Origin of the sequence: Micromonospora sp. CPM1 (genome assembly GCF_023896895.1) — a bacterium.
Classification (GTDB): domain Bacteria; phylum Actinomycetota; class Actinomycetes; order Mycobacteriales; family Micromonosporaceae; genus Micromonospora; species Micromonospora tulbaghiae.
In genome coordinates, this window is record NZ_JAMHIU010000001.1 from 57549 (window position 1) to 172891 (window position 115343).

Consider the following 115343-nt stretch of genomic DNA (forward strand, 5'->3'; position numbering starts at 1 on the left):
GCGCCGGGCCGAGGCGAACCGGTTCTTCGACAGCGTCATCCCGGCCGCCGCCACGCCGGACGAGGCGCTGGTCGCCCGCCAGGCCATCGCCGGGCTGATGTGGGGCAAGCAGTTCTACCACTTCGACGTCGAACGCTGGCTGGCCGGCGACCCCGGCTCGGCGCCGCCGCCGGCCGGCCGCCGGCACGGGCGCAACAGCGCCTGGTGGCACATGAACAGCTTCGACGTGATCTCCATGCCGGACCCGTGGGAGTACCCCTGGTACGCCGCCTGGGACCTGGCCTTCCACTGCGTCACCATCGCCCGGGTCGACCCGGGCTTCGCCAAGGAGCAGATCCTGCTGCTGCTGCGCGAGTGGTACCTGCACCCCAACGGGCAGATCCCGGCGTACGAGTGGGCGTTCGGGGACGTGAACCCGCCGGTGCACGCCTGGGCGGCGCTGAAGGTCTTCGAGATCGACGGCGCCCGCGACCACGAGTTCCTCGCCCGGGTCATGCACAAGCTGCTGCTCAACTTCACCTGGTGGGTCAACCGCAAGGACACCGGCGGCAACAACGTCTTCGAGGGCGGCTTCCTCGGGCTGGACAACGTCGGCCCGTTCGACCGCTCGGCCGCGCTGCCGGTCGCCGGGACGCTGGAGCAGTCCGACGGCACCGGCTGGATGGCCATGTACGCGCTCAACCTGCTCGACATGGCGATCGTGCTGGCCGAGCACGACCGCGCGTACGTGGACACCGCCACCAAGTTCTTCGAGCACTTCGCCTACATCGCCGCGGCGGCGTACCACCAGGGGCTCTGGGACGCCGAGGACGCGTTCTTCTACGACGTGCTGCGTCTGGCCGACGGCACGAAGGTGCCGCTGAAGGTCCGCTCGGTGGTCGGGCTGCTGCCGCTGGCAGCGGTCACCCGGCTGACCGCCCGGACCATGCGCCGCCTGCCCGAGCTGGGCGCGCGGCTGCGCTGGTTCCTCACCAACCGCCCCGAGTACGCCGAGGTGATCGGCGCCCGCCGGCTCGGGCCGGACGGCCGCCAGCAGCGCCTGCTGTCGATGGTCGCGCCGGACCAGGTGGTGCGGCTGCTGGCCCGGATGCTCGACACCGACGAGTTCCTCTCCGAGTACGGGCTGCGCACGCTGTCCCGGGCCCACCTGGACAAGCCGTTCACGGTCACGCTCGGCGGGCAGGAGTTCAGCGTCGGCTACGAACCGGCCGAGTCGACCAGCGGCCTGTTCGGCGGCAACTCCAACTGGCGCGGCCCGATCTGGATGCCGACGAACTTCCTGCTGATCAGCGCGCTGCGCGACTACGCCGCGTTCTTCGGCGACGACCTCCAGGTCGAGTACCCGACCCGGTCCGGGGTGAAGCGCACGCTCGACGAGATCGCCGACGACCTGTCCGCGCGGCTGATCTCCCTGTTCACCCGCGACGACTGGGGGCGGCGGCCGATCTACGGGGCCGCGCAGCTGTTCCAGACCCACCCGGACTGGCGCGACCTGATCTGTTTCCCGGAGTACTTCCACGGCGACAACGGCGCCGGTCTGGGCGCCTGGCACCAGACCGGCTGGACCGCGCTGGTCGCCGACCTGATCCTCACCTTGCGCCGCTGACGCGCCGGATCCTCACGCTGCGCCGCTGACGCGTGGGGCGCGACGGGGAAGCCCCGCCGCGCCCCACGCGCTCACGGCAGCGGCAGGAACGCCAGCCGGGCGTGGTACTCGCCGGCCACCGTCACGGTGTCGCTGCCGACCCACAGGCCCCGGTCGGTGGCGTACAGCTCCTGGGTGCCGACGCCCCGGTCCTTGGTCGGGTTCCAGGGCAGCGCCTTGCCCGTGGTCGGGTGGATCGCCCCGATGCCCGGCCGGGACACCGCGCCCGGACCGGCCGAGTTGCGGCCCTGCGGGTTGTCCAGCCAGCGCTGGTGACCTCCGACGTAGACCGCCGCGCCGGTCACCGCCACCGACAGCAGCGTGTCGCCGCCGGTGTAGTTGGCCCAGGTCGGCTGCTTGCCGCCGGTGGCCGTACCGAACTCGAACCGCGCCGCGGTGTCGCAGAGCGTGCCCGGGAAGGCCGCGCCGGTGGTGACCACCGCGAACCAGGTGCCGTCCGGGGAGATGTCCACCCCGCGCAGGTACGACGGCATCGACCGCGCGCACTGCGGCTGGTAGCGGTCGGTGGCCCAGCCGGAGAGCGTGGCGCCCGCGCCGGACAGGTTCGCCACCGCGAGCTGGTGCCGGGCCACGCCCGCCACCGTGCTGAAGTTGCCCGCGAACACCAGCCGGGTGCCGTCGGCGGAGACGTCCAGCGCCTCGACCTTCACCGGCGCGGTGGCACCGGACGTGGTCTTGCGCGGGCCGGCCAGGTTCAGGTTGACCGACACGTCGGCCGCACCGGTGGTGGCGTTCACCGCCGCCAGGGCACGCCGGGTCACCCCGCCGACGGTCTGGAACGCGCCGCCGACGATCAGCCGGTTGCCGACCAGGCGCATGTCGTTCACCTGGTTGTTCAGCGCCGGCGTGGTGAAACCGGCGACCCGGGCGCCGGTGGCCGCGTCGATCCGGGCCAGCCGGGACGCCGCCGTGCCGTTGACGGTGGTGAACGCGCCGCCGATGTAGAGCGAACGGCCGTCCGGCGCGGCGGCGAGCGCCTTGACCGCGCCGTTGACCTGCGGCCGGAACGTGGTGTCGATCCGGCCGGTGGTCGCGTCCAGCGCCACCAGGCGGGGCATCGCCAGCTGGGCCGACTGGCCGGCGTTGCGCACCTTGGTGAACGTGCCTGCGACGTACACGCGGTTGCCGATCTGGAGGATGCGGTGGACGGTGCCGTCCAGCGCGTGCGGCGTCCAGTCGACCGGGTTGGTGCCGACCACTGTGGTGTGTGAGGCGTTGACGGCCAGTGCCGGGGATCCCGGCAGCGCCGCGCCCGCGACGGCGAGCGTCGCGGCCACCGCGACGGCGGCGCGCCGCCGTCGCCGTCGTCCAGGTGGATGATCGGGTGAGATCGTCATGGCCGAAGCATGCCGTCGGACCAGGGATTCCGCAGTCGGGTAGCCGCCGGTAACGGGCCGCCGACCGGATAATCCGCGTGGCCCGTCCGGCGACCGGGCAGTACGGTGTGCGAGGTCCGCGAGGGGGAGGGGGACGCGATGCCGTCGCGCCGGGACGCCGCCGTGCTGGTCTTCGACGCCGACGACACGCTCTGGGAGAACAACGTCCTGTTCGAGCGCGTCATCGACGACTTCCTCACCTGGCTCGACCACCCCACGCTGGACCGGTCCCGGATCCGCGCGGTGCTCGACGACATCGAGCGCGCGAACGCCGTCGCGCACGGCTACGGCAGCAAGGTCTTCCTGCGCAGCCTCGGCGAGTGCCTGGAGAAGCTGCGCGAGCGTCCGGCCACCGCGCGGGAGCGCGCCGAGATCGAGCAGCTCGCCGCCGCGCTGGTCGGCCACCAGGTCGAGCTGATGCCGGGCGTGGCCGAGACGCTCGACGACCTGGCCGGGCGGCACGAACTGCTGCTGCTGACCAAGGGCGAGCGCGAGGAGCAGCAGCGCAAGCTGGACGCCTGCGGGCTGCTGCACCACTTCCGCGCCGCGCACATCGTGCCGGAGAAGGACGCGGACACGTACCGCTGGCTGGCCCGCGAGCACGCCTTCGACCCGGCCGCCGCCTGGATGATCGGCAACTCGCCGCGCTCGGACATCCTGCCCGCGCGGGCCGCCGGGATGAACGCGGTCTTCATCCCGAACGAGAACACCTGGGTCCTGGAGCACGACGAGCTGGACCCGTCCGACCAGCGGGTGATCCGGCTGGCCGCGTTCCCCGACCTGGTCCAGCACTTCTGAGCGGGCCGGTAACGTCCGGGACGTGCCGCTGACCTTCCCGTCGCACCTGGCGCCGGTGCTGCCGCTGAAACGGTGGCGCCCGGGCTGGTTCGACGGGGTGGCGCTGTGCACCGGCGCGGTGGCGCCGGACGTCGCGTACCTGTTCACCGGCACGTCGCTGGCCCGGGACCTGCGGACGCACACGCTCGGCGGCCTGCTCTGGTGGTGCCTGCCGGTCGCCCTCGTGTACGCCTGGGTGGTGCGCAGGGTGGTCGCCGGCATCGCGGTGCACCTGCCCGGGCAGCGGTTGTGCGGCTGGCCCTGGTACGTGACGCTGGCCCGGGTCCGCCACCCCTGGCAGGTGACCGTCTGCTCGGCGCTCATCGGCGCGTTCAGCCACGTGGGGTGGGACCGGGTCAGCGACAGCGACCGGCTGCCCCGGCTGCTGGGGATCGCCGACTTCCACGCCGTGACCGGCGTGTACTGGTACCGCTTCGTGGACGTGGTGGCCGGTCTCGCCGGCGGGCTGCTGGTGGTCGTCCTGGCCGTGCACGAGGCCCGCCGCGGGTTGCGGGCGGGCGGCGTACGCGGACCGGCGCCGGAGGCGAACCCGAACGTGTTCTGGCGCGTGGCGCTGGCGGTCACCGGGCTCGGTGCGCTGCTGATGCCCGCGCTGCCGGCGGCGGGTGTGCCCGCGCCTGCGGGCGTACGGGCGCTGCACGTGGCCGCGCTGGCGCTCGTCGCCGGGGCCGTCGCGGCCCGGACCGTCCCGCCGCGGCCGGCCGGGCGCAGTCCGCGTCTCGAAGTCGAACAGCGCGAAACCGGCTGACCCCGTTACGCCGACATGCCGCAATTCCGCATAGACATCAATCACAAGCGCAGCCGCCGGTCATCGCTTGTCCGGCCTGCGCGGACGCGCCTAACCTGAGCCGGCGCCCACGCCTCGTCGGGGTGAGACGGGGGCGCACCGGAGTCCGGTGGTAAGAGCACCGTGGAGCTGAGTGCGGGCAGACCGGCTCGCCGTGCGGAGCCCGGCGGAAGGCGTCGTGCCACGCCTGCCGCGCTCCCGCGGCGCAGACCGCTACCCAACCGGACGGCCGGGGTCAGGACCGGGGAGTTGCGGACCCGGTCCTGACCCGTCCGGCCCTGCCGTCGCGGGCCGCGCCTCCCGTCACGCCACCCTTCGCGATCGATGCGCCCGCCCGCCGCCGGCGGGCCGGTTCTGCCTGCTCCCGGGCCGGCCGTCCGCACTCCCGACGCAGGCTGGGAAGTAGCTGACAAATAGTTCGGCGTGTATGTGGTGTTCCTAGCCTTCACCCGTCCTGTCACCGGAGTTGACCGGAGGGTAACGGGTGAGGAGACCATCACGAGGCGCCCTGATCGGGGGCCTGGCGCTGGCCATGGTGGCCACGCTGGGCGGGGCGGCGGTCCTGCCGGACCGCGACCCCGCCACGACAGAGCAGGCCGCGCCGAGCGGGAAGAACGACGACAGCGGACTGCTGGACCGCCTCGGCAACGCCGCCCGTGGCCTGGTCGCCGGTGGTGGCGACCGGGCGAAGCCCGAGGTGGTCAGCGCCGGGCTGTACCGCAACGAGAAGCCCGCCGCCGGCCGGAAGTGGCCGGCGCAGAAGCGGGTCCGGGAGGTGGCCGGCAAGCGGACCGAGAACGCCCGGGTCTACCAGCTCTCCGACGGACGGTTGCAGGCGGAGATCTCCGCCGTGCCGTTGCACTACAAGGACGGCAGGGGCACCTGGCGGCCGATCGACACCAGGGTCCGGCCGGTGGACGAGCCCGGATACGTCCAGGGCAACCGGACCAACGCGTTCACCAGCCTCTTCGGTGACAGCTCGGACGACCTGGTGCGCTTCGAGCGCGACGGCCGCACCATCGAGCTGGGCCTGCCGGGCGCCGCCCGGAGCGTCAGCCCGAAGGTGTCCGGCTCCACCGTGACGTACCCGGGGCTGGCCGGCGGCGCGGACGTGGTCTACGACGTGACCAGCACCGCGCTGAAGGAGAAGATCGTCCTGCGGCAGGCGCCGACCGGGCCGGTCTCCTACACCTTCACGCTGGAGACGGCGGGCCTGACCGCGCAGCAGCGCGAGGACGGGTCGATCGCGTTCGTCGGCCGCGACGGCGGCGCCCCGGTGTTCGTCATGCCGGCGCCCTTCATGTACGACAGCAAGGACGACAAGTCCTCCCCGCACGGCAAGGTGTGGTCGGACAAGGTCACCCAGAAGGTGACCCGGTCGGGTGACACGTCGGCCGTCACCATCACCGCCGACGCGGGCTGGCTGGCCGACCGGGCCCGGGTCTACCCGGTGGTGATCGACCCGACGATCAAGCTGCAGCCGGTGCCCACCGACGCGCAGGACGTGCAGATCTACTCCGGCGCCACGACCACCAACTACAACGACACCTACCAGCTGAAGGTCGGCACGGACGCGTCGAACGCGTACCGCACGCTCGTCAAGTTCGACGTCGGCTCGATCGCGCGGAACACGCCCATCGACGACGCGCAGCTGCAGATGTACTACTCGCAGACCCACCACGCGTGGGGCTTCGACGTGGCGATGGAGGCCCGCCGGGTCACCCAGCCGTGGAGCGAGAGCACCGCGACCTGGGCGAACATGAACGCCAACATGGCCGCCCAGCCGGCCGGCAACATGGTCACGCAGGACGACGGCGACGTCGGCACCTCGGTGTCCGGCACCTGGTCGTACTCGGGCAACACGGCGCTGACCGGGCTCGCAGTCAACGGCGACTACCGCTACAACAACGACGCCACCACCGGGCACACCCACACCTGGGTGCCGACCATCACCGAGGCCGGCAACTACCAGGTCGAGGTCCACTACGTGTCGGAGGCGGACCGGCCGACGAACGCGCCGTACACCGTGCACTACAACGGCGGGTCGAAGACGTACACGGTCGACCAGACCGGCAGCGCCCGCGGCGAGTGGAAGACGCTCGGTGTGCACCCGTTCGCGGCCGGCACCACCGGCAAGGTCGTCCTCGGGGACGTGTCCGGCAAGTCGGTGATCGCCGACGCGGTGCGGTTCACCAAGTGGGGGGCGGCCACCAAGAAGGCGTCGGTCTCCAACGTGTGGAGCACGTTCCCGGTGCGCAATGTGGTGCAGGACTGGGTGAACGGCACCTACGCCAACAACGGCTTCATGGTCAAGGCGGTCGACGAGGCGGACAAGGGCCGCGGCGGCCCGGTCTTCGAGGCCTCCGAGTACGCGTACAACAACGCCCGCCGGGACTACAACCTGCCGAAGCTGGTCATCACGTACGGCCGGCCGGGCGTGGCGGTCAGCCCGCCGACGACGCTCACCTCCACCGGCGCGGTGCTGGACTGGCCGGCGTACGTCGACCCGTCGTCGTCGACGGCTGACGACGCGGTGGAGTACCAGGTGCACCGCAGCATCTACCAGAACTTCACCCCGTCGGCGGCGACCCTGATCGCCCCGGTGTCCACCAGCACCCGTACGTATCAGGACACCACGGCGATCCCGACGGCGGCGGACAACACCGACCCGCTGGCGCGGAAGTTCTACTACTACATGGTCGCGGTGAAGACCCGCGACGGGCAGGTCGTGGCCGGACCCACCCAGTCGGCGATCCTGCCGAAGGCGGGCCAGATCACCCGGATCTACCGCACCGGCACCACCGACACCACGCTCTCCCAGGCCCGCCCGACGGAGAACGTGGACGTCTACGACGGTGACCCGTACGTCAGCCCGGGCAACAACTCGTCCTACTACGGGGACACCCGCGGTCTGGTGAAGTTCCCGGCGCTGACCGGCATCCCGGCCAACGCCAAGGTCGTCGACGCCGACCTGCGGCTGTACAACAGTGGGCTCTACCCGGGCACCGACACCGACGAGTACGTCGACGTCCACAAGCTGACCAGGAACTTCACCGAGACCGGCGCGACGTGGAACACCTACGACGGCACCAACGCGTGGACCACCGCCGGCGGTGACTACGACACCACCTGGAAGGCGAGCTACAACCAGTTCACGAACGACCCCAAGTGGGCCTCCTGGGACGTGACCCCCGCGGCCGACGGCTGGGTCAAGGACCCGACGAAGAACTTCGGCCTGCTGCTGCGGCAGCGCGACGAGGCGAACCAGACCGCGCGGGCGGTGCTGCTGTCGTCCGAGGCGCAGGAGCCGCTGCTGCGGCCCACGCTGGAGGTCACCTACCTGGAACAGACCGCGGAGTCGACGTACTACGCGGCCTCGACCCCGGCGCTGGCGACCGCCGACTCGACGTACACGGTGCCGGTGACGCTGTCGAACCCGACGCTCACGGCGTGGAACCCGACCGACTGGGAACTCGCCTACGACTGGAAGCGGGCCGACGGGGTCACCGACGGCGCGGACGCCGCCTACGAGCTGCGGACAGCGCTGCCGAAGAGCGTTCCGGCCGGCGGCACAGTCGACGTGTCCGCGCAGGTGAAGACCCCACCGTCGTCCACCGAGGGCAACGAGCGCACGGACTACGTGTTGCAGTGGGACCTGCGCAACAAGCTCACCGGCAAGAAGCTGTCGGAGACCGCGTCGATCCCGGCGCTGCCGCAGAACATCTCGGTGGAGGAGCCGACCTCCGACCAGCTCGGCCTGGAGAAGTTCTACTCGTACGCGGGGAAGAACACCGGCGCCGGCGGCACCCTGATGAACAACCTGTACTCCGGCAACACGGTCTGGTCGTACAACGCGTTCAACAACCCGTCCCGGGGCCTGTCGACGTTCGTCCGGATGTCCTACAACTCGCTGGACACCACCGACACGGTGGCCGGGTACGGCTGGTCGTTGCAGGCGTCGTCGATGATGCGCCTCGGCGCCCCGCTGGACTTCCACCCCAACCCGAACCCCACCAAGGTCACCCTGACCGACGGTGACGGCACCAGCCACCGGTTCACCTGGGACGCGACCGCCAACGAGTGGAAGAGCCCGAAGGGTGTGCACCTCTACCTGCAGAAGTACGGCAGCGTGGACTGCAAGCCCAACACCGACGAGCCGAAGGCGTGGGTGCTCACCCGGCCGGACCGGACGCAGTTCTTCTACGACTGCGAGGGCTTCCTGTCGAGCGTCGTCGACAACAACGGCAACGAGATGCTCTTCACCTACGAGGAGCGCAAGTCCAACAACAAGCCGACGAAGTTCCTGCGGTACATCACCGACCCGACCGGCCGGATCACCCTCACCATCGACTACTACGCCAAGGGCCAGACGTACGACTACATCAACGACACCACCTGGACGCGGGTCTCCGGCGCGACGAACCTGACCAACCCGAAGATCATCGACCACATCTCGCAGATCACCGACGTCTCGGGGCGCAAGCTCACCTTCACCTACACCGACAAGGGCCTGCTCGGTGAGCTGATCGACGGCGCCGGGTCGACGAACGGCACGCCGAAGACGTTCAAGTTCGCCTACGACATGACCCAGGGCAACAAGAACGTCAAGCTGGTCAAGGTCACCGACCCGCGGGGCAACCCGACCAGCCTGGTCTACAACTACCCGCAGACCGGGGACGACCCGAAGTTCCACTGGACCACCAAGTCCTACACCGACCGGCTCACCCATCTCACCCAGTTCGCCTACGTCGACCCGGACGGCCCGCAGGGCAGCAACATCGACACCACGGTCACCGACGCGGAGAACCACGCCACCCAGTACCTGCTGGACGGCTACGGCCGGGCGTACCAGACCACGAACGCCAAGAACGAGGTCACAAAGACCGGCTGGGACGACGACCACAACGTCGTCCGGCTGGAGGAGGCCAACACCGCGGTCTCCACCTGGGCGTTCGACCCCAAGACCGGCTACCCGACCCAGATCCGGGACGCGGAGGCGGTCAAGAACGGCTGGCCGGGCACCGTGCTGACCTACCAGCGTCAGCTCAACGGTCACGTGGCCGAAGTGGTCAGCAAGACCAGCTCCGAGGGCCGCAAGTGGACCTTCACGTACACCGGTGAGGGCGACGTCGCGACGGTCACCGACCCGGTCGGCAACACCACGCCGGCCGACGGCGACTACACGAGCGTCAACACCTACGACGAGTGGGGTCAGCTGCTCAGCGCCCGGGACGCCAACGGCAACACCACCGGGTACGGCCCGTTCCACCCGAGCGGCTACCCGACGACCGTCACCGACGCCGGTACCGGCAAGTCGTACTTCACGTACGACGACCGGGGCAACGTCACCGAGGTCAAGAACGGCAAGAACGCCAAGGTGACCCAGGCGTACGACACGTTCGGCCGGCCCACCACCAAGGTGGAACCGATGGACGCGGCGGCCAACCGCTTCATCACCACCAAGGCCCCGGTGTACGACCTGAACGACAACATCACCACGGCGTACGCGGCCAACGGTGCGGTGTCGACCTCCGTCTACGACAAGGCGGACCAGGTCGTCGAGTCGCTCGCCCCGAAGGACGAGCCGGCCAACACGGCGGAGCCGGAGCGCAGGACGACCACGACGTACGACAAGGTCGGCAACGTCCTGACCGTCACCGAGCCGCAGGGCAACCTGACCTCGACGGCCGGCGACTACACGACGACCACGAAGTACGACGCGATCTACCAGCCGACCGAGGTCACCAACGGCCTCGGCCAGAAGGTGAAGTCGGAGTACGACAACGTCGGCAACGTCACGGTGCTGTACGACGCGAAGAAGACCGCCAGCGAGGCGGACGACTTCACCACGAAGTACGAGTACGACCTGAACCACCGGGTCGTGAAGACCACAGACGCGGCAGGCAAGTTCACCACCGCCCGCTACGACAAGGACGGCCTGACGCTCGGCACCACCGACGCCGACGGCAACGAGTCGCTGGCGACTTACGACGCCCGCGGCGCGTTGGTGGAGTCGAAGGTGCCGCACAGCAAGGACGGCTCCGGCACCGTCACGTACCGCACCACCAAGTACGAGTACGACCAGGTCGGCAACCAGACGAAGCTGATCACCCCGCGCGGGGTGGACACCACCGACGACGCCGACGACTTCTCCGTGGTGACCGTCTACGACGCGCTCAACCGCAAGAAGGAGGAGTGGTCGTCCTACGACAAGGACGACAGCCGCTACGACAAGCCCGACAAGACCTTCTACAGCTACGACGAGATCGGCAATCTGACGAAGGTCAGCGCGCCGCCGTCGGACGGGCAGACGGTCCGCAACGACACCGAGTACAGCTACTACGACAACGGGTGGACCAGGACGTCCAAGGACCCGTGGGACATCGTCAACTCCTACGACTACAACGACCTGGGCCAGCAGACCAAGAACACGCTGAGCTCGGCCGGCGGGTCGACCACGCGGACGATGACCTGGCAGTACTACCAGTCCGGCAACGAGAAGGGACGGTCGGAGGACGGCCTGCCGGTCGGCAGGGACGTGGTCCTGGTCGACAACACCGACTCCAACAACACCGCCTCGCAGGGCACCTGGACCAACGGGGCCGCCACCGGGCAGTGGGGCTACGACGTCTCCAGCGCCCCGGCCGGCAGCGGGTCGGCGCAGTTCAACTGGCAGCTGACCATCCCGCGTGACGGCACGTACGAGGTGTTCGTCCGGCACCCGCAGGTCACCGGCGCCGCGACGGACGCGAAGTTCACCGTCACACACGACGGCGGCAGCGTCACCAAGACGGTGAACCAGACGCAGAACACCGGCGCCTGGATCAGCCTGGGCAGCTACTCCTTCAAGGAGGAGGGCGTCCAGAAGATCACCGTCACCGACCAGGCGACCGGCAAGGTGCTGGCCGACGCGGTAAAGCTGGTGCGGGACAACTCCGCCGACGTCGACAACGAGCGCAAGGAGTTCACCTACCGGTACAACCCGAACGGGATGATGGTCGAGGTCAAGGACCTCAGCCCGGGCGCGAAGATCGGCCGGTACGACATCGCGTACGACCAGCTCAACCAGATCTCCACGGTGAAGGAGTTCGCCGGGCTCGACGACACGAGCGCGAAGAACACCACGGCGCTGACCTACGACGACAACGGCAACCCGCTCACCTCGACCCACGACCTCACCTGGTCGAAGATCGAGTACGACCCGCGGGACATGGTCGCCAAGGTCACCAACGCCGACTCGCCGACGGCCGGCAACCAGCAGGTCTCGTCGTTCACCTACACCAACCGCGGGCAGGTGCTCAAGCAGACCAAGCCCAACGGCAACACGGTGGACTTCGAGTACTACCTCGACGGCGCCACCAAGCGTCAGCTGGAGAAGACGTCCGGCGGCGCCACTGTCGCCGAGCACAACCTCCAGTACCAGGCGAACGGGCACCCGTCGCGGGACGTGCTGAAGCTGATGAACGCCGACAACTCGTCGGACTACATCGACAACACGTACGTCTTCAGCTACGACCCGCAGGACCGGATCGCCAAGCTGGACAAGACCGGTGACAGCACCTCCACGGAGACCTACACCTACGACGCCAACGGCAACACGGTGTCGCAGACCGTCGGGGGGACGACCAGCACCAGCAAGTACGACCGGAACCGGCTGCACTCGACCACCACGGCGGGTGTGACCTCGACGTACAACTACGACCCGCTCGGGCGCCTCGACACGGTGTCGGTCGGTGGCCAGCGGGCGCAGAAGTACTACTACGACGGCTTCGACCGGACCGCGAAGACCACAGCGGGCGTCGGCGCCAACGCCAAGTCGACCACCTACGTGTACGACCCGTTCGACCGGACGGTGTCGCAGACGACGGCCGGCAAGACCACCCTGTTCACGTACCTGGGGATGGACAACCAGGTGCTGCGCGAGGAGGTCGCGGGCAAGGCGACGAAGTCGTACCAGTACGCGCCGTGGGGTCAGCAGCTGACCCAGATCAAGCACAAGGACGACGGGGCGCGGGAGTACTCGCAGTTCATCTACCGGCCGCGCGGCGACGTCATCGGCATCACGAAGGAGGACGGCAAGACCCGGGCGACGTACGGGTACACCGCCTACGGCAAGGACGACTCGTCGCAGTTCACCGGTGTGGACAAGCCGGGCGCGCAGCCGGAGGGCGAGGAGCCGTACAACGCGTTCCGGTTCAACGCCTCCCGGTGGGACGCCGGTTCGGGCACGTACGACATGGGTTTCCGCAACTACGACCCGGGTCTGAACCGGTTCCTGACGCGGGACACCTACGGCGGCGCGATGGCGGACATGGGTCTGGCCATGGATCCGTTCACCGGCAACCGGTACGCGTTCGCCGGCGGGAACCCGATCAGCTTCATCGAGCTGGACGGGCACCTGTTCGGGATGTCGTGGTCGGACATCGGCCACGCCACCCTGGACGTGGTCGGCATGGTGCCGGTGGTCGGTGAGGTAGCCGACGTCGCCAACGGCATCTGGTACGCGGCCGAGGGCAACTACGTCGACGCGGCGTTGTCGATGGCCTCGGCGATCCCGCTGGCGGGCAACGCGGTGACGGCGGCGAAGCTCGCCAAGACCGGCAAGAAGATCGCCGACGGCATCGACACCGCCAACGACGTCAAGAAGGGCGTCGAGGCGACCACCGACGCCTCGAAGGCGTTGCCGACCAACACGCCGAAGCCGAAGACCGAGACCCCGGCCAAACCGACGAAGTGCAACAGCTTCGTGCCGGGCACCAGGGTGCTGCTGGCCGACGGCTCGACCAAGGCGATCGAGGACGTGAAGGTCGGGGACCGGGTCCTCGCCCCCGACGTCGAGTCGGGCGACCGGCAGGTCCGTCCGGTCACCCATTTGATCCCGGGTGGCGGGGTCAAGAAGCTCGTGACCATCGTCGTGGACACCGACGGCAAGTCCGGCGACAAGACCGGCACCATCGTGGCCACTGATGGTCACCGGTTCTACCTGCCGGATTCCGGGGTCTGGGTCACCGCCGGCCAGCTCAAGGCCGGCGCCTGGCTCCAGACGTCGTCGGGCACCTGGGTCCAGATCTCTGCCATCCGGCACAAGACCCAGATCCAGCGAGTACACAACTTCACCGTCGATGGACAGCACACCTACTACGTCCTGGTCGGCGAAACCCCCGTACTCGCCCACAACGATGCCTGTCCGACCAAGACGGATGCACAGCTCCAGGATGACGCCGACGCGATTGCTGAGACCTGGCGTACCAGGTACGGGGACCGTGCGTACAACGGGACGACGGTGAGTACGGGCCACCTGAATGGAGAACTTGTCTACACTGTTAATCGAAACAACACCAATCCGGATGCTCGGGCTCTTGCAGAGCAGCTCGGATACCGGCGAGTGGCCGGATCGGATCTGCGGGGCCCTAACCAGACGGATGCCGAGCAGATTCTGCTGAATGCCGTCGACAGGGGCAGGGTTGGGTCCAACGGACGTATCGCTACCTCAAGAATTCCCTGTGGCACGGTGCGGCCAACCGGCAAGCCGGGCCAGGATTGTGGCGGCAGAATCGGGAGTGGTAAGTACCCGAATATCCGGGTCGTTGGTAGATGGGGGGCCGGCGTAGGTTAGCTCCACATCACTGGTTGACAACTCTGGCTGGATCCGTGCCGGCCGTCGCCGCCCACATTCAGGGAGGCGACGGCCGGCACGCGGGTCTCACGTTTTTTCGCTGCCGGGTGCCGACGACCAGTCGTGTGCTGCGCAAGGAAGGTTCGCGGGTGCCGGTGTGCAGGTGAGCAGGTCGTTGTCGGGTTAGGTATGATCGGTGCCATGCCCGCAGTGGCCGTGCAGCCTGGTAAATGGAGCGGTCATGTCATCAGCCGCTGCCGCCTCCAGTCGGGTCGAAATTGCCCGCCGTGTTGGTTCGGATTTGCGTAACGTGGCTATAGAAACTGGAGGACCAGGTGCTACTCTGGGATCGGGAGATGCAGCCGCTGCGGGGTGAATTGCAGAATATTCAGCCTCCACAAAGGCTCGCTCTTGCAATGGCGGCTATGGAGTGGACCCGCAATGCAATGGGTCGGATCGAGGTGGAGGAAGTTCGCGACTACCTGGATCGAGGTATGGTGGCCGGGCGCGAAGCGGTGGCTGCCGGCCTGGACAGGATCGAGCTCTCCGACGATGTGCTCGACGAGTACGAGGATGTGCTGGATCTGGCGGAGGAGCCCGGTACCTCGCACCTGATGTCGGCTCTGCTGGCCTGTGCCGATGCACCCGACGGCCTCACCGGCGAAGTCCTGTACGGTGTTCTTTCCTTTTGTTACGAAGGTCTTCTCGATCGAGAAGAAGTGCCGGAGTGGACTGAGGAGGCTGAGCGGGCTAATGCCAGGTGCGTGGAGACGATCGCTTTTCAGAAGAGGCTCGTTCGTGAGGCGATGCCGCGCTGAGAGCATCACGGCGCCCGAATCGCGGGCTCTGCGGTCGCTTCGCTTCTCAGGTGTCCCGGGGTGCCGGGTCCGCAACGGACGCTGGGGTGGGGTCGAGGCCGGCGATGGCTTCTCGGCTGCCGAGCGTGCGCTCGGATTCTCGATCCCGCCCCGCTTCCGGGATTTCCACGATTTGTCGGGGAAGAGACAGGACGCGTTGCGGCTGCAGGACCCCAGTGCATGCACGTGGCAAGGAGGATATTCGGGTTGCGCTGGGCCGTGCAACCGGTTGTGCAGCTTGTAGGACCTCGTTGAGCAGATGACAATCAGGAAGTCTGCGCCGGTACCGCTGGCGCGGACTTCCTGCTGCAGGGGCGGGCGAGTTCGTGCCGGGCCGACAACTTTTCGTTCTATCGATTGTCTGTCCTACCGCAGAGCGTGAGATCTGTCCCGGGCGCGGCTACTGCATTATGCTCAGCCCATGGAGCCCTCCCAGTTCGACCTCGGCGCATGACGGACCTGAAGGATCTCAGGAGAGGGCGCGTCGACTATTACGCCGCCACGCTCTCAGCTCTGTCGAAAAGGGCGACCTATGTCCGAACGGGGCCGCTCACGGTTGGGGAGTCCGGGATTCACCGGCCTGACCTACCCCTTTCGGCGGGGTGTTGCGCCGATGTGGACTGGCCGAAGCAAGCGCCCGGAACCGTGCGACTACTTGCGGAAACCGCAGGCTTCGCTGATTGCCTGAACAAGGATGGCGACACTTCCGTGACTGCCTCCGAGCTGTACCTGTACCCTTTTTCGAGCCGGGGCGGGCAGAAAAGGGCCGTCCGCATCGAGGCTGAGGATCGCACCGCTTTCACCCTCGACGAACTGCTGTGGCGGGCGGCTGACGCGCAGGCGCCGTTCGTGGGAGACAAGCTGCCTGTGCGCGGTATCGGGCTCTACCGTTCAGGTCTGCAGCGAGGGATTCCTGCGTATTATCTGTGGGGGTCCGCGAGTAGGCTGCATTCAAGGCCGTAAGAACGGACTCAGGTGCAGTGGCGTCCGTACGGGGTACGGGCCCTGCACGACGATGACTTCGCCGACCTGTGGGACCAGGACGTTTGGCCCGGTCACATGAGCCTGGCGGAATTCGACGCCGCCGGGCGACCCAACCCGGTGCTCATGGCGGGTCGGTTCACCGCCAATAACGGCAAGATCACGTCCTATGACAACTGGTCCGGCCATTACCAGCCCCAGCAGTACGGCGGCCGGATGCTGCAAGACATCGCCGACCTGCTCGCGGGAGAGGGCGCAGACGCCATTCGGGACAGGGCTCGACGTGAGGGCCGCGAGCGCATGGAACTGCTGTACGCACACTCGTACCGGTGACCCGAGGCGCACCAGGCGGGCGGTATGTACGCTGCGGATGCCGGGTACCGCGACGGCGCCGGGACCTCCGTGGACCGGAAGGGCCGGCCTCTGCCTCCCGTCACCCGGTATGAGCAACCCGAAGCGTCCCCAGCGGTATTTCTGTTACCTCGACACACCGCCAACCACATTGACATTCATCACGCTTAATTGTCCGGTTCGCCCCTTGTTGGCCGCGAAGTGGGCGCTTAGCGTGGGCGGCGCGTCTAGGGTCTACGGGGAGCGGCGCGATGGAACTTCAGATTCGGCTTCTGGGCACGGTGGAGCTGTGCGTCGACGGCGAGACCGTCACGCCCGGCGCGGCGAAACGACGGGCCGTCCTGGCCGGGCTGGCGATCGAGGCGAACCACTCCGTCTCCCTGCCCCGGCTGGCCCGGATGGTCTGGTCCGACCACCCGCCGACGTCCGCCACCGCCAACCTCCGTACCCATGCCGCCGGCCTGCGGCGCACGGTCGGCGACCGGCTGCTCGCCCGTCCGCAGGCGTACGAGCTGCGGCTGGCGCCGCACGAGCTGGACGTGACCGAGTTCCAGCGGCTGGCGGGGGAGGGGCGGTCACTGCTCGCGTCGGCCGATCCGGCCGGCGCGATCGACACGCTCACGTCCGCCCTGGCCTGGTGGCGGGGCCCGGCCGGTGACGGCCTGCCCCGGAGCACCGCGCTGGACAACCGGTGGGCCGCCCTCGACGAGCAGCGGCTACAGGTCTTCGAGGAACTGACCGAGGCACGGCTGGCCGCCGGTGAGCACGCCCACCTCCTGTCCGACCTGCGCGCGCACCTGGCCGCGCACCCGCTGCGGGAACGGGCCTGGGGGCACCTGATGCTCGCCCTCTACCGGTGCGGGGACGTGCCGGCCGCGCTCACCGTCTACCGGGACGCCCGGGCCGTCCTCGACGAGCAGCTCGGCCTCGAACCCGGCGCGGAACTTGCCCGGCTGCACCGGGCGATGCTGGACCGCGCACCGGAGCTGTCGTACGCCGAGCCGGGAGGCGCCGTCGTGACCGCCTCGGCACCGGTCGCGGACCTTCGCCCCGCCGTCGGCTGGACCGTACCGCGGGAGCTGCCGGCGGACCCGCTCACCTACGTCGCGCGTACCGGGGAGACCGCCGACGTAGTGGCTGCGGTGACCGCGGCGACCCCGGCCGCGGTGGTCGTCACCGGCGCCCCGGGCAGCGGCAAGACCGCCCTCGCGGTACGCGCCGGGCACGCCGTCTCCGCCCTGTTCCCCGACGGGCAGGTCTTCGTGGACCTCGGTTACCGGACCTCGGTGACGGCGGGGGAGGTGCTGGCCCGGGTGCTGCGCGCGTTCGGCGTGCCGGCCGCCGACGTCCCCGAGAAGACCGACGAGCGCGCCGGCTGGTTCCGCTCCCTGGCGGCCGGCCGCCGGCTGCTGCTCGTCGTGGACGGGGTCACCCGGGCATCGCAGGTGCGTCCGCTGCTGCCCGCCGGCCCCGGCCCGGCGCTGATCACCGTCGCTCAGCGGCACCTCGGCAGCCTGGACGGCGTACGCCGGGTGGCGCTGCGCCCGGTCGGGGTCGCGCAGGCCCGCGACCTGCTGGCCACGTTCGCCGGGCCGGACCGGCTGGCCGCCGAGCCGGCGGCCACCGCCGATCTGGTGCGGATCTGCGGCGGTTCGGTGCTCGCCCTGCGCATCGCCGGCGCCCGGCTGGGCCGGCGGTCCGGGGCGCCGGTGTCCACTCTCGTCGCGGAGCTGGGTGACGGGCGGGGCCGGCTGGACCTGCTGGCCTACGAGGACCTGTCGGTGCGGGCGAGCCTGGCCGCCGGCGTGGCGGTGGTCCGCTCCGACGACGAACTGGCCGGCCGGATGCTCGAACTGCTCGCCGCGCGGCCGGGCACACCGGTGCACACGGCCGCGGACCAGCTCGGCGTCTCCCCGCAGCGGGTGCACCGCGCCCTGGACGACCTGGTCGACGCGCACCTGGCGCAGCGGGACGGGCACGGCGACTACCGGCTGCCGACGCTGGTGAGCGACTACGCGGCCGAACTGGCCGCGGTGGGCCAGGTGTCCGTCCGCGAGACGACCGAGCAGCGGTTCGACCCGCGCGCCGCCTGACGGCCGAGGCGGGGCCGGAATCGGGGACGGGACGCCTCTGGTGCGCGGGCCGGTCACGGAGCGACACTGAGTCATGACTCCTCAGCGCGTACCGCTGCTCGCCGGCCTGGTCGTGCTGCTCGCGGCGGCCTGCACGGCGACCGGCCACGACGGCGCGTCCACGGCGCCCACCCCGACGGCCGCGCCGCCGTCCGCGCCGGCCGCGACCGAGGCGCCGGAGGCCACGCCCACCCCGCCCGTGCCGACCGAGGCCGCGTCGACCGCCGGATCCTGGCGCGTCACCTGGGGCTGGGCGGTGCCCGGCGGGCCGGTCCGGGTGGCCCACCGGGTACGGGTGCCGGTCACCCCGCCGCCCGGGGAACCGCTGCCCGTCCTGGTGGCGGTCGACGTCGGCGACCACCCGGCGGAGGGGTTCAGCCGGATCACGTTCGCCTTCCGTGGACCCACCCCGTCCTACGAGGTCGCCTACGTGCCGCAGGTCGTGACCGAGGGGCGGGGCGCGCCGGTCACGCTGCCCGGCACGGCGTACCTGTCGGTGCGGTTCGATCCGGCCCAGGCGCACGACGCCCGCGGCGGCCCGACGGCCGACCTGCCGCCGGCGGCGATCCGCTTCCCGACGCTGCGTGGATGGGCCGTGGCCGGCGACTTCGAGGGACACCTCAGCTTCGGGCTCGGCCTGCGACCGCCCGAGGGCGGCCGGCTGCCGGTGCGGCTGGGGGAGGGCGACCGCCCCGACGGCACCCACATCGTCTCGGTCGACGTGCGGCGGAGCTGACGCGGCCCCGCCTCAGCGGTCGATGATGGTGTTGTTCTCGTCGATGCCGTGGGTACGCCAGTAGACGTCCCACTCGTCGTCGACGTGCTTCGGCTCCTTGCCCTCCGGGTAGCGCACGTACGGCGGCGTCGGTTCCTCCCCGTCCGGCACGCAGGAGCTGCCGCCCTGCGGGCCGACCGCGATCACCGGGTACTCGTCGCCGCCGCAGATGCTCTGCCGCAGGGAACAACCGCTGGTCGCCATCAGCCCGGCCAGCCCGAGCACGGCAAGAACGATCATGATTCGAGTTCGCACGGGAGAATTCTCGTCGCCGCGGGCGGACCCGCCATCGGTACGCGTACTCAGATCCTGTGCCGTCGCCGGCTCAGGTCAGCTCGCCCCGCACGATCGCCACCGCCACCCGGCAGAACTCGTCCATGTCCGGCTGGAAGCCGGCCGCGATGTCCGGGTGCAGGCCGGAACGGGTCTCGTCGAGCAACCGACGGCAGACGTCCTCCACCGGCTCGCCCGCGTAGCCGGCGCGGATCCGGTCGGCGGCCGCCTGCAGGGCCGAGGTCAGCTGATCCTCCAGCGGGCCGCGCAGCTTCTGCTGCACAGGGTCGAGCCCGCTCGGATCGAGCGTGACATGTGGCTCCGACATCGGCACTCCCTTCCTCGGCGTCCGCGGTACCCCACCGCGGACGTCGGTCAAACCATCGTCGGTACGGCCGACACCCGGACCAGATACGAGAACTCCTCCGCCGGCTCCTCGGCGTACGACAGCCGGCGGATCTGCCGGTCGTCGGCCCAGAGCGCGACGTCGACCAGCACCCCGAGGTGGGCGAGACCGATGGTGGAGACCCGCTTCTTGTCCTGGAGCACCGCGCACACGCCGCCCAGCAGCGTGCTGGCGTCGGAGGTGCGGTGCCCGGGCGGACAGCGCAGGGTCAGGTCCACCTCGACCGGCCCGGTCAGCGGGGTCCACCCGGTGCGCTGGGCCGCCGTGCAGGCGGCCTGGAGCAGGGTGCGGACCCTCGTCGCCTGCCGGTGCCCGGCGGCGAAGATGGACAGGGCCTCGGTCTTGACCGGGGGCAGGCCGCTCACCTCGAACGTCAGGGCGAGAGCGCGGGTGTCCTGCACGACGGCACCTCCTCGGGGGAATCCTGCCCAACCGGGGAACGGGCGCACGGCACTTCCCGTCAGAACCAACCGATCGGGCGGGCGATGGGGGACGGCCGGAGGCGCATCGGCGTCGACGGCGACGCGCCGGCTACGGAGCCAGCCCCACGCTAGTGCAGACCGCTGACGCTGGGTAGCCTCGCCGTTTCACTACGTGGGACGACATGCGATCGCCCGGCCGGTTCGTGCCGTCACCGTCACATGTCCGTGATGTTTCGCTCCGTCGCAGGTCGGGCACGTTCAGCCGCACGACACGCCCGGGGCGTCGGGCGATCGGGCCGATGCCCCGGTCGTCTCGCCGTGCACCGGGGCGCGGCTCACTCCCCGGTTCTTCGCCGAAGAGAGGGGGAGGGTGATGACGAGAGTCCCCGACACGGCCGCACGGCGGCCGGCCGGACGCGCGGCGGCGGCGGCCGCCGCGCTCGCGCTGGTGGCCCCGCTGGCCGCCTGCGGATCCGGCGGCGACGGCGGCGTCCCCACGATCAACCTGTACTACCCGCCCGAGCAGAACCTGCAGAAGGTGGTCGACACCTGCAACACGCAGGCGCAGGGACGGTACCGGATCGACTACCGGGTGCTGCCGCGCGAGGCCGACGAGCAGCGGGTGCAGATGGTGCGCCGCCTCGCCGCGCAGGACAGCGGGATGGACGTGCTCGGCCTGGACGTCACGTGGACGCAGGAGTTCGCCAGCGCGAAGTGGATCCGGGAGTGGACCGGCCAGGACAAGGCCGAGGTCGAGCAGGGCACGCTGGCCGGCCCGCTGGACACCGCCCGGTACGAGGACAAGCTCTACGCCGCGCCCAAGAACACCAATGTGCAGCTGCTGTGGTACCGGTCCGACCTGGTGTCGCAGGCGCCGAAGACCTGGGACGAGATGATCTCCGCAGCCCAGCAGCTCAAGGAGCAGGGCAAGCCGTACCAGGTGCTCACCATGGGCGCCCAGTACGAGGGCCTCGTGGTCCTCTACAACACGCTCGCGGAGAGCGCCGGCGGCAAGATCCTCAGTGACGACGGCAAGAAGGCGGAGATGGACGCCGGCGCGGTGCGCGCGCTCGACCAGCTCAAGAAGTTCGCCACGTCGGGCGTGACCTCGCCGTCGTTCAGCAACGCGCTGGAGGACCCGGTGCGGCTGGAGTTCCAGTCCGGCAAGGGCGCGTTCCAGGTGAACTGGCCGTTCGTGTATCCGGCGCTCCAGGAGGCCAACCCCGAACTGGCGAAGAACGTGAAGTGGGCCCGGGTGCCGGGCATCGACCCCGGCACCCCCAGCAAGGTCACCATCGGCGGGGTCAACCTGGCGGTCAGCACCTACTCGAAGCACCCGGAAGAGTCGTTCGAGGCGGCCCGCTGCCTGCGCAACGCCGAGAACCAGAAGTTCTCCGCCGTCAACGACGGCGTGCCGCCCACCATCGAAGCCGTCTACGACGACCCGGAGATGACCGAGGCGTACCCGATGAAGGAGACCATCCTGGAGGAGCTGAAGGAGCCGGCGGTCCGCCCGCTGACCCCGGCGTACCAGAGCATCTCCACGGTGATGTCGGCGATCCTGTCGCCGCCGTCGGCGATCCGGCCCGAGCAGACCGCTGACGAACTGCGCAAGGCGATCTCCGACGCGCTGGAGTCCAAGGGAGTTCTGCCATGAGCGTGAACGCCACGCCGGCCGGCGCGCAGGCCGCCGCCGAGGCCGAGGCCGAGCAGCCCGGCGGCCGGCACGCCGCCGTACCGGAACAGCGGTCCCGGCGCGGCTCCCGTGCCCCGCTGAGCGAGAACAAGCGCGCCGAGCGGCGCCTCGGCTGGCTGCTGTGCGCGCCGGCCGCGCTGGTCATGGTGCTGGTCACCGCGTACCCGATCCTGTACTCGGTCTGGCTGTCGCTGCAACGCTTCGACCTGCGCTTCCCCGACGAGCGGCAGTTCGTCGGCCTGGAGAACTACGTCACCGTGCTGACGAACGACTTCTGGTGGACCGCGTTCGGGGTCACCGCGCTGATCACCGTGGTCACGGTCGCGATCGAGCTGGTGCTCGGCATGGGCCTGGCGATGATCATGCACCGGACGCTCGTCGGCCGGGGCATCGTGCGCACCGCGGCGCTGATCCCGTACGGCATCGTCACAGTGGTCGCGGCGTTCTCCTGGCGGTACGCCTGGACGCCGGGCACCGGCTACCTGGCGAACCTGTTCGACGGCAGCGCCCCGCTGACCGAGCGGGCCAGCTCGCTGGCGATCATCATGCTGGCGGAGATCTGGAAGACCACCCCGTTCATGGCGCTGCTGCTGATGGCCGGGCTGGCGCTGGTGCCGGAGGACCTGCTCAAGGCGGCCTCCACCGACGGCGCGACGGCGTGGCAGCGGTTCACCAAGGTGATGCTGCCGGTGATGAAGCCGGCCATCCTGGTCGCGCTGCTGTTCCGCACGCTCGACGCGTTCCGGGTCTTCGACAACATCTTCGTGCTCACCAACGGCGGCAACGAGACGTCGTCGGTGTCGATGCTCGCCTACAACAACCTGATCCGGGGCCTGAACCTCGGCATCGGCTCCACGATGTCGGTGCTGATCTTCATCACCGTGGCGATCATCGCCTTCGTGTTCGTGAAGCTGTTCGGCACCGCTGCCCCGGGCAGCGACGATGGGGAGAGGCGCTGACATGGCAGTGGAAACCACCACGCGGGCGAAGGTGCGCTGGGGCCTGCTGGACGTCGTGGTCGTCGTCTTCGCGCTGGTCCCCGTCCTCTGGATCGCCTCGCTGTCGTTCAAGACCCCGGCCACGCTCACCGACGGCAAGTTCTGGCCGCGGGAGTGGACGCTGGACAACTACCGGACGATCTTCGACACCGACCAGTTCGTCCGGGCCCTGGTCAACTCGATCGGCATCGCGCTGATCGCCACCACCATCGCTGTGGTGCTCGGGGCGATGGCCGCGTACGCGATCTCCCGGCTCGACTTCCCGGGCAAGAAGCTGCTGGTCGGCGTCTCGCTGCTGATCGCGATGTTCCCGCAGGTGTCGCTGGTGTCGCCGCTGTTCGAGATCGAGCGGCAGCTCGGCCTGTTCGACACCTGGCCCGGACTGATCCTGCCGTACATCACGTTCGCGCTGCCGCTGGCGATCTACACGCTGTCGGCGTTCTTCAAGCAGATCCCGTGGGACCTGGAGAAGGCGGCCAAGATGGACGGCGCCACCCAGGCACAGGCGTTCCGGCGGGTGATCGCGCCGCTGGCCGCGCCCGGCGTGTTCACCACGGCCATCCTGGTCTTCATCTTCTGCTGGAACGACTTCCTGTTCGCGATCACGCTCACCTCGACCGAGCGGTCCCGCACGGTCCCGGTGGCGCTGCAGTTCTTCACCGGCGAGTCGCAGTTCGAGGACCCGACCGGGGCGATCTGCGCCGCCGCCGTGGTGATCACCGTGCCGATCATCCTGTTCGTGCTCTTCTTCCAGCGCCGCATCGTCTCCGGTCTGACCTCCGGCGCAGTCAAGGGATAGGTGGTAGCAATGGCCGACATCGTGCTGGACAAGGTGAGCAAGCGGTTCCCGGACGGGACCACCGCGGTGCAGGACGTCGACCTGGAGATCGCCGACGGCGAGTTCGTGATCCTGGTCGGCCCGTCCGGCTGCGGGAAGTCCACCACGCTCAACATGATCGCCGGGCTGGAGGACATCAGCTCCGGTGAGCTGCGTATCGGCGGCGAGCGGGTCAACGACAAGGCACCCCGGGACCGCGACATCGCGATGGTCTTCCAGTCGTACGCGCTCTACCCGAACATGACCGTGCGGGAGAACATGGCGTTCCCGCTGCGGCTGGCGAAGATGGACAAGGAGACCATCGACCAGAAGGTCGACGAGGCGGCGAAGGTGCTGGAGCTGACCGCGCTGCTGGACCGCAAGCCGGCCAACCTGTCCGGCGGCCAGCGGCAGCGGGTGGCGATGGGCCGGGCGATCGTCCGCCAGCCCAAGGCGTTCCTGATGGACGAGCCCCTGTCGAACCTGGACGCCAAGCTGCGCGTGCAGATGCGCACCGTGGTGTCCCGCCTCCAGAAGCAGCTCGGCACCACCACCGTCTACGTCACCCACGACCAGACCGAGGCGATGACGCTCGGCGACCGGGTGGTCATCATGCGCGGCGGCGCGGTGCAGCAGGTCGGGCCGCCGCAGGAGCTGTACGACCACCCGCGCAACCTCTTCGTCGCCGGGTTCATCGGCTCGCCCTCGATGAACTTCGTGCACGCCGTCGTGGAGGACGGCCGGCTGCGGACCGCGCTCGGCGACGTGCCGATCGGCGACCGGATCCGCCGCGAGCTGGAGGGCGGCGACGCGCCCCGGGAGCTGATCCTCGGCATCCGCCCGGAGCACTTCGAGGACGCGGCGCTGATCGACGACGAGACCCGCCGACGGGGCGTCGAGTTCGAGGCGCCTGTCGACATCGTCGAGTCGATGGGCTCGGACAAGTACGTCTACTTCACCGTCGAGGGGGAGCGGGCCACCGCCGCCGAACTGGAGGAGCTGGCCGCCGACGCGGGCGCCGCGGACTTCGCCGGCGCCGGGTCGAACCTGGTCACCCGGCTGTCGGCGGAGTCGCCGGTACGCGAGGGCGAGTCGCGCCGGGTGTGGTTCAACCTGGAGAAGATCCACCTGTTCGACCCGGGCAGCGGCCGCAACCTGACGCTGCACGAGGGCCGCTCGGCCGGCGCGCTCGCCGACTGACCCCTGGATGCGGGCGAAGGGCCGGTGGCAGTGCGCGCCGCCGGCCCTTCGGTCTGCTCGCGTCCCGGGTGCCCACGCTGTCACCAGGAGTGGCGCAACTCCAGCCCGAGGAAGCGGGCGTAACCCGTCAGCGCGGAGTCCACCCGCTCACGCAACGCGGCGTCGAACGGCACGAGCTGCTGCAGCTTCACCGTCACCGCCTTCGCGCCCAGCGTCCGCGTCCAGGTGCCGACCACGCGCCCGCCGCGCACCACGGTCGACCGGAACACGCCGTTGTTGCCGGGGACCACCGCCGCGGCGTGCGCCGGGTCGAGCATCAGCGACCGGTCCTTGAAGCCGAGCAGGTATTCGTCGAAGCCGGGCAGCGTGTGCAGGTCGTCGACCGGCGCGCGGGGCGCGTCGAGCAGCGCGGCGTCGACCACCGCGGGCTCGCCGTCGACCTCGACCGGGGCGAGCAGGTCACCGGCCAGGGTGATCGCCCGGGTCGCGTCGGTGACCGTCAGGCCGGTCCACCGGGCCAGCTCGTGCCGGGTCACCGGGCCGTGGCCGCGCACGTAGCGGTGCGCCAGCATCGCCAGTGCCTCGTCGCGCTCCGGGCGGTGCGGGTCGGGCGCCCACTCGTCGAGCAGCGCGAACGTCTGCTCGGTGCCCACGTGCGGCGCGATGCAGGTGACGCCGCGCTGGCTGGCGTACCAGAGCAGGTGGTAGCCGCGCTGACCGTCGGTGGCCAGCCCGGCCGCGCGCAGCGCCGCCACGCACTCGGCGCGCGTCAACCGGCCGCCGCCGGTCAGCGCCGCGCGCAGCACGTCACCGGCCCGTTCGCCGTCGGCGACGGTCAGCCCGAGTTGCCGCCACCGCCCGGCGATGCCGGCCAGCGTCCGCACCCCGGTCAGCTCCAGCATCCACCGCGCGTCACGCGCCGGGACCAGATGCACGGTGCCGCGCATGGGCCACGTGCGCAGCGCCTCGCGCCGCTCCAGCGCCGCGCGGACGTCGTCCTGGGTGGCTCCGGGCAGGCGTAGGCCCAGCGACCACAGCCCGCTCGCCGCGTCCTGCGCCTGCATGGCGCCGAACCACTCGACCACGTCGGCGACGCGCTCGGGGCGGGCGGTGGGGTGCGGGCGCAGCAACAGGCCGGTCATTCGCAGCGCGAGCGCCTCGGCGCGGTTGAGGCGTACGGTCACGGGCGTCAGCGTAGGCCCGGGGTACGACAACCCGGCCCCTGATCGCGCTGCGCCGGCGGCGCTGCCGACACCAGCGCGATCCCCCGTTCAGGATCCCGGCGCGGGGGCGGCCGCTGCGGCCGGCGCCGGTTCGACCAGCATCCCGTGTGAGCTGGGTGAGCAGAGCGGTTGCGGACGGAACTTGCGCAAATCTTGAGCCACGCTCAGTCCAGGCGCCGGTGCATGACCAGCAGGTCGACGTACCCCCGGGTGGGGTGCCGGAAGCCCTCCGGCACCCGGCCGATCACCTCGAAGCCCAGCGACCGCCACAGCTCGACGGCCCGGGTGTTGGTGGCCACCACGGCGTTGAACTGCATGGCCCGGTAGCCGTCGGCCCGGGCCGCGTCGAGCACGTGCGCGGCGAGCGCCCGGCCGACGCCGCGCCCGGCGGCGGCCGGGGCGACCATGAACGACGCGTTCGCCACGTGGTCGCCGGGGCCGCCCTGGTTGGGCGCCAGCTTCGCCGAGCCGAGCACCGCGCCGTCCGGCGCCACCGCGACCACCGTCCGCGCCGGCGCCGGCGGCATCCAGAGCTTGCGGGCCTGCTCCTCCGTGACGTCGCGGGGCCAGGTGTACGTCTCGCCGGCCGCCACGATGTCGCGCAGGAACGGCCAGATCAGCGGCCAGTCGGCCGGCGTGGCGGTGCGGATCTCCACCCGGAGAGCATGCCACGCCCTGAGTTTGACGGAACAAGTAACGGGTAGTCGCCGGAGCTGACCCGAGACGAGGAGGGAACGTCTGATGGATGGCCAGGTCAAGGTCGCGGTGATCTATTACAGCGCGACCGGCATCACCTACCAGATGGCGCAGGCGGCGGTCGAGGCGGCGGGGGAGGCCGGCGCCGAGGTGCGTCTGCGCAAGGTACGTGAGCTGGCGCCCGACGAGGCGATCCGCTCCAACTCCGGCTGGCAGGCGCACCGGCTGGAGACCCAGGACGTGATGGAGGCGCAGCCGGACGACCTGTCCTGGGCCGACGTGATCATCATGGGGTCGCCGACCCGGTACGGCATGATCGCCGCCCAGCTCAAGCAGTTCATCGACACCACCGGCCCGCTCTGGGCCGCCGGCGCGCTCGCCGACAAGGTCTACAGCGGGTTCACCTCGACCGCCACGTCGCACGGCGGCCAGGAGGCCACACTGCTGTCGCTGTACACGGTCTTCTACCACTGGGGCGGCATCGTGGTGACCCCCGGTTACACCGACCCGAGCCAGTTCGTCGCCGGCAACCCGTACGGCGCCTCGCACACCAGCAACAACGGCGAGGTCGCCCCGGACCACGTGGCACTGGCCGCCACCGCGCTCACCGCCAAGCGCGCCGTGCTGATGGGCGCCGCGCTGAAGCGGGGCATGGCCGGCTGACCCGACTGGCGACCGGTGGCCGGACGGGGGCTCTCGAACCCGTCCGGACCACCGGTCGCCAGTGCCCTACCCGCGATCGGCCGCTCCATGCGCGCTCAGCGCCGGCCGGTCGAGCAGATGCCCGAGCAGGTCCGCCAGGACCCTCGTGCCGTCCTGGCTCAGCACCGACTCCGGGTGGAACTGCACCCCGGCGAAGCCCGCGCCGCGCAGCGCGTGCACCGCGCCGTCGGCCGGGTCGCGGGACACCTCGACCGGGCCGTACGGGCCGGCCACCCGGTCCGCGTCGGCGAGCGCGGTGAAGCTGGCGTAGAACCCGACCCGCCGGGTCGTCCCGAACACCGGCACGTCCCGCGGCAGCCCCTGGTACGGCGCGTCGCGGCGGTGCAGCGGCAGGCCCAGCAACCCGGCGAGCAACTGGTGGCCCAGGCACACGGCGAGCGTCGGCCGGCCGGACGCGAGCAACTCGGTCAGCAGCGCCCGCAGCGCCACCATCTTCGGTGCGGTCGCGTCCCGCGGGTCACCCGGGCCGGGGCCGACCACCACCAGGTCGTAGCCGTCCAGCGGGCCCGGGTCCGGCCAGTCCCGCCGGGTCACCGCCAGGCCCAGCGCGCCGAGCTGGTGGGCGAGCATGCCGGTGAACGTGTCCTCGCCGTCGACGATCAGCGCCCGCCGCCCGGCCAGCCCGCGCAGCGCGATCGCGCCCGGCTCCCGCTGCTCCAGCCAGAACCGGGCCAGCGGAGCGTTGCGGGCGGCCAGCGCGGCGCGTACCTCGGGGTCGTCGGCGTACCGGACGGCCGGCTCGGTCGCGGAGCGCGGCGCGTCCGGGCCGAGACCCAGCGCGGCCAGCACACCGGCGGCCTTCGCGTGCGTCTCGGCCACCTCCCCGGCGGTGGTCGAGTGACGGACCAGCGTCGCGCCGACCGGCACCCGCAGCGCGCCCTCGGGCGAGATCTCGGCGGTACGGATCAGGATCGGCGCGTCCAGCGTCTGCCGGCCCTGCTCGTCGCGGCCCAGCAGGGCGAGCACCCCGGCGTAGTAGCGCCGGCCGGTGCGCTCGTGCCGGGCGATCACCCGGCAGGCGTTCTCCATCGGGCTGCCCGTGACGGTGGGCGCGAACATGGTCTCCCGCAGCACGTCGCGTACGTCCCGGGAACAGCGCCCGGCCAGCAGGTACTCGGTGTGCGCCAGGTGCGCCATCTCCTTCAGGTACGGCCCGACCACCTGGCCGCCGTGCTCGGCGACCACGGCCATCATCTTCAGCTCCTCGTCCAGCACCATGTACAGCTCCTCCACCTCCTTCGGGTCGTGCAGGAAGCGCAGCAGCGCGGAGCGGTCGACGGTCTCGCCCCGGTGCCGGAACGTGCCGCTGATCGGGTTCATCTCGACCAGCCCGTCGGCGACGCTGACGTGCCGCTCCGGGCTGGCGCCGACCAGGATCCGGGTGCCGGTGTGCACCAGGAACGTCCAGTACGCGCCCCGCTCGCGCAGCAGCAGCCGGCGCAGCGCGGCCAGGGCCGCGGCCAGCGGGTCGCCCTGCACCGTGGCGCGCATGGTGCGGTGGATGACGAAGTTGGCCCCCTCGCCCCGGCCGATCTCGTCGGCCAGCACCCGTTCCACGATCGCCGCGTACTCGTCGTCGGCGATGTCGAAGCCGGCGTCGCGGGTGCGCACCTCGGCGTCGGGCAGGTCGTCGAGCAGCTCGGCCAGGGGTATCCGCCGGTGCGCCTCGACCGCCAGGAACTCCAGCGGCAGCCCGTCGTCGACGCACTCGAAACCGCGTTCGGTGACCTGCCGGAACGGCACCAGGGCCAGCGTGTGCGGGCCGGCACCGTCCTCGGGCAGCGGCAGGTCGGCGAGCGCGCCGGCGGTGCGTACCGGGCCGGTGAACAGGTCGACGTGGTCGGCGCCCTCGCGGCGGACGAGCGCGAACGGGCCTGGGTCGCGGCCGGCCGCGACGGCGGCGAGCGGGTCGGACAGGCGGGTCATCGGGTCTCCTCGGTGGGCCGGTGGCCGCCGGTGAAGGCGACCCGGGATGCCGGGGGAGACCGGCGGCCGCCTCGTCGGGCGGCCGCGTGGGGAAGCTACGCGCGGGGGTGGGCCGCCGGGTCGGCGGGCCACCAGCAGGACAGGTGCGCGGGCATGACGGTCACTGTACGCGATCGACAGGCGCCGTGGAACCCGATCGCGCGTCAGCGGGTACGGATCTTGGAGTGGCCGCCGGTCCCGCCGGGTAGGTTGACCGGCGATGGACATTCTCGCTCTGGATCTGGGCACCTCCTCGGTGCGCGGCCTCGTGCTCGACGCGGACGCCGTGCCGCGCCCGGGCGCGCTGGCCCGCCGCCGGGTGCACCTGGTCACCGGGGACGACGGCACCGGGACGCTCGACGGCCCGGCCTACCTGGCGTGCCTGGTGGAGTGCCTGGACGAGCTGGCCGCCGGTGGGCACCTGCGGGACGTGGACCTCGTGGCCACCTCCGCGCAGTGGCACTCGGTGCTGCCGCTGACGCCCGACGGCACACCGTCGGGGCCGGTGCTGACCTGGCTGGACACCCGGCCGGAGCCGCCGGCCGGCGCGACCGGCCCGGCCGACCCGGCGGACTTCCACCGGCGGACCGGCACCTGGTGGCACCGCTGCTACTGGTCGGTGCGGCTGCCCTGGCTGCGCGAGCGCGTCGACCGGTGCGCACGCTTCACCGGGCTCGCCGAGTACGCGCTCGGCACGCTGCTCGACGACGCCCCGATGTCGATCTCGCTGGCGTCCGGCACCGGGCTGCTCGACCTGCGCCGCATGGACTGGGATCCGGAGGCGTGCGAGCTGGCCGGCGTACGCCCGGATCGGTTGCCGCCACTGGCCCCCCGGGGCTGGCACGGCCGGCTGAACGCGGCGTACGCGCGGCGCTGGCCGCAGCTGGCCGGCGCGCGGTGGGCGCCGCCGGTGGGCGACGGCGCGGCCGCCAACGTCGGCTCGGGATGCGTCGACCCGGCCCGCGCGGCGGTGACTGTCGGCACCTCCGCCGCGGTCCGCATGATCCAGGCCGTGCCGGCCGGCGCGGAGCCGCCGCCGCTGCCCGGGCAGCTGTGGCGGTACCGGGTCGACCACGACCACGTGGTGACCGGCGCGGCGTACTCCAGCGGCGGCAACCTGTTCGCCTGGGCGGCGCGTGAGCTGCGGCTGCCGGAGGGCTCGGAGCTGGAGGCGGCGCTCGACCGCGCCGCCGGCTCGGTGCGTGCGAATCCCCGCTTCGGCGGCGACCGGCCGCCGGGTGTCGCCCCGGCGGGCTCGGGGGAGCTGCGCGGGCTCAGCTTCGGCACCACCGCCGTGGACATCCTGGCCGGGCTGATGAGCGGACTGTGCCGGCTCGTCGCCGACGACCTGACGCTGCTGGAGGCCGGTATCGGCGAGCCGATGGAGGTGGTCCTCGGCGGTGGGGCGCTGACCGCCTCGCCGTGGTGGCGCGGGGCGTTCCTCGACGTGCTCGCGCCCCGCCAGGTGTGCTGGCAACGCAACCCGGAGATCGGTGCGACCGGTGCCGCGCTCGTCGCGCTCGGCCGGATCGCGGAGGCCGACGAGATCGCCGGGATCGGCCGGACGGGCGAGGCCGCCTCGCACGCGTGACCGTCCACCCGCGGCGCTGACCGTCCTGGTCATGCCGTCCGGGCGGCCGTTGACACCGACCGACGGCCTGATTGGATGGACTCCGCTCCCCGACGTGGTGGGGCGGGAGGAGGAGGCAACCGTGGGCGCAGGTCCCGACCCGGTGCGCGGCGCGGCCCCTCAGCCGCACCGGCGGCGCTCCGGGTTCCGGCTGCGGGACTGGCGGATGGGCACCAAGCTCGCCACGGTGCTGGTGATCCCCTCACTGGCGTTCCTCGTCCTGGCCGGCATCCAGACCCGCGGGCTGGTCGGGCAGACCACCACGCTGAGCGCCTTCGCCGAGCAGGTCGGCATCGGGCGGCAGATCTCCACCGCCGTCGACCGGCTCCAGCACGAGCGGGACCGCACCGCGGGCGAGCTGGCCGCGCTGCGCCGCGCCGGCACCGACCGGGACGCCGCGGTGGCCGCGCTGAAACCGCTCCAGGAGGCCACCGACCGGGCGATGACCGACCTGCGCGCCGCCGCCGCTCCGCTGGCCGACGCCGACGCGGCCTGGCGGGTCTCCTACTCCGAGGCGATCGAGGCGTACGACCAGGTGGTGAACATCCGGGCGGCGGTGGCGCCCGCGGTGCTCTCCAGCGACACCGTGCTGAGCAACTACCACCGGTCGATCGCGGCGCTGCTGAACCTGCTGGCCGAGCCGTCGCCCGGCGGCGGCCGGCAGGAGTTGACCGAGGCGGTGCTGCGGTACGCGCAGCTGTCCCGGGTCAAGGAGCTGTCCTCGCGCATCCGGGCGGAGCTCTACGCCGCCGCCCGGGCCGGCCGGTACGAGCCCGACGACCAGGTGACGCTCAGCGACCTGCGAGCCCAGCAGCTCACCGCCCTCGGCGCGTTCCGGGTCGCGGCGACCGCCGACCAGATCCGTCGCTACGACCGCACCTCGGTCGATCCGGCCTTCGTCGCCGCCACCCGGATGGAGGAACGGACGCTGCCCGGCGGCGGCGAGACGAAGCCGGCCCTGCTCGACGCGACCCAGTGGTGGGCGGCCAGCGAGCAGCGGCAGGAGCTGTTCCGCCAGCTGGAGAGCGAGATCGTCGCCGACGCGGTACGTCAGGCCGACGACGCCAGCGCCCGCCAGCTGCGCGACACGCTGCTGGTGGGCGGCGCGATCGCCACCGTGCTCCTGGCCGCGGTGCTGATCTCGCTGCTGGTCGGCCGGTCGGTGGCCCGCTCCATGCGGCAGCTGCGCGGCCAGGCGCTGCGGATCGCCCAGGTGGATCTGCCGCTGACGCTGCAACGGCTGCGCACAGTGGACCGCCCGGTCGGCGCGATCGACGTGCCGCCCTCGGTGATCGACTCGCAGGACGAGATCGGCGAGCTGGCGGAGGCGTTCGTGGCGGTGCACCGCAGCGCCGTCGACGTGGCGGTCGAGCAGGCGATGATGCGACGCAACGTCAACGCCATGTTCGTCAACCTGGCCCGGCGCAGCCAGGTGCTCGTCGAGCGGCAGCTGGAGCTGCTCGACGAGCTCGAACGCGAGGAGAGCGACCCGGACCAGCTGGAGAACCTGTTCAAGCTCGACCACCTCGCCGCCCGCATGCGCCGCAACGACGAGAGCCTGCTGGTGCTGGCCGGCAGCGAGTCGACCCGGCGGTGGAACCGCCCGGTGGGCCTGGGCGCGGTGCTGCTGGCCGCGAGCGCGGAGATCGAGCAGTACCAGCGGGTGCGCCACGAGAACCGGACCGACCTGCACGTCGTCGGGCACGCGGTGGGCGACCTGGTGCACCTGTTCGCGGAGCTGTTGGAGAACGCCACCGCCTTCTCCCGCCCGGACACCGCGGTGCGGGTGGTCGTCGAGCCGGACGGCCGGGGCGCGCTCGTGCAGATCGTCGACGAGGGGCTGGGCATGAGCCCGCCGGCGCTGGCCGAGGCGAACGCGGTGCTCGCCGAGCCGCCGGCCGCCGACGTGTCGGCCTCGGAACGGATGGGCCTGTTCGTGGTGAGCCACCTCAGCGCCCGGCACGGCGTACGGGTGCGGCTGAGCTCGGGCCGGGAGGGACTGGTGGCCCGGGTGCGGATCCCGGTCGCGCTGCTGGCCGAGGCGCCCGCGCCGGAGGCGGGCCGGCCGGAGCCGAATCGGCTCGTGCGCGGGACTGCGCAGGCGATGCTCACCGGCCCGGTCACCGCGTCCGCTGCGCTCGCCGCGGCGACCGCCGAACTGCCGGTGGCCGGATGGCGTCCGGCGCCGGGCCAGCCCGCGGCGCTGCCGGTGTCCCCGCTGACCGGGCGGCCGCTGGGCGACGGGACGGACGCCGGGGCGGCTGCGCCGGCGCCGCCCGCCGCGCCGGTGACCGCGCCGCGTCCCCGCCCGGGACGGGCCGAGGACGTGCTCACGCCGGGCGCCGGCGCGGCGGGCGGCGGGTGGTTCAGCCGGCAGGGTCCGGCCACGTCGGCGCTGGGTGTGACGCCCGCGCCGGCGGCGACGCCGGTGACCGGAGGGACGAACGAGCGGGGCCTGCCGGTACGCGTGCCGATGGCCCAGCTCGCCTCGGCCGCCCCGGCCGACCGCCCGGTGGTGCGGCACGAGCCGGACCCGGAGGCGGTCGGCGGCATGCTGTCGCGCCTCTACAGCGGGGTACGGCGGGCCGAGGCCGAGGAGACCACCGAGATGTACCTGCCGCGCGATGAAGGAGGACGACGACAGTGACGACGTTGAGCCAGGAGGCACGCGACCTGAGCTGGCTGGTGAACGCGTTCGCGGAGCGCGTTCCCGGGGTGGCGCACGCGGTGGTGGTGTCCTCCGACGGGCTCCTGGTGGCGATCTCGGCGCACCTGCCGCGTGACAACGCGGACAAGCTCGCCGCGGTGACCTCCGGCCTGATGAGCATCACCGCCGGTGCGGCCCAGATGTTCGACGGTGACGTCGTCAAGCAGACGGTGGTCGAGATGGGGCGCGGCTACTTCCTGGTGATGCAGATCCGGGACGGCTCGATCCTGGCCACGCTGGCCGGGGCGGACGCCGACATCGGCGTGGTCGGCTACGAGATGGCGCGGCTGGCCAAGCAGGCGGGCGAGATGCTCACCCCGGCGTTGCGCGCCGAACTCCAGCAGGCGCTGCCGCGCTGAGGCGGCCCGGTGCCCGGCCGGCATCGCGCCGGCCGGGCACCGTCGCCTACAGGCCGTTGCGGCGGATCACGTCGCGGTACCAGTGGGCGCTGCGCTTGAGCACCCGCCGCTGGCTGGTGTAGTCGACGTACACCAGGCCCCAGCGCTGCTCGTACCCCTCGGCCCACTCGAAGTTGTCCAGCAGCGACCAGACGTGGTAGCTCTCCAGCGGCACCCCGTCGCCGATGGCCCGGTGGGCGGCGGCGAAGTGGTCGCGCAGGAAGGTGACCCGCCCGGCGTCGTCGACGTTGCCGTCCGCGCCGGGCACGTCCGGGCAGGGCAGGCCGTTCTCGGTGATGGTGATCGGCACCCGGCCGTAGTCGCGGGTGACCCGGGTCAGGATGTCGTACATGCCCTCCGGGTAGATCTGCTGCCACTCCGCCTCGGAGGTGGGCCACTTGCGGACGGTGCCGCCGTCGGCGGTGACGTAGATCGGCGTGTAGTACTGGACGGCGAGCAGGTCGACCGGGCTGGAGATGATCTTCAGGTCGCCGTCGCGGACGCCGCGGGCCATCCGGCTGGCCGGGCCGAGGTCGTCCAGCACGTCCTGCGGGTACGCGCCCTTGAAGATCGAGTCGAGGTAGAGGCGGTTCTCGTAGCCGTCGTAGAGGCGGGTCGCGGCGGCCGACTCGGCGGAGTCGTCGGCGGGGTAGCAGGGGTGCAGGTTGAGCGCCGGGCCGATCCGGCCGGTGCCACCGGAGGCGCGCAGCGCCTGCACGGCGAGGCCGTGGCCGAGCTGGAGGTGGTGGGCGACCAGGTACGCCGCGTCCTCGTCGCGGATGCCCGGCGCGTGGTGGCCCCAGATGTAGCCGTTCTGCACCACGGTCTTCGGCTCGTTGATGGTCAGCCAGACCGGCACCTGGTCGCCGAGGGCGCGGAACACCATGTCGGCGTACTCGGCGAAGCGCTCCGCGGTGTCCCGGTTCTCCCAGCCGCCGGCGTCCTGGAGGGCCTGCGGGAGATCCCAGTGGAACAGCGTGGCCATCGGCGCGATGCCGCGCTCGTGCAGCCCGTCCACCAGGCGGCGGTAGAAGTCGAGGCCGCGCTGGTTGGGGCGGCCGGAGCCGTCGGCCTGGATGCGCGGCCAGGAGATGGAGAACCGGTAGCTGCGCAGCCCCAGGTCGCGCATCAGGTCCAGATCCTGCGCGTACCGGTGGTAGTGGTCGGCCGCGACGTCGCCGGTGTCGCCGTTGCGGGTCCGGCCCGGCGTGTGGCTGAAGGTGTCCCAGACGGACTCACCCCGCCCGTCCTCCTTCGCGGCCCCCTCGATCTGGTACGCCGAGGTCGCCGCCCCCCAGGCGAAGCCGTCCGGGAAGCGCAGCCCGCGGTCCGGCTCCGGGTCGGTGGTGCGCTCGGGCGGGCTGTCGCAGCCGCCGAGCGCGACGGTCGACGCGGCGATCCCGGCCGCGGTGGCGCCGGCGAGCCCGGTCCGGGCCGCGCCGGCCGCGGTCGCGGACAGGGCGGCGCGGCGGAGCAGGCGCCGTCGGGTGAGTAACGACATGAGGCTTCTCCTCGGAGTGACGGGCCGCCCTGGGCCGGGAGCGCTCCCATCATAGCCAGGGAGCGGCCGGCCCGATCCGGCGGTCGCGGCGACGTGCGGCGCGGCCGGCGGGCGGCCGGAAAGTGGGTGGGCGGGGGCGTCGCTCGGGAACGTCGCTCGCGGCGGCGTGAGCGGCGAGGGGTGGGGCGGATAGCGAGAAAGGCCGTCCGGGTGGCGTGTCACGCCTGTCCCGTCGGCCTCTTTTGCCGTCGACAACGGGGGTTTAGTGTGGGGACGGGGGAGGGCAACCCCCGTCCCCACCGATGGTGCACACACGCACGAAGTGGAATTGGCGTCCGTCGTGCGCGTCGCGCGGGAGCCGGGCCACGCGAGTGGCTCTGGTTCCACCTCCCTCCGTCTGGCGGGTGACGGCCGGCGGCGGCGTCCGGGCTGGTCCGCCGTCGGCCTCTGGCCGACGCGCCGGGCACGGGTGTACCCGGCGATCCAGTACTTGTATCTCCGTCGATGGAAGCGCTCCCATCGGCGATGCTGCGACTGTAACGCCCGTCACGGGTTTGGAAAAGCCCCTAAACGAGATCGAAACATGGAAGCGCGTATCTACGCTGGCCGTTGTGGTGGGAGCGCTTCCATGTCACACTCTCGTCACGCCACGCGGAGCCAGTGAACGCGAGCGCGGGCCGCCGAGGGCACCCGGTGACGAACCGGTGCGGCGCCCCGATCCCCGGCACGGCCGGGACGACCACCTTTCCGGACGCCTCCGTCCCCCCGCGTACGCCCCGTCGGCGCGTGGAGGCGCCCCGCCGGGGCCCACGGTCCCGGCCCGGTCCGAGGAGACACCGCCCACATGAGACTTCTGGCCAGACGTCGCCGCACGGCGATGGTCGCCGCCACCGCCCTCGTCATAGGCGGGGTGGCCCTGCCCGCGGGCGCCGCACAGGCCGCGCCCGCCTGCGACGTGACCTATGCGACGACCGACTGGAACAACGGGTTCACCGCCAACGTCACCATCAAGAACCTGGGCGACGCGCTGAACAACTGGTCGCTGAAGTTCGCCTTTCCGAACAGCAGCCAGCGCGTGGTTCAGGGCTGGTCGGCCCGGTGGAGCCAGTCCGGCAGCGAGGTGACCGCCACGAACGAGTCGTGGAACGGCAGCCTGCCCACCGGCGCGTCCACCAGCATCGGCTTCAACGGCAGCTTCAGCGGCAGCAACCCGAAGCCCACCGCGTTCACCCTCAACGGGGTCGCCTGCAACGGCGCGCAGACCAACCAGCCGCCGACGGTCTCCCTGAGCGTGCCGTCCGGCCCGTTCGAGGCGCCGGCGGACGTGCCGCTGACCGCGACCGCGAGCGACACCGACGGCACCATCAGCAAGGTCGAGTTCTACCGCAACGGCCTGCTGGTCAACACCGACACCACCGCGCCGTACGGCTACGACCTGCTCGACCTGCCGGCCGGCAGCTACACCGTGCAGGCCAAGGCGTACGACAACGCGGGCGGCACGGCCGTCTCGGAGAAGTCGTTCACCGTGACGGCGGCGAGCGGGCCGAGGCTGGTCGCCAGCCCGTCCGCGGTCACCGTCGCCGAGGGCGGCAGCGCCACCGTCCGGTACACGCTCAGCGCGGCGCCGACGGCCAATGTGCCGGTGACCCTCGCCGCCACCGGTGACAGCGACATCACCGTCTCGCCGTCCACGCTGACGCTCACCTCGAGCAACTGGAGCACCGGCGTCACCGCCACGGTGTCGGCCGCGGAGGACTCCGACACGGTCGGCGGCACCGCCACGATCACCGCGTCGGCCACCGGCTACGCCCCGATCTCCGTCGTCGCCACCGAGGCGGACAACGACACCCCCGGCGGCGACAACGCCTACATCAAGAAGTTCCTCGACCAGTACGGCAAGATCAAGAACTCGGGCTACTTCAGCCCCGAGGGCGTGCCGTACCACTCGATCGAGACGCTGATCGTCGAGGCACCCGACCACGGCCACGAGACCACCTCGGAGGCGTTCAGCTTCTGGCTCTGGCTGGAGGCGCAGTACGGCCGGGTCACCCAGAACTGGGCCCCGTTCAACAACGCCTGGACCGTGATGGAGAAGTACATCATCCCGTCGCACGCCGACCAGGCCACCGCCGGCTCGCCCGGCACCCCGCAGTACGCCGCCGAGCACAACCTGCCCAGCCAGTACCCGTCGGCGCTGGAGGCCAGCGTCCCGGTCGGCCAGGACCCGCTGCGCTCGGAGCTGCAGTCCACCTACGGCACCGGTGACATCTACGGCATGCACTGGCTGCTCGACGTGGACAACACCTACGGCTACGGCCGCTGCGGCGACGGCACCACCCGGCCCGCGTACATCAACACCTTCCAGCGGGGCACCCAGGAGTCGGTGTGGGAGACCGTGCCGCAGCCGTCCTGCGACACGTTCAAGCACGGCGGCCCGAACGGCTACCTGGACCTGTTCGTCAAGGAGTCCAGCGCCCCGGCCAAGCAGTGGAAGTACACCAACGCCCCGGACGCCGACGCGCGTGCCGTCCAGGCCGCCTACTGGGCGCTGACCTGGGCCAAGGCGCAGGGCAAGCAGGCCGACGTGGCGGCCACCGTGGCCAAGGCCGCCAAGATGGGCGACTACCTGCGCTACGCGCTGTTCGACAAGTACTTCAAGAAGATCGGCAACTGCGTCGGGGCGTCCACCTGCCCGGCCGCCAGCGGCCGTGACTCGGCGCACTACCTGCTCTCCTGGTACTACGCCTGGGGTGGCGCGTACGACACCTCGCAGAACTGGTCGTGGCGGATCGGCTCCAGCCACAGCCACTTCGGCTACCAGAACCCGTTCGCGGCCTGGGCCATGACCAACGTCGCGGAGCTGAAGCCGAAGTCGCCGACCGCGGTCTCCGACTGGCAGAAGAGCCTCGACCGGCAGCTGGAGTTCTACACCTGGCTCCAGTCCGCCGAGGGCGGCATCGCCGGTGGCGCCACCAACAGCTGGGACGGCAGCTACGCCCAGCCGCCGGCCGGCACCGCCACCTTCTACGGCATGTTCTACGACGTCGACCCGGTCTACAACGACCCGCCGTCGAACCAGTGGTTCGGCATGCAGGCCTGGTCGATGCAGCGCATCGCCGAGCTGTACCTGGAGACCGGCAACGCGAAGGCCAAGGCGCTGCTGGACAAGTGGGTGCCGTGGGCGATCGCCAACACCACTGTCGGCACCAACTGGTCGATCCCGTCGGACATGAAGTGGACGGGCCAGCCGGCCAACTGGAACCCGAGCAGCCCGCAGCCGAACACCAACCTGCACGTCGAGGTGACGGTCAAGGGCCAGGACGTCGGCGTCGCCGGCGCCTACGCCCGCACGCTCATCGCGTACGCGGCCAAGTCCGGCAACACCGCGGCGAAGGACACCGCCAAGGGTCTGCTGGACGCGCTCTCGGCGTCCGCCGACAGCAAGGGCGTCTCGACGCCGGAGAAGCGCGGCGACTACAAGCGCTTCGACGACGTCTACAACGCCGCCGACGGCCAGGGTCTCTACGTCCCCAACGGCTGGACCGGGAAGATGCCCAACGGCGACGCGATCGCCCCGGGCAAGAGCTTCCTGGACATCCGCTCGTTCTACAAGAACGACCCGGACTGGCCGAAGGTGCAGGCGTACCTGGACGGCGGTCCCGAGCCGGTCTTCAACTACCACCGGTTCTGGGCGCAGGCGGACATCGCCATGGCGTACGCCGACTACGGCACCTACTTCCCGCAAGGGTGAGGTGACCCCTCCTTCGTGGGCGGGTGAGAGCCCGCCCACGGAGGAGGCCGACCCGGCCGATGGGGGAACGGAGCGGCCGGGTCGGCGAACGGCCTGACGCCCACGGTCAGGCCGGGTGGGCCGGCCGTCCGGCCGACGCAGCGGACCGGCCGGCCCACCACTCCGCCCGGCGACGACCCATGGCGCGAAAAGGCACGGAAAATTCAGCGGTCCACGGGATCACATCCGGGCCCTGGACGGAGTAACGTATTTGACGGAGAGGCCGCTCCCCCCGTGGCGGCCTCTCCATTATTCTGTGCGCGCCGCCACACCGTCCGCGTCCGCCGGGTCCACCGGGTGCCGCAGCCCCGGATGTCCGGCCGGCAGCGAGCGCCGGATCACCATCCAGCTCCCCGTCAACGCCGCCGCGATCAGCGGCCAGGTCAGCGCCGCCCGCGCCACTGTGAGCGCGACCACCTGCCCGTACAACCACAGTGGGACGAACACCGCGACCCGCAGCACGTAGGTGGCCGCCCACACCCAGCTGGCCCGGCCGTACGCCCGCAGCAGCGCCGGATCGCGCCGCCACCGGGTGCGCTGGCCCAGCGCCGTGCCGACCACCACACCCAGCAGCGGCCACCGCACCACGATGCTCACCGCCCAGGCCAGCGCGCTCGCCGTGTTGGCGGCGATCTGGAGCAGGAAGAAGTCGACGGCCCGGCCGGTACGCAACGCGACGAGCGCGGCCACGCAGACCGCGAGCAGCCCGACCAGCACCGAGCGGGGACGGTCGCCGCGCCGCCACCGCCAGCCGGCCACGGCCGTGCCGGTCAGCACCGCCGCGAGCACGCCGCCGCCCAGGCCGCCGAGCACCCAGCCGAGCCCGAACGCCAGCGGGGGAAGCGTCGCGTCCACCGCCCCGCGCCGGCCGCCGAGCAGATCGGCCAGCGACTCCGGCCGCGGCCCGTCCGCCGGTTGCCGCTGCGGCGTGCCGGTCACGCGCCACCTCCTCGAAATCGCCCGCCTCACCGTACGCCGCCGCCGATGGCGCTCCGCCGCGCGCCGGAGCGGACCTACCGTTAAGTTGTCCGGGTGCGGGAGACGGCGAGGGGTTGGACGGCGGTCTGGTTGGTCGTACTGGCCCTGATCCAGACAGCCGCGTTCGGGCTGGTGTGGCGCTTCGCCGTACACACCGAACTGGGCCAGTGGCTGGACACTGTGGCGCTCACCGGCAACCGGATCGGCCAGGACCGCATCGACGATCCGGTGGACACACTCCTCAACGCCATGTCGGTGGTGTCGCTGCTGGCCGCGACCGCCGTGATCGGCTTCATCGCGCTGATCCGGGGACGCAAGGCGCTCGCCGTCACCGCGACGCTGCTGATCGCCGGCGCCAACGTGACCACGCAGCTGCTCAAGCACTACCTGGCCCGGCCCGACTTCGGCATCGACCCGGAACGGGCCGCCGCCGGCAACAGCCTGCCCAGCGGGCACACCACGGTGGCCGCCTCGGTCGCGGTCGCGCTGATCCTGGTGCTGCCGCGCAAGCTGCGGGTCGCCGGGGCGTTCCTCGGCGCCGGGTACGCCGCCGCCGCGGGCGTCGCCACGCTCTCCGCCGGCTGGCACCGGCCCAGCGACGCGGTCGCCGCGTACCTGGTGGTCGGCGCGTGGGCCGCGGTCGCCGGGCTGGTGCTGCTGTTCTTCCAGCGCGAGCAGGCGGTGGTGGAGCCGGGCGACGCGCACCGGGTGGCCGGCGCCGTGCTCGGCGGCGCCGGCGTGGTGGCCCTGCTGGCCTCCGCGGTGGCGCTGTCCTGGCTCGTCGACCGTTCCACAGTCCCCGTCGAGGCGCTCGGCCGCCGTCCGCTGTTCATCGGGTACGCGGGCAGCGCGGCCGGCATCGCCGGCACGATCGCCGTGGTGGCCGCGCTGGTGCTGGTCGTGGTGCACCGGCTGGTGCCCCGCTGGAAGGGCTGACCGCCGGTGCAGACCGTACGGGCGGCGTTCCGGGCCGAGTGCGAACGCCTGGAACGGGTGCTGCGCGACCTGGACGACGCGGCGCTGGACCGGCCCACCCCGTGCCCGCCCTGGCGGGTACGCGACCTGATCGCGCACGTGAGCACCGGAGCCGGGCGCCTGGCCCTGATGCTCGCCGAACCCGCGCCGCCCCGGGCCGAGGTCGACGCCGCCGCCTACTTCGGCGCGGCCAAGTTCAGCCCGCCGGTCGACCGGGACCGCGTCGACTCGGCACGCCGGGCCGCCCGGGAGCACCCGGGCGCGGCCGAGGTGGCGGGGGAGTTCGGCCGGGCCTGGCGCGCCACCGACGAGGCGGTCGCCGCCGCGCCGCCCGGCCGGGTGGTGCGCACCCGGCACGGTGACGCGATGGCGCTGCCGGAGTTCCTGCGTACCCGCGTGGTGGAGGTCGCGGTGCACGGCCTGGACCTGGCCGACGCGCTGGACCGGCCGCCGTGGCTGACCCCGCCCGCGGCGGCCGTGGTGGCCGGCGTGCTCACCGGCGGCGTGCCGGTGCCGCCGGGCCTGCGCTGGGACGCGCTCACCGTGCTGCGCAAGGCCACCGGGCGGCTGCCGCTGACCGGCGACGAGCAGGACGAGCTGGCCAGCGCCGGCATCGGCCGGCTCGCGTTCGGCGGCTGACCTCCGCTCAGCGCCCGGCACACCGCCGCAGGTGATCCAGCACGATCGGGTCGATCCGGCCGGGCACGAAGCGTTCCTCCAAGTTCTCCAGGCCGGTCCAGGCCGCCAGCGCGTCGTCCAGGCCGGCCGGGCCGACCGGGTGACCGGTGGCGGCGAGCAGCTCCGCCACCTCGGCCGCGAGCGGACCGGTGAGATCCCGCAGCGTGGCCGGATCGGGGCGGCCGAACAGCATGTGGTGGATGCCGAGCAGGCGGCGCAGCTCGGCGACCGGGTCGTCGTGGTCGTCCACGCGCAGGTCCACCAGCTCGTCGCCGGTGCCGGCGTAGCCGCCGTGGCGCTGCACCACGAGTATCGCGGCGCTCTGCCGGCCGCGCCGGTCACCGCCGGCCGCGTCACCGGCGGTGAGCGCCGCCAGCATGCGCTGCGGGAACGGCAGGTCGTCGCGGGCCAGCCAGGCGTCGCGCAGCGCGTCGATCACCTGCGGGCCGGTCAGGATGTTGCCCTGCGCGGCCCAGCCGTCGCCGGCCTGCCCGCCCGCCCAGGGGTGGCAGCGCGGTCCGGTCCAGGTGGCCCCGTCGCCGGTCGCCCCCACCACGGCGAGCTGCCGGTCGTCGCGGCCGGGGTCGGCGGCGACCAGCCCGGCCACCGCGTCGGTGGCGCTGACGCCGGTACGCAGCAACGCGAGCGCCTGCGCCCGGTAGGCGAGGTTGGCGTGCGCCTGGGTGGCGACCGCGCCCACCAGTGCCTCGGCGGCCGGCACGAGGGCCCCGGCGGCGAGGAAGCGGCTGGCCACCGCCACGCCGTACAGGTGCCCGTCGGCGGAGCGGGCGACGAGCGAGAAGGTCACGCGCGGATCGTAGCCCGGTAGCGGTGTGCCGCACCGGCGTCGCCGCTCAGAACGGTGTCGCCGCCTCCTCCGGCGGGCGGCCCCAGGCGCGGCGCGCGTCGGCCACCGCCACCGCCGTGAGGACCACCGCGGCGAGGATCGCCGCGACGAGCGGCGCGAGGCGCACCAGCAGCGGTACGGGCAGCAGCAGCGCGGCGATCCCCACCAGCCGGGACGGGGAGACGCGGCCGAACACCTCGTACTCGAAGCGGGCCCGGCCGGCCAGGAACACGGCCGGCCCGCCGAGGATCACGGCCAGCCAGGGCAGTTCGTTGTGCCCGGCCGGGTGCTCGATGACCAGCTCGTAGCCGATCGCGGTGGCGACCACCCCGATCACCATGACCAGGTGGGTGTCGGCGGCGGACCGGCCGACGGTGGCCGGATGGGCGGCCCGGGTCACCGCCTCGCCCAGGATCTGCCCGGCCCGCTGCACGTAGATCCGCCACAGCAGCACCGAGGTCGCGAGCGCGACGGCGAACGCGGCGACCATGCCCGGGCTGGTGGGGGAGCGGGTGAAGGCCAGGCCGGCGAGCAGGATCGTCTCACCGAGCGCGACCAGGAAGATCTGCTGGTAGCGCTCGGCCAGGTGCTCGCCGTGGACGTCCCACCGGGAGACGGTCGAGCGGCCCAGACCGGGCATCGGCCAGCCGAACCGGGCGGCGAGGTACTCCAGCAGCAGTGCCGTGGTCCAGAGCACCACCCGGGCGCTGCCCGGCAGCAGCGCGCCGGCCAGCCAGAGCACACCCGTGGCGCAGAACGTGATCAGCATGCGCAGCTTGAGCCGGCGGTACTGCTGCCTGTGCAGCACCAGCACGAGGATCGCCGGCCGGCTCACCTGGGCCACCACGTACGCGGCGGCGAACATCAGGCCGCTGTGGCTGAACGCGCGCGGGATCGCCACCCCCATCACCATCGCCGAGATCAACGCGGTGATCACGATGACCTGCAACCACAGGTGGTGCGGGTCGTAGCGGCTGGTGGTCCACGCCGTGCCCTGCCACACGGCCCAGAGCGCGAGCAGCAACAGCAGCGTCTTGCCGCCGCCGGTCACCGCCGTCCAGCCGGTCTGCCCGCCCTCCAGCACCAGGTCCTCGAAGGCGCGCGCCGAGATCCGGGTCAGCGCGAACACGTACACGAGGTCGAAGAAGAGTTCCAGGAACGTGGCCCGGTCGGGTCCGCCGCCGGAGCTGCGCAGTGCGGCCGGCTCGGCGGTCCTCACCGCCGGGCCCCGTCCCCGGTCCGACTCATGCGGCAGTCGTAACACTCTTTCCCGGCAACTCGGAGCGGATCACCCATATCTGCCTGGATCTTGCTCCGGGCGCTGCCGGACGGGCACCATCGACGGGTGACGAACCGATGGGGAATGACCGTGCCGTTGGGCGGAATTCCGCTCGCCGACCACGCCGCTGTCTACGCGGCCCTGGACGACGCCGGGTTCACCGACGTCTGGTCGTCGGAGGTGGCCGGCGCCGACGCGTTCACCCCGCTGGCCCTGGCCGCCGCGTGGTCGCCACGGCTGCGCCTCGGCACCGCGATCACGCCGGTGTTCACCAGAGGGCCCGGACTGCTCGCGATGAGCGCCGCCGCGCTGGCCGAGGCCGCGCCGGGCCGCTTCGCGCTCGGCGTCGGCTCCTCCTCGCCTGTGCTGGTACGCGACTGGAACGCGATCGCGTTCGACGAGCCGTTCAAGCGCACCCGGGACGTGCTGCGGTTCCTGCGGGCCGCGTTGCGCGGCGAGACCGTCGACGGTGCGTTCGACACGTTCGCCGTCCGGCGGTTCACGCTGGAGCGCCCGCCCAGCGTGCCGCCGCCGGTCGTGCTGGCCGCGCTGCGCCCCGGCATGCTGCGCCTGGCCGCCGCCGAGGCCGACGGGGTGATCCTCAACTGGCTGGCCGCCGACGACGTGCCGACCGCGCTCGCCGAGGTGGGGGAGCGCCGGCCCGGCTTCGACGTCGCCGCCCGCATCTTCGTCTGCCCCACCGAGGACGCCGCCTACGCCCGCGCACTGGGCCGCCGCATGATCACCGGCTACCTGACCGTGCCCGCGTACGCCGCCTTCCACAGGTGGTTGGGCCGCGAGGACTCGCTCGGCCCGATGTGGGAGGCGTGGGCCGCCGGGGACCGGCGGGGCGCCTCCGCCGCCGTACCGGACGAGGTGGTCGACGCGCTGGTGCTGCACGGCTCGCCCGAGCAGTGCGTGGCATCCGTCCGCCGGTACGCCGACAACGGCGTCGACGTGCCGGTCATCGCGGTGCTGCCCACCCCCGAGATCACCGAGGGCGGCGCGGCGGCCTGGATGGACCTGCTGCCCCGGCTCGGCCCCGGAAAGGTGGCCTGAGATGAACCTGACCGACCGGGTGGTGGTGATCACCGGCGGGGCCGGTGGGATCGGCGCGGCGCTGGGCCGCCGGTTCGCTGCCGAGGGCGCCGCCGCCGTCGTCCTGGCCGACCTGGCCGCCGACGCGGCCCGCGCGGCGGCCGACGCGATCGGCCCGGTCGCGAGCGGCGTCGGGCTGGACGTCACCGACGAGGCGGCGGTGCACGCGCTGGTCGACGAGACCGGGCGCCGCCACGGCCGGATCGACCTGTTCTGCGCCAACGCCGGCGTGGCCACCGGCGGTGGCATCGACGCGCCCGACGCCGACTGGGACCGGGCCTGGAAGGTGAACGTGCTCGGGCACCTGCACAGCGCCCGCGCCGTGCTGCCCGGGATGCTCAGCCGGGGCCAGGGACACCTGCTGCTCACCTGCTCGGCGGCCGGACTGCTGACCGCCGTCGGCGACGCCCCGTACACCGCCACCAAGCACGCCGCCGTGGGTCTCGCCGAGTGGCTGGCGATCACCTACCGGGACGCCGGCATCCGGGTCAGCGCGCTGTGCCCGCAGGGCGTGGACACCCCGATGCTCGCCGACGGCCTCGCCGAGGGACACCTGGGCGCCCGGGTGATCGCCGCGTCCGGGACGATCCTCACCCCGGAACAGGTCGCCGACGCGGTCGTCGCCGGGCTGGCCGAGGAGCGGTTCCTGATCCTGCCGCACCCCGAGGTCGCCGACTACGCCCGCCGCCGCGCCGAGGACCCGGACGGCTGGCAGGCCGGGCTGCGCAAGCTCCTCCGGAAGCTGCGCGCCGCCGATCGCTGAGCCCGGCCGTCGCGGCGGTTGCCTCGGGCGTGGCCGGCAGCACCGCGGCAGAGGGCCGCGCCTCGCCGTCGCCCGGCCGGTCCGGTCAGCGGCGCCACCGCAGCGGCCCCGGGTGGACCGTCCACAACAACCGGCTCCACCGGGGGCGGGCCGAGCGCAGCGCGTCGCCGAAGCTCTGGCTCAGCCGTGCGGCCTGCTCCGCCTGTTCCGGCGTGACACTGCCCGGCGCGAAGCCCGCCTGGTTGAGCAGGGCGGCCAGCTCGTCGACCGCCGCCTCGTCGGGGCCGCCGGCCGCCGCGCCGTCCCCGGTCCGGTCCGTGGGTCCGGCCGCGCCCTCTCCGGGCCGGGCCGCGCGCGCCTCGGCGAGCGTCCGGCGGGCCCGCTCGGCGACCTCGGCCGCCGCCAGGTCCGGCCCGACCGGGTGCCCGGCCAGCCGCAGCGCGTCGGTCAGCTCCCGCCACGCACCGGCGACCCGCTCGCCGGGGTCACCGGCGTCCAACCGGGAGCGGGTCAGCCGACGGCGCATCGCCACGAGCACCGCCAGCACCGCCCCGACCACCAGCAGCAGGCCACCGGCACCGCCGCCGACCAGCACCGGCGTGCCGAGCCCACCCTCGTTCCGGCCGGGCGCGGGTGCGGCGGCCGGGGGAGTGGCGCTCGGCTCCTCGGTGGGCGCCGGCACCTCCGACGGCGGCGGATCCTCCGGCTGCGGCCGGAAGTCCTCCTCCACCGGGCGGGGCTCGGAGTCCGGACGCGGCATCGGGTCGAACGGCACCCAGCCGACGCCGTCGAACAGCACCTCCGGCCAGGCGTACGCGTCGGCGGCCCGCACCGGACCGTCGCCCTTGGGCTCGAACCCGACCACCACCCGGGTCGGCAGGCCGGCGAGGCGGCCGAGCACCGCGAACGCGGCGGCGAACTGCTCCGACGTGCCCCGCTGCCCGCCGCCGTTACGCGGTCCGAACAGGAAGAACGCCAGGTTCGGGTACGCGTGCCCGCTGGGCGCGTCGGCTGTCACCCGGTAGTGCTCGGCCAGGAACGTGGCGATCGCGTCGGCACGCGCGTACGGGGCGCCGTTCGACTCGGCGAGCTGGGTGGCGAGCCGTCGCACCGGCTCCGGCGCGCCGTCGGCCACCCGCAGCACCCGGGCCACCTCGTCACCGGCGGGCACGTTCGCCGTGGGCAGCAGGTTCGCGTCCGGGCGCTCCCGCACCGACGACACCTCGTACCGCAGGCCCGGCGCGAGCCCTTCCGGCCGGATCAGCGTCCCGGTCGCCGGGTCGTACGCCACCCGCGCGCCGGTCACCTCGCGCGGCGTGGGCACCGCCGGCAGCAGCCGCCCGGTCAGGTCGCCGACCGTGATCTCCTGGCGCACCTCGTCGGTGGCCGCGTTCGGGGCCGGCTCGGCGGCGGGCAGGATCCGCCCCGCGTTGCGGTACGTGGCGCCGACCCGCCAGGTCACCCCGTCGTAGTCGCTGAGCACCGCCAGCCGGATCCGCGGCGACCCGTCCCCGGCCGCGCCCCCGCTCGTACGCACGTCGAGCAGCCGCTGGTCCGGGTTGAGCGCCCACCCGGAGATCCGGATCAGCGGGTTCTCGTCCAGCGACTCCACCCGGGGCGGCTCCACGTAGCGGCGCGGGTCGACCGGCCGCTCGTCGACCTGGGCGGCCACCACCGGGGCGAGCAGCGCCGCCAGCGCCACCACCACCGCCAGCCCGGCCGCGCTCGCCGCCACCAGACGCAGCCGTACCGCCGCGCGTACCGCAGGACTGAGACCGGCGACCGGATCGGGCGCCGGGCCGTCGCGGCGCCCGGGCGTCGCCAGGCCGGCCGCCGCGACGGCCGCGAACAGCACCGTCGGGCCGATCGCCGGATTCGCGTTCGGCCCGACCACGTAGAGCGCGCCCGCGTAGAGCAGCGCCGGCGGCAGGTAGCCCAGCAGCACCCGCCCGGCCCGCAGCGCCACCTCGGCGGCGGTCAGCCCGGCCAGCCACGCCGCGACCACCGGGACCAGCACCGTGTCCGGCGCCGGCTCGACCGGGATCATCGCGGTGAGCAGCCGGGGGATCGCGTTGCGGGCGGCGTCGGCGGTCACCTCGCCGAGCCCGCCGGGCAGCGCGGCGTGCGCGGTGGCCAGCCGCAGCGACAACAGCGTCCACCCGGCCAGCGCGGCCACCGACAGCGGCGCGACCAGCCAGGACGGCAGCCGCCGGGCGGCCACGCTGACCAGCACCGAGCCGACCGCCGCGCCGGCCATGAGCCGGGTCAGCAGCGGGTCCGCGTACACCCGGCCCAGCACCACGCCGGAGAGCGCGACCAGCACGATCAGCGCGGCCGGGACCGGCACGGCCCGCAGCGCCCGGGCCACGCGCCCGTCCGCCGACGGTTCGACCCGCGGCGGCGTCACCACCGGCGGACCCCGTCCCACTCGGCGGCGAACGCCGCGCCGTCGGCCGCGTCCAGCACCGTGAGGCCCGCCGCGCCCGCCGGCGTCGGCCCGTCCGCGCCGAACATCCCGACCACCACCGACGGGTACGCGCCGCGCAGCGCGCCCACGTGCCCCAGGTCGTCGCGGCCACCCGGCCCGGTCAGGAAGACGAGCGTGTCGCCGAGCCGGTCCCGGCGCAGCCTGCCCGTCGCGGCGGGCAGCACATCCGGCCCGGCATCCGCCAGCTCCACCGCTGCGAGCCGGTCCAGCGGCCCGGCCGCGCCCGCGGGCTCCACCTCGGCCGGTACGACGAGCAGCAGGTGCACCGGCAGGTCCTCCCGCACCGCGGCGGCCACCACCGACGCCGCCGCCTCGCACGCCGACTCGAACGACTCCGCGACACCACCGACCCGGTCCGGGTGCGCCGAGGCGCGGTTGTCCAGCACCACCACCAGTCGCGGCAGGCTGGTGTCCACGTTCTCCCGCACCATCAGCTCACCCACCCGGGCGCTGGTGCGCCAGTGCACGCGGCGCAACTCGTCACCCACCACGTACTCCCGCAGCGAGTCGAACGTGATCGACCCGTGCGGCACGCTGTCGGTACGCCCGTCCAGGCTGCGCCCGGCGCCGGTGGGCACCGCGGAGAGCGGGTGGATGCGCGGGTGCACCCACACCGGCACCGTGCCGCCGTAGCCGCGCGCCAGCGCCACCAGCCCCAGCGGATCCCGGCGCACCACCCGCAGCGGCCCCACCGGCACCACCCCACGCCGATGTGTCGGCACCTCGTACCGCGCCACCGTGTCCCGGCCCGGGCGCAACCGCAGCAGCGGCACCGGCACGAGCGCGCCGGCGCAGCGGTCCTCGGCCACCAGGTTCGCCGCCCGCAACCGGCCGGTGTTGCGCACCGTCAGCTCCATCGCCGCCGGCTCACCCCGGGCCACCCGGTCCGGGTCGGCCCGCCGCTCGACGCTCAGCCGGGGCCGCCAGGCCGCGTTCACCACGGCGTAGCCGACCGCCACGCCGGCCGCCGCGCCGAGCACCGTCAGCTCCGGGTACGCGTACCGGAACCCCACGCCGAGCAGCACCAGGGCGGCGACGAGCAGCCCGATGCCACGGGCGGTGATCCCCACGCTCAGCCGTGCACCGCTGTGGCCTGGCCCGACGGCAGCGGCACCGGCACCGACGCGACCGCCTGGCGCAGCACCTCGGCGGGCGTCACACCACGCACCTGCGCATCGGGGGTGAGCAGCAGCCGGTGCGCGAACACCGGCTCGACGAGCGCCTTCAGGTCCTCCGGCATGATCCAGCCCCGGCCGTCGATCAGCGCGTACGCGCACGCCGCCCGGGTCAGCGCGATCACCCCGCGCGGGCTCACCCCGACCCGCACCTGCGGATGGGTACGCGTCGCCGCGGCCAGCCGCACCGCGTACGCGTAGAGCGGCTCGGCGATGTGCACCCGCCGGGCCATCTTCACCATCTCGCCCACAGTCGCGGTGTCGGTGACGGCGGTCAGCGAGTCGGGGGAGCGGACCGTGGCGCCGCGCAGCACCTCCACCTCGACCGCCTCGTCCGGATAGCCGACCGACAGCTTCACCAGGAACCGGTCGAGCTGGGCCTCGGGCAGCCGGTAGGTGCCGTCCATCTCCACCGGGTTCTGCGTGGCCACCACCAGGAACGGCTGCGGCACCGGGTGCCGTACGCCGTCCACGGTGACGGTCCGCTCCTCCATCACCTCCAGCAGCGCCGACTGCGTCTTCGGGGACGCCCGGTTGATCTCGTCGGCGATGACGATGTTGGCGAACACCGGCCCCGGGTGGAACTCGAAGCCCCGGCTGGCCTGGTTGAAGATGGTCACCCCCGACACGTCGGAGGGGAGCAGGTCCGGCGTGAACTGGATCCGCCGCCACTGCCCCTTCACCGTGGCCGCGACGGCCCGCGCCAACGTGGTCTTGCCGACGCCCGGTACGTCCTCCAGCAGCACGTGCCCCTGCGCGAACAGCGCGGTCAGCGCCAGCCGCACCACCTGCGGCTTACCGAGCACGACCGCGTTGACGTTGTCGGCCAGCCGGGCGGCCAGGGCGGCGAAGCCCTGCACCTCCGGCTGGCTCAGCGGTTCGTGCGTGTTCACGGGTGTGCCTCTCGGACGGTGCGGTCAGCAGGCCGGCAGGACGCCGAGGTCGTCGTCGCCCTCCAGGTTGAGCCAGGCCCACGGGATGTACGTCTTGCCCTTGTACTCCACCTGGACCCACCAGGTGCTCTGCTTGTTGTTGTTGTAGATCCAGGCGTCCACGTCCTCGCCCTTCACCTTGCAGTACGTGCGCAGCCGGTGGCCGTCCGGCACCCAGCCGGCCTGCCGGTCGTTGTCCTGCCTCGGCACCTCGAAGATTTCGTTGCCGTTGCGGCCCGGCACGTCCTTGTCGCAGTACGTCCGCTGGTCGCCGTCCGGACCGTTCTTGCAGGTGGCGACGCCGTACACCGGGTCGGTGGTCTGCGCGCGCGAAGCGGTGCCCTTACCGGCGGCGTTGCTCGCGGTCAGCGTCACCGTGTACGCGGTGCCCGGCGTCAGCCCGGTCACCCGCAGGCTGGAACAACTGCCGCTCGCCGTCTTCCCGCCGGTCGCCGCCGTGCAGGTGGCGCGCCCGCCGCCCGCGTCCACAGTGAACGTCACGGTCACCGACGTGGCGTCCGCCGACGAGCCGGTCACCGTGATCCGGGGCTCGGCCACCGTCCGCGCGGTGGTGCTCGCCTCCGGTCCCGCCCCGGCCTCGTTCACCGCCTTGACCTTCACCGTCACGTTCTGGCCGTTGCCCAGCCCGCCGACAGTGGCCTGCACGTCGGTCACCTCGACCGACTTCCCGGCGGCCTCCACGACGTACTTCGTGACCGGGCGGCCGTTGTCCACCGCCGGGGACCACTGCACCGTGATCGTGCCCGGCTGGTCGGCGACGGTGGACGCCCGCAGCTCCGTCGGCGCCTTCGGCGTGGTGAACGGCACCACCGTGTTGCTCACCGGCGACGCCTTCGACCCCGCGCCCTTCTCGCTCACCGCGGTCACGGTGAACGCGTACTGGGTGCCGTACTCCAGTTGCCCGGCCGGCACCACCAGCTCCGTCTTCGCCGACTCGCCGGCCGGGGCGCTCGCGCCGGCCGAGGTCGCCGTCACCGCGTACTTCGCGATCTTGTTGCCCTGGCCGTCGGCCTCGGGCCAGCTCACCCGCACCGTGCCGTCCGGCCGTGCCTCGGCGGTCACCGACGCCGGCGGGTCCGGTACCTCGGCCGTCGGCACCACCGGGTTGCTGCGCCGCGCCGGACCCTCACCCTTGGCGTTCACCGCGTGCACCGAGAACGTGTACGTCTCACCGTTGGTCAGACCGGTGATCTCCAGCGCGCGCTGGTTCGCGCCGACCTGGTGGGTCTGGCCGGCGCCCTCCACCACGTACCGGGTGATCTCGGCGCCGTTGGACGCGGCGGCCTGCCAGCTCACCCGCGCCGACGCGTCACCAGCGGCGGCCGTCACCGACTTCGGCGCACCCGGCTTGGACACCTTGGGCTTCTTCGGCGGGGGCGGCGGCGGAGCGACCGGCGGCGGGTCGCCGCCGAGCACGTCGTTGGCGTACTTGTCGACCTCACGGACCTGGTTGCGGTCGTCGACCACCTGCGCGGTGGAGGAGTCCGGCGGGTTGATGAACAGGTGGTTCTCGCGCACCTCCAGCTCGACCGGGCCGGGGCGGCCGGAGCCCTTCACGGTCTGCACGAGCTGACCCTCGGTGTCGAAGGCGTACACCGTGCCGGTGTTCTCGTCGGCGCAGTAGAACCGGCCCGCCCACGACACCGCCGGGCTCAGCCGGGCGCCGGTGCCGGGCACCGTGAACCGCTTCACCTCGCGGCTGTCCCGCACCACGTGCACCGACCGGTCACCGGAGACCGTGACCGGCACCTGCGGCCCGCTGGTACGCGTCGGCAGGTTCCCCGGCGCGGTCATGCTCAACTCCGCCCGCTGCGTCTGCCCGCCGACCACCGTCACCAGCGACGCCGAGGTGCGGTCCAGCACCGCGACGCCCTCGTCCAAGGTGGACACCACCAGCTCGTGCGCCGGCTCGGCCACGTCGTACGTCTCGACCCGCTTCGGGCTGAGCCCGGCGGGCGGCGCGTCACCGGGCGTCTCCGGCAGCTCGGCGGCGGTCACAGCCGAGACGGTGCCCTCGCTGGGCACCGCGATCCACAGCTTGCCCGCGCCGTCGAACGTGCCACCGGTGATGCCCGGCGGATAGCGGACCGGCTCGCCCACCGGCGTCAGCGCCCGCGGGTCGAGCTGCCGGACGATGCCCTGCACCGCGTCCACCACGAACGCCGCGTCCTCGTGCAGCGCCACACTCACCCCGAGCCCCGGCGCGGTCGGCGTGGTGGCCGTGATCTGCAACGTCGCCAGGTCCAGCGAGCTGACCCGGCCGGTGTTGAGGTCGCGCAGGATCAGCAGCCGGTCGGTCTGGGCCACCTGCATCTGGTGCCGGCGCCCACCCGGCACCTCCATCCGGGTGTCGACCCGCGCGGTGACGCCGTTGACCCGGGCCAGCTCGCTGCGGGTGGTGCTCCACAACCAGGAGGACGCGTCGAAGCTCGCCACCGCGTTGTCGGCCGCACCCAGCCCGAGCACCGTCAAGCCCATCGCGGCCAGCAGCGCGGCCACCGTGCCGATGGTCACCAGCCCGCCGCGCATCCGCGACCGTGGACGGGCCGGCTCCGGCCCGGTGCCCGTGACGTCCTCGATGGTGGTCACTGCCGGCTGCCTCCCCGTGTCGGTGCGGGAGAACCGCCGAGCACGGCGGACCCTCCCCAGAGCCGGGAGCCATCATAGGTGCCGTGCGGAGCCGGTGAAACCCGCACCGTCCTCCTGTGGACACCGAGCGTGTCGTCTCAGTTCGGCGTTCCGCCGCCCTCCCGGTCCGTGCAGACCTGGCCCGAGGTGGCGTACGAGTCGGTCGAATAGACAGCCAGCACCGTGAAGCAGTAGTCCAGCTTCGCGCTCAGTCCGTTCACCGTGTACCGGGTCTGCCCGGCGTCCACAGTCGCCATCACCCCGAGCTTCTGCCCGGCCCGGCCACCCGCCACCACGAACGGCACCCCGCCGTTCGTCGGATCGGTCCAGGTCACCGTCACGGTCGTGGTGTCGTCGCGCAGCTTCAGGTCACCCGGCGGCGGCCCGGCCACCTTCGGCGACGCGGAGCCGGACGCGGGCGCGGGAGCCGGAGGCGGCGCCGCCTCCCGGTTCAGCAACACCGCGCCGACACCGACCACCGCCACCACCGCGAGCACCGCACCGCCGACCAGCAGGGCCAGCACCGTCCGGTTCCGGCCCGGCCGCTCCGGCTCCATCGGGTACGCGCCCTGCTGCTCGATCGGCTGCTGGTGGAACATCGGCGGGGTCGCCGGCCACGCGCTCTGCTCCGGCTCGGCCGGCGGCTCCGGTCGCGTGGACTCGGGGAAGTCCAGCAGATCCTCGTAGATCGTCATCGGCCGGTTCGGCTCCGGCGCGTCCCGCTCCGGTTCGCCGGCCGTGTCGGTGGGCGCCGGTTCGTCCTCCTCCGGCTCCGGGTCGGTGGGCCGGTCGACCGGCTGGGACGGGGCGACGCTGCTCCACGGCGGCGCGACCATGCCCCACGGCGGTACGGAGGAACCGCTCACCGGCGCGGCGCTGACGGGTGCCGCAGGTGGTCCGCTCACGGGCGGCGGATAGGTGCCGGGGGGAGCGCTCACCGGTAGGTGTCCGGCGGGCGGCGCGCTGACCGGTGGCGGGTAGCCGGGTCCGGGCGGCGCGCTGATCGGAGGTGGGTAGCCGGGTCCGGGTGGTCCGCTGATCGGCGGGCCCGGAGGCCCGCTGACGGGCGGTGCGGGTGGTGTGCCGGTCAGCGACGGGTAGCCGGGAGCGGGTGGGCCGCTGATCGGCGGCCCAGGAGGGCCGCTGACGGGTGGCACGGTGCGCCCACCGGTCGGCGTCGGGTGGCCGGGCGCGGGTGGTGCGCTGATCGGCGGCGGATAGGCGGGTGCGGGTCCGCCGGCCGGTGGCGGGTAGCCCACGGCCGGTGCGGCGCTGACCGGTGCGGCGGGCGGGCCGCTGACCGGTGGCGCGCTGACGGGCGCGGCGCTGGCGGGCGGCGCGCTGATGTGGGGTGCGGTGGGCAGCGGTGCTCCGCCCGCCGGAGGCGCACCGGCGTCGGTGACCGGTGCACCATCCGAGCCGCCTTCACTCGTACCGGGCGCGCTCACCGGCGGTCCGCTGACCGGGGACGTGCTCACCGGCGATGCGCTCGCTGCGGAAGCGATCATCCCGGACGAGCCGGCCGACGGCGTGTCAGCAGGAGCTTTGCTGGCCGGGGGTGCGCTGACCGGGGGTTCGCCGGCGGAGGTTGTCGCTGCGGGCTTCGCCGAAGCGTCGCGGGCTGCCTTTGCGGCGTTGCGCTCCGCCTCCTCTTCCAGCAGCGGGCCGATCTGCTGCACCTGGATCGTCGGCTTGTCCCAGCCCGGTCCACCGGGGACGGGCGGCGTGGCACCGGGCTCGCCCGTTTCGGCGTCGGCCGCCCGGTTCGTATCGGGACGCGGGGGAGCGGGGACGGTCTCGGTCGTCGGCGTCGCCCGTTGGGCCGGCGCCGGTCGGGGCGCCACGGGGGCCGAGGTGGGTGCCGCTGAGGTGGCAGTGGCCGCCCGGGTTTCCGCCACCGGCTGGTCAACCGGGACCGGAGGCGCCGTCGAGCCCGCAGTGGTGACCGGCGGCGGGGCGGACCGGGTCGGGCCCGGCGGGGCGACCGGAGCGGCCGGAGGTGGTGGTAGGACACCGCGCTCCGGCGACGGGACGCGTGGCGCCGGCGGGAGGACGGTCGGAGGAGGCGGTGGCAGGACTCCGGCCGCTGGGGTCCGGGAAGCCGGAGTGCCTCCGGTGGAGGGTGGCGTCTCGACGACCGGCATTGTGGGCGGCGGCGGGATGACCGGCGGAGGCGGTAGCGGGGACGCGCCGACTGTCCCGGGCATCGGTGGGTGCGGCTGCGGCGTAGTCGCCTTGCCAGGCCTCTGCGGCGAGACGCCGACAGTGCCGGACGTCTGCGGCGGGGTGCCGGCAGTGCCGGGTGCCTGCGGGGACGGTAGCGGTCTCCCAGCGGTGCCGGGCACCGGCGGAGGCAGGACCGGAGGCATGCCGGCCACGCTCGGCGCCGGTGGTGGCGGGACCGGAGGCGCGCCGGCCACGCTCGGTGGTGGCGGGACCGGACGCGCGGGGGCGGGCGGCGCGGAGACGGGCGCGCCATGCCCTGCGGCGGCCGAGGACGCCGGGCCCGGCATCGGAGGCACCGCCGGCCTCGCGGGCGCCGGCGCGCCCGCCGTGGTTGCCGTTCCCGGCGTTCCCGGCGTTCCCGGCGTTGCCGCCGGGGCTCCGGGGGCCGGCGGGGGCACGGACGCGCCGGAGGTCGCCGGGTGCGGGGGCGCGGCAACCGGGGCGCGGGGCGGCACCGGCGTCACGCCGGGAGCGACGGCCGGTCGACCGTAGGTTCCCGGCGGAAGCGAGGTGGCGCCTGGAGCCGGTGGAACCGCGGTCACGCCCTGAGCCGACGGAACCGGGGTGACACCGTGGGCCGGGGGCACCGGACGGACGCCGGGAGTCTGCGGGGCGACCCCGGCAGCCGGCGGTGGCGCTGGTGCGGTGGGTTCGACGGGCACTACCGGGAACCGGGAGGTGGCCTCTTCCGTGATGGGCGCGAACCGGGTCGTCGCCTCTGAGGCAGCCGGCGAGGGCGGCGCCCACGGATTTGCGGGTCCGCTCGGCCCGGTGCCGGCAGGGTGCTGGGGCGGGGCAGGAGGCACCGAGGGCGGAGGGACGATCGGCGCGGCCTGATGAGGTGGCTGCCCGGCGCGGGGCGTCTGCGGTGCCGGGCCCGGGCGGGGAGCCCACTGTGAACCGGGCGCCGGCGAATGCGCGACGGGCGCACCCGGGACGACGGGCCGGGGCGGTGCCGGAGCGTGCGGGTGCGGCGGTGGGACAGGCCGCAGCGAGACGGTCGGCTCGGACCCTCCGTGCCCGGGGTAGCCGGAGGAGGCGGGACCGGGTTGGCCGGGCCGGACCGGGCCAGGGCGCCCCGGCGGTGCCGGATCGGCATGTCCGGGCACTGCTGGATAAGGGTGCCCGGGGCGTCCCGGAGTCGGGTAGCCGGGCGGGGGCGGAGCGGGGTGCGTTCCGGCAGCGGCGGCGGAGCCGCCGGGGGAGGGGCCATAGCCCGCGGGAGCGGCGGCGGAGCCGCCGAGGTACTGGCGGGCTGCGCGTACCGCGGGGTGGTCCGGACCGAGCACGGCGGCCCCGGCGGTCGCCACGCGGCTGTAGTTGCGGCGGGCCTCGTGCCGGTTGCCGAGTTCCTCGGACACCCCGGCGAGGTCGAAGCTGAGCGCGAGCATCAGCGGGTCGGCCTCGCCGCGGCGGCGCTCGCCGGCCGCGTAGGCCTCCTCGAGTACGCGCCGGGCGGCGGCCGGGTCGTCGGCCTCGCGGTGCAGCCGGGCCAGCAGGTGGCCGGTGGCCAGGACATCCTGGTGGTCCTCGCCGTACGCCGGGCGGGCCGCGATGATCGCGTCGGCGAGCAGGCGGCGGGCGCTTGTCAGGTCACCCGCGGCGCGCAGCGCGAGGGCCTGGTGTTGAGTGGCGATCAACGGGGAGGGGTGGGACACGGGAGCAATGCTGCCCGGAATGGCCTGTTGCGCGCTACCCACCCGATCTATGTGGCCGTTGACCTGCGCAAACATGCTGCGCTGGAGCTGATGTGCATGATCGTTCCGGGCCGTGTACAGTAATGCCCCGTGCGGCCCGCCGGGCCGACCGATGCGGTGAGTAGCTCACATTGGTCGACCGGGTAGGCTGGTACGTGCAGGTCCGGGTGGCGGAATGGCAGACGCGCTAGCTTGAGGTGCTAGTGCCCGTATAGGGCGTGGGGGTTCAAGTCCCCCCTCGGACACAAACGATAACCCCACGGTGTGCGCTGAGATCGACTTCAGCGCGCACCGTTTGCGTTTCCGGCTGGTAGTTCAGTCGGAGGCCGAGTTGTCGGTAGACCTCGGCTTTGTCGGCTGGGTCGGCGTTACGGAGCACGGTGGTGATGTCGCCGAGCGCGGTCACCAAGGTTGTGATCTCTCCTTGGCTCATCCTGCGCACGTTCGTGCCGATGAACGGATGTCGGCCGCTGTGCTCCCGGACATCCGACTGTCCGCCGCGGCATGATGATCGGCATGCGTTACCTGCTGCCTCACCCCGACGCCGTGGCCGACCTCAGCGATCTCGACGTCGGGCTTTACGACGGCACGCAACCCCTCCCAGAGAACCTGGACGACGTCGAGTTGTACGCAGTGCCGTACGGGATCATCGATCCGCGCCTGTGTGAGCCGATCACTCGGATGCCTCGGCTCAACGTTGTGCAGACAGTGACCGCTGGTTACGACCACGTCCTGCCATTCCTGCGGCCTGGTCTGACCCTGGCCAACGGCCGGGGTGTTCACGATGCGGCTACCGCCGAACTCGCCGTGGCGCTTACGCTCGCCGCCCGGCGCGGACTGCCGCAACTCGTTCGGGCGGGCGACGAGGGCCGCTGGGACCCGTACTGGTCGCGTGGACTAGCTGACGCCCGGGTCCTCATCATCGGCTACGGCTCGATCGGCGCCGCGATCGAACGCCGGCTCGCCGGGTTCGAGGTAGCCGTCAGCCGGGTGGCCCGGACTGCCCGCCCCGGGGTTCGGCCGATCTCGGAGATCGCGGACATGCTGCCGCACGCGGACGTCGTCATCCTTTCCGCACCGCTAACCCCGGAAACCGAAGGCATGGTGAACTCGGACTTCCTAGCCAAGATGGCCGACGGGGCCCTGCTGGTAAACGTGTCAAGGGGCCGAGTGGTGGACACCGACGCGCTGCTCACCGAACTCAGCAAAGGCCGGATGCACGCCGCCTTGGACGTTACAGAGCCCGAGCCGCTGCCCGCTGGTCACCCGCTGTGGTCCGCGCCGAATGTCCTTATCAGCCCGCACGTCGGCGGCCTGACCGCTGCGTTGTCACCCCGGGCTCGCCGCTTGTTGGTCAACCAGGTCCGGCGGCACGCAGCGGGCGAACCACTCGCGAACGTTGTCGTCGCGCCATGATCGCCCACTGCAGACGTCCGAGGTAGCGGCGACCCTCGCCCACGGGCACGTACCGCTGATGCTTCAGCCCAGGGCGGACGGGCCGGTCGAAACAGTGACCCAGGCTTGAAAGGTCAGACCCGGGTGTATGCCACGGCGCGCTGGGGCAGCCGGTGTTCGAAGCGAGGCTTCCTCTGGTGACGAAGCATGGGTGCAATTGACGCTGGGATCGGTCCAGGCGGCAGGCCAGATCGTGATGCCGGCCGGTCGCACTACGCCGGTGCCTCGCTGAAAGAACTCGTGCAGAGCGCTCGCCATCAGGTCAGGGCGCGCGGCATCGTGCACGGCTCTGGACTCGGCACTCGACGATGGGTCGTCGTGCAGACCATCGCCCTGCCGCACTGGTTCCGGCGCCTTCCGAATCCGCTGGGAGATCCGCGACGACATCCACGAAGCGTTCCTCACCCTCGCCTGCGCCGTCATCTGCTGGCGCCGACTCCAACGCTCAAAGAGTTAGGAGTTCCAAGTGCGGACCGACGGAGCGGATTCGGGTTTGTGACAACATCAACTCCCGGCTGGACATCGCGGCGAAACTACAGCTGGCTGTACCTCAGTTCCGGTAGTAGGAGGTATCAGCCCAGGCCGCCGCCACTCCTAGCATCGGACGGCATGAGATCAACGAGGGACCCGTCGAGACGGCGCGGCCCGCACGCCGAGACCGCCCCGACCGACTCGCCATACACCCGCGCATCGCCGACTTCGGGGGCATCGTCGTACGCGGTGCGCTTGGAGTCGGTGTCGAAGGAGTACGGGTCGGGGAAGAATGCGGTACGGGCTCTCGACGCGGTGACTGCCGACTTCCCGCGCGGCACGTTCACCGCCGTCATGGGCCCGTCCGGGTCCGGCAAGAGCACATTTCTGAACTGCGCGGCCGGTCTGGACCGGCCGACGTCGGGCCGGGTCATGCTGGGCGACACGGAACTGTCCAGCACGTCGGAGAGCGAGCTGACCGAACTGCGGCGCGACCGGATCGGGTTCATCTTCCAGGCGTACAACCTGCTGGGGGCGCTGACCGTCGAGGAGAACGTCACGCTGCCGCTGCGGCTGGCGGACCGGAAGGCCGACCAGGCGTTCCTGCGAAACGTGCTCGCCGCGGTCGGCCTCGGTGAGCATGTCACGCGGCGGCCGAGCGAACTTTCCGGCGGTCAGCAGCAGCGAGTCGCGGTCGCCCGCGCGCTGATCACCCACCCGGACGTGGTGGTCGCGGACGAGCCGACCGGCGCGCTGGATACCCGGTCCAGCAAGCAGGTTCTGGAACTGCTGCGACACGTCGTGGACGACATGGGGCAGACCGTGCTGATGGTCACCCACGACCCGGTCGCCGCCTCCTTCGCCGACTCGGTCGTGTTTCTCGCCGACGGCAGGATCGCGGGCGAGCTGACCCGACCCACTCCGGAGCAGGTTGCGTCGCACATGACGCACCTGGGCGAGTGGTGATCCGGCGCATCCGGCGGCTGGTCCACCTCGTGGTGCCGTACCGCAAAGATCTGTCGCTGGCGTGGAGCACGATCAAGGGGCGCAAGGGCGGTTTCGTCGGCTCCTTCCTCGCGATCGCCGCGGGCTCGGCAGTGATCACCGCATGCGGGATACTGTTGGTGTCCGGCCTCGGCACCGGCGTGACCCCCGAGCGCTACTCGGGCGCAGCGGTGGTCCTCGGCGCTGAGCAGTCGTTCTGGCTGGACGAGACCGCCGAGGTCCGCTACAGCGAGCGCGTCACGCTGCCCGCCGACAAGATCGCCGCCGTCGCTGCGGTGCCCGGTGTTCAGTCGGCCATCGGAGACGTCAACGTCGAGGTCAGCGTGCTGACCTCGAACGGCGACGCAGTGGCCGGCCCGGACGGCTTCCCGATGTTCGGACACGGCTGGTCCGCTGCGGCGCTCGCGCCGTTCCGAGTCCGCGAGGGCCGCGCACCCGCCGCGCCCGACGAAGTCGTGCTCGACGCCGACCTCGCCGCGCGCGGCGACATGTCGCTCGGCGCGACGGTTCGCCTCGTGGTCGGCTCGATCCCGTCGTCCTACCGCGTCGTGGGTATTGCCACCGCGCCGGGGGATGGGTTGGACCGGCAGTCCGCCGTGTTCGTCACCGACGATCAGGCGTCCAAGCTGTCCGGCCGTCCGGACCGGGTGGACGCCATCGGCGTGCTCGCCGCACCCGGTGTGACCCCTGAGCAGTTGGCCGAACGCATCACGGCCGCCGTGCCGGGCGTGGTGGCCCATACCGGCGCGGGACGCGGCGACGTGGAGTTCCTGGACGTAGGCGACGCCCGCAGCCTAGTAGTCGAGTCGGCCGCGTCGTTCGGCGGCACCATGGTGCTGATCGTGGTGTTCGTGGTGGCCAGCACTCTCGCCCTGTCGGTGCGGCAGCGGAGACGCGAACTGGCCGTGCTGCGGGCCATCGGCGCGACGCCAAAACAGATCCACCGGATGATCGGCGCCGAGATGACCCTCGTGTCGTCGGTCGGCGCCGTCGTCGGCGCGATGCCCGGTGTGGCGCTCGCGTTCGTGATGCGCGGCGTGTTCGTCCTCGCGGACGCGATGCCTCCGGACTTCCAGATGCGGGTGGGGTTGTTGCCCCTCCTGGCCGCGCTGGTGCTGTGCATGACCAGCGCCCGGCTCGCCGGCTGGCTGGTCGCGCGCCGGGTGGCCAAGGTCAGCCCGGTCGAGGCGATCGGAGACGCCACGGTCGAGCCCAAGAAACTCGGCTGGGTCCGGTTGACCATCGGCGTCCTACTCATCCCGCTCGGGCTGCTGCTGACCTTGGGCAACGTCGCGTCGCCGGGCGACTCGGCCGCCGACACCGCGGGGAGCGCGGTCCTGTTGTTCGTCGTGGCGCTCGGGTGTCTTGGACCCCTGCTGCTTCGCGGCACCATCGTGCTGTTCGGCTCGCGCCTGAACCGGCAGACCACGGCCGGCGGCTTCCTCGCCCAGGCCAACGCGCGGGCCAACTCGCAGCGGCTCAGCTCGGCCACCACACCGCTGGCCATGGGCGTAACCCTGGCCGCCGTGCAGGTGTTCGGCGCCTCCACGACGACCGCCGGAGCGCAGCACCAACTCGAGAACGGCCTGCGGGCCGACCACGTGCTGACCGCCTCGTCCGGTGCCGGTGTGTCTCCGGAGGTCGTAGACGCCGTGCGCGGCGTGCCCGGCGTCGCCGTGGCGACGCCGATGGCGCGGACGCAGGTGCTGTTGACATTCCCGTCCGAGGACAGCACCGCCACCAAGGTCTTCGCCGCCCAGGGCGTGGCACCCGAACGGCTCTCCGAAACCATGGACCTCGCGGTGGACCAGGGCGACATCGCCGACCTGCGGGGCGACGCGGTGGCGCTGAGCCGGGTCGTCGCGCAGACCGTCCGAGCGAAAGTCGGCGGGACGATCGAGCTCCGGCTCGGCGACGGCACGGTGGTCAAGCCACGGGTGGTGGCGATCTACGAGAACGGCCTGGGCTTCGGGGACGTCACCCTGCCCAACGACCTCGTCATCGCCCACACCACCGCGCGGGTGGTCACCGCAGTACTGATCAGATCGGTGCACGGGACCGACCCAGAGGCGCTCGTCGGCGCGCTACGTGGCGCCGTCGCACACTACCCCACGGTCCAGGTCGGCGACCGGCAGACGTTCCTGGCCGCACCCGGGTCCGGCGGCTCGGGTGACTGGGCGCTGAACCTGCTATTCCAGACGGTGCTGCTGGGCTACATCGCCATCGCCGTGGTGAACACCCTCGTGATGGCCACAGCGGCGCGAGTTCGCGAGTTCGCGATGCTGCGACTCATCGGCGCCAGCCGAGACCAGGTCCGCGCGATGATGAACGGCGAGGCCAGGATCGTGGTCTTTTCGGCGCTGCTGTTCGGCTTGCTGGCAACGATCCCACCGCTGATCGGCATCAGCCTCGGATTGACGAAGTCGTCCGTTCCCACGATTTCCCTCACCGGGCTCATGGCGATCGTGACGCTCACCATCGCACTCTCCTGGGTTGCGATCAGTATGGCCACCCGGTATGCGATGCGATCCGCGCCGGTCGACGCGATCGGCGGGCGCGAGTGAGCCGCTTGGCGGCGGCTCGCGAGTGATCGACGACGAAGACGGGGGTCAGGTTAGCGACCGCTCATCTGGCCCCCGGCGTTGAGGTAGGCGAGGACGGCGAGGACGCGGCGATGGCCGCTGTCGGTCACGGCGAGGCCGAGCTTGGCGAAGATGTTGCCGATGTGCTTGTGGACAGCGTTGTCGGTGATAACCAGCTGCGTTGCGATCGCGTTGTTGTCGTGACCCTGTGCCATTAATGCGAGCACCTCGCGTTCGCGTGGGGTGAGGGCGGCGATCGGGTCGCCGGCGCGTTGGACGAGCTGGGCGATGACCTCGGCATCCATCGCGGTACCACCGGCGGCGACGCGGCGCAGCGCGTCGACGAACCCGTCCACCCGGCTGACCCGGTCCTTCAGGAGATAGCCGACGCCACCTCCGGTGGTGGAGAGCAGTTCGGCGGCGTACTGCTGCTCGACATATTGCGACAACACCAGGACCGGCAGGCCGGGATGCTCCCGGCGGGCCTGCAGGGCGGCACGGATACCTTCGTCGCGAAACGACGGCGGCAGCCGGACATCGACAATTGTGACGTCGGGCCGGTGCTCCCGCACCGCAGTGAGGAAACCCGCCGCATCCTCGGCGACGGCGGCGATCTGGAAGCCCGCTCGGCCCAGCAGCAGTTCCAGCCCGGTGGACAGCAGCACGTTGTCTTCGGCGATCACCACCCGCACGGCAGTTCCACGGTGATGGCCGTCGGCCCGCCGGCCGGACTGTCGACCTCGACGGTGCCGTCGAGCGCGAGTACCCGGCGCCGTATCCCGGCGATGCCGGTGCCCCGCCGATCGTCGGCACCGCCGGTACCGTTGTCAGTGATCACCACCGACAACCGATCCGCCGTGCGGCTCACCCGTACGCCGGCCGCGGTCGCCTGGCTGTGTCTGGTGACGTTGGTGAGTGCCTCGGCGACGGTGAAGTAGACGACGGCCTCCACAGCCGGCGGGACCCGTTCGAGGTCGCCGATGTCCAGCCGGGTTGGCACGCCGCAGCCGGTGGCCACGGCGGTCAGGGCACCGTCGAGGCCCCGATCGGCGAGAATCGGCGGATAGACGGAGCGGATCACCTCGCGCAGTTCGGTCATCGCCTCTTCGGTTCCTTCGTGTGCCTCCCGGAGGAGTCCTTCCACAAACTGCTCGTCCCGCGGATTGTCGGAGAACGCCTGCCGGGCCACGGCCAGCCGCATCGCGATGGCCACCAGCCGGGCCTGGGTGCCGTCGTGCAGGTCGCGTTCGATCCGGCGCAGCTCCGCGCCGTGCGCGTCGAGCACGTCCGCTCGGGTGCGGGTCAACACGGCGACCCGTTCGGCGAGCTCGTCGTTCGTCGAGTGCGACAGCACCACCAGGCAAATTCGGGCGTGTGCGCGAGCGATCGGTGCGAAGCCCACGTACGCCAGCCCGGTGAGGAGGAGGATCTGCAGTGGACCGAGGGTGAGGGCTGTCGCCCAGCCGGTCACCGGAACGTCGATGAACAGCCGTGGCCGGTCCTCCGGCCTGAACGCCCACCACAGCGGTGTGGCGATCAAGGCGACGACGATGTTGCCCGTGCATAGCAGCGCGGGCAGGCCAAACACCACCCCGGTCAGCGCGTTCGCCGGCAGCCACAGCAGGGCGCGGGAGGTACGGACCGTGGCCGAATCGGCCCGTGCCCCGCCTCCTGTCGCGCGCAGAGCAGGACGCGATGCAAACGGCGCGCCGAGCAGCCGGCCGGCACGGTAGCGGTGCCAGTCCGCCCACAGCCGGGACGGCCCCGGGATGCACAGCAGCGGCAGCGCGAGCACCGTGGCGACCCCGGAGAGTAGCGAGCCCAGCAGGTAGAACCCGCAACGCCGCACCCACGCCCATCGTCCCCATCGCCGACTCGACGTCACAGGATGGCCTTTCCCTGTACCCGCCGAGGCAGCTCGCCTTGTTGACACCGCGTCAAGTCTGCCCGGTGGCCGCCGCCCGTGCCATGACAGGCAGCCGCCGGCCAGCCAGCGACGCAGCGGATCGGTGAGCGATTTGACGACGACCACAGCTCAAGCAGTTCGGCATCATCCACCGCGCTCAAGGTACAGAGCCAGCGAAACGCGCACACGCGTGCCACGATGCCGACATCAGCGCGTGCTTCTGCCGCAGTCCGTTGCCCGACCGACTCAGTGTGAGCATGGGAAATCGAACGCTGGCGCGCTCACCGCACGATATCGGCGCGGCTGGTGCTCCGACGTGTGTGTCTGGCGTACCTAGCGCTGCACTGGAAGCCGTACGCCGACAACCGTGCTGCGGTGCCCCGCTTGATCGGGGTGCCACGCTGCCGTGGGCTCCCTAGGTGGCCCCTTGCCGGTGAAAGTCATCGCGTCTGTCCTGGTCAATGCGTCGATGATGCCGTGTGTGCGGGCTGCGGTCGGGTCGTGGACCGCATCTCGGTGAAGCCGGACGAGGCGGCCGGTGGCGGCGGTCATGACCTGCACGTTCACGCCGTGTCACCGTTTGTGAGAAGTGACTCTGTGGGGATGGGACGGCGTGGAAGTCTCCTAGAGTGGTTGTTCGTGCTTTACGGCAGGTCGGCGGAGGTCAGCGCACTCGACGAGGTGATCGCGCGGGCTCGCGACGGCGTTGGTGGTGCGGTGGTGTTGCGGGGCGAGGCAGGCGTGGGCAAGACGGCCCTGCTCGACGCGGTGGCCGTGCGTGGCGGCGCGATGCGTGTGCTGCGGACCACCGGCGTCGAGGCTGAGACCGACCTCGCGTTCGCCGCGCTGCACCAGGTGCTGTGGCCGGTGACCGGCATGCTCGACGCGCTGCCCGAACCGCAGCACGACGCTGTGTGCGCGGCGCTGGGGCTCGCCGCGGACACTGCCGGCGACCGGTACCTGCTGGGCGCTGGCGTGCTCTCGCTGCTGGTCGAAGCCGCCGCGCCGGATGGGCTGATCTGTGTGGTCGACGACTTCCAGTGGATCGACCAGGCCTCGGCCGACGCACTGCTGTTCGCCGCCAGGCGGCTGGAGACCGAAAAGATCGCGATGTTGTTCGCCGTGCGCGGGGACGCTCCGGTCAAGGGTGTGCCTCTGACGGTGGAGGTGCGTGGCCTCCCCGGAGCCGCCGCAGCCGAGATGCTGGAGTCCCGCTGCGGTGTGCAGCCCTGTGTGGCGCGGGAACTCGTCACGCTGACCCGCGCGAACCCGCTCGCGCTGGGCGAGATAGCCGCCCGCCTGACACCTGCGCAACTCGCCGGCAGCGAACCGCTGCCCGACCCGCTGCCCGGTGGGACCCGACTGTTCGGCGACCGGGTGGCCGCGTTGTCCGCCTCCGCCCGGCTGCTCGCGCTGGTTGCCGCCGTGGAGGCTGACCTCGACCTGGTCCTGCGCGCCACCGACCGGTTGTCCGCCGAGCGGACGGTACTGCCCGGAGAGTACATGGGGACGTGGGCCGGGCGGATGGCGCTGGCCGAGCTGGAGGAGTCCGGGCTGGCCGAGCTTTCGGGTACGCGCGTGCGCTTCTGCCATCCGCTCATCCGGTCGGCGGTGCACGAGGCGGACACCCCGGCCAGGATCCGCCGGGTGCATGCCGTACTGGCGGAACTCACCGAGGGTGAGCGTCGCGCCTGGCACCTGGCCGGAGCCGCCATGGGCCAGGACGAGCGGGCCGCCACCGAGTTGGTGACCGCCGCGGAGCTGGCGCGCGACCGCGGTGGGTACGGCACCGCTGCCGCAGCCCTGGCCCGGGCCGCCGAGCTGACCCCCGAGCCGCGCACCCGTGCTGCCCGCCTGAAGGACGCCGCCGTCGCGGCCTGGCTTGGTGGTCGCCCCGGGCAGGCGGAGTCGCTGCTGGCCGAGGCCCGTGACCAGGCTGGCGCGGATGCCGGCCTCGCCGTGGAGATCGCCCAGCTCAAGGGCAGGTTTGAGCTGAACTCCGGCAACGCCGCTGAGGCCGTGCGGATCCTGGCGGCGGGCGACAGCCTGGAGATGCTGGCCGATGCCGCGGAGGCCGCTTCGTACGTCGGCGACACGGCGGCCATCATCGAGCTCGGGCGGAGGGCGGCAGGGCACCGCGAGGGATTCTTGCGGGACACGGTTGCCGGGATCGGTCTGGCGCTGGATGGCGACGCTGCCGGTCCGGGTCTGCTGCGGCGGGCGCTGGCGCGGGTCGGCGAGCTGGGGGAGGCGGCGGAGTACCTGTGGGCGGCGGCCGCGGCCAGCCATCTGGGCGAGTCGGATCTGGCGACCGAGATGGCCGAGCGGGCCGGACGGGTGGCCAGGATGTCGGGGATGACCGGGCAGCTGCCGGTCGTGCTGGAGTTCGTGGCGACGGCCGAGCGCATCGCCGGGCGGCTGGCAAGCAGCCAGGCCATCTCCGAGGAGGGCCTGGAACTGGCCCGCGAGGCCGGCTATGAGAACACTGTGGCCGCGCACCTGGCCAACCTGGCGGTCCTGGCGGCGCTGCGAGGCGAGGAGGAGATTTGTGAACGGCAGGCCCGCGAGGCGCTGGCCATCGCCATACCGCACCGGGTAGGTCTGCGGGCAGGGGTCGCCGCGTACGCGCTGGCGCTGCTCGACCTGTGCCTGGGACGCTACGCGACGGCGCATGACCGCTTCACGGCCATCGCCGAGGCGGGACCGGGTGTCGGGCATCCCACCGTGGTGTGGCGGACGGCGCCGGATCGCGTCGAGGCCGCCCTGGGCGCGGGCGACGAGGTGGGTGCGCGGGCGGCGCTCGAGGCGTACGAGCGATGGTCGGCGTACGCCGCGACGTCTGAGTCGCGCGCCCTGCTGGCCCGTTGCCGGGGCTTGGCCGAGTCGTCCGAGGACGCCTTCGGCGAGGCGTTGCGGCTGCACACCAATCCGTTCGAGGAGGCCAGGACGGCTCTACTGCTGGGTGAGCGCCTGCGCCGAGCGCAGCGGCCGGGCGACGCGCGGGCGCATCTGCGGATGGCGTGGGAGACGTTCGAGCGGGCAGGCGCGAAGCCGTGGGCGAGGCGCGCACAAGGTGAGCTGCGGGCGGCGGGCGAGAGCGGGCAGGCCCCGGGCTCGGCCGTGCTGGACGCGCTGACCCCGCAGGAGTTGCGCATCGCGGGCCTGGTCGCCGACGGGTTGTCGAGCAAGCAGATCGCCGCCCAGCTGTTCCTGAGCCCTCGCACGGTCGAGTACCACCTGTACAAGATCTACCCGAAGCTGGGCATCGGCTCCCGCACGGAACTGGCGCGACTAGTAGTTCTACAGAAGGCGCCCGCAGCGGAAGAGGACATGCTCTGAGACATGACTGAGGTGAACATCTGGAGTGAAGAGTTCGGCGCCGTAACAGATGCGCCGATCCTGTTGATCATGGGGTCGATGTCGCAGGGCGTTCTGTGGCCGGACGAGTTCGTCGGCCGCCTTGTCGCCGGAGGCCGCAGGGTGATCCGGTACGACCACCGTGACACCGGCATGTCGGGCACGGTCGACTTCGCGGCACAGCCGTACACGTGGAACGACATCAAGAACGACGTGTACCGCGTGCTGGACGCCCACGGCCTGGAGAGCGCCCACCTGGTCGGCCACTCGGCCGGCGGGCTGCTCGGCCAGTTCGTCGCGGTGGAGCAGCCGGAGCGGGTGCGCTCACTGACCGTCATCGCCTCCTCGCCGCTCGGCGGCGGTGAAGGTCAGGTGATCCTGCGGGCTCTGCTGAGGCAGCCGCAGCCCGAGGACAGCCTGCCCGAGCCGACGCCGGAGTTCGTGGCCTTCTACCGGGCGCTGATGACCGCCGCACCGCCCGAGGACCGGCGCACCCAGATCAACAGCATGATCGCCGAACAGCGCGTGCTGCACGGCACCGGGCTGCCGTTCGACGGGGACGCGGCGCGCCGGCTACAGGAACGAATCTACGACCGGGCCCGCGACCTGACGGCGGTGGCCAACCACCGGCTGGCCGCTGCGGCCAGCCCGGACTTCGAGCCGGTGGGCGTGCTGCACCAGCTGAAGGCGCCCACGCTGGTCATCGAGGGCAGCCACGAGCCGGTCAAGCCGGGTCACGGCGCGATCATCGCCGAGCAGATCCCGGGAGCGCGGCTGATGATCACGGCGGGCATGGGGCATACGCTTCCGCCGGAGGTGCACGAGGAACTGGCCGTCGCCATCCTCACGCACACCGCCGAGTGATAGCTCATCCGACTGCGCTGCTCCGGCAACCCGCTTCGACGTCCTGTCGCATGGACGAGATCCGCGGCCTGATCGACGAATAGTGCGGCCGAATTGACCGGTCTGCCGTTCCTTGCCGGAAAGAGACGATGCAAGTGTTCGATTACACTGTCCCAGCCGTTGAGGTAACTGACCTCACCCAGCGTTTCGGCGCTGTACTCGCCGTCGACCGGGTCAGCTTGAGCATCCCAGCGGGAATGTGTTACGGCATCGTCGGCCCGAACGGGGCCGGCAAGACCACCACGCTGACGGCCATGTGCGGGTTGCGGGAGCCGACCTCCGGCACGGTCAGGATCGCCGGTCATGACCTGCGAACCGATCGGCAAGCCGCGCTCGCCCAGCTCGGCATCATGATGGACGGGCTGTCGCTACCCGAACGGCTGACCGCCACCGAGGCGCTGCGGTACAGCGCCGGGCTGCGTGGGCTGGATGACAGCTGGCGGGTCCGCGCCGAGGACCTGCTGGAGATCCTTGGCCTCGACGCTGCTCCACGCGCGCTGATCGTGGAGTATTCCACCGGTATGCGCAAGAAGATCAATCTGGCGCTGGCGATGCTGCACCGCCCCCGGGTGCTGGTCCTCGACGAGCCGTTCGAGGCAATCGACCCGGTCTCGGCCCGCTCCATCGAACAGGTGCTCACACAGTACGTCGCCGCCGGCGGCACGGTGGTCATGTCGAGCCACATGATGGACTTCGTCGAACGCAACTGCCGCCGGGTGGCGTTGGTGGCCGGTGGCCGGGTGTTGGTCGAGGGGCCGGTAGACGAGGTGGCAGCGAACGGGACGCTCAACGAACGTTTCGTCGAGCTGGTCGGCGCCGATCCGGTCCGCCCGTTGAGGTGGCTGACATGACCCGAGCCCTGTTCGCGCTGAAGCTACGCCTGCTTCGCAACGGCCCGCACAACGAGCGCGGATTCAGCCTGGTCGCCGGTATGGCCCTGGCCGCGTTGGTGGTCGTCGGCGCAGCGGTGGCCAACCGCGGACTGCTCCACGAAGGCTGGATCGCCGTGGCGCTCACCGGATGGGGAGGCATGTGGCTGTTCGGCCCTCTGACCCAGCCCCGCCACGATCCGTCGGTCATCTCGCGCGACTGGTTACGCGGCTATCCGCTGCGGCCATGGCGCGCGGCTCGGGCTTTGTCCTGGACCGAGCTGCTGGGCGTCGGCCCGCTGGTTACGCTGACCTGTCTGTCGTCCCTGGTCGTGCTGGCCGCACCGGGCGGCCTGACGGCGGCCACGATCGGCGCGGTGGCGATGGTGGCACAGCTGTATCTGCTGGTCTGGGCGGGTAAGACGGTGGCGGTGATCGCGGCCTGGCTGTTGCAGACCCGGGCCGGGATGAGGCTGGCCGCCATCCAGACCGCCGTCATGCTCGCGCTGTCGTTCGCTGGCTGGGTGCCGATCGCGGCCTGGTTGCTGCCCCGCCTCGGTCAGAGCGACACCACCCTGGTCCTCCCTACCTTCGGGCAGCTACCCGCGCCGATCATCGACGTGCTCGCCCTCCTGCCCACGGGATGGGGGTACCGCGCCGCGATCGCCGCCCGTGACAACGCCGGGACGGAAACGGTCGTCGTGCCGCTGATGGCCCTCCTGGCCCTGGGTGCACTGCTGCACATGGGCTGGACCACCCTGACAGCGCGGGCCCTACGCCGCCCACCTCGCCTCGTGACGCCGCGACGCCCTCACGCACCGGGTCGTGGGCTGTCGCTTCCGTTCACGACGCCGCAGGTGTCCGCTGTCGTCTCGCGAGAGCTGGCCACCTGGTCGCGGGATCCCGCGCGCGGTGTGGAACTGCGTAGTGCCTGGCTGACCCCGCTGTTGATGGCGCTCATCATCGGGGTCACCGACTGGAGTTGGGCGCTGCCCCTCGTGGGTTCCGCTGCGGCGGTGTTCGGCGCGATGGTCGCGGTCAACACCTACGCCCTGGACGGCACGGCCCTGTGGCAGCTGCTCACCACACCGGGCGCCCTTCAGGCTGACGTACGCGGCCGGATGGCGGCATGGTTCTTGTTATTCGGCGTACCGTCGATCGTGCTGGCGGCCGTGTTGTGGGCCGTGACCCGCTCTCCGCTGGGCGTCGTCGCCATCAGCGGCGCCATCGCCGCAGCCGCAGTGGCCTGCGCCGTGGCACCGCTGATCGCGCTCCTGATGCCGGCTGTCGGCACCGATGCCCGCGATCGCCGCTACCCTGGACAACGAGCAGGCGATCCGACCGGTGGACAAATGACGATCTTCCCCGTGGTCCTGCTGGGCGCCATTCTCCCTGGCATCATCGGCACCACCACCGGGAGTCACTTGTGGACGCCGGTGCTCGCGGCCATCCTGCTAGCCGCGGTCAGCCTCTCCCTGACCCCCACCCTCACCGCGCGTCTGCTGCAGCGGCGAGGCGCCCGCCTGCTCGACGTGATGGTCTCCCGCGACGCTGCCCTGTTACAGAGGTTGAATCGTCAGGGTTAGATCACCGGCATGACGGACTGGTCCCAGCTCATGCATGCCTACGGCGTGGCAGATGAAGTGACCCCTATCGGCCGGACACCTCGATGTCTGTCGGGGACTCTCGGTGGATCTTCTCGTAGGTGTCGGGGCTGACGTTACCCAGCCGGCTGTGCCGTCGGCGAGGGTTGTAGAAGCCTTCGATGTAGGAGAAGACCTCCATTTCCAGTTCGTGCCTGCTGGGCCAGGCTCGGGTGTAGACCAGTTCGGTCTTGAGGGTGGCGAAGAACGTTTCGGCCATGGCGTTGTCGTAGCAGTCGGCGACTGAACCCATGGAGGCGAGGAGGCCGCAGGAGCGCAGGGTGCGGCCGAACTCGAACGACGTGTACTGCGTTCCCCGATCCGGGTGTGAATGAGCTGGTCACGGGCCGGCCGGCGATGCTGGATGGCCATGCCGGCCGAGTCGAGGATGAGCTCGTGGCGGCGCCTCGACGCGGGACGCCAGGCACTGCTCGCCCTGGCTCACCTGCGCAACGGTGATACCTACACCCGGCTGGCCGCCGGGTTCGCCGTCGGCGTGACCACCGCATGGCGGTACGTGCAGGAAGCGATAGCCCTGCTCGCGGCGGCCGCCGACGACCTGGCCACCGCCATGGACCGGATCCGCCGACTGGCATACGCGATCCTGGACGGCACCCTGATTCCGGTCGACCGGGTCGCCGACCAGAAGCCGTACTACTCCGGGAAACACAAGCACCACGGCGTAGACGTGCAGGTCATCGCTGCCAGGGTGCGGGCCGACCGAGCCGCTCGGCCCGCTCGAACAGCCCGCACCGGCGTCGGCGGGTCCGCCACGCGTCATGGCGAGACCCGTGGTGCCGGGCGAGCGGGCGAAACGCCTTGCCGCCGACCACCACATAAACGATGATCATTGACAGCTGTGCAGGTGCGAGCGGGCGAGCTGTGGAGGCTGTGGTGGTCGGCGGCGACTCTCCCCGCCGTGGCGCGGCGGAGCCGGACGTCGACGGTGTGGCGGCCCCGCTGCTGATCGGCCGCGAGGGGGAACTGGCCCGGCTGGAGCAGGTGCTCACCGACACCTCGGCGCTGGTGCTGGTCGAGGGTGAGGCCGGCGTCGGCAAGAGCCGGCTGCTGGAGGAGTTCCTCGCTTCCCCCGCCGGCGGTGTGCACTGCGCGCTGACGGCGGTCTGTCCGCCCGTGCGCGAGCCGTACACGTTGGGACCGATCGTCGAGGCGCTGCTTGCCACCGACGTCGGCACGGTGGCGGGCCTGGGCCTCAGCAGCCTGGCCGGTGCCCTGCGACCGCTGTTCCCGGAGTGGGCGGAGCACCTGCCGCCGACCCCCGAGCCGGCCGGGGACGCGAGCGCCGCCCGGCACCGGGTGCTCCGGGCCCTCGCCGAACTGCTCGACAGGCTCGGAGTGGGCCTGCTCGTCGTCGACGACGCACAGTGGTCTGACGACGCGACCCGGGAGTTCCTGCTGTTCCTGGCCGAGCGGCACGGCCAGGGGCCGAGCCTGGTGGTGGCCTACCGCCCGGAGGACCTGGTGGGGGACCCGTGGCTGCTGCGCCTGTCGGGACGCCTTCGGCCGCACCGCGCACGGCTGCGAGTCGTCCTCGATCCGCTCGACGAGCCCGGGACCGCGGCGCTCGCCTCGTCGATGCTGGCCAACCAGGAGGTCTCCGGCGAGTTCGCCCAGCACCTGCACGCCCGCACCGAAGGGGTGCCGCTCGCCGTCGAGGAGTGCGTGCGGCTGATGGCCCGACGCGGCGACCTCGTTCGTCGCGGCCAGGGCTGGAAGCGGCTTCCTCTGGACGAGATCGTGGTGCCCCCGACGGTGCGGGACACCGTGCTGGAGCACGCCGGCCGACTCGACGGCGCCACCCGGGCAGTGCTCCGAGCCGCCGCGGTCGTCGCCGATCCCATCGCCGAACACCTGCTGGCGCGGATCAGCGAACTGCCGCCGGCCGAGTTCGCCGCCGGCCTGGCCGAAGCCGTCGCCCGTCGCCTGCTGCACCGACGGGACCACCACAGGGTGTCCTTCCGCCACGTGCTGGCCGGCCGGGCCATCTACGACGCCATGGACGAACGGGACCGCCGTACGCTGCACGAGCGCGCGGGGCGGGTGCTCGAAACCGTGACCCCACGACCGCTGGCGCAGCTCGCGCGGCACTTCCGGCAGGTCGGCGACGGCGAGAGGTGGGGCAGGTACGCGGAACTCTCCGCGGACGTGGCGCTGCAGACCGGCGACGAGACGACCGCGGGCGCGCTGCTGCACGACGTGCTGACCAACGGCGACGTGCCCGCCGAGCAGATGTGCGCGCTGGTGGAGAAGGTGCCGTTCGGTTCCTTCACCGGCCCGTGCCGTCTGCGGGACCTCGCCGCCGCCGTGCGCCGGGTGCTCGACGTAGGTGTCCCGGATCCGGGGGTGGAGGCCAATCTCCGCTTCCAGCTCGCCCGGATCCTCAACGACATGGAGGAGTTCGACGAGGCGCACGCCGAGCTGGAGCGGGCGCTGCCGCACCTCGACCGTCGGCGTGCCTCGCCCGCCGTCGCCATGATGCTGCTGGGCTGGCCGCGCGGCCGCTCGCCGGCGGCCCGGCACCTGACCTGGCTGGACCGGGCGGCCGAGTTCGCGCGGTCGCTTGAGCCGTCGGACCGGCTACGGGTCGCGGCCGGCCGCGCGCCCGCCCTGCTGCAACTCGGTGACGAGCGCGGCTGGGCGGAGGCGGCGCAGATCCCGCAGACGGCCCGGACCGTCAGGGACCGCCGGATCATCACCGTCGGCTACCTCAACATCGGCGACGGGGCCATGCGGTGGGGGCGGTACGCGGAGGCCGACGGCTGGCTCGCCACCGCCCGTCGGCTCGCCGTCGAGTACGAGCAGGTCAGGATCAGGGAGCTCGTCGACTCCACCCGGTTGCACCTCGACTGGTTCACGGGCGCCTGGAACGGCCTCGCGGAGCGCGCTGCCACGATGGCGGACACCGACGATCTCCACCCGGTCAGCCGGGTCGAGCCGATCATGATCATTGGCCTGCTGCGCATGGCGGCCGGGGACCTCGTCCAGGCAGCGCGGGAGATCGAACGCGCGGTGGCGGGCGCCCGCGACGCCGGGGCCTGGGACACCGTCGCCGAGGCGGTGGCGACGTTGGTGCAGATCCGGCTGCGCGAGGGCCGGCCCGACGCGGCGTTGACGCTCTCCCGCGACCCGTGCGAGGTCGTCGCGGAGAAGGGGGTCTGGCTGTGGGGCACCGACGTGGTGCCCGCCCGCGTCCAGGCCCTGCTCGCCGTCGGAGCCACGGCACAGGCGCAGGACCTGGTCGACGCGTTCGCCCGAGGGCTGCCCGCCGGGCGGTTGCCGGCGCCGCGGGCCGCCGTGCTGGACTGCCGGGGCCTGCTCGCCGAGGCCGCGGGCGACCACGCCTCGGCCGCGGTCCTGTTCGGGCGGGCCGCCGCGGCCTGGGCGGCGCTTCCCCGGCCGTACGGCGCGGCGCTCTCCCGCGAGCGGCAGGCGGGGTGCCTGATCCGGGCCGGGGCCGTCCCGGAAGGGCTCGACCTGCTCGCCGACGTCCTCGATGGACTGTCGTCCCTGCCGGCGAGCCTCGACGTGGACCGCGTCGCCCGTACCCTGCGCGCGCACGGCCGCCAGGTGCCGCGCGTGTGGCGCGGCGGCCGGAAGGGCTACGGCCCCGACCTGTCGCCCCGCGAGCGGGAGGTCGTCGCCCTCGCGGCCGAGGGTCGGACGAACCGGGAGATCGCCGATGCCCTGCACCGCTCGCACCACACCGTGGCGAGCCAGATGAAGTCGGCGATGCGCAAGTTCGGAGTCTCCTCCCGGGCGGCGCTCACCGCACGGGCGATCGGCGCGGGGCTGGTCGCCGAGCCCGGCACGGGCGCGGGGGAGTGACTCCCCGCCGGCGGTCGCGGGTTGTTTCACTCACCTGAGGGATCGCAGCACCGTCTCGCGGTTGACCACGATGCTGGCATGCCGCATCGAGATGACCCGGACGAGGACGAGACGACGTCGCCGGAGACCGCCCGCCCCGCCGACACGCGCGTCGAGTCCCGTCCCGGGGGCGGACCGGGCGACGACACCGACGTCCGGACCGACGTCGCGGACGACGACCGATACCTGCCGCTGTGACCAGTCGCGGCCGCAGCCCTCACACCCCTCCCGGAGGAGAATCCCCCATGCGCCCAGCCCATCCGTCGAGACGAAGAATCGCGACCGTGGTGGTGGCCGCCGTGGCCACGGTGCTCGCACTGAACGGCGCCGCCACCGCGCTGCCCTCGACCGCCCCGGAGCCGACGGCAGCGGCCGCGAAGGCCAAGATCCGTCCACAGCTCCAGTCCCAGCTCGGCGCCCAGGAGTCCCCCGTGGACTTCTGGGTCTACTTCGACGCGAAGGCGGACCTGAGCGCGGCCCGGTCGATCCGGGACTGGAACGCGCGCGGTACGGCGGTGGCCAGGGCGCTGCGGCAGGCCGCCGACGAGAGCCAGCGGGCGGTACGCAGGGAACTCACCGCCTCCGGCGTAGCGCACCAGAGCTTCTGGGCGACGAACGCGATCAAGGTGACCGGCGACCAGGCCCTCGCCGAGCGGCTGGCCGCGAAGCCCGAGGTCAGCTCGCTGCTGCCGTCGTTCAAGGTCGCCCCGCCCCCGGTCACCAGGGGCGTCGGCCGGCAGGCGGTCGACGCGGTCGAGTGGGGCGTCGCCAACATCAACGCCGACGACGTGTGGGAGCAGTTCGGCGTACGCGGCGAGGACATCACGGTGGCATCGATCGACACCGGCGTCCAGTTCGACCATCCCGCCCTGGCGCGGCAGTACCGCGGCAACAAGGGCGACGGCGTGTTCGACCACAACTACAACTGGTTCGACGCGGCCGGCACCTGCGGGGGAGCGCCCTGCGACGGCGACGGGCACGGCACGCACACGATGGGCACGATGGTCGGCGACGACGGCGCCGAGAACCGGGTCGGGGTGGCGCCGAAGGCCCGATGGATCGCGGCAAACGGCTGCTGCCCGAGCGACGCCGCGCTGATCAGTTCGGGCCAGTGGCTGCTGGAGCCGACGGACCTCAACGGCCAGAACCCGGACGCCGGCAAGCGACCGCATGTCATCAACAACTCGTGGGGCACCACCACCCCGTCGGACGCGCCGTTCCTGGAGGACATCAGCCTGGCGTGGACCGCGTCGGGCATCTTCGGCGTGTGGGCCAACGGCAACAACGGGCCGGGCTGCCGGACGAGCGGCGCCCCGGGCAGCCGGAAGATCAACTACTCGGTCGGCGCGTACGACTCCGACCACACCATCGCGCCGTTCTCGTCGCGCGGGGCCGGCCAGGACGGCGAGATCAAGCCGAACGTCGCCGCGCCGGGCGTGAACGTCCGGTCGAGCATGCCGGGAAGCGCGTACGCCAGCCTCAACGGCACCTCGATGGCGGCCCCGCACGTCGCGGGCGCCGTCGCCCTGGTCTGGTCGGCGGCCACGTCGATGGTCGGTGACACCGAGGCCACCAGGTCCCTGCTGGACGGCACGGCCGTCGACAACCCGGACGGTCAGTGCGGCGGCACCGACGACGACAACAACGCCTTCGGCGAGGGGCGACTGGACGCGCTCGCCCTGATGAGGCAGGCGCCGCGCGGACCCACCGGCAGGATCGGCGGCACCGTCAGCGACGCCGGGACCTCGAAGCCGCTGCCCGGTGCCACCGTCACGATCACCGGCCCGGTCAGTCGTGAGGTGACCACCGACGCGGAGGGCGCCTACCAATCGGGTGCCCTTCCGTTGGGCAGCTACACGATCGGTGTACGCAAGTACGGCTACGCGGCCGGCACGACACAGGCGCAGGTCCGCGAGGGCGAAGCCGCCACCGTCGACGTCAGGCTGACCCCTCAGCCGATGAGCACGGTCAGCGGTACCGTGACCGACGGATCCGGGCACGGCTGGCCGTTGTACGCCAAGGTCGTCATCGACGGCTATCCACTCGGACCGGTCTTCACCGACCCGGTGACCGGCCGGTACAGCGTGCGGCTGCCCGGATCCGCGTCGTACACCATGCGGGTCACCGCCCAGTACCCCGGATACCGGGGCGCTCAGCGGACGTTCGAGCTGGGCGGGGCGGACCTGACCCAGGACGCGGCGCTGACCGTCGACGAGTCGAGCTGCACCGCCCCCGGCTACCGCTTCAGCGGCGTCGGCGAGGACTTCGACGACTGGACCGACACCGGCACGCGCGATGGCTGGCGAACCTCCGGCAGGCCGGGCTGGCGGTTCGACAATCCCGGCTACCGACCGGTGCCCGAGGGCGGTGACGGCAGGTTCGCCGTCGCCGACTCGACGGTCGGCGCCGGGAAGCGGTTCGACACCACCCTGACCTCTCCGGCGATCGACCTCTCCGGCGATGCCTCCCCGAAGCTCACCTTCCGCACGTCCTACTACCCGGACGACGCCAGCCAGCGGGCCGCCGTCGACGTGTCCACCGACGGCGGCCGGACCTGGAAGACGGTGTGGCGGCAGACCACCAGGCACGCGTTCGGCCAGGTCACGCTGCCGCTGCCGCAGGCGGCCAACCGTGCGGACGTCCGGATCAGGTTCCACTACCAGGGCCGCGACGCCTGGTGGTGGGCCGTCGACGACGTCTTCGTGGGCGACCGCGCCTGCCGGCCGGTCGAGGGCGGGCTGGTCGTCGGGTTCGTCACCGACCGCGACACCGGCGCGCCGGTCTTCGCGACCGTGTCCCGGACCGAACAGCCCGGGGACACCGGCACGGGCGTCACCACACCGGCGGACCCGGCACTCGGCGACGGCCTGTACTGGGTCTTCAGCTCCGCGACCGGCGGCACCGAATTCACCGCGCGCGCGTCCGGCTACCAGACCGGCACCGCGACGGTCCAGGTCCGCGCCGACGCGGTCGTGACCCGGGACTGGTCGCTGGCCCGGGCAGGTGGCTGACATGCCGGACGACGCCGTGCAGCGCGGTCCCACCAGCTCGCCCGACAAGGAGCCATTCGTGACCACACCAGGCAGCAACCCCCACCCCCGCAGACGCCGTCGGCTACGCCTGCTCGCCGCCGCCTCGGCCCTCCTGACCGTGCTGGCCGCGCCCGTCGCCGCCGCCGCCCGGCCCGACGAGCCGGCCGGGCGGGCCCCGGCGCCGGCCGGAGCCGCGGCCGAGGACGGCCTACGGGCGGTCTCGCTACCCGGGCTGACCAAGCCCACCTACAAGCTCACCCTGATCACCGGCGACGAGGTCACGCTGGCCCGGACCGGTGGCCGTTACACAGTCACCGCCGTCCCGTCGGCACGGGCCGACGGCACCCGCCCGACGATCGACGTCACCGTCCGGACGGGGCCGGGCGGAGCGGACACCATCCTCCACGCCGTGCCGAGCGACGCGCAGGCGCTGGTGGCCGGCGGCGTCGTCGACCGTAGGGTCTTCGACCTGGGCTGGCTCGCCGGCCAGTCGGAGCGTGGCGGCGGCAGCCCGCTCGCCGTCACCGTCAAGTACGGCGACCGGCTGGACAAGGCGGCGCTGGACAAGCGGGTGTCGGGCCTGCCCGGCGCGGAGACCACCGCGAGGCACCCGGACGACGGCTCGGTCGACCTGCGCGTCGAACCTCGCCGGGCCGCCGCCTTCTGGGCCGCCGTCACCGGCGAACAGCGGGGCGGGCTGAGCAGCTACCTCTTCGACCGGGCCACTCCGAAGCTCGCCGGCGGCGCGGTGGCGATCTGGCCCACCGGGCTCCGCTCGGCCAAGGCCGGACCGCAGACCGACACCGGGCAGCCGAAGTACCGGGTCACCCAGATCGTCAAGCGGCAGAAGGGCGAGCGGTTCTACTGCGACAGCCGCCTCATGACCATCTGCCCGCTCGGCGGATTCATGCTCGCCCAGGTCGCCGGAGCCGCGGTCGGGACCGGGTACGAGTCGGTCAGCGCGCGGTGCCTGGACCAGGATCCCTGCACCACGTTCGAGGTGACGTACGAGGTGCCGCCCGGCACCTACGAGTCCGGCGGTTACGCGACCTTCCGGATCGACGGCCGGGAGCAGCACCTCAACCTGGAACTGCCGGAGTTCGAGGTCGCCGGGGACACCACCATCACCCGCGACGGCGACGCGGCCCAGCAGATGACGGTCGGCACCCCGCGACCGACCGAGACGTTCGTCGGCTCCCGGATCACCTTCCGCACATTCAGCAACGGCGCCGGCGGTGGCGTCCTCAGCTTCACCGGCTACAGCAACTCCAGGTTCTGGGCCATCCCCAGCGCCCCGGTGACGGTCGGCACCTTCCACCTCGGGGTCAACTGGGTGCTCGGCAAGCCGATGCTGACCGTGGCGGCCACCGCCCCCGAGCGGCTGGCGCTGACACCGACCCTGCCGATCGACTGGTACAAGCGCCCCGGCTTCGAGGTGGTGCGGTTCGACGGCCGGCAGACGGTCCAACTGGTCGACGGCGGGCTGGGGCGGGACGCCGACCTCCGGCGGATCGACGCCCGGGGCAAGCTCGTCCTGCTGCGCATCGACGCCGACAAGCCCGCCGGCGGGCAGTGCCGCGTTGGTCCCGCGCAGCTGACGCGGGCGCGGGCGGCGGGCGCGGTCGGCGTGCTCGTCGACCCGACCTCCACCGGGGGGCCGTGGGCCACCACGACCTGCCTCCTGCCGGTCGAGCCGGACTGGTGGTACCACGAGACGCAGGAGGCCGCCGACATCCCGTACGCCTCCATCCCGCTGGCACAGGCCGAGCGGCTGCGCGGCCTGCTGCGCCGCGGCCCGGTGAAGCTCGACGTGTCGGGCTACGACTCGGTCAGTCCGTACGTCTACGCGCTGCACGTCTACCAGGAGGGGCGGATCCCGGCCTCGCTGCACACCGAGCTCACCGACCGGCAGCTCGCCACGGTCGACACCGCGCTCCACGGCACGCGGGCGGAGCCGGCCAGCATGATCTACTCGGCCTTTCGGCCGAACGAGACCGCGGTCGCCGGAGTCTTCCACGGCTACGTCACCGACAGCGTCCGGTTCACCACCTACCGCGGGCCGGTCTCGCCCGACCTCGTGCGGAACCAGTTCTACGAGCCCTCGGGTTCGCAGCCCGGCGTCCGCACCATCGACGTCATCGACCGGGCGGGGCCGGCCACGGCGCGGTGGGCGGCGCGGCCCCTCGTGCCCGGGCCGCCGGAGCTGTCGCCCAAGATCTTCCGCACCCAACCCGGCAAGTGGGAGGGCGACTGGTCCACCGAGATCTGCGCCTTCTGCCGGCAGGGCGACACCTTCTACCCGATCACCTACCTGGTCTCCGGGACGGAGCCGGGACACCTCATCGGTTCGTACGTGTTCGAGCCGGCGAACGTGCACATGTACGCCGACGACGGTCGGGAACTGCCCCAGGGCAGCTCCACCGTGTGGGGTCCCACCTATGAGCTTCCGGCCGCGCCCGGGCGCTACCGGATGACGGCCCGGACCGCCGACGGCAGGACCACGACGGAATGGCGGTTCACGTCCGCCACGCCGACGCGGAACGAGCCGCCGCAGGGGTTCAAGTGCGTCGAGGGATCGGGCCGGCCGTGCCACGCCGACCCGCTGCTGTTCCTGCGGTACGACGCGGGCGCTGACCTCGGTGACGCGGTGAGCGCACCCGGCCGGCACCAGATCAGGGTCGCCGCGTACCACCAGGTGCCCGCCGCGCCGGCGGTGAAGAGCCTGACGGTGGCCGTCAGCACCGACGGCGGGGTCACCTGGCGGCAGCTCCCGGCGACCGCCCGGGGCGGCGGAAACTACACCGTGAGCTACCAGGCCCCACGCCTGGCCGCCACCACGGGCACGGTCAGCATCAGGGCCAGGGCGGAGGACGCCGCCGGCAACACCGTCGAGCAGACCGTCCTCGACGCCTTCCGCCTCACCGCGCACTGACGCGCTGTCGGATCCGCCGGGCACGTCGCGGACGTGCCCGGCGGGCCGGCACCCCCGGCCTCCAGCACGGTGACCGCCGACGACGAGCCCGGCCACGCAGCGCGCGGCCGGGCTCGTCGTTCTGCTCGGCGGCCGGAGTGGCTATCGCCGCAGGTCGGGCCAGCGGCGGTGGGTCCATGCGCGCAACGCCCACTCGACGGGGCCGTACCGGAACCGCCGCATCCACCACGCGCTGGTCGCCACCTGCACCGCGAAGATCGTCAGTGCGATCAGCAGCGTCTGCGCCGGCGACGTGTGGCCGGCCAGGCCCAGCCCGACGCCGGTGAACACGAGCACGCAGAGGAGTGACTGGCCGAGATAGTTCGTCAACGCCATGCGTCCGGCGGGCGCCAGGGCGTCCGCGACGCGCGGTCGCCGGGTGAACAGGCGCAGCAGGGTCGCGGCGTAGGCCGCGGCGAGGAACGGCGCGGTGACGGCGCTGACCATCAGCCCGGTCATGCTCGCCGAGCCGCCGCCGACCGCGAACACGGCGGCGCCGGCGAGGCCGACCGGATAGCCGACCCGCTCGCAGCGGCGCAGCAGGTTCTCGTGGGTGGGTACGGTGGCGAGCATCCGGTGCCTGCCGGCGGCGAGGCCGACCAGGAACGCGGCGAAGGCCAACGGCCCCTGCACGGCGAGCGCGCCGAGCATTGCCGGCAATGAGCGCAGGTGCTCCAGGACGACGTCACCGAGCCCGCCGCGTAGGGCCTCCGTCGAACGCGCACCGGCGGCGATCGCGGCGGCCTCGTCCGGGACCACCGTGGCGCCGAGGACCGCGGCCAGACCGATCACGGTCGCGACCACGCCCACGATGACCGCCGCTGCGAGCAGGGCGGCGCGCGGTTCGGTCCGCCGAGCGGCGAGCAGCACGAGACCGAGCAACGCGTACGTGGTGAGGATGTCGCCGTGGTACAGCAGCACCGCGTGCAGCGCCCCGAGCACGAACAGCCCGGACAGCCGGCGCAGGAACGACGGGCCGAAGGCCAGCCCACGCCGGGCCGCTGAGTCGAGTTGCAGGGTGAAGCTGTAGCCGAACAGGAATGAGAACAGCAGGTACGCCTTCATCGCGAACAGCAGTTCCGCCGCACCTGCGACCAGCCGGTCGACCGTGCCGTGCGCCGGATCGTCGACCAGGTGGAACTCGAATCCGGAGCTGAAGTACCACACGTTGGCCAGCAGGATGAACAGCAGCGCGATCCCGCGCAACGCGTCCACGTCGTTGATCCGGGCGTCGTCGTCGTGGGCGGCCACACCGCGGGTGCGGCCCTGCCGGTCAGGTCGGAGCGCGCTCATGACGCCGAACCTCCCGCGACCACCACGAGGGGCACGTGCCGCCTCTTCGTCGCGGCATTCCGGTGGCCGTCGGCTCGGTGCCGTCGGCGAACATCCCCCGGGGCGAGGTCGACGGCGACGCCGTCGAGCGTGGCCGCCGGGTCGTCGTAGGTCCTACGCTCCGGGTCCAGCTGCACGAGATCAGTCATGCTGTACACCGTACGAGTGCACTATCAGGGGAAATAGTCAGGCTGTCCCCCGTATTCGCTCTCGGGGTATCGTCACTGCACTAGTGCACGGGAGGCCGCTGTGGAGGAACCGCCGTACCGCCGGATCGCCGCCGATCTCGCCGGCCGGATCGCGTCCGGCGAATTCGCCACCGGAACGAGGATCCCGTCGACGAGGCAGCTCATAGCTGAGTACGGGGTGGCGATGGCGACCGCGACGAAGGTCCTGGCGACCCTGCGCGAGCGGGGTCTCGTCGAGCCCGTACGGGGCGTCGGCACCGTGGTGGCCGCCGCCGGTGTGGGCAGAGCACCCGGCCCGGACCGGGCGCAGGTGGTCGCCACCGCCGTGGCCACCGCCGACGCCGAAGGGCTGCACGGCCTGTCGATGCGCCGGCTCGCCGGTCGGCTCGGCATCCCGACGATGGCGATCTACCGGTACGTGGCCGACCGGGACGAGCTGGTGATGCTCATGATCGACAAGGTCATGGCCGACAATCCGCCCCCGGCCCTCACCCCGGAGCGCGACGGCTGGCGGGCCTGCCTCGAGGCCATCGCCCGGCTGCAATGGGCGATGTACCGTCGGCACACCTGGCTGGCCGAGGCGGTCTCCTTCACCCGGCCGCTGCCGGCCCCGCACGCGATGGTCCATACCGAATGGATGATGCGGGCCCTGGACGGACGCGGGCTCGACCTAAACGCACAGTTCACGGCGGCGGTGACGGTGGCCAACCACGTTCGCGGCACGGCGGTGAACCGGGCCGAGGAGGCGCAGGCCGAGCAGGACAGCGGCCTGACCGACGCCCAGTGGTTGGAGGCTCAGGAGGGACGCATCGGCGCGGTCCTGGCCGACGGGCGGCTCCCGCTGCTGGACCGCTTCATCGCCGCCGACGACGGGGCCTGGAACCTGGACACACTCTTCGAGTTCGGCCTCCAGCGCCTTCTCGACGGCCTCGCCCCGCTCCTGCGGTGACGGCCTCCGCCTCGCGCGCGGCCACGACGACCATCGGGATCTGGGTCACCGGAACCTGACAGCGAGCGCCGCGAACGGGCCGCGACAGCGTCGAGCCGCGTCTCGCCCGGCACCGATCCTGGCGGAGTCGTGGGCTGGTGGAGCGGCTGCTCACCCTGCTGCCCGAGGTGCCGTAACCCGACGCCAGCAGTAAGGGCCGTGCTCTCTCTCCTCGGCTCATCCGGTGCGGGTTGGTGCCTCCATGGTGCCCGGTCGATCGCTCCCCATCCCGATCGAGTGCAGTGACGATCGTTCAGCGTGACTGAAGATGAAATACAGAGGCAATTTAGTTGCATTTTTTATCATCGACCGACCCGGACATGGAGGGCCGAAGGGCCGGAAGCCGCTACGGTGCCGCGCAGACGTTGCATCGAGGATGCAAGGATGGCTGCATACGCAGGCCCGAGGACCGGAGTGAAACGTGAATCAGCACGAGCGGTGGCACCGGCTCCTGGAGATGGTGGCGGCCGCCGGCCAGCTCGACATCGAGTCCACCGCCCGGGAGCTGGGCGTGAGCGCGGCGACCATCCGGCGGGACTTCGACGAGCTGGCCACCCAGCAGCTGGTCACCCGCACCCGTGGCGGGGTCGTCGCCAGCAGCGTCTCCTACGACCTGCCGTTGCGCTACAAGGCCGTCCGGCAGGCGCCGGAGAAGCAGCGCATCGCGGCGGCCGCTGCGGACCTGATCCCGGCCGGAGCCACCGTGGGGCTCAACGGGGGTACCACGACGACCGAGGTGGCCCGGGCGCTCGCGCTGCGGACCGACCCGAACGGGCAGGCGCCCGCGGTCACCGTGGTGACCAACGCGCTGAACATCGCCAACGAGCTCATCGTGCGGCCGCACCTTCGGGTGGTGCTGACCGGAGGCACGGCTCGCCCTCAGTCGTACGAGCTGGTCGGCCGGATCGCCGAGACGATGCTCACCTCGGTGGCGCTGGACCTGGTGGTCCTCGGCGTGGACGCGATCGACCACCAGCACGGCGCCAGCGCGCACAACGACAGCGAGGCGGCGATCAACCAGATCATGGTGACCAGCGCCGCCCGGACGATCGTGGTGGCGGACTCCTCGAAGATCGGCCGCCGGACGTTCAACCGGATCTGCCCGCTGGGCAACGTCGACACCCTGATCACCGACAAGGCGGCGGACCAGGACGCGGTGCATCTCATCGAGCAGGCCGGCGTGAACGTCGTACAGGTCTAACTTGATCTTCAATGTGCGGGGCGGCGGCATCGACCCCGGCTGGGACGGTCAATAGGTAGCGGGGCGATGCCCGGCTATCTATGGCATGGGTAACATGATCTGCGGCCCCAGGTTGCGCTTCAATCGATGGCAGTGGTTGTTATGGGTATCAATTCCTGCCATGCTGAGCGCTCCGCCAGAGGGAGGTCTCATGCGTCATCGCCACGGACCGTCAGCCCGCGTGACATTGATCGTCGCCCTGATCCTGACCAGCGCCCCGCTGACCGCTTCGGCAGCGTCGGCGGCAGTGCCCGGCTCGTTCACCGTCAGCGTCGACAGCAGATCGTCATGGACCCGCCCGGACGACACTCCGGCCTTCCCGTTCATCGACAAGGACGGCACCTTCTACTACCAGCAGTCCCACTCGCTGTACGGACCGAACGACGGTCGCGCGTGGAGCTTCTACACCGGCGCCGACTTCGACTCGGCGTCGCGAGCCGCCATCAGCGACGCCGGGACCAACCCGGACACCACGGCGCTGTGCAACAACAGCCCCACCGGTGTGGAGTCGACGTACGCGCCCAGCGGCTCGGGCTACTCGCAGCGCAACTTCTGCGTGCTGTCCGGCGTCTGGGTGGACCCGGACACCGGCCACTGGTACGGGCTGGTCCACAACGAGTTCACCCCGCAGCCCTTCGGCGACGGCATCCACTACGACGGCATCGACTACGCCGTCTCCATCGACCAGGGCCGCACCTGGACCATCAGGGACCACGTCATCACGTCGCCGTACAGCACCGACCGGGGCGACAACGTGGCCTTCCCGCAGCAGACCTACCACTACGGCGACGGCGATCAGCGCCTGTACGTCGACGCCGCGTCGGGCTACTTCTACGCCTTCTACGGCTCGCGCATCGTCGACAAGTACGGCGGCTGGAAGGCGTTCTACGGGCACGTCGCCCGGGCGCCCATCGCGGGCAAGATGGCGCCCGGCTCCTGGCGCAAGTGGTACAACGGGGCCTGGTCGGAACCCGGAGTCGGCGGCCGGGAAAGCACCCTGATGCCGGTCACGGCGACCGCGCCGACCGGCTACGTCGCCGTCGACAAGGAATACAAGCCGACCACCCCCGGCACCGTCGACCAGCAGGTCGCGGCCGGCACCACCCCGCCCACCTCGCCGCTGTTCGTCATGGACATCACCTACAACGCGCACCTGGTCCTCTACATCGGTCAGCCGCAGGCGGTCGACCAGTCCGGCAACGCGCCGCAGCAGTTCTACGCCACCGACAACCTCGCCACGCAGAAGTGGACGCTGATCGGCGACACCGGCAGCTACCGCAACGCGTCGTGGTACCGGTGGTTCCTCGACAGCACCAGCAAGACCAGCTCGCGGATCGTCGGCAAGAGCTTCCGCTCCTACTGTTCCTTCGGGTGCTCGGGCGGCGCCTCCGGCGAATACATCAACGTCACCATAACCGGCTCGATCCCCGCGGTCGTGCCCTTCGACCCCGCCAGGACCTACCGGATCGCCAACGGCGACGGCCGTGTCCTGGCCCAGGTCGCCGGCGGATCCGCCACCACCTCGTCGGCCGGCGCCACCGGAACAGGCCTGGACGCCTGGCGATTCACCACGACCGGCGACGGCGCCTACCGGATAGCCAACGCCGCCACCGGCAACCTGCTCGGCGTGCCCGGCACCCCGGCCGGCCGTGCCTGGGGGGCCGCGCCCACCGTCACCGCTCCCGGCACCGGTACCGCGGCCGTCGGGCAACAGTGGTGGATCGTGCCGAGCGGGGGCACGTACCGCCTGGTGAACCGGCACAGCGGTCTGGTCATCGGCCTCTCCGCCACGGCCGGCCGGCTCGCCGAGACCACTCCCGTCCGCGCCTGGACCGACACCAGCGGAACCATCGTGGGCGCCGGGCGCACGGCCGGCGAGCAGACCCTCACCATCACCGCCACTGGCGACGCACCGAGCGGCGCCCGCACCCTCACCGTCTCGGGGAAGGCGCTCGACAACCCCGGGCACAGCACCGTCGCCGGCACCCAGCTCATCACGTACGCCACCAACGGGGGCGCGAACCAGAGCTGGATCCTCACCCAGCAGAGCGACGGCTCCTACACCCTTGCCAACCGCGAGTCAGGGCTGTGCGCCGATGTCGAGGGCGGCGTCACCACCGCCGGCGCCCGGATCATCCAGTGGACCTGCACCGGCGGCACCAACCAGCGGTGGCGGATGACCCCGCGAGCCGACGGCGCCTACACGATGGCCTCTGTCCGCAGCGGCCTCCTGCTCACCGCGGGTTCCCTGACCGACGGCGCACCGGTCACTCAGCAGCCGGACACCGGCAGCACGCTCCAGCGGTGGGTGATCGGCTGACCGTTCCGGCACCTGTCCTCGGGGCGTGCACCTGCGCCCCGAGGGCACATGTGCGTGCAGCACCCCCACAAAGTGCTGAGGACCAGAGTTCGTGCCACCCCTTCCTCCCGGCGGATGCGTCGCCTGCTGGTCGCCGGCTGCGCCGTCGGCGCGTCGCCTGCTGACGGAGGCGGTGTCGCACCGCAGAACCGGCTGATCGGATCAAGAAGATCGAGCTGCTGCGACGCCCTGCCCAGGGCCATCACGGCAAGCTGGCCGATATGGATAGAAAAACGATGGCCGCCACTTCGTGGCAGCCATCGTTCAACACCAGCCACCTAGCTCACGAGATGGACCACTGCTGACCGGTTCCGCCGTTGGCGGTCCGCTGGACGATGTCCGTCCCGTCGCTCGCCACCGGGCCGAGAAGGTCCAGTGGCAGGCCACTGTTGCGGTTCGTGATGACGTAGTACGCGCCGGACCGGGTGATTCGCCACTGCTGGTTCGCCCGGCCGGTCGAGGTCCACTGGATCACGTCGGCGCCGTCCGCGGTGGAGCTGCCGGTAACGTCGAGTGCCCGGCCGCTGCGGCGGTTGATGATGCGGTGGTACCCGTCGCCGGTGGGGATGATCGACCATCGCTGGTGCGCGCCACCGTTGTCGGTCCACTGCACGGCGTCGCCGCCGTCGCCGGGCGCGCTGACCGCGACCTCCATGACCTTGCCGCTCGCCCGGTTCCTGATCGCGTAGGAGGCGTTCGGGTCGAACGAGCCGTTTCGGGCGTCGAGCTCGGCGAGCGTGAACCGGACAGTCATGATGTACGGGTTGCTGGTGTCGGTCCGGTCGAAGTAGCCGTAGGAGGTGAGGACGAAAGTACCGTCGGGCAGGACGACGTTGCCGGCGTAGCCGGTGTCGCCACTTCGCGCCGAGGGTGTGAAGTCCTCCATCAGCCGGACCCGGTACTGCCCCTCGCGGGAGTTGACCAGGTCGTCATAGGTTCCGACCCACGCCACCCAGTCGCCGGCGAGCCACGCGCCGGTGTTGCTGACGCTGTTGCGGATGATCTCGCGGAAGGTGATGACGAGCCTGCCGCTCGCCGGGTCGTACGTCGCGGCGTGCCGTTCGCCCATCAGGGCGCCCTGCATCTCGCGCGGCTCGGTCCAGGTGTTGCCCTCGTCGTCGGAGAACGCGACCATGGCGTTGGTTCTCTTGTGCTGTGCGCGGGCGAGCAGCGCCAGCTGGCGCCCGTCGGGGGAGCGGATGATCTCGATCTCGCACAGGCCGGCGAACTTCTCGATGGCGTTGTGCGGTGCGAGCAGCCGGGTGGGTGTGCTCCAGACGGCGTTGCCCGCCGCGTCGAAGGTCAGGTAGGTCTTCCAGTTGTCGTACGCGCCGTCGTGGAAGACGCCCATGTACCGGAAGTCCCAGGACCCGTCGGCCCTCTTCAGCCGGGTCAGGGCGGCGTGCGCGACCCAGCCGTTGAAGCCGGAGTCGGCGAAGTGGTGGGTGAACTCCGACCAGGACGCGCCGTTGTCGTCGGAGAACGCGGTCTTGAAGCCGCCGGGGCTGCGCGGCAGTCCGCTGACCAGCAGCAGGCGGTTGCGGCCGGCCGGTGTGGCCACCTTGTAGAGCGTCGGTGTCTCCTGGCTGGTCTCCCAGCTCGCCGGGGTGGGCAGCCGGCCCGACCAGGTGCGGCCGCCGTCGTCACTGCGCTTGAGCACCACCGGGCCGACGCCGTGGCCGCGCGGGTACACGGTGAAGATCGTCCGGCCGTCGTCGAGCAGCACCGAGTCGGGCTGACCGAGGTACTGCCCGGCCTGGCGGTCGGTGAGTACCTGGCGGGCAGTGTCGTCCTTGAGGTCCAGGAACGGGATCGTGTAGTCGATGCGCATGCTGAGGTCGCTGATCTCGCCGGCCGGCAGCGGCGTGCCGTACACCCGGACGAAGTCGATGTCGCCGTCGTAGTGCCACTCAGCGCCCCGCGAGTCGACGTTGCGGCCGATCCACATGCCGTTGATGCCGGTGACGTTCGAGAAGAACCGCGTCGACGGGTCCGACGCCCGCAGCGTGCCGTCGACGTACAGCCGGGTGCCCCCGGCGCCGACGATGACGATGGCGACGTGCCAGCGACCGTCGTTGAACGGTCCGCCCGACGAGTTCAGCCGGGTGGCGTAGACGCCGTTCTCCCGGTTCTCGAAGTACACCGTCCCACCGTTGAGGGTCAGCGAGATGTTGCTGGACTCGTCCGCGGTGTGCGATGCGCTCAACAGCGTCTTCGCCGTGGCCGGACTCGAGGTCCGGAACCGGACGGCGATGCTGCCGTGCGTCAGCCCGGCCACCCGGGACACATCGGCGGACCGGTCGACGAAGGTGCTGCTGCCGTCGAAGGCCTGGTTGACCGCATAGTTCACGGTCGTCGCGGTCGCCGCCTGCGCGGCCGACGACGGTATCGACATGCCGAGCACGAGCATCAGCCCGGCGATGATGAAACTACCTGTCCGTTTCATCGGGTGAGTGTCCATTGCTGGTGGTTCCCTCCGGTGTAGGTCGACTGCACGACGTCCGCGCCGTCGGTCAGGTCGGAGCCCGCCACGGTGAGCGCCTTGCCGGTAGCTCGATTGACGATCCGGTGGTAGCCGCCCTCCGGAACGATGCTCCAGAGCTGGTTGTCGTTGCCGGTCCAGGCCCACTGGATGACGTCCGTGCCGTCCGCCGTCTGGCTGCCGAACACGTCCAGTACCTTGCCGCTGCTGCGGTTGGCGATGCGGTAGTAGCCGTTGCCGGCGTCGGTGAGGGTCCAGCGCTGGTGCAGGGCGCCGTTGTTCGTCCACTGGATGGCGTGGCCGCCGTCCCCGGCACCGGCCGGCACCTCGAGCGCCTTGCCGCTGTTGCGGTTGAGGATGCGGTACTCCACCGCCGGGTCGAAGGCGCCGGCCTGCACGGCGATGGAGGACACCTCGGCCTTGTCCACTGCGACCGCGGTGCCGGTCGAGGCGGCGTTGCGAGTGTTCAGCACCCGGATGCGCAGGGAGTGCTGGCCCTGCGCCAGTGGACCGCTGGTGAACAGCTGGGCCTGGTCCATCCGGGTGGCGGAGTACAGGTCGACAACGGTCTCCGGGCCGCCGTCGATCGAGATGCCGGCCCGCCCGTGGTTCGCGGCCCGCGCCCCGAACAGTTTGACCTTGGTGCCGGTGAACCGCAGTTCGGCGGTGCTGCCCGCGGTGCTGCTGTAACGGTCGTCGCCCTGGAACTGCCGGGCGCCGCCGGTGCTGCGGTTCCACGTGCCCGCGTACTGGAGCTGGTCGTCGTTGAGCTGGGTCACCGTCGGCACGCCGGGCGCGTCCCCGATCGCGTCCACCCGCGCGAAGTACGCCTCCACGGTGGCGGATCGAGGGCCGCCCCACGCCCGCTCGGCGAGAACCTCCATGGGCCGGGTCGCGTACTGGTCGAACCACTCGTCGGTCTGGAACTCGCGCTGGTCGGACCAACGGGCCATCCGATAGCCGTTGACCTTGGCGTTGGTGTCCGGCACCCAGTTCTCGTAGACGTTCTTGGAGTTGACGAACAGGTTGAGGCCCGGCGTCACGTACAGGGTGTTCTCCGGGATGGCCGACACCGTGTAGCCGAGGTTGTAGAAGTAGCTCAGGGTGCCGGTGTACGGCGTGAGCACGATCTGCGTGGACGGCTTGATGCTGGTCTGCTGGCCGTTGGTCTCCCACCAGTTCCACATCTGGGTGGTCTTGCCGTACGACCGCACCTTGTCGTTCATCAGGTTCATGAACTCGGTGAAGACGTCACCCGGGTACGGGAAGCCGCGGCTGCGGGCGTAGTCCACCAGCTCGGGGCAGGCGTTCTTCGCGGCGTCGTTCTGGTACTCGTCGCCACCGATGTGGAAGTACGGGCCGTCGAACAGCGGCACGAACTCGTCCAGCAGGTTCATGGCGAAGTCCCGGGCGTTCTGCTTTGTCAGGTTCAGCGTCCAGCCGCCGAGCTCGCCGCCCGGCCAGGGCGCGACGCTCATCGACTGGCAGGAGAAGCGCATCGTCGGGTCGTAGGTGGTCATCACGGTCGCGTGACCCGGCAGATCGATCTCCGGGACGATGGTGATGTGGTACCGGCGGGCGACGTCCTGCAGCCGGCGCAGGTCGGCCTTGCTGTAGGACTGGGCGGAGGCCAATCCGGGGTAGCGGTCGCTGCGCAGCCGGAAGCCGTTCCACTCGGTGAAGTGCAGGTGCAGGGTGTTGAGGCGCAGCCACGACATGCGACGGAGCAGGTTCTCCAGGTAGTCCATGTCGTAGTAGTGCCGGCCGACGTCGAGCATCACGCCGCGCTCGCGGAACTGCGGGAAGTCGCGGATCGTGCCGGCGGGCACGGTGGTCCGGGTCGCGCTCTGCTTGATGATCTGCAGCAGCGCCTGCGTGCCGTAGTAGACGCCGGCGGCCGCGGGCCCGCGGATCGCCAGGTGCGTGCCGACGGCCATCACGTAGCCCTGTGCGCCGACGCCGGCGTCGGCGCCGGTCGTGCTGAGCAGGATGTCGCCGGCCTGGGGCGTCGCCGACGAGACGATCGGCACGGTGATGCCGCTGATCGCGCCGAGGTCGGCGCGCAGGGTTTCGGCCGCCGGGGTCAGCGCGGCGGTCTGTGCGGGGTCCACCAGAATGCGCGAGGACGTCGTCAGGGTGAAGGCGCCTTCGCCGCCGGTCCATTGCCGGACGCTCGGCGCGACCGGCGGCGCCGGGTTGGCCGCCTGGGCGGCGGTGGGTATCTGAAGGCAGGCGGCGGCCACCAGGATCGCGGTGAGACAGGAACGCGCGGATGACTTCATCGGTTACGGGCCTCCGGGGGTCGGGGAGTGCGGGGGCGGGTGGCACCGAGCGGGGCATGGCCAGGGCATCGCGACTGTGGTAGACATCTGACGTCCGATGTGGGACGACAGTAAGAACGCGGCGTGACGCCGTCAAGAGGGTCGATGCAACTTCCTGCAACCTTCAGCTGAGGTCAAGGCTTAACTTATCGCCGGCAGCCTTGACGCCCCGGCCATCGGCCCCTAGGGTCTGCAATATCTTGACTGACTCTGGCGCTTTCGCGTCATAAAAACTCATGCGCTCTCACGGCTTCCAACACGGGAAGAGGCATATATGAATCGACGTCTGGGCGTGGCGCTCGCCGCTGCCACCGCAGCGGCACTCCTGATCTCCGGCTGTGGTTCTTCGGGAGAGTCCTCATCCGACGGGTCGGTCACCCTCAAGCTTGTCGGCGCCGACTACGGCACCGGCCCGGCCGACACCACGCAGAAGTATTGGCAACAGATCGCCGACGCGTTCCACGCGCAGAACCCGACGATCACGGTCGAGGTCTCCACCATCAACTGGACCGACTACGACACCAAGGTCAAGACGCAGCTGCAGAACAAGGACTACCCGGACATCCTCCAGGGCGTGTTCTACCCGCAGTACGCGACGAACAAGCTGATCGCGCCGCTCTCCGAGGTCATGTCGAAACCCGACGCCGGCACCGCGACCTTCAAGGACGCGCTCAGCGTCGACGGCGTGCAGTACGCCGCGCCGTTCGTCACCTCGGCCCGGGCGATGTTCTACAACAAGAAAGCGTTCGCCGAGGCCGGCATCGCCAAGCCGCCGACCACCTGGGCCGAGCTCGAGACGGCCGCGAAGGCGCTGAAGGCCAAGAACTACATCCCGTACGCCCTGCCGCTGGGACCGGAGGAGGCGCAGGCCGAGTCCACGCTGTGGATGCTGGGCAACGGCGGTGGCTGGAAGACCGGTGACAAGTACACCATCGACAGCCCGCAGAACGTCGAGACCTTCACGTTCCTGAAGAATCTCGTCGGCGCCGGTCTCACCCAGCCCAACCCGGCGACCTACGACCGGACGGCCAACTCTGCCGCCGACTTCGCCGCGGGCAAGGTCGGCATGCAGTTCAACGGCCCGTTCCTCACCGCCACCATCGCGAAGGCCGGCAAGCTCGGCGAGGCCGACTACGCCACCGCCCCGGTGCCCGGCAAGACCGGCCCGGTCCAGCAGACGCTCGGCGTGGCCGACGCGATCCAGGCCTTCAAGACCGACGACGCCGGCAAGGCCGCGGCGATCAAGAAGTTCATGGACTTCGCTCTCAGCGACGAATACCAGCTGTCGTTCGCCAAGCAGTACGCCCTGCTGCCCGGCACCCAGTCGGCGCTGGACAGCCTGAAGAGCGACCCGGTGCTGGGCACGTTCTCCAGCCTGCTGCCGCAGTCCGTGCAGTTCCCGAGCGACGAGAAGTGGACCGCGACCGTCCTGCCCGCGGTCAAGAAGAGCATCGGCCTGGCCGTCAAGGACGACCCGGCAACCGTGCTCGGCGACCTGCAGGCCAAGGCGACCGGGCGCTGACCGGCCCCGCGTAGACCACGGTGGCGCGCGGCTGCCCCGAGCCCGCGCGTCATCGTCCGACGCCCGGATGGGACTGAGAATGGCAAGAACTGCGACGCTGCCGCGGCCCCCGGCCGCGGTCAGTGCCAAGCCGGACGGCCCACCACGCCGTCGCCGGCGCTCCCGGTGGGCGGGGCTGGAGCCGCTGATCTGGATCGGGCCGGCGATCCTGCTGATCATCGGCGTGGTGCTGGTGCCGGTCGTCCTGATGTTCCGCACCGCGTTCCACGAGATCGACGCGATCGGCTTCGACCACGGCTTCGTGGGCTTCGCGAATTTCGAAGCGCTGTTCCAGGAGCCGTCGCTCCGCGCCGTCGTGATGCGCACGGTCCTGTGGGTCGTGGTCGTCGTGACGGTCACGGTGATCGTCTCGCTGCTTCTCGCGCAGCTGTTCGACCAGAGCTTCCCCGGCCGGAGGGTGGCTCGCTGGGCCCTCATCGCGCCGTGGGCGGCGTCGGTCTTCATGACCGCCGTGGTGTTCCGCTGGATGCTCGACTCCCGGTCCGGGCTGATCAACATCTTCCTGCACGACATCGGGCTGCTGACGGAGCTCGGCACCGCGCAGGCGGACTGGCTCGGCCGGCCGTCCGTCGCGGTCTGGTGGATGATGGGCGTCGCGGTGTTCGTGTCGGTGCCGTTCACCACCTACGCCATCCTGGCCGGCCTGCAGGGCATCCCCGGCGACGTCTACGAGGCGGCTGTGCTCGACGGCGCGTCCGCGTGGCGTACCTATCTCTCAGTCACCCTGCCGCTGCTGCGCCCGGCCCTGCTCGTGGCCACCTTGATCAACATCATGAACGTCTTCAACAGCTTCCCGATCATCTGGGCCATGACCGGCGGCGGGCCGGGCGACGAGACCGCCACCACCACCATCTTCATGTACCAGTTGAAGTCGTCGTCGATCGCCGAGTCGGCGGCCATGTCGGTGGTCAACTTCGGCATCGTCATCGTGCTCGTCGGGCTCTTCGTCAAGGCCAGCAGCGGAAAATCGCAGGTGCAGTCATGACCACAGCCGTCGCGCCGAGCCCCATGCGCCAACCCCCGCGTCGCGTCAAGCCCCGACCCTCGGCCCGCAGGATCATTCTTGCCGTCATCGCGTACGCGATCGCCGCCCTCTTCCTGCTCCCGTACCTGGAGATGGTGGTCGCTGCCGCGCGCCCCTCCGACCAGCTCAAGGACCCGAACTACCTGCCGTCGGAGTTCGACTGGTCGAACTTCGTCAGCCTGTGGACCAGCGGCCTGGGCGGCAACCTCTGGATCAGCCTTCAGGTCGCGGCCGGCGCGACCCTGGTGGTCCTGCTCGTGGCGCTGCCCGCGGCGTACTACACCGCGCGGTACCGGTTCCGCGGCCGGATGGTGTTCCTGCTGCTGGTTCTCGTCACCCAGATGTTCCAGCCCACCGCGATGCTGGTCGGCATCTACCGGGAGTTCGTGGCGCTCGGCCTGAACAACTCGGTGCTCGGGCTGACGCTGGTCAACGCGGGGTTCAACCTGGCGTTCGCGACGTGGATCCTCAACGCCTACATCCGCTCCATCCCGCCGGAGTTGGAGGAGGCGGCCACCGTGGACGGAAGCAGCCGGCTCGGAGCGCTGTTCCGGATCACCCTGCCGCTCGCCTGGCCCGGCATCGTCACCGCGCTGATCTTCACCTTCATCTCGGCGTGGAACGAGTTCGTCGTCGCGTTGATCCTGACGTCCGATCCGGAGAAGCAACCGCTGACCGTGGTGCTCGACAGCTTCCTCGGCGGCTACCAGATCGAATGGGGACAACTGTTCGCCGCGTCCGTGGTGGCCACCATCCCGGTGATCATCCTGTTCGCGCTGATCGAGCGGAAGGTCGTCGGCGGCCTCACCGCGGGGTCGGTCAAGTGATCGCGTCGGTGTCGCTCAACCCGGCTCTCGACCTCACCTATGCCTTGTCGGCGCTGGTTCCGGGCAGCTCGCACCGGGTCTCGGAGGTAATCGCCCGCGCCGGGGGCAAGGGCGTGAACGTGGCCCGGGTGCTGCACCGGCTGGGTGCCCCGGTCCTGGTCCTGGGCCTCGCCGGCGGCGCTACCGGCGAGCGTCTCGAGGCCGAGCTGACCGGTGCCGGCCTGCCGGCGCGGTTCACCCGGCTGGCCGCCGAGACCCGCCGGACGGTGACCGTGGTCGCCGGCGGTTCGGCGACGGTCCTCAACGAGCCCGGTCCGCCCGTCACCGGCGCGGAGTGGGCGGAGTTCCGCGCGACCTTCGCGAGCCAGGTCCGGCAGGCGCGGGTCGTGGTGCTGTCCGGGAGCCGGCCGCCGGGCGTGCCCGAGAGCGCGTACGCCGATCTCGTCACGGTCGCCCGGGCCGCCGGCGCCGAGGCGATCGTGGACGCCGAGGGACCCGCCCTGCTCGGCGCCCTGGCGGCCGGGCCGGCGGTGGCGAAACCGAACGCCGAAGAGGCGGCCGGGCTGCTCGGCCGGCCCGTGCGCACCCGTGACGACGCCGTGGCGGTGGCGCACCGGCTGGTGCGTGACGGCGCCGGAGCGGGCGTGGTGTCCCGCGGCGCCGACGGCTTCGTGGCGGTAGCCGGCGGGGCCACCTACCACGCCCGCGTTCCGGAGGCCGTGCACGGCAACCCGACCGGGGCCGGAGACGCGTTGGCCGCCGTGCTCGCGGCCGGTCTGGTCGCCGGGACGCCGTGGCCCGAGGTCTTCGCCCGGGCCGTGGCCGTTTCCGCAGCGGCCGTCGCCTGTCCCTACGCCGGCGAGTACGACGACGCCGTGGCCGCCCGGCTGCTGCCCGTGGCCACTGTCGAACAGCTGTAGACGCACCACACCGACAGAAAGCAGGAATCGTGTTCCACGTCGCCTCCGAGATCGCCGCCCAGCCCGAGACCTGGCGCCGCGCCGCGGATCTGATCGCCCGGTCGCGTGCCACGGAGATGCTTCCGCGCCTGGGCGAACGGGTCGCGGTCGTCGGCTGCGGTACGTCCTTCTTCATGGCGCAGAGTTGCGCGGCACTGCGCGAGGCGCTCGGTCAGGGTGAGACCGACGCGTTCGCGGCGTCGGAGTTCCCGGCCCGCCGCTACTACGACCGGGTGGTCGCCATCACCCGCTCCGGCACCACGACCGAGATCCTGCGGTTGCTGGGTCAGCTGCCGGCCGACAGCCGCTCCACCGTCATCACGACCGCTGCCGACCGGCCCGCGGCCAAGCTCGCGAACGCCAGTGTGGTGCTGGACTTCGCCGACGAGGAGTCGGTGGTGCAGACCCGCTTCGCCACCACCGTGCTGGCCGCGTGGCGGGCCGGCCTCGGCGAGAACCTCACGCCGGCCGTCCTCGAGGCGCAGGCGTCGCTGAACGCGCCGCTCGACCCGGCCCTGGCCGACCGGCAGCAGTTCACCTTCCTCGGCACCGGATGGACGGTGGGCGTGGCACACGAGGCGGCCCTGAAGGTGCGGGAGGCCGCGCAGGTGTGGGCCGAGTCCTACCCCGCCATGGAGTTCCGGCACGGCCCGATCAGCGTGGTGGACCACCGGTCGGTGGTGTGGATCTTCGGAGAGCCGGTGCCCGGACTCCGCGAGGACCTCGCCGCCTCGGGCGCGCTCGTGGTGCAGACCGGCATCGACGCCATGGCCGATCTCACCACCGCCCAGCGGCTCGCGGTCGAGCTCGCCGTGCGCCGCGGCCTGAACCCGGACCGGCCGCGGCTGCTCTCGCGCGCCGTCGTCCTGCCCGCACCGACCGCCTGAGGACTTCCGATGACCCTCGTGTCCACCGCCGACCTGGTGGGCGCCGCGCGCGCCGCCGGTACCGGTGTGCTCGCCTTCAACGTCATCACGATCGAGCACGCGCAGGCGATCGCCGCCGCCGCGCAGCGTGCCGGCCGCCCGGCCATCCTGCAGATCAGCCAGAACGCGGCGCGCTACCACGGCGGCGTGTCGGCCATCGCCGCGGCCACCGCCGACATCGCGCATCGGGCGTCCGCGGACCTGGCGCTGCACCTGGACCACGTCGACGACCTGAACCTGCTGGTGCAGGCTCCGGCCGCCGGCTTCAGCTCGGTGATGGTCGACGCCTCCGCGTTGCCGTACGCGGAGAACGTCGCCACCACCCGCAAGGCCGCCGAGTGGACGCACGACCGCGGGCTGTGGGTGGAGGCGGAGCTCGGCTACGTCGGCGGGAAACCAGACGCCCCGGCCAGCGCCCACGCCGCCGGGGTCCGCACCGACCCGGCCGAGGCGGCCCGATACGTGGCCGAGACCGGAGTCGACGCGCTCGCCGTGGCGGTGGGCAGCTCACACGCCATGGCCGAGCGGACGGCGTCGCTGGACCTCGACCTGGTGACCGCGATTCGCGACGCCGTGCCGGTACCCCTGGTCCTGCACGGCTCGTCCGGGGTCCCGCTGGAGCAGCTCCGGGCCGCCGCCGCCCGCGGCATGGTGAAGATCAATGTCGGCACCGCGCTCAACGTCGCGTTCACCGACGCGGTCCGCGGGGCCCTGCCTGCCTCGGCGGACCCGCGGCGATACCTGGCGGCCGGCCGGGAGGCGATGACCGATGTGGTCGCCGAGTTGCTCACCGTCCTGTCCGCGGCCGACTAGCCGGGCGACAGCGGTGGCCGAGGACCTGTGGGTGCTGCGCCGGCTGATCCGTTTCCTGCGCGCCGTCGCTGCGGCGACGGCTACGTCAGCGGCCGGGTCGGCAGCAGGGATTCGGACGCGGTGAACCGCAGGGCGGCCGCCACCGCGCCCATCGCTCCGCCCTCGTCACCGAACTGGGCGGGCACGACGTCCACGCGCCGGGGATGGCGGGGGATCGCCAGCCGGGCGATCGCGGTGCGCACCGGTTCGAGCACCGTGTCGCCGGCCTGGGCCAGCAGGCCCCCGATGGCTATCGTGCCGGGGTCGAGCTGCACCACCGAGCCCGACAGCACCTGACCGAGCAGGACCGCGGCGTCGTGCAGCACCTCCCGTACGGCCGGTACGCCGGCCTGCGCCTGCGCGACCAGGTCGGCCGGATCCTGCACCGTGACGCCGCGGCGGGCGCACTGCTCGATCAGTGCGGACGGGCGGATCAGCAGTTCCAAGCAGCCGCGTCCGCCGCACGGGCAGGGATCGCCGTCCGGGTCCACGCTGACGTGCCCGATCTCGCCGGCGGCGCCGTGCGCGCCGCGGGCCAGCTGGCCGTCGACGATGAAGCCGCCGCCCACGCCATCGCTCCACCGCACGTAGACGGCGTCACGAACGTCGCGGGCCGCGCCCCAGGTGCCCTCCGCGAGGGCGGCCAGCCGCGAGTTGTTGTCGGTGATCACGGCCGCGCCGTAGCGTTCGTGGATGCGGGTGCTGATCTGTTTGGCGGTCGCCGAGGAGCCGCCGCCGCCGGCCGGGCGGCCGCGCCCGGTCACGAGGCCGGGCAGGCCGATGCCGATCGCCTCGAGGGCCCGCAGGTCGATGTCGTGCTCGCGGACGAGGTCGTCGATGAGCTTGCCGGCCGCGTCGGCGCGCCGGGCCGGTCCCGCGGTGAGCGTGACGGCGCGGGTGCCGCTGGCCAGGATGTCGTGGCCGAGCGTGGCGATGACGACGGTGATGCTCGCGCGGGCGAGGTCGATACCGATGATCCGCCCGGCCGACGGGTTGAGGCTGACCGTCGAGGTCGGCCGTCCGCGTCCGCGCTGGCCGGACAACTCGGGTTCGCGTTCGACGACGACGCCGCGGGTGATGAGGTCGCCGATGATGTCGAACAGCGTCGTGCGCGACAGCCCGGTCAGCCGGATCAGCTCTGCCCGGCTCAGCGGCCCGGCACTGCGCAGCTGCGCCAGCAGGGTCTCGGTGTGCGCTCGCCGCACGCGTTGCATGGCATCCGGGCGTTCCATCACCGCACCATCATGCCTCCCTCATGTCGGCACCGGTCGCCACCGTCGCTCCGGGCGGGGCGACGGCGGCGACGCCGCGGTCAGGTGGCGCGCACGGTGACGGTCAGTGCCCGGGTGATCGGGGCCTGTCCGGCCGAGCGCACCGACAGCGTGCCGGTGTAGGTGCCGGCCGCCGCGAACGTACGCCGGGACACCACGGTGAACGCGCTGTTGATCTGCATCGCCGTGATGTTCGCCTCCCGGGTCGCGGTGACCGGCAGCGACTCGACGCGTCCGTCACTCCAGGTGACCGTGGCGATCAGGTCGGCGGACGCGGCGCCGGGGGCGGTGACCGTCCAGGTGGCGCCGGCCTGAGCGCCGACGGTCACGGTGGCCGGTTTAGCGATGACCTGGCGCCGCCACGGGACGTCGGCGGTGGGGAAGAAGTTGATCCCCTGGACGGTCAGCCGGCCGCCGGCCACCGACAGCCGGGTGGTGAAGTCGGCGTAGTCGCGTTGAGCTTGCGGAGTCCAGCCCACCTCGGCGGTGGCGATGAGCCGCGGGTAGCTGTAGTACTGCGCCTGCCCGAGGCGGCGGATCCACTCGCCCCACAGGGCCGACTCGACGCCGAGCACGCTGCTCTCGGCGATGTTCGGGATGAAGGTGCCGGGGTCCCAGTCGTAGTGCCGGTCGAGACCGCACGGCCCGCCGCACGCCCATGTGCCGCCCTGCGGCTGGCGCGGGTCCTGCTTCTGCGGCACGTACGTGTGCGGCGCGGGGGACAGGAGCACCTTGGCGCCCCGGTTGTTCACCGCGGTGGCCACCGCGGTGCGGTCGCCGTTCCAGTACTGCACGACGGCGTTGTTCTGCGGCAGCGTCGTGCCGGCGTACTCGTTCCACCCGACCACGGTCTTGCCGAGCGACGCGACAGTCGCGTTGAAGTTGTTCACCATCGTGGTGTAGTCCGCGTGGCTGGTGACGTGGGCCTCGTCGCCGCCGATGTGCAGGTACGGGCCGGGCGTCATGGCCGCGATCTGGGTCAGCACCTGCCGGACGAACTCGTACGTGGCGGGGCTGTCGGCGTCGAGCGAGGAGTAGCCGACGTCGCCGGTGCCGTTGTGCGGGACGGTCTGCTGCCCGGGGGCCGGCTTCGGCTGCGCGCCCGCGGTGTTCAGCTGCGGGATGGCGTGCAGCGCGGCGTTTGTGTGCCCCGGCACGTCGATCTCCGGGACCACCGTCATGCCGTTGACGCCCGCGTAGCGGACGATCTCGGCGTAGTCGGCCTTGGTGTAGAAGCCGGTGACGCCGAGCTCGGTGCCCATCAGCTGGCCGCTGGGGCTGTAGGTCATCGCCGTGCGGCCGCTGACCTGGGTGAGCAGCGAGTAGTCGATCCCCGCGGGGTTGGACGCGGGGTTGTCCATCACGATCCGCCAGCCCTGGTCGTCGGTCAGGTGCAGGTGCAGGCGGTTGATCTTGTATTGGGCCGCGGCGTCGATGTACGCCTTGACCTCGTTCATCGGGTAGAAACTGCGGGCGACGTCGAGCATCATCCCGCGGTAGGCGAAACGTGGGTAGTCGGTGATGGTCACGGCCGGTACCTGCCAGACCGCGGCGGCGACGGTGTCCGACTCCACCCATTGCGGGAAGAGCTGCCGCAGCGTCTGTACGCCGTGGAGCGCGCCGGCCGCGGTGTCGGCGCTGATCGTGACCCGCGACGAGGTGCTGGTCAGCCGGTATCCCTCGGCGGCCTGGCCGGCCGGTCCCTTGCCGGGGCCGACGTCGAGGACGATCTGCGAGGCGGCGCTGCTCTGTGCGACGACCGGCAGGGCGTAGCCGGTGGACGGGCGCAGGATGTCGGCCAGGTGGTTGGCCGGCGCGCTCGCTCCGGCGCCGAGCGCGACGATCGGGCTACCCGGGGCGAGGGTGAACGGCGTGCCGCCGTTCTCGGACAACGACACCGGCTTGGGGATCAGGCCCAGCGACGGCGCGGGTGCCGGCGCGACGCTGTCCCAGATCTCGAACTCGGAGATCGAGTACCCGTAGGTCGACCACCGCTGGCGTCCCTGCATCCGCACGTGGGTCACCGGCTGGGCCGACTTCACGTCGATGACGTCGGTGCGGGGGCAGGTGTCGCGCTGGACGCGGGCCACGTCGGTCCAGGTGGTGCCGTTGGCCGAGGTCTGCAGGACGAAGTCACGGGCGCAGGCGTTGGGCCAGCTGATCGTGACGTGGTCGACCCGCGCGGCGGACGCCAGCTGTACCTGGACCCAGCTGTTGTCCTGATACTTCGACGACCACCGGCTGTTGCGGTTGCCGTCGTTGACGTGCGCCGCGACGAAATCGGCGCGGTCCAGTTCGACGCTGGACGCGGTGGCGGTGCCCGTACGGGCGAGGTTCACGGGAGCGGCGGCGGCCGGGGCCGTGCCGCCGGTGAGAGGGGCGACGATCGTCGTGCCGAGCACGACGGCGAGGTACGCCGCGAGCCTGCGGCGTCGAGGGGATGGCATGGGACTCCTTCGTCTCCGCGAGTCGGTTATGCGGAGTATGGCCGCGCCGCTCATTAACGTAAATGGGTTGAACAAAAATCTGCGGCTACACTGCCGCCAAAGATGAGACGTCATACGTCGCGACCAGCTCGGCCTATTTAGTCCGACGGGTTGACAAGATTCGTGATGACGCACAAGATTCGTCCAGCCCCGCTCCCCGACCTGGCTACGGAGGACCACCGTGCCGACAGATGTCCGTCCGTCGCGGCCGCGCGCGCCGGGAACCACCCGCGCGGTCTCGCCGCGCCGCGTCCTGCCCTTGCCGGTCTGGAACGTGCTCGCCGTGGCGCTCGGCCTCGGCATCTGGACCGGCCTGGCCCGGGCCGGCGTGTCCGGACTGCCCGGCCCCCAGGAGGTCGCCGTCCGGGCCGGCGAACTGGCCATGGACGGCACGCTGCTCGACGACGCCCTGGCCAGCCTCCGGCGGGTGTTCATCGGCTTCGCGCTGGGGACCGCGCTCGCCGTCCCGGTCGGCTTCCTCATGGGCTGGTACCGCACCGCGCGCGGCCTCATCGAGCCCTACGTGCAGTTCTTCCGCACCATCCCGCCGCTGGCCGTCATCCCGCTCGCCATCCTGCTGATGGGCATCGGGGAGACCCCCAAGGTCTTCGTCATCTTCCTGGCCGCGTTCCTGTCCTGCGTCGTGTCGACGTTCCAGGGCGTGGTGAGCGTCGACAAGACCACGATCAACGCGGCCCGGGTGCTGGGTGCCGGCGACGCCGTGGTGTTCCGCCGGGTGGTCGTGCCCGCCTCCACCCCGTTCATCCTGGTCGGCATGCGCGTCGGCCTCGGCGCGGCGTGGGCCACCCTGGTGGCCGCCGAGCTGATCGCCGCGCAGGAGGGGCTCGGCTACCGGATGCAGCAGGCCCAGATCTACTACGACCTGCCCAGCATCTTCGTCGGACTGATCACCATCGGCGTACTCGGCCTGATCATGGACCGGCTCCTGCTCGCGGCCGAGAAGCGCCTCACCGGATGGCAGGAACGGCGATGACCGAGAAGATCTCCTTCCGCTCCACCAGCCGCACCTTCGACGTCGGCGGCAAGCCCTTCCAGGCGCTGCAGAGCGTGGACCTGGACATCGCCGACCGCGAGTTCGTCACCGTGGTCGGGCCCTCCGGCTGCGGCAAGTCGACGCTCATGAACATTGCGGCCGGCCTCGTCGAGCCCACCGGCGGCGAGGTGCTCGTCGACAACCGTCCGGTGCGCGGGCCCAGCCCGGAACGCGGCGTCATCTTCCAGCAGTACGCGCTGTTCCCCTGGCTGACCGTCCGGGACAACGTCGAATTCGGCCTGCGTATCGCCAAGGTCGGCCGGGCCGAGCGGCGCAGGCGGGCTCAGCACTTCATCGACCTGGTGGGCCTGACCGACTTCGCCGATGTGCTGCCGCGGATGCTGTCCGGCGGCATGCGGCAGCGCTGCGCGATCGCCCGGGCGTATGCCGTCGACCCGCAGGTGCTGCTCATGGACGAGCCGTTCGGCGCGCTCGACGCCCTCACTCGCGTGCAGATGCAGGACCAGCTGCTGGCGACCTGGGGCTCCGAGCAGCGCACCGTCATGTTCATCACCCACGACGTGGACGAGGCCGTCTACCTCGCCAACCGGGTCGTCGTCATGGCCGCCCGGCCCGGCCGGGTGCAGGAGGTCATCGACGTCGACCTGCCGTACCCGCGCACCGAAGCCGTCCGTCTCTCCCCGGAGTTCACCCGGATCCGCAACCGGGTCTGGCGCGCCGTGTATCACCAGCCCGTACAGGAAGGTTCCGACCGATGAGTCCTCTGTCCCGTCGTTCCGTTCTCGCCGGCCTCGCCGGCATCGGCGCCACCGCCGCCCTCGCCGCCTGCGGCGACGAGGAGCCGTCCGGAACCGGCAGCTCCGGTTCCGCCACCGAGCCGGTCAAGCTCGGCTACATCGCCGACTTCACCGGCGCCAGCCTCATGGCCGTCGCCGAGGACAAGGGCCTGTGGGCGCAGCACGGCCTCAAGCCCGAACTCAAGGTCTTCACCAACGGGCCGCTGCAGGTGCAGGCGCTAGGCGCCGGCGACCTCGACTTCGGCTACGTCGGCCCCGGCGCGATGTGGCTGCCCGCCTCCGGCAAGGCGCGGGTCATCGCCATCAACTCGCTCGGCTTCGCCGACCGGGTCATCGCCCAGCCGGGCATCACCTCGGTCGCCGCGCTCAAGGGCAAGAAGGTCGGCGTACCGGAGGGCACCTCCGGCGACATGATCGTGCGGCTGGCCCTGCAGCAGGCCGGGCTCACCATCGACGACATCCAGAAGGTCGCCATGGACGCCAGCACGGTGGTCACCGCGTTCGGCTCCGGGCAGATCGACGCGGCCGGCATCTGGTACCCGCTCATCGGCACGATCAAGAAGCGGGTGCCGGATCTCGCCGAGCTGTCCAAGAACGAGGACTTCTACCCGAAGGTCAGCTTCCCGTCCGCGTACGTGGGACGCAATCAGGTCGTGAGCGGCAAGCCGGAGCTCGTGAAGAAGGTGCTCGCGGTCCTCAAGGCCGCCAACGACGAGCGGGCCACCAACCTCGACGCCACGGTTGAGGTGACCACGAAGTTCCTCAGGTCGGCGCCCGCCGACCAGCTGCGCGCCGAGGCCGCCAACGCCCGGTTCCTGCCCTCCGCCGAACTCGCCGCCAGGTCGAAGGACGGCACCGTGAACGGCTGGCTCAGCGGTCTCAACGGCCTGTTCAAGGACCTCGGCAAGCTGCCCGAGGCCACCGACCCGGCCAGCTACTACGACGCGGCCGCCTACGCCGCCTGAGGTTGAGCGACTCCAGGCAAGAAAGGAAGGCCGTGCGGCCCAACATCGTCTTCATCATGGCCGACGACCATGCCGCGCATGCGGTCGGCGCCTATGGCAGCAAGATCAACGAGACACCGCACATCGACCGCATCGCGGCCGGCGGCGCCCTGTTGGACAACTGCTTCTGCACCAACTCGCTGTGCGCACCGAGCCGGGCAACCATCCTCACCGGCACCTACAACCATGTGAACGGCGTGCAGACGCTGTCGACCGAGTTCGACAACCGTCAGCTCGTCTTCCCCGAGCTGCTGCGCCGGGCCGGCTACCAGACCGCCCTGGTCGGCAAGTGGCATCTCGGGCACGGGCCGGAGCACGACCCCCGCGGTTTCGACTACTGGGAGGTCGTGCCCGGCCAGGGCCGCTACCGCGATCCGGTCTTCTACGGCGCCGACGGCGTGGAGCGGGTCCGGCCCGGCTACTGCACGAACATCATCACCGACCTGGCCGTCGACTGGCTCGACCAGCGCGACCGGTCGCGCCCGTTCTGCCTGCTCGTGCACCACAAGGCCCCGCACCGCAACTGGGAACCCGACGACAAGCACCGCGACATGTACGTCGACGACGTGATCGTCCCGGCCACCTTCGACGACGACCATTCCGGGCACGCCGCCGCCGCGCGGGCCGCGCGGATGCGCATCGACCGGGACCTGACCGCCGACGACGTCAAGGAACTGCTGCCGCCGGACCTCGACCCCGACGAGGCGGCACTCTGGACCTACCAGCGCTACATCAAGGACTACCTGCGCTGCGTGGCGAGTGTGGACGACAACGTGGGCCGCCTGCTCGACTACCTCGACGAGCACGGGCTGACCGACGACACCATCGTCGTCTACACCTCCGACCAGGGCTTCTTCCTGGGCGACCACGGTTGGTACGACAAGCGCTTCATGTACGAGGAGTCGCTGCGGATGCCGTTCCTCATCCGCTACCCGGCGGAGATCCCGGCCGGTACGACGACGAACGCCCTCGCCATGAACGTCGACTTCGCCCAGACGTTCCTCGACTACGCCGGGGTGCCGGCCGACCCGCGGATGCAGGGCCGTTCGCTGCGGCCCCTGCTGCGCGGCGACGACGTGGACGACTGGCGGCAGTCGGTGTACTACCGCTACTGGGAGCACGACGACAACGAGCACCACGTGTGGGCGCACTACGGGGTGCGCACCCACGACCACAAGCTCGTCTTCTACTACGCCGACGGGCTCGGCCTACCCGGCACGTCCGCGACGCCCCAGCCGCCCGAGTGGGAGCTGTTCGACCTGCGGGCCGACCCGTGGGAGATGCGCAGCGTCTACGACGATCCGGCGTATGCGGCGATCCGGGCGTCGCTCACCCGCGAGCTCGCCCGCGTGCAGGAGGAGTGCGGTGACGTCCCCTGGACCCCGGCCGCCTGACGACCGTCGCTGGCCGCGCCGGGTCTACGGGACGGGCGACGAGCCGGACCCGCGGTTCGCCCTGGCCAACGAACGCACCTTCCTCGCCTGGTTGCGTACGTCCCTGGGTCTCATGGTGGCCGCTGTCGCGGTGAAGGCCTTCGGCCGCGACGGCGCACAGTGGGCCGCCGCGGTGCTGGCACTGCTGGCGGTCCTGGTGGCCGCCGAGGCGTTTCCCCGCTGGATCCGCAACGAGCGCGCCCTGCGGATGCGAGCGCCGTTGCCGTCCACCCCGGTCGTGGTGGTGTCGGCGGCGGCGGTGATCGTGTCCGGCGTGATGATCAGCCTGGCGGTGCTGATCTGATGGAGCCGCGTCGGCCACCCGACCCCGGCGCGCAGGCCGAACGCACGCTGCTCGCATGGCTGCGCACCGCTCTCGCGACGGCCACCGTGCTGGTGCTGGCCGGCCGGGAGCTGGTGCCCCGCCATCCCTTCGCCGCGGGATGCGTGCTGGCCTGCGCGCCGGTGGCCGTCGCGGTGGCCGTCCTGGCCCGCCGCCGCTACCGGGTCGTCCGGCAGCCCGGCGGACTGGGGCGGCCGGGCGACGCGGTCCTGCTGGCCGCGGGCGGCCTGCTGGTCCTGACGGGCGGCCTGGCGGTCGCCGCCTCCGTCCTGGCCGGCTGGTGAGCCGCCTTCTGCATCGAGACATCCCGATGTGCTGACCGCCTTCATGAAAAGATGAGCAACTTTAGATGTAAATATTTACAACATTGAGCATCGGCTGGCACGATCGGCGTAGTCGCACCGAGCTAAGGGAGCCTCATGCGCCGACGTACACTGCTCGCAGTCAGCACGCTCACCCCGTTCGCGGCCGCATTGGGGTCGGGCGGTCCCGCGCACGCCGCCGCAGCGCAGACCTTCGGCTTCTCCGCCGACGGCAGCAACTTCCTGCTGGACGGCCAGCCCTTCCAGATCCGCAGCGGCGAGATGCACCCGTGCCGGATTCCGGTGGAGTACTGGCGGCACCGGATCCAGATGGCCAAGGCGATGGGCCTGAACGCGATCGGCGTCTACATCATGTGGAACGACGTCGAGCCGCGCGAGGGCGTCTTCGACTTCAGCACCGATCGCCGCAACATCGCCGCCTTCATCCGGCTGTGCCAGCAAGAGGGCATGTACGTGCTGCTACGGCCCGGCCCGTACGTGTGCGCCGAATGGGACGCCGGCGGCATCCCGGCGTACCTGATGCGCCACCCGAACATCAAGCTGCGGGTACGGACCGCGTCCGACCCGAACTACATGGCCGCGGTCACCCGCTATGTCAACGCCCTGGCCGCGCAGGTGCGACCGCTGATGGTCGCCAACGGCGGGCCGATCCTGATGGTGCAGGTGGAGAACGAGTACGGCTTCTTCGGCAACGACACCGTCTACCTCGAGGAGCTGCGGCAGCTGTGGCTGGGAGCCGGCATCACCGGCCCGTTCTACACCCAGGACCCGCTGGCGCAGGTGCAGGCCGCCCGCTCGGTCGTCACCGGCGGGGCGATCGGGCTCAGCCGCGGTGACGCCGCCGCCATCGCGGCCGCGCGGCAGTCCTTCCCGGCGGTGCCCGCCTTCTCCGGCGAGCTGTACCCGGGATGGCTGACGCACTGGGGCGACGGCACCTTCGCCGGGGCGACCACCGACATCTCCACCGAGCTGCGCGGGCTGATGTCCGGCCGGTTGTCGTTCAACTTCTACATGCTGCACGGCGGCACCAACTTCGGTTACTTCGCCGGGGCCAACGCGAACGACGACGGCAGCGGCTACCAGGCCGACATCACCAGCTACGACTACGGCGCGCCGATCACCGAGCAGGGCGGGCCGGGCCGCATGTACGCGGCATACCGCGGGATCATCTCCTCGTCGCTCGGCACGACTCCGCCGGCCGTTCCGGCGTCGATCCCCACGATCGTGCCGACCGGCATCCAGCCCACCCCGTACGCGTCGATCTGGGACAACCTGCCCGCCGCGCTGCCGTCCGCGGTCAACCCGCAGCCGATGGAGATGTACGGGCAGAGCTTCGGCTTCATCCTCTACCGGCGCGCCCTGCCCGGCTACGCCCGCGCCAACCTCACCGTCAACTCGGTGCGCGACTACGCCACCGTGTTCCTCAACGGCGTCTACCAGGGCGGCATCTCGCGGCAGAACGTCGCGTCCACCTACACCGGACCGCTGGGCGTCGTGCTCGGCAACGCGGCGCTGCCCCTGCAGAGCTCGGCCGTCGCCGCCCCGACGCTGGACATCCTGGTCGAGGGCATGGGCCGCAACAACTTCGGCCGGTACGTGGTCGACCGCAAGGGCATCACGAACTCGGTGTCGCTGGGCGGCACCACGTTGACCGGGTGGCAGACCTTCTCACTGCCGGTCGACGAGGCGTACGTGGCCGGCCTACGCCCGGTGATCAGCAACCCGTCCCGGCCCGGCATCTTCTTCAAGGCCACGGTGAACCTCACCCAGACCGGCGACACGTACGTCGACATGTCGCGCTGGACCAAGGGCGTCGTCTGGGTCAACGGCCGTAACCTCGGCCGCTACTGGAAGATCGGCCCGCAGCACCGGCTCTACTGTCCCGGACCCTGGCTGCGGGCCGGCGCCAACGAGATCGTGGTCTTCGACCTGCACCAGACGCAGGCCGCGCCGATCACCTTCGAGGCCACCCTCAGCGGCCAGGCCGGGGCGTCCACCTTCACGCTGACGAACCGGCGCAGCGGCAAGGTGCTGGACGTGCCGGCGCTGTCCTCCGAACCCGGCGTGCAGCTGGTGCAGTGGGCGGGCAACGGCGGCGCCAACCAGAAGTGGCAGATGGCCGGTGCGGCCGGCGGTGTCACCACGATCACCAACGTCAACTCGGCGCTGCTCGTCGACGTGGAGGGCAACGTGGCCGCCGACGGCACCCGCATCATCCAGTGGGCGAGCAACGGCGGCGCCAACCAGCAGTGGCGCCTCGTCACGGTGACCGGCGACTTCGTCAAGCTGGTGAACGTGTCGACCGGCAAGGTGCTCGGCGTGTCCGGCAGCGCGACCGGGGACGGCGCGTTGATCGTGCAGCAGACCGACAACGGCGACCTCAGCCAGCACTGGAGGCTGAGCGCCGGCTGAGCCGGGCCGGGCCGCGCCCGGCGGTTCCCGGAAGGCGCGGTGCGCGCTCCCGGACCGCCGGGTGCGGCTCAGCGCACCAGGATCACGTGCAGTCGCCGGGGGCCGTGCACACCTTCCACCCGGTCGAGTTCGATGTCGCTGGTGGCGGACGGCCCGGAGATCCAGGTCTGCGGGGCGGTGGAGCGCAGCGCCGCCACGGCGTCCGGCACGTCGGCGTGGATCTGCGACGCGCGGACGATGCAGATGTGGTGGTCCGGAATCAGGCTCAGCACTCGCGGACCCTGGGCAGGCCCGGCGTCGAGGATCACCGTACCGGTCTCCGCCACAGCCGCCGCGCAGCCGGTCAGCACCGCGTCCGCGGCGTCCACATCGGTCACCACGCGTCCGTCGTAGTGGGCGAGCCACTCGCGGGGAGCGTCGTCCGGCACGATGACCGCCGGTACGCCGGCGAGCGCCGCGGCGACCGACCGGGACAGCCCCTCGGGCGCGCACCTCGTGACGAGCGCCCGGTAGTCGGCCAGCCGTTCGGCGAACCGGTCGGCATCTCCCGGGCGCGGTGTGCACGGCATCGTGTCGCCCGGCGTGTGTGTCGGGCCGGTTGCCGCGGCTTGCCGGGCCCGGGCCAGGATCTCGTCACGAGCGTTCACGGATCCACCACTCTCGGAAGGTCTCGGCGGCCGGCTTCGGCGCGTCGCGGATGGTCGTCCAGGCCGAGGCCGGCCACGGCAGGCGCTTGATCCGGTCGCCGGGCATCAGCCCGGCGCCACGACGGGCGGCGCGCAGTGCCACCGCGTACCGCCTACGGTGGCGCATCACCCAGGACGCGGCGCGCATCGCGGCGCGCTCGCCCGACGGCCGGGTCCGGCGGCTGTCCACCACGGCCTGCCGCAGATGGACCAGCACCCGCGGAATGTCGATCTTCACGGGGCAGACGTCGTAGCAGGCACCGCAGAGCGTCGAGGCGAACGGCAGGCTGCGCGCGGTGTCGTTGACGGCGACGCCGGTCAGCTGCGGTGACAGGATGGCGCCGATCGGGCCGGGGTACACGCTGCCGTACGCGTGGCCGCCGACGCGCTCGTACACCGGGCAGACGTTGAGGCAGGCCGAGCAGCGGATGCAGCGCAGCGCCTGGCGGCCCACCGGGTCGGCGAGGGCGGCGGTGCGGCCGTTGTCCACCAGGACGACGTGGACTGCGCGCGGGCCGTCGCCCGGGGTCGTTCCGGTCCAGATCGACGTGTACGGGTTCATCCGCTCGCCGGTGGAGGAGCGGGGCAGCAGGCGCAGGAACGTGCCGAGGTCGGCCTGGCACGGCACCAGTTTCTCGATGCCCACCACGGCGATCAGCGTCTCCGGGAGGGTCAGGCACATGCGGCCGTTGCCCTCGGACTCGACCACCACGAGGCTGCCGGTCTCGGCGACGGCGAAGTTCGCGCCGCAGATGCCCACCTTCGCCGTACGGAAACGGTGGCGCAGGTGCAGCCGGGCGGCCTCGGCGAGGTCGGCCGGGTCGTCGCCGAGCTCGGCCGACGCACCGGGCATGCGGGCGCGGAAGATGTCCCGGATCTGCGTGCGGTTGTAGTGGATGGCGGGCACCAGGATGTGCGACGGCCGGTCGTCGGCCAGCTGCACGATGAGTTCGGCCAAGTCCGTCTCGGTCGCCTCGATGCCGGACGCCGCGAGGGCCTCGTTCAGCCCGATCTCCTGGGTGAGCATCGACTTGACCTTCACCACCTGGTCGGCGCCGGTGTCCCGGACCAGCGCGGTCACCACGGCGTTGGCCTCGGCGGCGTCGCGCGCCCAGTGCACCGTCGCGCCGGCCGCGGTCGCCGCCACCTCGAACCGGGTGAGCAGCTCGGGCAGGCGGGACAGGACGTCCGCCTTGATCGCCGCTGCGGTGTCACGCAGCGCCTCCCAGTCCTCGACCTCGCCGACCACGGCGGCCCGCTTGTCGCGGATGGTGTGGGTGGCGCGGCGCAGGTTGGCCCGCAGTTGCGTGTCGCGCAGCCGCTCCGCGGCCGCCTCCGGAAACGCCGTGCCCTCGGCCAGCGGCGCCGCCGGGCGAGCCTGACTCCGTCTCCTGGTCACGCCGCCGCCAGGATTTCCGCGTAGTGCAGGGCTCGCACCGGTGCGCCGCTGCGGGACAGGCCGCCGCCGATGTGGGCGAGGCAGGAGTTGTCGGCCGCCGCGAGGACCGTCGCGCCGGTGTCGCGGACCGCCGCGCACTTGTCGGTGAGCATGGCTCCCGAGACGCCGCTGTTCTTCAGCGCGAACGTGCCGCCGAAGCCGCAGCATTCGTCCGCGCCGGGCAGCTCGGCCAGCTCGAGGTCGCGCACCGCGCGCAGCAGGCGCTCCGGCCGGTCGCCCAGGCGGAGCATGCGGAGCCCGTGACAGGTGGGGTGGTAGGCGACGCGGGCGGGGAAGCGTGCGCCCACGTCGGTGACGCCGAGGATGTCGATGAGGAACTCCGAGAGCTCATAGGTGCGTGCGCCGATCTCGGCGGCGGCCGGGTCCAGCACCGGATAGGAATCGCGGACCATCGCCACGCACGAGCCGGACGGGGCGACGATCGCGTCGTACGCGGCGAAGGTGTCGACGAATCCTCGTACGAGGGGCAGGGCCTCGGACCGGTAACCGGAGTTGGCCTGCATCTGCCCGCAGCAGGTCTGTGCCTGCGGGAAGTCCACGTGAACGCCGAGGCGTTCCAGCACGGTGACGACGGCGCGTCCGGTCTGCGGATACAACAGATCGTTGACGCAGGTGATGAAGAGGGCTACGCGCACAGCGTGGTGGATCCTTTCGCTTCGCCATGGCAGCGGGAACCGGCCGCCCCGGGGCGGCGCTGCCCCGGGACGGCCGAATCGGTCAGGCTACCGAGCCGTACAGGTTGATCTCGGCGGCCGAGGCGTACCCGGCGCCGTTGGTGGCTCGGGTGGTCCACAGGCGGACGTAGCGGGCCGTGGTGGGTGTGAACGAGACCGACTTCAGGGCGCTGCCCGCACCGAACGTGCCGGCGGCCACCTGGGTCCAGGTGACGCCGTCGGCGCTGGTCTGGATCTGGTAGTCGGCGATGATGCCGTTGGTCCCGCCGTCCTGGCGGGGCAGGTAGTCCAGCCGGTCGATCCGATGGTTGCGCCTGGTGTCGAGCGTGATCTGGTGCGGCATGCCGGCGATCCCGCCGACGTACCGGGTGTGCCAGATCGTGGCCGGGTCGCCGTCGATGGCGTTGGCGGCGTTGCCGTTCTCCCCGGTCGTCTCGACGCTGTCGGCGCTCGCTGTCCAGCCGGCCCGCGACAGCACTGTGGTGCCGCCGAGCGGCTCGTCGGTCGGCGCCGCCTCGAAGACGGCCACCTCGAATGGCTGGAGGGTGATGGTCGTCGGTCCGGCCGGGCCGACCACGAAGCCGGGGCGCAGCCCGTCCCGCTCGGTGAACCGGTATCGCTGCCACACCCCGCCGGGCAGCTCGAACAGCGTCTGCGGGTTCACCGTGAACGTCTGCGCCGACGCCGACGGGTTGCGCAGCATCAGCATGCCCTTCGACGCGCCCGTCGCGGAGTTCCAGGCGGTCGTGCCGTAGACGGCGCCCGAGGCCGGGTCACCGCCGACCCAGCGGACGTCGCTCAGCAGCCCCTGGTTGGCGCGCGCCCACCTGGCGTTGGCCGCCACGGTGTCCCAGAACCAGGTCGCGCCCGGCCGACTCGCGTCGACGAGCGTGTTGCGCACGTACAGCTCCTGGAGGCTCAGCCCGAGCGCGAAGTACGCCCGGATGTCCTGCGAGACCTGAGCCTGCACGCTGGGCTTGGTCAGGTCGTGGTCCGCGGTGAACTGCGGCGTGCGGTCGGAGAAGATGATGCCGTGGTTCATGACGCTGGGCACCGGGAACAGCGGGTTCTGCACGGCGATGTTGCGGTAGGTCTCGGAGTCGCGGTAGTTGACGTATCGCTGCTGCGGGGTGCCCGCGCCGATGAGGTACGCGTCGTCGCCGTCGCGCCAGATCGAGTCGACGAACCACAGCCAGTAGGGCGAGCCCCACGTGCCGACGGTGGCGTTGACGAACACCTCCTTCTGGTGCGCCCGCAGGTCGCCGGTCAGCTTGAGCAGCGCCTCGTAGTCGGCGATGTAGCCGGCGTTCGGGCCCCGCTGGTAGAGGCCGCCGCCGATGCCGTCGAACTTGAAGCCGCGGACGCCGTGGTTGTCCATCATGTCGAAGGCGACCGACCGGAACCGCTCGTAGTACTTCGGGCCGCCCAGCTTGAACTGGCCGCCGCCGTGCGTCTCGTACTGCTGGGCGGCCGGCTTGCTGGCGTTGAGCGCGTTACGGGTGCTGGCACTTTGGCCGTACCCGCCGAACGGTGACATCCACACCGACATCGACGCGCCGTACTGCGCGGCGGCGGCCCGCTGCGGTGCGAAACCGGTGGGGAACTGGGTCGGGTCGAACGACCAGACGTTGAGGTTCGACTCGTTGACCGCCGGTGCGCGCAGGTAGTCCCAGCCGTCGTCGACCCAGAAGCTGTCGATCTTGGCGCCGCGGCTGGTCAGCTGCGTGCCGAACAGGTTCACCGCCCGGGTCAGCTCCGCGCTGTTGATGACCAGGCCCGGCGGCTTGAGGTCCATCCACGACTGGTAGTGCAGGAACGTCCGGCGGTCGTGGGCCCGCTCGCGCTGCACGTAGTACTGGAACGAGCGGCGCAGCTGCCCGGCCGGGGCGACACCGGTGGACGCCGTGTAGTTCCACGACTCGCCCTGGATCAGGTCACCGGCGCGCGCCACCGCGATGTCGACGTCGCTGCCGCTCACGGTGGGCTTCGCCATCGGGTTCTCGATGCCGACGAACAGCGTCTCGCCGCCGGCGGCGCCGTGCACCACCGGGCTGCCGTCGTCCTGACCCATGACGCGGGCCTCGCCGAGGCTCAGCTGCACCAGGCGCAGCGAGGTGATGTCGAAGGTGCCGGCCACCGACCGCACGGTGAAGCTGTGCTGCACCGAGTTGGCGCCGCCGCGCAGCCGTACCTGCCACTGCACCTCGAGCGTGCGCCCGCCGGACGCGTACCGGAAGGTGGTGGTGACGGCCTTGCCGGCGTAGCGCTCGGCGAGCCGGGCCGAGGCCGCGTCGGCCGGCAGGTCACCGAGCGCCGGAGCGGCCGTGACCGTCATGTTCGCCGGGGTGATGGTGGTGCCGTCGGCCAGCGTGAGCGTGAACAGCCCGCGCAGGCTCATCGGCACCGTGCGGTTCGCCGCCCGGTTGTCGAAGCGGGTCAGCGAGACGGTGCTGCCGCTGAGGTTCCAGGTGGCCGACAGTGCCGCGTTGGCCAGCGTGAAGCTGCCGCCGGACAGCGACACCGTGGCCGGGCCCGGCTGGACACCGGGGAAGACCTGGCCGGATGCGTTGACGTAGGCCGGGTCCGACGGTGGCGCCGCCGCGGCCGGCGGCGGGCCGCCCGGCGTGGCGAGCGCGCCGGCGGTCAGGCCGG

The 115343-nt window shown here is 71.8% G+C and carries 77 protein-coding genes, 1 tRNA gene and 3 pseudogenes (2 of these 81 cut by a window edge); 50 read left to right on the top strand and 31 right to left on the bottom strand.

The genetic code is table 11. From position 1 onward, the window contains the following. Positions 1 to 1606, top strand: the 3' portion of a protein-coding gene (locus M8C11_RS00245) for a glucosidase (protein WP_252447672.1). It extends 1115 nt beyond the left edge of the window; 1606 of the gene's 2721 nt are visible here — the last part of the coding sequence; its start codon lies beyond the left edge, outside the window; it ends in the stop codon at positions 1604 to 1606. A 71-nt stretch (positions 1607 to 1677) separates the two neighbouring features. Here the strand turns inward: M8C11_RS00245 and M8C11_RS00250 are convergent, their stop codons facing one another. Next, positions 1678 to 3003 carry a hypothetical protein gene (locus M8C11_RS00250; protein WP_252447673.1) on the bottom strand — a complete coding sequence of 442 codons (1326 nt, stop codon included), beginning with the start codon at positions 3001 to 3003 and terminating at the stop codon, positions 1678 to 1680. A 138-nt stretch (positions 3004 to 3141) separates the two neighbouring features. On the opposite strand from M8C11_RS00250, the gene M8C11_RS00255 reads away from it, so the two are divergent. From M8C11_RS00255 to M8C11_RS00285, 7 genes are all read left to right on the top strand, one after another. Continuing rightward, positions 3142 to 3840, top strand: a complete 699-nt coding sequence (locus M8C11_RS00255; protein WP_252447674.1) for an HAD family hydrolase — start codon at positions 3142 to 3144, stop codon at positions 3838 to 3840. 22 nt (positions 3841 to 3862) lie between these two features. Further along, entirely contained in the window at positions 3863 to 4648 is a 786-nt protein-coding gene (locus tag M8C11_RS00260; protein WP_252447675.1) for a DUF4184 family protein, read from the top strand. Between the two features lie 523 nt (positions 4649 to 5171). Continuing rightward, complete coding sequence (locus M8C11_RS00265) at positions 5172 to 14303, top strand: DNRLRE domain-containing protein (protein WP_252447677.1); 9132 nt, start codon at positions 5172 to 5174, stop codon at positions 14301 to 14303. A 356-nt stretch (positions 14304 to 14659) separates the two neighbouring features. Then, positions 14660 to 15121, top strand: a complete 462-nt coding sequence (locus tag M8C11_RS00270) for a hypothetical protein (protein WP_252447678.1) — start codon at positions 14660 to 14662, stop codon at positions 15119 to 15121. Positions 15122 to 16135: 1014 nt separating this feature from the next. Continuing rightward, on the top strand, positions 16136 to 16474 hold the full coding sequence (locus M8C11_RS00275; protein ID WP_252447679.1) for a hypothetical protein: 339 nt from the start codon (positions 16136 to 16138) through the stop codon (positions 16472 to 16474). 269 nt (positions 16475 to 16743) lie between these two features. Beyond that, on the top strand, positions 16744 to 18585 hold the full coding sequence (locus M8C11_RS00280) for a BTAD domain-containing putative transcriptional regulator (protein ID WP_252447682.1): 1842 nt from the start codon (positions 16744 to 16746) through the stop codon (positions 18583 to 18585). A gap of 73 nt (positions 18586 to 18658) precedes the next feature. Beyond that, positions 18659 to 19360 carry a hypothetical protein gene (locus M8C11_RS00285; RefSeq protein ID WP_252447688.1) on the top strand — a complete coding sequence of 234 codons (702 nt, stop codon included), beginning with the start codon at positions 18659 to 18661 and terminating at the stop codon, positions 19358 to 19360. 12 nt (positions 19361 to 19372) lie between these two features. Here the strand turns inward: M8C11_RS00285 and M8C11_RS00290 are convergent, their stop codons facing one another. From M8C11_RS00290 to M8C11_RS00300, 3 genes are all read right to left on the bottom strand, one after another. Beyond that, positions 19373 to 19654 carry an SCO0607 family lipoprotein gene (locus tag M8C11_RS00290; protein ID WP_252447690.1) on the bottom strand — a complete coding sequence of 94 codons (282 nt, stop codon included), beginning with the start codon at positions 19652 to 19654 and terminating at the stop codon, positions 19373 to 19375. A 70-nt stretch (positions 19655 to 19724) separates the two neighbouring features. Continuing rightward, positions 19725 to 20000, bottom strand: coding sequence for a hypothetical protein (locus tag M8C11_RS00295; RefSeq protein ID WP_026268484.1), 276 nt, complete (start codon positions 19998 to 20000; stop codon positions 19725 to 19727). A gap of 47 nt (positions 20001 to 20047) precedes the next feature. Then, positions 20048 to 20479 (bottom strand): hypothetical protein, encoded by a 432-nt coding sequence (locus M8C11_RS00300; RefSeq protein WP_120569044.1) that lies wholly within the window; start codon positions 20477 to 20479, stop codon positions 20048 to 20050. 394 nt (positions 20480 to 20873) lie between these two features. Here M8C11_RS00300 and M8C11_RS00305 point away from each other — a divergent pair, with 394 nt between their 5' ends. The 4 genes from M8C11_RS00305 to M8C11_RS00320 are packed head-to-tail and all read left to right on the top strand — an operon-like array spanning position 20874 to position 25211. After that, on the top strand, positions 20874 to 22157 hold the full coding sequence (locus tag M8C11_RS00305) for an ABC transporter substrate-binding protein (RefSeq protein WP_120569045.1): 1284 nt from the start codon (positions 20874 to 20876) through the stop codon (positions 22155 to 22157). Further along, complete coding sequence (locus M8C11_RS00310; protein ID WP_252447691.1) at positions 22154 to 23155, top strand: carbohydrate ABC transporter permease; 1002 nt, start codon at positions 22154 to 22156, stop codon at positions 23153 to 23155. Before M8C11_RS00305 ends, M8C11_RS00310 begins: the two co-directional genes overlap by 4 nt. 1 nt (position 23156) lies before the next feature. After that, positions 23157 to 23993 carry a carbohydrate ABC transporter permease gene (locus M8C11_RS00315; protein ID WP_026268483.1) on the top strand — a complete coding sequence of 279 codons (837 nt, stop codon included), beginning with the start codon at positions 23157 to 23159 and terminating at the stop codon, positions 23991 to 23993. 9 nt (positions 23994 to 24002) lie between these two features. Continuing rightward, positions 24003 to 25211, top strand: coding sequence for an ABC transporter ATP-binding protein (locus tag M8C11_RS00320; RefSeq protein WP_252447697.1), 1209 nt, complete (start codon positions 24003 to 24005; stop codon positions 25209 to 25211). 80 nt (positions 25212 to 25291) lie between these two features. Here M8C11_RS00320 and M8C11_RS00325 read toward each other — a convergent pair whose 3' ends face one another. Together M8C11_RS00325 and M8C11_RS00330 are read right to left on the bottom strand one after the other, a co-directional pair. Then, positions 25292 to 26395 carry a winged helix DNA-binding domain-containing protein gene (locus M8C11_RS00325; RefSeq protein WP_252447698.1) on the bottom strand — a complete coding sequence of 368 codons (1104 nt, stop codon included), beginning with the start codon at positions 26393 to 26395 and terminating at the stop codon, positions 25292 to 25294. Positions 26396 to 26598: 203 nt separating this feature from the next. Then, positions 26599 to 27090: a GNAT family N-acetyltransferase gene (locus M8C11_RS00330; RefSeq protein ID WP_252447699.1), complete on the bottom strand. Its 492-nt coding sequence runs from the start codon at positions 27088 to 27090 to the stop codon at positions 26599 to 26601. An 85-nt stretch (positions 27091 to 27175) separates the two neighbouring features. On the opposite strand from M8C11_RS00330, the gene wrbA reads away from it, so the two are divergent. Next, positions 27176 to 27793 (top strand): NAD(P)H:quinone oxidoreductase, encoded by a 618-nt coding sequence (wrbA, locus tag M8C11_RS00335; RefSeq protein WP_120569050.1) that lies wholly within the window; start codon positions 27176 to 27178, stop codon positions 27791 to 27793. Between the two features lie 66 nt (positions 27794 to 27859). On the opposite strand, the gene M8C11_RS00340 is transcribed toward wrbA, so the two are convergent. Then, positions 27860 to 29779, bottom strand: a complete 1920-nt coding sequence (locus M8C11_RS00340; protein WP_252447700.1) for a chorismate-binding protein — start codon at positions 29777 to 29779, stop codon at positions 27860 to 27862. Positions 29780 to 30038: 259 nt separating this feature from the next. Between M8C11_RS00340 and M8C11_RS00345 the strand changes: the two genes are divergently transcribed. The 3 genes from M8C11_RS00345 to M8C11_RS00355 are packed head-to-tail and all read left to right on the top strand — an operon-like array spanning position 30039 to position 34514. Further along, positions 30039 to 31409: a gluconokinase gene (locus tag M8C11_RS00345; RefSeq protein WP_252447701.1), complete on the top strand. Its 1371-nt coding sequence runs from the start codon at positions 30039 to 30041 to the stop codon at positions 31407 to 31409. A gap of 31 nt (positions 31410 to 31440) precedes the next feature. After that, complete coding sequence (locus M8C11_RS00350) at positions 31441 to 34095, top strand: nitrate- and nitrite sensing domain-containing protein (protein WP_256484835.1); 2655 nt, start codon at positions 31441 to 31443, stop codon at positions 34093 to 34095. A 5-nt stretch (positions 34096 to 34100) separates the two neighbouring features. Beyond that, the gene (locus tag M8C11_RS00355; RefSeq protein ID WP_199733231.1) at positions 34101 to 34514 is read left to right on the top strand and encodes a roadblock/LC7 domain-containing protein; all 414 of its coding nucleotides are present in this window, start codon (positions 34101 to 34103) and stop codon (positions 34512 to 34514) included. A gap of 46 nt (positions 34515 to 34560) precedes the next feature. Here M8C11_RS00355 and M8C11_RS00360 read toward each other — a convergent pair whose 3' ends face one another. Further along, a complete protein-coding gene (locus M8C11_RS00360; protein ID WP_252447703.1) occupies positions 34561 to 36054 on the bottom strand; it encodes a GH1 family beta-glucosidase in 1494 nt (497 codons plus the stop codon). 853 nt (positions 36055 to 36907) lie between these two features. On the opposite strand from M8C11_RS00360, the gene M8C11_RS00365 reads away from it, so the two are divergent. Further along, positions 36908 to 39805 (top strand): glycoside hydrolase family 48 protein, encoded by a 2898-nt coding sequence (locus M8C11_RS00365; protein WP_252448155.1) that lies wholly within the window; start codon positions 36908 to 36910, stop codon positions 39803 to 39805. A gap of 288 nt (positions 39806 to 40093) precedes the next feature. On the opposite strand, the gene M8C11_RS00370 is transcribed toward M8C11_RS00365, so the two are convergent. Further along, complete coding sequence (locus M8C11_RS00370; RefSeq protein ID WP_252447704.1) at positions 40094 to 40783, bottom strand: DUF3159 domain-containing protein; 690 nt, start codon at positions 40781 to 40783, stop codon at positions 40094 to 40096. A gap of 93 nt (positions 40784 to 40876) precedes the next feature. On the opposite strand from M8C11_RS00370, the gene M8C11_RS00375 reads away from it, so the two are divergent. After that, positions 40877 to 41758: a phosphatase PAP2 family protein gene (locus M8C11_RS00375; protein WP_252447705.1), complete on the top strand. Its 882-nt coding sequence runs from the start codon at positions 40877 to 40879 to the stop codon at positions 41756 to 41758. Positions 41759 to 41764: 6 nt separating this feature from the next. Continuing rightward, the gene (locus M8C11_RS00380) at positions 41765 to 42436 is read left to right on the top strand and encodes a maleylpyruvate isomerase N-terminal domain-containing protein (RefSeq protein ID WP_252447706.1); all 672 of its coding nucleotides are present in this window, start codon (positions 41765 to 41767) and stop codon (positions 42434 to 42436) included. Between the two features lie 7 nt (positions 42437 to 42443). Here the strand turns inward: M8C11_RS00380 and M8C11_RS00385 are convergent, their stop codons facing one another. Continuing rightward, entirely contained in the window at positions 42444 to 43283 is an 840-nt protein-coding gene (locus M8C11_RS00385) for a DUF1028 domain-containing protein (protein WP_252447707.1), read from the bottom strand. A gap of 46 nt (positions 43284 to 43329) precedes the next feature. Further along, positions 43330 to 44541 carry a low temperature requirement protein A gene (locus M8C11_RS00390; protein ID WP_252447708.1) on the bottom strand — a complete coding sequence of 404 codons (1212 nt, stop codon included), beginning with the start codon at positions 44539 to 44541 and terminating at the stop codon, positions 43330 to 43332. 144 nt (positions 44542 to 44685) lie between these two features. On the opposite strand from M8C11_RS00390, the gene M8C11_RS00395 reads away from it, so the two are divergent. Further along, positions 44686 to 45660 carry an LLM class F420-dependent oxidoreductase gene (locus tag M8C11_RS00395; protein WP_114920899.1) on the top strand — a complete coding sequence of 325 codons (975 nt, stop codon included), beginning with the start codon at positions 44686 to 44688 and terminating at the stop codon, positions 45658 to 45660. A gap of 1 nt (position 45661) precedes the next feature. After that, positions 45662 to 46462, top strand: a complete 801-nt coding sequence (locus tag M8C11_RS00400) for an SDR family oxidoreductase (RefSeq protein ID WP_252447709.1) — start codon at positions 45662 to 45664, stop codon at positions 46460 to 46462. Between the two features lie 85 nt (positions 46463 to 46547). On the opposite strand, the gene M8C11_RS00405 is transcribed toward M8C11_RS00400, so the two are convergent. The 6 genes and pseudogenes from M8C11_RS00405 to M8C11_RS30670 form a co-directional block, all read right to left on the bottom strand. Next, positions 46548 to 48872, bottom strand: coding sequence for a transglutaminaseTgpA domain-containing protein (locus M8C11_RS00405; protein ID WP_374666582.1), 2325 nt, complete (start codon positions 48870 to 48872; stop codon positions 46548 to 46550). After that, on the bottom strand, positions 48866 to 50020 hold the full coding sequence (locus M8C11_RS00410; RefSeq protein WP_121686565.1) for a DUF58 domain-containing protein: 1155 nt from the start codon (positions 50018 to 50020) through the stop codon (positions 48866 to 48868). The genes M8C11_RS00405 and M8C11_RS00410 overlap by 7 nt, the downstream gene beginning before the upstream one ends. 2 nt (positions 50021 to 50022) lie before the next feature. Next, positions 50023 to 51018, bottom strand: a complete 996-nt coding sequence (locus M8C11_RS00415; RefSeq protein WP_013287288.1) for a MoxR family ATPase — start codon at positions 51016 to 51018, stop codon at positions 50023 to 50025. Positions 51019 to 51042: 24 nt separating this feature from the next. Then, a complete protein-coding gene (locus M8C11_RS00420; RefSeq protein WP_252448157.1) occupies positions 51043 to 53607 on the bottom strand; it encodes a fibronectin type III domain-containing protein in 2565 nt (854 codons plus the stop codon). Between the two features lie 197 nt (positions 53608 to 53804). Next, the gene (locus M8C11_RS30665) at positions 53805 to 54611 is read right to left on the bottom strand and encodes a fibronectin type III domain-containing protein (protein WP_252448158.1); all 807 of its coding nucleotides are present in this window, start codon (positions 54609 to 54611) and stop codon (positions 53805 to 53807) included. Between the two features lie 2805 nt (positions 54612 to 57416). Continuing rightward, positions 57417 to 57665 (bottom strand): annotated as a pseudogene (locus M8C11_RS30670) (hypothetical protein); the annotation flags it as partial. A gap of 125 nt (positions 57666 to 57790) precedes the next feature. Here M8C11_RS30670 and M8C11_RS00435 point away from each other — a divergent pair. From M8C11_RS00435 to M8C11_RS00455, 4 genes are all read left to right on the top strand, one after another. Next, a tRNA-Leu gene (locus tag M8C11_RS00435) sits at positions 57791 to 57874 on the top strand. 271 nt (positions 57875 to 58145) lie between these two features. Continuing rightward, entirely contained in the window at positions 58146 to 59045 is a 900-nt protein-coding gene (locus M8C11_RS00440) for a 2-hydroxyacid dehydrogenase (RefSeq protein ID WP_135240858.1), read from the top strand. A gap of 759 nt (positions 59046 to 59804) precedes the next feature. After that, positions 59805 to 60521, top strand: a complete 717-nt coding sequence (locus M8C11_RS00450) for an ABC transporter ATP-binding protein (RefSeq protein ID WP_252447710.1) — start codon at positions 59805 to 59807, stop codon at positions 60519 to 60521. After that, complete coding sequence (locus M8C11_RS00455; protein ID WP_252447711.1) at positions 60518 to 63124, top strand: ABC transporter permease; 2607 nt, start codon at positions 60518 to 60520, stop codon at positions 63122 to 63124. The genes M8C11_RS00450 and M8C11_RS00455 overlap by 4 nt, the downstream gene beginning before the upstream one ends. 50 nt (positions 63125 to 63174) lie before the next feature. Here M8C11_RS00455 and M8C11_RS00460 read toward each other — a convergent pair whose 3' ends face one another. From M8C11_RS00460 to M8C11_RS00470, 3 genes and pseudogenes are all read right to left on the bottom strand, one after another. Further along, on the bottom strand, positions 63175 to 63834 hold the full coding sequence (locus tag M8C11_RS00460) for a response regulator transcription factor (protein WP_135240855.1): 660 nt from the start codon (positions 63832 to 63834) through the stop codon (positions 63175 to 63177). Further along, positions 63822 to 64937 carry a histidine kinase gene (locus M8C11_RS00465; RefSeq protein WP_252447712.1) on the bottom strand — a complete coding sequence of 372 codons (1116 nt, stop codon included), beginning with the start codon at positions 64935 to 64937 and terminating at the stop codon, positions 63822 to 63824. Before M8C11_RS00465 ends, M8C11_RS00460 begins: the two co-directional genes overlap by 13 nt. Positions 64938 to 65471: 534 nt before the next feature. Then, positions 65472 to 65621: pseudogene (locus M8C11_RS00470) on the bottom strand (IS5/IS1182 family transposase); the annotation flags it as partial. Between the two features lie 66 nt (positions 65622 to 65687). Here M8C11_RS00470 and M8C11_RS00475 point away from each other — a divergent pair. From M8C11_RS00475 to M8C11_RS00490, 4 genes are all read left to right on the top strand, one after another. After that, complete coding sequence (locus M8C11_RS00475) at positions 65688 to 68387, top strand: AAA family ATPase (RefSeq protein ID WP_135243986.1); 2700 nt, start codon at positions 65688 to 65690, stop codon at positions 68385 to 68387. A gap of 3 nt (positions 68388 to 68390) precedes the next feature. Continuing rightward, positions 68391 to 69269 (top strand): alpha/beta hydrolase, encoded by an 879-nt coding sequence (locus M8C11_RS00480; RefSeq protein ID WP_135240854.1) that lies wholly within the window; start codon positions 68391 to 68393, stop codon positions 69267 to 69269. 128 nt (positions 69270 to 69397) lie between these two features. After that, a complete protein-coding gene (locus tag M8C11_RS00485) occupies positions 69398 to 70159 on the top strand; it encodes an ABC transporter ATP-binding protein (RefSeq protein ID WP_135240853.1) in 762 nt (253 codons plus the stop codon). Continuing rightward, entirely contained in the window at positions 70156 to 71763 is a 1608-nt protein-coding gene (locus tag M8C11_RS00490) for a hypothetical protein (RefSeq protein ID WP_135240852.1), read from the top strand. The genes M8C11_RS00485 and M8C11_RS00490 overlap by 4 nt, the downstream gene beginning before the upstream one ends. 64 nt (positions 71764 to 71827) lie before the next feature. On the opposite strand, the gene M8C11_RS00495 is transcribed toward M8C11_RS00490, so the two are convergent. Next, positions 71828 to 72073 (bottom strand): IS3 family transposase, encoded by a 246-nt coding sequence (locus M8C11_RS00495; RefSeq protein WP_135240851.1) that lies wholly within the window; start codon positions 72071 to 72073, stop codon positions 71828 to 71830. Positions 72074 to 72199: 126 nt separating this feature from the next. Between M8C11_RS00495 and M8C11_RS00500 the strand changes: the two are divergent. The 5 genes and pseudogenes from M8C11_RS00500 to M8C11_RS00520 form a co-directional block, all read left to right on the top strand. After that, positions 72200 to 72527: pseudogene (locus M8C11_RS00500) on the top strand (transposase family protein); the annotation flags it as partial. Between the two features lie 175 nt (positions 72528 to 72702). Further along, complete coding sequence (locus tag M8C11_RS00505; RefSeq protein ID WP_167796900.1) at positions 72703 to 75666, top strand: AAA family ATPase; 2964 nt, start codon at positions 72703 to 72705, stop codon at positions 75664 to 75666. Between the two features lie 78 nt (positions 75667 to 75744). Next, entirely contained in the window at positions 75745 to 75903 is a 159-nt protein-coding gene (locus tag M8C11_RS00510) for a hypothetical protein (protein WP_167796899.1), read from the top strand. Positions 75904 to 75989: 86 nt separating this feature from the next. After that, positions 75990 to 78716 (top strand): S8 family serine peptidase, encoded by a 2727-nt coding sequence (locus M8C11_RS00515; RefSeq protein ID WP_167796898.1) that lies wholly within the window; start codon positions 75990 to 75992, stop codon positions 78714 to 78716. Position 78717: 1 nt separating this feature from the next. Further along, positions 78718 to 81669, top strand: coding sequence for a hypothetical protein (locus tag M8C11_RS00520; protein WP_252447714.1), 2952 nt, complete (start codon positions 78718 to 78720; stop codon positions 81667 to 81669). Positions 81670 to 81810: 141 nt separating this feature from the next. Here M8C11_RS00520 and M8C11_RS00525 read toward each other — a convergent pair whose 3' ends face one another. After that, the gene (locus M8C11_RS00525; RefSeq protein ID WP_252447715.1) at positions 81811 to 83001 is read right to left on the bottom strand and encodes a DUF418 domain-containing protein; all 1191 of its coding nucleotides are present in this window, start codon (positions 82999 to 83001) and stop codon (positions 81811 to 81813) included. Then, positions 82998 to 83189 (bottom strand): hypothetical protein, encoded by a 192-nt coding sequence (locus M8C11_RS00530; protein WP_252447716.1) that lies wholly within the window; start codon positions 83187 to 83189, stop codon positions 82998 to 83000. Before M8C11_RS00530 ends, M8C11_RS00525 begins: the two co-directional genes overlap by 4 nt. Before the next feature lie 100 nt (positions 83190 to 83289). Here M8C11_RS00530 and M8C11_RS30465 point away from each other — a divergent pair, with 100 nt between their 5' ends. The 3 genes from M8C11_RS30465 to M8C11_RS00545 all read left to right on the top strand — a co-directional run bounded on the left by M8C11_RS30465 (position 83290) and on the right by M8C11_RS00545 (position 87776). Then, positions 83290 to 84177: a TetR/AcrR family transcriptional regulator C-terminal domain-containing protein gene (locus M8C11_RS30465; protein WP_252447717.1), complete on the top strand. Its 888-nt coding sequence runs from the start codon at positions 83290 to 83292 to the stop codon at positions 84175 to 84177. Between the two features lie 460 nt (positions 84178 to 84637). Beyond that, a complete protein-coding gene (locus M8C11_RS00540) occupies positions 84638 to 85417 on the top strand; it encodes a DeoR/GlpR family DNA-binding transcription regulator (protein ID WP_252447718.1) in 780 nt (259 codons plus the stop codon). Positions 85418 to 85637: 220 nt separating this feature from the next. Further along, positions 85638 to 87776: an RICIN domain-containing protein gene (locus tag M8C11_RS00545; RefSeq protein ID WP_252447719.1), complete on the top strand. Its 2139-nt coding sequence runs from the start codon at positions 85638 to 85640 to the stop codon at positions 87774 to 87776. 322 nt (positions 87777 to 88098) lie between these two features. Here the strand turns inward: M8C11_RS00545 and M8C11_RS00550 are convergent, their stop codons facing one another. Both M8C11_RS00550 and M8C11_RS00555 read right to left on the bottom strand, forming a co-directional pair. Then, on the bottom strand, positions 88099 to 90261 hold the full coding sequence (locus tag M8C11_RS00550) for an RICIN domain-containing protein (RefSeq protein ID WP_252447720.1): 2163 nt from the start codon (positions 90259 to 90261) through the stop codon (positions 88099 to 88101). Beyond that, on the bottom strand, positions 90258 to 92579 hold the full coding sequence (locus M8C11_RS00555) for a family 20 glycosylhydrolase (protein WP_252447721.1): 2322 nt from the start codon (positions 92577 to 92579) through the stop codon (positions 90258 to 90260). Before M8C11_RS00555 ends, M8C11_RS00550 begins: the two co-directional genes overlap by 4 nt. Positions 92580 to 92892: 313 nt before the next feature. Between M8C11_RS00555 and M8C11_RS00560 the strand changes: the two genes are divergently transcribed. From M8C11_RS00560 to M8C11_RS00585, 6 genes are all read left to right on the top strand, one after another. Next, entirely contained in the window at positions 92893 to 94140 is a 1248-nt protein-coding gene (locus tag M8C11_RS00560) for an extracellular solute-binding protein (protein ID WP_252447722.1), read from the top strand. A gap of 79 nt (positions 94141 to 94219) precedes the next feature. Continuing rightward, positions 94220 to 95185, top strand: a complete 966-nt coding sequence (locus M8C11_RS00565; RefSeq protein WP_252447723.1) for a carbohydrate ABC transporter permease — start codon at positions 94220 to 94222, stop codon at positions 95183 to 95185. Beyond that, entirely contained in the window at positions 95182 to 96051 is an 870-nt protein-coding gene (locus M8C11_RS00570) for a carbohydrate ABC transporter permease (RefSeq protein WP_252447724.1), read from the top strand. The genes M8C11_RS00565 and M8C11_RS00570 overlap by 4 nt, the downstream gene beginning before the upstream one ends. Beyond that, a complete protein-coding gene (locus tag M8C11_RS00575) occupies positions 96048 to 96971 on the top strand; it encodes a 1-phosphofructokinase family hexose kinase (RefSeq protein WP_252447725.1) in 924 nt (307 codons plus the stop codon). Before M8C11_RS00570 ends, M8C11_RS00575 begins: the two co-directional genes overlap by 4 nt. 29 nt (positions 96972 to 97000) lie before the next feature. Further along, positions 97001 to 97897, top strand: a complete 897-nt coding sequence (locus M8C11_RS00580; protein ID WP_252447726.1) for an SIS domain-containing protein — start codon at positions 97001 to 97003, stop codon at positions 97895 to 97897. Between the two features lie 9 nt (positions 97898 to 97906). Next, positions 97907 to 98749 (top strand): class II fructose-bisphosphate aldolase, encoded by an 843-nt coding sequence (locus M8C11_RS00585; protein WP_252447727.1) that lies wholly within the window; start codon positions 97907 to 97909, stop codon positions 98747 to 98749. Between the two features lie 80 nt (positions 98750 to 98829). Here the strand turns inward: M8C11_RS00585 and M8C11_RS00590 are convergent, their stop codons facing one another. Beyond that, complete coding sequence (locus M8C11_RS00590) at positions 98830 to 100020, bottom strand: ROK family transcriptional regulator (RefSeq protein WP_121684847.1); 1191 nt, start codon at positions 100018 to 100020, stop codon at positions 98830 to 98832. A gap of 80 nt (positions 100021 to 100100) precedes the next feature. Then, positions 100101 to 102506 carry a family 20 glycosylhydrolase gene (locus tag M8C11_RS00595; RefSeq protein WP_252447728.1) on the bottom strand — a complete coding sequence of 802 codons (2406 nt, stop codon included), beginning with the start codon at positions 102504 to 102506 and terminating at the stop codon, positions 100101 to 100103. 220 nt (positions 102507 to 102726) lie between these two features. On the opposite strand from M8C11_RS00595, the gene M8C11_RS00600 reads away from it, so the two are divergent. The 7 genes from M8C11_RS00600 (at position 102727) to M8C11_RS00630 (ending at position 109872) form a co-directional block, all read left to right on the top strand. Next, positions 102727 to 103539, top strand: a complete 813-nt coding sequence (locus M8C11_RS00600) for an ABC transporter permease (RefSeq protein WP_252447729.1) — start codon at positions 102727 to 102729, stop codon at positions 103537 to 103539. Further along, positions 103536 to 104318, top strand: a complete 783-nt coding sequence (locus M8C11_RS00605; RefSeq protein ID WP_252447730.1) for an ABC transporter ATP-binding protein — start codon at positions 103536 to 103538, stop codon at positions 104316 to 104318. Before M8C11_RS00600 ends, M8C11_RS00605 begins: the two co-directional genes overlap by 4 nt. After that, positions 104315 to 105322, top strand: a complete 1008-nt coding sequence (locus M8C11_RS00610) for an aliphatic sulfonate ABC transporter substrate-binding protein (protein WP_252447731.1) — start codon at positions 104315 to 104317, stop codon at positions 105320 to 105322. The genes M8C11_RS00605 and M8C11_RS00610 overlap by 4 nt, the downstream gene beginning before the upstream one ends. A gap of 32 nt (positions 105323 to 105354) precedes the next feature. Beyond that, entirely contained in the window at positions 105355 to 106755 is a 1401-nt protein-coding gene (locus tag M8C11_RS00615) for a sulfatase (protein WP_308212708.1), read from the top strand. Further along, on the top strand, positions 106727 to 107098 hold the full coding sequence (locus M8C11_RS00620) for a DUF202 domain-containing protein (protein ID WP_252447733.1): 372 nt from the start codon (positions 106727 to 106729) through the stop codon (positions 107096 to 107098). The genes M8C11_RS00615 and M8C11_RS00620 overlap by 29 nt, the downstream gene beginning before the upstream one ends. Continuing rightward, positions 107098 to 107421, top strand: coding sequence for a DUF202 domain-containing protein (locus tag M8C11_RS00625; RefSeq protein ID WP_252447734.1), 324 nt, complete (start codon positions 107098 to 107100; stop codon positions 107419 to 107421). Before M8C11_RS00620 ends, M8C11_RS00625 begins: the two co-directional genes overlap by 1 nt. Before the next feature lie 135 nt (positions 107422 to 107556). Continuing rightward, positions 107557 to 109872, top strand: coding sequence for a beta-galactosidase (locus tag M8C11_RS00630; protein WP_252447735.1), 2316 nt, complete (start codon positions 107557 to 107559; stop codon positions 109870 to 109872). A gap of 68 nt (positions 109873 to 109940) precedes the next feature. Here the strand turns inward: M8C11_RS00630 and M8C11_RS00635 are convergent, their stop codons facing one another. The 4 genes from M8C11_RS00635 to M8C11_RS00650 form a co-directional block, all read right to left on the bottom strand. Beyond that, positions 109941 to 110519 (bottom strand): LUD domain-containing protein, encoded by a 579-nt coding sequence (locus tag M8C11_RS00635; RefSeq protein WP_252447736.1) that lies wholly within the window; start codon positions 110517 to 110519, stop codon positions 109941 to 109943. After that, entirely contained in the window at positions 110506 to 111957 is a 1452-nt protein-coding gene (locus tag M8C11_RS00640; protein WP_252447737.1) for a LutB/LldF family L-lactate oxidation iron-sulfur protein, read from the bottom strand. The genes M8C11_RS00635 and M8C11_RS00640 overlap by 14 nt, the downstream gene beginning before the upstream one ends. Continuing rightward, positions 111954 to 112652, bottom strand: coding sequence for a (Fe-S)-binding protein (locus M8C11_RS00645; protein WP_252447738.1), 699 nt, complete (start codon positions 112650 to 112652; stop codon positions 111954 to 111956). Before M8C11_RS00645 ends, M8C11_RS00640 begins: the two co-directional genes overlap by 4 nt. A gap of 82 nt (positions 112653 to 112734) precedes the next feature. Next, a protein-coding gene (locus M8C11_RS00650) for a discoidin domain-containing protein (protein ID WP_252447739.1) crosses the window boundary here: on the bottom strand, positions 112735 to 115343 show its 3' portion. The gene runs 67 nt beyond the window's last position; 2609 of the gene's 2676 nt are visible here — the last part of the coding sequence; its start codon lies off the right edge, out of view; its stop codon occupies positions 112735 to 112737.

What these genes read in the sequence shown, in the direction of transcription:
- M8C11_RS00250 (WP_252447673.1), bottom strand. Translation starts at nt 3,003, where the DNA reads ATGACGATCTCACCCGATCATCCACCTGGACGACGGCGACGGCGGCGC.
- M8C11_RS00340 (WP_252447700.1), bottom strand. Translation starts at nt 29,779, where the DNA reads ATGACCCGCCTGTCCGACCCGCTCGCCGCCGTCGCGGCCGGCCGCGAC.
- M8C11_RS00630 (WP_252447735.1), top strand. Translation starts at nt 107,557, where the DNA reads ATGCGCCGACGTACACTGCTCGCAGTCAGCACGCTCACCCCGTTCGCG.
- M8C11_RS00420 (WP_252448157.1), bottom strand. Translation starts at nt 53,607, where the DNA reads ATGCGCGGCGGGCTGGTGACCATCGGCACGGTGGCCGCGCTGCTGGCC.
- M8C11_RS00485 (WP_135240853.1), top strand. Translation starts at nt 69,398, where the DNA reads ATGCAAGTGTTCGATTACACTGTCCCAGCCGTTGAGGTAACTGACCTC.
- M8C11_RS00625 (WP_252447734.1), top strand. Translation starts at nt 107,098, where the DNA reads ATGGAGCCGCGTCGGCCACCCGACCCCGGCGCGCAGGCCGAACGCACG.
- M8C11_RS00315 (WP_026268483.1), top strand. Translation starts at nt 23,157, where the DNA reads ATGGCAGTGGAAACCACCACGCGGGCGAAGGTGCGCTGGGGCCTGCTG.
- M8C11_RS00560 (WP_252447722.1), top strand. Translation starts at nt 92,893, where the DNA reads ATGAATCGACGTCTGGGCGTGGCGCTCGCCGCTGCCACCGCAGCGGCA.
- M8C11_RS00530 (WP_252447716.1), bottom strand. Translation starts at nt 83,189, where the DNA reads ATGACTGATCTCGTGCAGCTGGACCCGGAGCGTAGGACCTACGACGAC.
- M8C11_RS00585 (WP_252447727.1), top strand. Translation starts at nt 97,907, where the DNA reads ATGACCCTCGTGTCCACCGCCGACCTGGTGGGCGCCGCGCGCGCCGCC.
- M8C11_RS00350 (WP_256484835.1), top strand. Translation starts at nt 31,441, where the DNA reads ATGCCGTCCGGGCGGCCGTTGACACCGACCGACGGCCTGATTGGATGG.
- wrbA (WP_120569050.1), top strand. Translation starts at nt 27,176, where the DNA reads ATGGATGGCCAGGTCAAGGTCGCGGTGATCTATTACAGCGCGACCGGC.
- M8C11_RS00270 (WP_252447678.1), top strand. Translation starts at nt 14,660, where the DNA reads ATGCAGCCGCTGCGGGGTGAATTGCAGAATATTCAGCCTCCACAAAGG.
- M8C11_RS00555 (WP_252447721.1), bottom strand. Translation starts at nt 92,579, where the DNA reads ATGAAGTCATCCGCGCGTTCCTGTCTCACCGCGATCCTGGTGGCCGCC.
- M8C11_RS00440 (WP_135240858.1), top strand. Translation starts at nt 58,146, where the DNA reads ATGCGTTACCTGCTGCCTCACCCCGACGCCGTGGCCGACCTCAGCGAT.
- M8C11_RS00255 (WP_252447674.1), top strand. Translation starts at nt 3,142, where the DNA reads ATGCCGTCGCGCCGGGACGCCGCCGTGCTGGTCTTCGACGCCGACGAC.
- M8C11_RS00525 (WP_252447715.1), bottom strand. Translation starts at nt 83,001, where the DNA reads ATGAGCGCGCTCCGACCTGACCGGCAGGGCCGCACCCGCGGTGTGGCC.
- M8C11_RS00550 (WP_252447720.1), bottom strand. Translation starts at nt 90,261, where the DNA reads ATGAAACGGACAGGTAGTTTCATCATCGCCGGGCTGATGCTCGTGCTC.
- M8C11_RS00495 (WP_135240851.1), bottom strand. Translation starts at nt 72,073, where the DNA reads ATGGGTTCAGTCGCCGACTGCTACGACAACGCCATGGCCGAAACGTTC.
- M8C11_RS00280 (WP_252447682.1), top strand. Translation starts at nt 16,744, where the DNA reads ATGGAACTTCAGATTCGGCTTCTGGGCACGGTGGAGCTGTGCGTCGAC.
- M8C11_RS00310 (WP_252447691.1), top strand. Translation starts at nt 22,154, where the DNA reads ATGAGCGTGAACGCCACGCCGGCCGGCGCGCAGGCCGCCGCCGAGGCC.
- M8C11_RS00285 (WP_252447688.1), top strand. Translation starts at nt 18,659, where the DNA reads ATGACTCCTCAGCGCGTACCGCTGCTCGCCGGCCTGGTCGTGCTGCTC.
- M8C11_RS00490 (WP_135240852.1), top strand. Translation starts at nt 70,156, where the DNA reads ATGACCCGAGCCCTGTTCGCGCTGAAGCTACGCCTGCTTCGCAACGGC.
- M8C11_RS00295 (WP_026268484.1), bottom strand. Translation starts at nt 20,000, where the DNA reads ATGTCGGAGCCACATGTCACGCTCGATCCGAGCGGGCTCGACCCTGTG.
- M8C11_RS00395 (WP_114920899.1), top strand. Translation starts at nt 44,686, where the DNA reads ATGACCGTGCCGTTGGGCGGAATTCCGCTCGCCGACCACGCCGCTGTC.
- M8C11_RS00510 (WP_167796899.1), top strand. Translation starts at nt 75,745, where the DNA reads ATGCCGCATCGAGATGACCCGGACGAGGACGAGACGACGTCGCCGGAG.
- M8C11_RS00610 (WP_252447731.1), top strand. Translation starts at nt 104,315, where the DNA reads ATGAGTCCTCTGTCCCGTCGTTCCGTTCTCGCCGGCCTCGCCGGCATC.
- M8C11_RS00400 (WP_252447709.1), top strand. Translation starts at nt 45,662, where the DNA reads ATGAACCTGACCGACCGGGTGGTGGTGATCACCGGCGGGGCCGGTGGG.
- M8C11_RS00320 (WP_252447697.1), top strand. Translation starts at nt 24,003, where the DNA reads ATGGCCGACATCGTGCTGGACAAGGTGAGCAAGCGGTTCCCGGACGGG.
- M8C11_RS00305 (WP_120569045.1), top strand. Translation starts at nt 20,874, where the DNA reads ATGACGAGAGTCCCCGACACGGCCGCACGGCGGCCGGCCGGACGCGCG.
- M8C11_RS00360 (WP_252447703.1), bottom strand. Translation starts at nt 36,054, where the DNA reads ATGTCGTTACTCACCCGACGGCGCCTGCTCCGCCGCGCCGCCCTGTCC.
- M8C11_RS00605 (WP_252447730.1), top strand. Translation starts at nt 103,536, where the DNA reads ATGACCGAGAAGATCTCCTTCCGCTCCACCAGCCGCACCTTCGACGTC.
- M8C11_RS00520 (WP_252447714.1), top strand. Translation starts at nt 78,718, where the DNA reads ATGCCGGACGACGCCGTGCAGCGCGGTCCCACCAGCTCGCCCGACAAG.
- M8C11_RS00595 (WP_252447728.1), bottom strand. Translation starts at nt 102,506, where the DNA reads ATGCCATCCCCTCGACGCCGCAGGCTCGCGGCGTACCTCGCCGTCGTG.
- M8C11_RS00480 (WP_135240854.1), top strand. Translation starts at nt 68,391, where the DNA reads ATGACTGAGGTGAACATCTGGAGTGAAGAGTTCGGCGCCGTAACAGAT.
- M8C11_RS00570 (WP_252447724.1), top strand. Translation starts at nt 95,182, where the DNA reads ATGACCACAGCCGTCGCGCCGAGCCCCATGCGCCAACCCCCGCGTCGC.
- M8C11_RS00565 (WP_252447723.1), top strand. Translation starts at nt 94,220, where the DNA reads ATGGCAAGAACTGCGACGCTGCCGCGGCCCCCGGCCGCGGTCAGTGCC.
- M8C11_RS00590 (WP_121684847.1), bottom strand. Translation starts at nt 100,020, where the DNA reads ATGGAACGCCCGGATGCCATGCAACGCGTGCGGCGAGCGCACACCGAG.
- M8C11_RS00345 (WP_252447701.1), top strand. Translation starts at nt 30,039, where the DNA reads ATGGACATTCTCGCTCTGGATCTGGGCACCTCCTCGGTGCGCGGCCTC.